The organism is Rubrobacter marinus, from assembly GCF_011492965.1.
In the GTDB taxonomy this organism is placed as follows: domain Bacteria; phylum Actinomycetota; class Rubrobacteria; order Rubrobacterales; family Rubrobacteraceae; genus Rubrobacter_F; species Rubrobacter_F marinus.
Window position 1 is genome coordinate 3,326,345 of the sequence record NZ_CP045121.1, and the last position, 114,476, is coordinate 3,440,820.

At 65.9% G+C, this 114,476-nt stretch carries 112 protein-coding genes and 8 pseudogenes (2 of these 120 running past the window's edge); 27 read left to right on the plus strand and 93 right to left on the minus strand.

Annotated elements, in window-relative coordinates:
* The 5 genes from menD to menE form a co-directional block, all read left to right on the plus strand.
* On the plus strand, window positions 1-1,578 hold the 3' portion of the coding sequence (menD, locus tag GBA65_RS17190) for a 2-succinyl-5-enolpyruvyl-6-hydroxy-3-cyclohexene-1-carboxylic-acid synthase (protein ID WP_166397602.1). Its footprint begins 165 nt before the window's first position; 1,578 of the gene's 1,743 nt are visible here — the last part of the coding sequence; the start codon falls outside the window, past its left edge; its stop codon occupies window positions 1,576-1,578.
* An 85-nt stretch (window positions 1,579-1,663) separates the two neighbouring features.
* Window positions 1,664-2,431: a 2-succinyl-6-hydroxy-2,4-cyclohexadiene-1-carboxylate synthase gene (menH, locus tag GBA65_RS17195; protein ID WP_166397603.1), complete on the plus strand. Its 768-nt coding sequence runs from the start codon at window positions 1,664-1,666 to the stop codon at window positions 2,429-2,431.
* A gap of 31 nt (window positions 2,432-2,462) precedes the next feature.
* Complete coding sequence (gene menB, locus GBA65_RS17200) at window positions 2,463-3,314, plus strand: 1,4-dihydroxy-2-naphthoyl-CoA synthase (RefSeq protein WP_166397604.1); 852 nt, start codon at window positions 2,463-2,465, stop codon at window positions 3,312-3,314.
* Window positions 3,315-3,324: 10 nt separating this feature from the next.
* The gene (gene menC / locus GBA65_RS17205; RefSeq protein WP_166397605.1) at window positions 3,325-4,425 is read left to right on the plus strand and encodes an o-succinylbenzoate synthase; all 1,101 of its coding nucleotides are present in this window, start codon (window positions 3,325-3,327) and stop codon (window positions 4,423-4,425) included.
* A gap of 9 nt (window positions 4,426-4,434) precedes the next feature.
* Window positions 4,435-5,880, plus strand: a complete 1,446-nt coding sequence (menE, locus tag GBA65_RS17210; protein WP_166397606.1) for an o-succinylbenzoate--CoA ligase — start codon at window positions 4,435-4,437, stop codon at window positions 5,878-5,880.
* Between the two features lie 158 nt (window positions 5,881-6,038).
* On the opposite strand, the gene GBA65_RS17215 is transcribed toward menE, so the two are convergent.
* The 4 genes from GBA65_RS17215 to GBA65_RS17230 form a co-directional block, all read right to left on the minus strand.
* A complete protein-coding gene (locus tag GBA65_RS17215) occupies window positions 6,039-6,872 on the minus strand; it encodes a UbiA family prenyltransferase (protein WP_166397607.1) in 834 nt (277 codons plus the stop codon).
* 81 nt (window positions 6,873-6,953) lie between these two features.
* The gene (locus GBA65_RS17220) at window positions 6,954-7,634 is read right to left on the minus strand and encodes a phosphoribosyltransferase (protein WP_228281437.1); all 681 of its coding nucleotides are present in this window, start codon (window positions 7,632-7,634) and stop codon (window positions 6,954-6,956) included.
* Window positions 7,635-7,680: 46 nt separating this feature from the next.
* Window positions 7,681-7,884 (minus strand): hypothetical protein, encoded by a 204-nt coding sequence (locus GBA65_RS17225; RefSeq protein WP_166397608.1) that lies wholly within the window; start codon window positions 7,882-7,884, stop codon window positions 7,681-7,683.
* Window positions 7,885-7,921: 37 nt separating this feature from the next.
* Window positions 7,922-8,155: a hypothetical protein gene (locus GBA65_RS17230; RefSeq protein WP_166397609.1), complete on the minus strand. Its 234-nt coding sequence runs from the start codon at window positions 8,153-8,155 to the stop codon at window positions 7,922-7,924.
* A 141-nt stretch (window positions 8,156-8,296) separates the two neighbouring features.
* On the opposite strand from GBA65_RS17230, the gene GBA65_RS17235 reads away from it, so the two are divergent.
* Entirely contained in the window at window positions 8,297-8,674 is a 378-nt protein-coding gene (locus GBA65_RS17235) for a PaaI family thioesterase (RefSeq protein WP_166397610.1), read from the plus strand.
* Here the strand turns inward: GBA65_RS17235 and GBA65_RS23465 are convergent.
* The 6 genes from GBA65_RS23465 to GBA65_RS17260 all read right to left on the minus strand — a co-directional run bounded on the left by GBA65_RS23465 (window position 8,671) and on the right by GBA65_RS17260 (window position 11,302).
* The gene (locus GBA65_RS23465; protein ID WP_207955864.1) at window positions 8,671-8,808 is read right to left on the minus strand and encodes a hypothetical protein; all 138 of its coding nucleotides are present in this window, start codon (window positions 8,806-8,808) and stop codon (window positions 8,671-8,673) included. The two genes, GBA65_RS17235 and GBA65_RS23465, sit on opposite strands and share 4 nt — an antisense overlap.
* Before the next feature lie 104 nt (window positions 8,809-8,912).
* Window positions 8,913-9,113: an AAA family ATPase gene (locus GBA65_RS23470; RefSeq protein WP_207955865.1), complete on the minus strand. Its 201-nt coding sequence runs from the start codon at window positions 9,111-9,113 to the stop codon at window positions 8,913-8,915.
* A gap of 29 nt (window positions 9,114-9,142) precedes the next feature.
* Complete coding sequence (locus GBA65_RS17245; RefSeq protein ID WP_166397611.1) at window positions 9,143-9,649, minus strand: DUF892 family protein; 507 nt, start codon at window positions 9,647-9,649, stop codon at window positions 9,143-9,145.
* Window positions 9,650-9,671: 22 nt separating this feature from the next.
* Window positions 9,672-9,878: a hypothetical protein gene (locus tag GBA65_RS17250; protein ID WP_166397612.1), complete on the minus strand. Its 207-nt coding sequence runs from the start codon at window positions 9,876-9,878 to the stop codon at window positions 9,672-9,674.
* 367 nt (window positions 9,879-10,245) lie between these two features.
* Window positions 10,246-10,443 carry a GlgC family sugar phosphate nucleotidyltransferase gene (locus GBA65_RS17255; RefSeq protein WP_166397613.1) on the minus strand — a complete coding sequence of 66 codons (198 nt, stop codon included), beginning with the start codon at window positions 10,441-10,443 and terminating at the stop codon, window positions 10,246-10,248.
* A 136-nt stretch (window positions 10,444-10,579) separates the two neighbouring features.
* Entirely contained in the window at window positions 10,580-11,302 is a 723-nt protein-coding gene (locus GBA65_RS17260) for a nucleotidyltransferase family protein (RefSeq protein WP_166397614.1), read from the minus strand.
* Window positions 11,303-11,442: 140 nt separating this feature from the next.
* Here GBA65_RS17260 and GBA65_RS17265 point away from each other — a divergent pair, with 140 nt between their 5' ends.
* The 3 genes from GBA65_RS17265 to GBA65_RS17275 all read left to right on the plus strand — a co-directional run bounded on the left by GBA65_RS17265 (window position 11,443) and on the right by GBA65_RS17275 (window position 15,247).
* Window positions 11,443-12,213, plus strand: coding sequence for an SDR family oxidoreductase (locus GBA65_RS17265; protein ID WP_166397615.1), 771 nt, complete (start codon window positions 11,443-11,445; stop codon window positions 12,211-12,213).
* 323 nt (window positions 12,214-12,536) lie between these two features.
* A complete protein-coding gene (locus GBA65_RS17270; protein WP_166397616.1) occupies window positions 12,537-14,243 on the plus strand; it encodes a BCCT family transporter in 1,707 nt (568 codons plus the stop codon).
* Entirely contained in the window at window positions 14,240-15,247 is a 1,008-nt protein-coding gene (locus GBA65_RS17275; protein WP_166397617.1) for a glycine betaine ABC transporter substrate-binding protein, read from the plus strand. Before GBA65_RS17270 ends, GBA65_RS17275 begins: the two co-directional genes overlap by 4 nt.
* 84 nt (window positions 15,248-15,331) lie before the next feature.
* Here GBA65_RS17275 and GBA65_RS17280 read toward each other — a convergent pair whose 3' ends face one another.
* The 5 genes from GBA65_RS17280 to lhgO form a co-directional block, all read right to left on the minus strand.
* Entirely contained in the window at window positions 15,332-15,805 is a 474-nt protein-coding gene (locus GBA65_RS17280) for an Hsp20/alpha crystallin family protein (protein WP_166397618.1), read from the minus strand.
* Window positions 15,806-15,970: 165 nt separating this feature from the next.
* A complete protein-coding gene (locus GBA65_RS17285) occupies window positions 15,971-16,363 on the minus strand; it encodes a tautomerase family protein (protein WP_166397619.1) in 393 nt (130 codons plus the stop codon).
* A 92-nt stretch (window positions 16,364-16,455) separates the two neighbouring features.
* Window positions 16,456-17,790 (minus strand): DUF2252 domain-containing protein, encoded by a 1,335-nt coding sequence (locus GBA65_RS17290; RefSeq protein ID WP_166397620.1) that lies wholly within the window; start codon window positions 17,788-17,790, stop codon window positions 16,456-16,458.
* A 99-nt stretch (window positions 17,791-17,889) separates the two neighbouring features.
* Window positions 17,890-18,732 carry a fumarylacetoacetate hydrolase family protein gene (locus GBA65_RS17295; protein WP_166397621.1) on the minus strand — a complete coding sequence of 281 codons (843 nt, stop codon included), beginning with the start codon at window positions 18,730-18,732 and terminating at the stop codon, window positions 17,890-17,892.
* Window positions 18,733-18,735: 3 nt separating this feature from the next.
* On the minus strand, window positions 18,736-19,953 hold the full coding sequence (gene lhgO, locus GBA65_RS17300) for an L-2-hydroxyglutarate oxidase (RefSeq protein WP_166397622.1): 1,218 nt from the start codon (window positions 19,951-19,953) through the stop codon (window positions 18,736-18,738).
* Window positions 19,954-20,170: 217 nt separating this feature from the next.
* On the opposite strand from lhgO, the gene GBA65_RS17305 reads away from it, so the two are divergent.
* A complete protein-coding gene (locus GBA65_RS17305) occupies window positions 20,171-20,938 on the plus strand; it encodes a dihydrodipicolinate synthase family protein (RefSeq protein WP_266096507.1) in 768 nt (255 codons plus the stop codon).
* On the opposite strand, the gene GBA65_RS17310 is transcribed toward GBA65_RS17305, so the two are convergent.
* A complete protein-coding gene (locus tag GBA65_RS17310) occupies window positions 20,898-21,434 on the minus strand; it encodes a PPOX class F420-dependent oxidoreductase (RefSeq protein ID WP_166397623.1) in 537 nt (178 codons plus the stop codon). The genes GBA65_RS17305 and GBA65_RS17310 overlap by 41 nt on opposite strands.
* Window positions 21,435-21,637: 203 nt before the next feature.
* The gene (locus GBA65_RS17315) at window positions 21,638-23,662 is read right to left on the minus strand and encodes a TRAP transporter permease (protein WP_207955867.1); all 2,025 of its coding nucleotides are present in this window, start codon (window positions 23,660-23,662) and stop codon (window positions 21,638-21,640) included.
* A gap of 171 nt (window positions 23,663-23,833) precedes the next feature.
* Between GBA65_RS17315 and GBA65_RS17320 the strand changes: the two genes are divergently transcribed.
* Entirely contained in the window at window positions 23,834-24,622 is a 789-nt protein-coding gene (locus GBA65_RS17320) for an enoyl-CoA hydratase/isomerase family protein (RefSeq protein WP_207955868.1), read from the plus strand.
* A gap of 64 nt (window positions 24,623-24,686) precedes the next feature.
* Here GBA65_RS17320 and GBA65_RS17325 read toward each other — a convergent pair whose 3' ends face one another.
* Entirely contained in the window at window positions 24,687-25,121 is a 435-nt protein-coding gene (locus GBA65_RS17325; protein ID WP_166397625.1) for a hypothetical protein, read from the minus strand.
* Window positions 25,122-25,208: 87 nt separating this feature from the next.
* Complete coding sequence (locus GBA65_RS17330; protein WP_166397626.1) at window positions 25,209-26,198, minus strand: TAXI family TRAP transporter solute-binding subunit; 990 nt, start codon at window positions 26,196-26,198, stop codon at window positions 25,209-25,211.
* Window positions 26,199-26,485: 287 nt separating this feature from the next.
* Between GBA65_RS17330 and GBA65_RS17335 the strand changes: the two genes are divergently transcribed.
* From GBA65_RS17335 to GBA65_RS17355, 5 genes are all read left to right on the plus strand, one after another.
* Window positions 26,486-27,724 (plus strand): acyl-CoA dehydrogenase family protein, encoded by a 1,239-nt coding sequence (locus tag GBA65_RS17335; protein ID WP_166397627.1) that lies wholly within the window; start codon window positions 26,486-26,488, stop codon window positions 27,722-27,724.
* 211 nt (window positions 27,725-27,935) lie between these two features.
* The gene (locus tag GBA65_RS17340; RefSeq protein ID WP_166397628.1) at window positions 27,936-28,964 is read left to right on the plus strand and encodes a phosphotriesterase family protein; all 1,029 of its coding nucleotides are present in this window, start codon (window positions 27,936-27,938) and stop codon (window positions 28,962-28,964) included.
* A 74-nt stretch (window positions 28,965-29,038) separates the two neighbouring features.
* Entirely contained in the window at window positions 29,039-29,242 is a 204-nt protein-coding gene (locus GBA65_RS17345; RefSeq protein WP_166397629.1) for a hypothetical protein, read from the plus strand.
* Between the two features lie 11 nt (window positions 29,243-29,253).
* Window positions 29,254-30,120, plus strand: coding sequence for an alpha/beta hydrolase (locus tag GBA65_RS17350; RefSeq protein ID WP_166397630.1), 867 nt, complete (start codon window positions 29,254-29,256; stop codon window positions 30,118-30,120).
* Between the two features lie 45 nt (window positions 30,121-30,165).
* Window positions 30,166-30,399 carry a hypothetical protein gene (locus GBA65_RS17355; protein WP_166397631.1) on the plus strand — a complete coding sequence of 78 codons (234 nt, stop codon included), beginning with the start codon at window positions 30,166-30,168 and terminating at the stop codon, window positions 30,397-30,399.
* A gap of 297 nt (window positions 30,400-30,696) precedes the next feature.
* Here GBA65_RS17355 and GBA65_RS17360 read toward each other — a convergent pair whose 3' ends face one another.
* From GBA65_RS17360 to GBA65_RS17380, 5 genes are all read right to left on the minus strand, one after another.
* Window positions 30,697-31,185 (minus strand): zinc ribbon domain-containing protein, encoded by a 489-nt coding sequence (locus GBA65_RS17360; protein ID WP_166397632.1) that lies wholly within the window; start codon window positions 31,183-31,185, stop codon window positions 30,697-30,699.
* On the minus strand, window positions 31,182-31,475 hold the full coding sequence (locus GBA65_RS26725; protein WP_166397633.1) for a recombinase family protein: 294 nt from the start codon (window positions 31,473-31,475) through the stop codon (window positions 31,182-31,184). The genes GBA65_RS17360 and GBA65_RS26725 overlap by 4 nt, the downstream gene beginning before the upstream one ends.
* 50 nt (window positions 31,476-31,525) lie before the next feature.
* A complete protein-coding gene (locus GBA65_RS17370) occupies window positions 31,526-31,786 on the minus strand; it encodes a recombinase family protein (RefSeq protein ID WP_166397634.1) in 261 nt (86 codons plus the stop codon).
* The gene (locus tag GBA65_RS26730) at window positions 31,699-32,022 is read right to left on the minus strand and encodes a helix-turn-helix domain-containing protein (protein WP_166397635.1); all 324 of its coding nucleotides are present in this window, start codon (window positions 32,020-32,022) and stop codon (window positions 31,699-31,701) included. The genes GBA65_RS17370 and GBA65_RS26730 overlap by 88 nt, the downstream gene beginning before the upstream one ends.
* Window positions 32,023-32,087: 65 nt before the next feature.
* Complete coding sequence (locus GBA65_RS17380; protein ID WP_166397636.1) at window positions 32,088-32,993, minus strand: LysR family transcriptional regulator; 906 nt, start codon at window positions 32,991-32,993, stop codon at window positions 32,088-32,090.
* Window positions 32,994-33,325: 332 nt separating this feature from the next.
* On the opposite strand from GBA65_RS17380, the pseudogene GBA65_RS26735 reads away from it, so the two are divergent.
* Window positions 33,326-35,274, plus strand: a pseudogene (locus GBA65_RS26735) (FAD-binding monooxygenase).
* A 767-nt stretch (window positions 35,275-36,041) separates the two neighbouring features.
* Here GBA65_RS26735 and pcaG read toward each other — a convergent pair.
* The 10 genes and pseudogenes from pcaG to GBA65_RS26740 all read right to left on the minus strand — a co-directional run bounded on the left by pcaG (window position 36,042) and on the right by GBA65_RS26740 (window position 43,017).
* A pseudogene (gene pcaG, locus GBA65_RS17390) lies at window positions 36,042-36,615 on the minus strand (protocatechuate 3,4-dioxygenase subunit alpha).
* Window positions 36,612-37,306 (minus strand): annotated as a pseudogene (gene pcaH, locus GBA65_RS17395) (protocatechuate 3,4-dioxygenase subunit beta). The pseudogenes pcaG and pcaH overlap by 4 nt, the downstream one beginning before the upstream one ends.
* Before the next feature lie 121 nt (window positions 37,307-37,427).
* A complete protein-coding gene (locus GBA65_RS23485; protein WP_207955872.1) occupies window positions 37,428-37,646 on the minus strand; it encodes an MBL fold metallo-hydrolase in 219 nt (72 codons plus the stop codon).
* Window positions 37,643-38,098 (minus strand): MBL fold metallo-hydrolase, encoded by a 456-nt coding sequence (locus tag GBA65_RS23490; protein ID WP_207955873.1) that lies wholly within the window; start codon window positions 38,096-38,098, stop codon window positions 37,643-37,645. The genes GBA65_RS23485 and GBA65_RS23490 overlap by 4 nt, the downstream gene beginning before the upstream one ends.
* 593 nt (window positions 38,099-38,691) lie before the next feature.
* Window positions 38,692-39,953, minus strand: a pseudogene (locus GBA65_RS17405) (thiolase family protein).
* Window positions 39,954-40,031: 78 nt separating this feature from the next.
* Window positions 40,032-40,820 carry a CoA-transferase subunit beta gene (locus GBA65_RS17410; RefSeq protein WP_166397637.1) on the minus strand — a complete coding sequence of 263 codons (789 nt, stop codon included), beginning with the start codon at window positions 40,818-40,820 and terminating at the stop codon, window positions 40,032-40,034.
* Window positions 40,817-41,674 (minus strand): CoA transferase subunit A, encoded by an 858-nt coding sequence (locus GBA65_RS17415; RefSeq protein ID WP_166397638.1) that lies wholly within the window; start codon window positions 41,672-41,674, stop codon window positions 40,817-40,819. The genes GBA65_RS17410 and GBA65_RS17415 overlap by 4 nt, the downstream gene beginning before the upstream one ends.
* A 120-nt stretch (window positions 41,675-41,794) precedes the next feature.
* A complete protein-coding gene (gene pcaC / locus GBA65_RS17420) occupies window positions 41,795-42,229 on the minus strand; it encodes a 4-carboxymuconolactone decarboxylase (protein ID WP_228281442.1) in 435 nt (144 codons plus the stop codon).
* A gap of 4 nt (window positions 42,230-42,233) precedes the next feature.
* Window positions 42,234-42,584: an alpha/beta fold hydrolase gene (locus GBA65_RS23495; protein WP_207956393.1), complete on the minus strand. Its 351-nt coding sequence runs from the start codon at window positions 42,582-42,584 to the stop codon at window positions 42,234-42,236.
* Window positions 42,467-43,017: pseudogene (locus tag GBA65_RS26740) on the minus strand (alpha/beta fold hydrolase). The gene GBA65_RS23495 and the pseudogene GBA65_RS26740 overlap by 118 nt, the downstream one beginning before the upstream one ends.
* Before the next feature lie 420 nt (window positions 43,018-43,437).
* Here GBA65_RS26740 and GBA65_RS17430 point away from each other — a divergent pair.
* Window positions 43,438-44,322, plus strand: a complete 885-nt coding sequence (locus GBA65_RS17430) for a LysR family transcriptional regulator (RefSeq protein ID WP_407691019.1) — start codon at window positions 43,438-43,440, stop codon at window positions 44,320-44,322.
* 706 nt (window positions 44,323-45,028) lie between these two features.
* Here GBA65_RS17430 and GBA65_RS17435 read toward each other — a convergent pair.
* The 8 genes from GBA65_RS17435 to GBA65_RS17470 form a co-directional block, all read right to left on the minus strand.
* Entirely contained in the window at window positions 45,029-46,024 is a 996-nt protein-coding gene (locus GBA65_RS17435) for an ABC transporter substrate-binding protein (RefSeq protein ID WP_166397640.1), read from the minus strand.
* Window positions 46,002-46,925: an ABC transporter ATP-binding protein gene (locus GBA65_RS17440; RefSeq protein WP_207956370.1), complete on the minus strand. Its 924-nt coding sequence runs from the start codon at window positions 46,923-46,925 to the stop codon at window positions 46,002-46,004. The genes GBA65_RS17435 and GBA65_RS17440 overlap by 23 nt, the downstream gene beginning before the upstream one ends.
* Window positions 46,897-47,670 (minus strand): ABC transporter permease, encoded by a 774-nt coding sequence (locus GBA65_RS17445; RefSeq protein WP_166397641.1) that lies wholly within the window; start codon window positions 47,668-47,670, stop codon window positions 46,897-46,899. Before GBA65_RS17445 ends, GBA65_RS17440 begins: the two co-directional genes overlap by 29 nt.
* An 8-nt stretch (window positions 47,671-47,678) precedes the next feature.
* Window positions 47,679-48,470, minus strand: a complete 792-nt coding sequence (locus tag GBA65_RS17450; protein ID WP_166397642.1) for an ABC transporter permease — start codon at window positions 48,468-48,470, stop codon at window positions 47,679-47,681.
* The gene (locus GBA65_RS17455; protein WP_166397643.1) at window positions 48,463-49,536 is read right to left on the minus strand and encodes a zinc-dependent alcohol dehydrogenase; all 1,074 of its coding nucleotides are present in this window, start codon (window positions 49,534-49,536) and stop codon (window positions 48,463-48,465) included. Before GBA65_RS17455 ends, GBA65_RS17450 begins: the two co-directional genes overlap by 8 nt.
* Window positions 49,537-49,734: 198 nt before the next feature.
* Window positions 49,735-49,938, minus strand: a complete 204-nt coding sequence (locus GBA65_RS17460) for a hypothetical protein (RefSeq protein ID WP_166397644.1) — start codon at window positions 49,936-49,938, stop codon at window positions 49,735-49,737.
* A gap of 14 nt (window positions 49,939-49,952) precedes the next feature.
* Window positions 49,953-50,375: an aromatic-ring-hydroxylating dioxygenase subunit beta gene (locus tag GBA65_RS17465; protein WP_407691020.1), complete on the minus strand. Its 423-nt coding sequence runs from the start codon at window positions 50,373-50,375 to the stop codon at window positions 49,953-49,955.
* A gap of 68 nt (window positions 50,376-50,443) precedes the next feature.
* Window positions 50,444-51,727, minus strand: a complete 1,284-nt coding sequence (locus GBA65_RS17470) for an aromatic ring-hydroxylating oxygenase subunit alpha (protein ID WP_166397646.1) — start codon at window positions 51,725-51,727, stop codon at window positions 50,444-50,446.
* A gap of 236 nt (window positions 51,728-51,963) precedes the next feature.
* On the opposite strand from GBA65_RS17470, the gene GBA65_RS17475 reads away from it, so the two are divergent.
* Both GBA65_RS17475 and GBA65_RS17480 read left to right on the plus strand, forming a co-directional pair.
* On the plus strand, window positions 51,964-52,914 hold the full coding sequence (locus GBA65_RS17475; protein ID WP_166397647.1) for a LysR family transcriptional regulator: 951 nt from the start codon (window positions 51,964-51,966) through the stop codon (window positions 52,912-52,914).
* A 446-nt stretch (window positions 52,915-53,360) separates the two neighbouring features.
* Window positions 53,361-54,275, plus strand: a complete 915-nt coding sequence (locus tag GBA65_RS17480; protein ID WP_166397648.1) for a LysR family transcriptional regulator — start codon at window positions 53,361-53,363, stop codon at window positions 54,273-54,275.
* A 71-nt stretch (window positions 54,276-54,346) separates the two neighbouring features.
* Here the strand turns inward: GBA65_RS17480 and GBA65_RS17485 are convergent, their stop codons facing one another.
* The 26 genes and pseudogenes from GBA65_RS17485 to GBA65_RS17610 all read right to left on the minus strand — a co-directional run bounded on the left by GBA65_RS17485 (window position 54,347) and on the right by GBA65_RS17610 (window position 81,864).
* On the minus strand, window positions 54,347-55,306 hold the full coding sequence (locus GBA65_RS17485) for an EamA family transporter (RefSeq protein ID WP_166397649.1): 960 nt from the start codon (window positions 55,304-55,306) through the stop codon (window positions 54,347-54,349).
* A gap of 64 nt (window positions 55,307-55,370) precedes the next feature.
* Window positions 55,371-55,913, minus strand: coding sequence for a hypothetical protein (locus GBA65_RS17490; protein WP_166397650.1), 543 nt, complete (start codon window positions 55,911-55,913; stop codon window positions 55,371-55,373).
* Between the two features lie 43 nt (window positions 55,914-55,956).
* Window positions 55,957-57,051 (minus strand): zinc-dependent alcohol dehydrogenase, encoded by a 1,095-nt coding sequence (locus GBA65_RS17495; RefSeq protein WP_166397651.1) that lies wholly within the window; start codon window positions 57,049-57,051, stop codon window positions 55,957-55,959.
* Window positions 57,052-57,115: 64 nt separating this feature from the next.
* Window positions 57,116-57,847: an ABC transporter permease gene (locus GBA65_RS17500; RefSeq protein WP_166398582.1), complete on the minus strand. Its 732-nt coding sequence runs from the start codon at window positions 57,845-57,847 to the stop codon at window positions 57,116-57,118.
* A gap of 108 nt (window positions 57,848-57,955) precedes the next feature.
* Window positions 57,956-58,765 carry an ABC transporter ATP-binding protein gene (locus GBA65_RS17505; RefSeq protein WP_166398583.1) on the minus strand — a complete coding sequence of 270 codons (810 nt, stop codon included), beginning with the start codon at window positions 58,763-58,765 and terminating at the stop codon, window positions 57,956-57,958.
* A gap of 93 nt (window positions 58,766-58,858) precedes the next feature.
* Entirely contained in the window at window positions 58,859-59,911 is a 1,053-nt protein-coding gene (locus GBA65_RS17510) for an ABC transporter substrate-binding protein (RefSeq protein ID WP_207955878.1), read from the minus strand.
* 90 nt (window positions 59,912-60,001) lie between these two features.
* Window positions 60,002-61,291, minus strand: coding sequence for a Rieske 2Fe-2S domain-containing protein (locus GBA65_RS17515; protein WP_166397652.1), 1,290 nt, complete (start codon window positions 61,289-61,291; stop codon window positions 60,002-60,004).
* 587 nt (window positions 61,292-61,878) lie between these two features.
* A complete protein-coding gene (locus tag GBA65_RS17520) occupies window positions 61,879-62,166 on the minus strand; it encodes a hypothetical protein (RefSeq protein WP_166397653.1) in 288 nt (95 codons plus the stop codon).
* Between the two features lie 463 nt (window positions 62,167-62,629).
* Complete coding sequence (locus tag GBA65_RS17525; RefSeq protein WP_166397654.1) at window positions 62,630-63,754, minus strand: thiolase family protein; 1,125 nt, start codon at window positions 63,752-63,754, stop codon at window positions 62,630-62,632.
* A 35-nt stretch (window positions 63,755-63,789) separates the two neighbouring features.
* The gene (locus tag GBA65_RS17530) at window positions 63,790-64,206 is read right to left on the minus strand and encodes a Zn-ribbon domain-containing OB-fold protein (protein ID WP_166397655.1); all 417 of its coding nucleotides are present in this window, start codon (window positions 64,204-64,206) and stop codon (window positions 63,790-63,792) included.
* Window positions 64,207-64,273: 67 nt separating this feature from the next.
* A complete protein-coding gene (locus tag GBA65_RS17535; RefSeq protein ID WP_166397656.1) occupies window positions 64,274-64,699 on the minus strand; it encodes a hypothetical protein in 426 nt (141 codons plus the stop codon).
* A gap of 48 nt (window positions 64,700-64,747) precedes the next feature.
* Complete coding sequence (locus GBA65_RS17540) at window positions 64,748-65,935, minus strand: CaiB/BaiF CoA transferase family protein (RefSeq protein WP_166397657.1); 1,188 nt, start codon at window positions 65,933-65,935, stop codon at window positions 64,748-64,750.
* Window positions 65,936-65,981: 46 nt separating this feature from the next.
* Window positions 65,982-66,473, minus strand: coding sequence for a hydantoinase/oxoprolinase family protein (locus GBA65_RS26745; RefSeq protein ID WP_407691111.1), 492 nt, complete (start codon window positions 66,471-66,473; stop codon window positions 65,982-65,984).
* 120 nt (window positions 66,474-66,593) lie between these two features.
* Window positions 66,594-67,981 (minus strand): annotated as a pseudogene (locus GBA65_RS25475) (hydantoinase/oxoprolinase family protein); the annotation flags it as partial.
* A 28-nt stretch (window positions 67,982-68,009) separates the two neighbouring features.
* On the minus strand, window positions 68,010-68,945 hold the full coding sequence (locus GBA65_RS17555) for a uroporphyrinogen decarboxylase/cobalamine-independent methonine synthase family protein (protein WP_166397660.1): 936 nt from the start codon (window positions 68,943-68,945) through the stop codon (window positions 68,010-68,012).
* A 5-nt stretch (window positions 68,946-68,950) separates the two neighbouring features.
* On the minus strand, window positions 68,951-71,089 hold the full coding sequence (locus GBA65_RS17560; RefSeq protein ID WP_166397661.1) for a hydantoinase B/oxoprolinase family protein: 2,139 nt from the start codon (window positions 71,087-71,089) through the stop codon (window positions 68,951-68,953).
* Between the two features lie 17 nt (window positions 71,090-71,106).
* Window positions 71,107-73,233 (minus strand): hydantoinase/oxoprolinase family protein, encoded by a 2,127-nt coding sequence (locus GBA65_RS17565; protein WP_166397662.1) that lies wholly within the window; start codon window positions 73,231-73,233, stop codon window positions 71,107-71,109.
* Window positions 73,230-73,571 carry an acetone carboxylase subunit gamma gene (locus GBA65_RS17570; RefSeq protein WP_166397663.1) on the minus strand — a complete coding sequence of 114 codons (342 nt, stop codon included), beginning with the start codon at window positions 73,569-73,571 and terminating at the stop codon, window positions 73,230-73,232. The genes GBA65_RS17565 and GBA65_RS17570 overlap by 4 nt, the downstream gene beginning before the upstream one ends.
* A 30-nt stretch (window positions 73,572-73,601) precedes the next feature.
* The gene (locus tag GBA65_RS17575) at window positions 73,602-74,963 is read right to left on the minus strand and encodes an MFS transporter (protein ID WP_166397664.1); all 1,362 of its coding nucleotides are present in this window, start codon (window positions 74,961-74,963) and stop codon (window positions 73,602-73,604) included.
* 745 nt (window positions 74,964-75,708) lie between these two features.
* Entirely contained in the window at window positions 75,709-76,365 is a 657-nt protein-coding gene (locus tag GBA65_RS17580; protein ID WP_166397665.1) for a GntR family transcriptional regulator, read from the minus strand.
* Between the two features lie 219 nt (window positions 76,366-76,584).
* Window positions 76,585-77,385, minus strand: a complete 801-nt coding sequence (locus tag GBA65_RS17585) for a 2-keto-4-pentenoate hydratase (protein WP_166397666.1) — start codon at window positions 77,383-77,385, stop codon at window positions 76,585-76,587.
* The gene (locus GBA65_RS17590; protein ID WP_166397667.1) at window positions 77,367-78,830 is read right to left on the minus strand and encodes an aldehyde dehydrogenase; all 1,464 of its coding nucleotides are present in this window, start codon (window positions 78,828-78,830) and stop codon (window positions 77,367-77,369) included. The genes GBA65_RS17585 and GBA65_RS17590 overlap by 19 nt, the downstream gene beginning before the upstream one ends.
* Before the next feature lie 10 nt (window positions 78,831-78,840).
* Entirely contained in the window at window positions 78,841-79,566 is a 726-nt protein-coding gene (locus GBA65_RS17595) for a 2-keto-4-pentenoate hydratase (protein WP_166397668.1), read from the minus strand.
* Entirely contained in the window at window positions 79,563-79,763 is a 201-nt protein-coding gene (locus tag GBA65_RS17600) for a tautomerase family protein (RefSeq protein ID WP_166397669.1), read from the minus strand. Before GBA65_RS17600 ends, GBA65_RS17595 begins: the two co-directional genes overlap by 4 nt.
* 212 nt (window positions 79,764-79,975) lie before the next feature.
* On the minus strand, window positions 79,976-80,944 hold the full coding sequence (dmpG, locus tag GBA65_RS17605) for a 4-hydroxy-2-oxovalerate aldolase (RefSeq protein ID WP_407691021.1): 969 nt from the start codon (window positions 80,942-80,944) through the stop codon (window positions 79,976-79,978).
* A 58-nt stretch (window positions 80,945-81,002) separates the two neighbouring features.
* A pseudogene (locus tag GBA65_RS17610) lies at window positions 81,003-81,864 on the minus strand (acetaldehyde dehydrogenase (acetylating)).
* A gap of 454 nt (window positions 81,865-82,318) precedes the next feature.
* Between GBA65_RS17610 and GBA65_RS17615 the strand changes: the two are divergent.
* The 3 genes from GBA65_RS17615 (at window position 82,319) to GBA65_RS17625 (ending at window position 83,524) form a co-directional block, all read left to right on the plus strand.
* Window positions 82,319-82,465 carry a hypothetical protein gene (locus GBA65_RS17615; protein WP_166397672.1) on the plus strand — a complete coding sequence of 49 codons (147 nt, stop codon included), beginning with the start codon at window positions 82,319-82,321 and terminating at the stop codon, window positions 82,463-82,465.
* 71 nt (window positions 82,466-82,536) lie between these two features.
* On the plus strand, window positions 82,537-82,722 hold the full coding sequence (locus tag GBA65_RS17620; protein WP_166397673.1) for a tautomerase family protein: 186 nt from the start codon (window positions 82,537-82,539) through the stop codon (window positions 82,720-82,722).
* Window positions 82,723-82,879: 157 nt separating this feature from the next.
* A complete protein-coding gene (locus GBA65_RS17625) occupies window positions 82,880-83,524 on the plus strand; it encodes a class II aldolase/adducin family protein (protein WP_166397674.1) in 645 nt (214 codons plus the stop codon).
* 206 nt (window positions 83,525-83,730) lie between these two features.
* Here GBA65_RS17625 and GBA65_RS17630 read toward each other — a convergent pair whose 3' ends face one another.
* The 19 genes from GBA65_RS17630 to GBA65_RS17715 form a co-directional block, all read right to left on the minus strand.
* Entirely contained in the window at window positions 83,731-84,696 is a 966-nt protein-coding gene (locus GBA65_RS17630) for an NAD-dependent epimerase/dehydratase family protein (RefSeq protein ID WP_166397675.1), read from the minus strand.
* Between the two features lie 16 nt (window positions 84,697-84,712).
* Window positions 84,713-85,009, minus strand: a complete 297-nt coding sequence (locus GBA65_RS23510) for a hypothetical protein (protein WP_207955880.1) — start codon at window positions 85,007-85,009, stop codon at window positions 84,713-84,715.
* On the minus strand, window positions 84,990-86,993 hold the full coding sequence (locus GBA65_RS17635) for a hydantoinase B/oxoprolinase family protein (protein ID WP_207955881.1): 2,004 nt from the start codon (window positions 86,991-86,993) through the stop codon (window positions 84,990-84,992). Before GBA65_RS17635 ends, GBA65_RS23510 begins: the two co-directional genes overlap by 20 nt.
* Complete coding sequence (locus GBA65_RS17640) at window positions 86,993-89,107, minus strand: hydantoinase/oxoprolinase family protein (RefSeq protein ID WP_166397676.1); 2,115 nt, start codon at window positions 89,105-89,107, stop codon at window positions 86,993-86,995. The genes GBA65_RS17635 and GBA65_RS17640 overlap by 1 nt, the downstream gene beginning before the upstream one ends.
* 44 nt (window positions 89,108-89,151) lie before the next feature.
* Complete coding sequence (locus GBA65_RS17645) at window positions 89,152-90,255, minus strand: zinc-dependent alcohol dehydrogenase (protein ID WP_166397677.1); 1,104 nt, start codon at window positions 90,253-90,255, stop codon at window positions 89,152-89,154.
* 3 nt (window positions 90,256-90,258) lie between these two features.
* On the minus strand, window positions 90,259-91,347 hold the full coding sequence (locus GBA65_RS17650; protein WP_166397678.1) for a zinc-binding dehydrogenase: 1,089 nt from the start codon (window positions 91,345-91,347) through the stop codon (window positions 90,259-90,261).
* Window positions 91,348-91,506: 159 nt separating this feature from the next.
* Window positions 91,507-92,280, minus strand: coding sequence for an ABC transporter permease (locus tag GBA65_RS17655; protein WP_166397679.1), 774 nt, complete (start codon window positions 92,278-92,280; stop codon window positions 91,507-91,509).
* 1 nt (window position 92,281) lies between these two features.
* Complete coding sequence (locus GBA65_RS17660; protein ID WP_166397680.1) at window positions 92,282-93,034, minus strand: ABC transporter permease; 753 nt, start codon at window positions 93,032-93,034, stop codon at window positions 92,282-92,284.
* A gap of 12 nt (window positions 93,035-93,046) precedes the next feature.
* A complete protein-coding gene (locus GBA65_RS17665; protein WP_166397681.1) occupies window positions 93,047-94,069 on the minus strand; it encodes an ABC transporter substrate-binding protein in 1,023 nt (340 codons plus the stop codon).
* A complete protein-coding gene (locus GBA65_RS17670; protein ID WP_166397682.1) occupies window positions 94,062-94,913 on the minus strand; it encodes an ABC transporter ATP-binding protein in 852 nt (283 codons plus the stop codon). Before GBA65_RS17670 ends, GBA65_RS17665 begins: the two co-directional genes overlap by 8 nt.
* Window positions 94,913-96,124, minus strand: coding sequence for an amidohydrolase family protein (locus GBA65_RS17675; RefSeq protein WP_207955882.1), 1,212 nt, complete (start codon window positions 96,122-96,124; stop codon window positions 94,913-94,915). The genes GBA65_RS17670 and GBA65_RS17675 overlap by 1 nt, the downstream gene beginning before the upstream one ends.
* A gap of 28 nt (window positions 96,125-96,152) precedes the next feature.
* Window positions 96,153-96,461, minus strand: a complete 309-nt coding sequence (locus GBA65_RS17680; RefSeq protein ID WP_166397684.1) for a hypothetical protein — start codon at window positions 96,459-96,461, stop codon at window positions 96,153-96,155.
* Window positions 96,418-96,816, minus strand: coding sequence for a Rieske (2Fe-2S) protein (locus tag GBA65_RS17685; RefSeq protein ID WP_166397685.1), 399 nt, complete (start codon window positions 96,814-96,816; stop codon window positions 96,418-96,420). Before GBA65_RS17685 ends, GBA65_RS17680 begins: the two co-directional genes overlap by 44 nt.
* A 10-nt stretch (window positions 96,817-96,826) precedes the next feature.
* Window positions 96,827-98,503 carry a thiamine pyrophosphate-binding protein gene (locus GBA65_RS17690; RefSeq protein ID WP_166397686.1) on the minus strand — a complete coding sequence of 559 codons (1,677 nt, stop codon included), beginning with the start codon at window positions 98,501-98,503 and terminating at the stop codon, window positions 96,827-96,829.
* A 15-nt stretch (window positions 98,504-98,518) separates the two neighbouring features.
* The gene (locus GBA65_RS17695) at window positions 98,519-100,057 is read right to left on the minus strand and encodes an aldehyde dehydrogenase family protein (protein ID WP_207955883.1); all 1,539 of its coding nucleotides are present in this window, start codon (window positions 100,055-100,057) and stop codon (window positions 98,519-98,521) included.
* A gap of 220 nt (window positions 100,058-100,277) precedes the next feature.
* Window positions 100,278-101,021 carry a class II aldolase/adducin family protein gene (locus GBA65_RS17700; protein WP_166397687.1) on the minus strand — a complete coding sequence of 248 codons (744 nt, stop codon included), beginning with the start codon at window positions 101,019-101,021 and terminating at the stop codon, window positions 100,278-100,280.
* Between the two features lie 211 nt (window positions 101,022-101,232).
* A complete protein-coding gene (locus GBA65_RS17705; RefSeq protein WP_166397688.1) occupies window positions 101,233-102,120 on the minus strand; it encodes a polysaccharide deacetylase family protein in 888 nt (295 codons plus the stop codon).
* A gap of 43 nt (window positions 102,121-102,163) precedes the next feature.
* The gene (locus tag GBA65_RS17710) at window positions 102,164-102,820 is read right to left on the minus strand and encodes an isochorismatase family protein (protein WP_228281447.1); all 657 of its coding nucleotides are present in this window, start codon (window positions 102,818-102,820) and stop codon (window positions 102,164-102,166) included.
* A gap of 271 nt (window positions 102,821-103,091) precedes the next feature.
* A complete protein-coding gene (locus GBA65_RS17715; RefSeq protein ID WP_166397689.1) occupies window positions 103,092-104,321 on the minus strand; it encodes an MFS transporter in 1,230 nt (409 codons plus the stop codon).
* A gap of 538 nt (window positions 104,322-104,859) precedes the next feature.
* Between GBA65_RS17715 and GBA65_RS17720 the strand changes: the two genes are divergently transcribed.
* Entirely contained in the window at window positions 104,860-105,981 is a 1,122-nt protein-coding gene (locus tag GBA65_RS17720) for an MFS transporter (protein ID WP_166397690.1), read from the plus strand.
* 112 nt (window positions 105,982-106,093) lie between these two features.
* Here the strand turns inward: GBA65_RS17720 and GBA65_RS17725 are convergent, their stop codons facing one another.
* The 6 genes from GBA65_RS17725 to GBA65_RS17750 all read right to left on the minus strand — a co-directional run bounded on the left by GBA65_RS17725 (window position 106,094) and on the right by GBA65_RS17750 (window position 112,971).
* A complete protein-coding gene (locus GBA65_RS17725) occupies window positions 106,094-106,822 on the minus strand; it encodes a class II aldolase/adducin family protein (RefSeq protein WP_166397691.1) in 729 nt (242 codons plus the stop codon).
* A gap of 189 nt (window positions 106,823-107,011) precedes the next feature.
* Entirely contained in the window at window positions 107,012-108,238 is a 1,227-nt protein-coding gene (locus tag GBA65_RS17730) for an MFS transporter (protein WP_166397692.1), read from the minus strand.
* 58 nt (window positions 108,239-108,296) lie between these two features.
* On the minus strand, window positions 108,297-108,521 hold the full coding sequence (locus GBA65_RS17735; protein ID WP_166397693.1) for a hypothetical protein: 225 nt from the start codon (window positions 108,519-108,521) through the stop codon (window positions 108,297-108,299).
* Between the two features lie 92 nt (window positions 108,522-108,613).
* Complete coding sequence (locus GBA65_RS17740) at window positions 108,614-110,515, minus strand: TRAP transporter permease (protein ID WP_166397694.1); 1,902 nt, start codon at window positions 110,513-110,515, stop codon at window positions 108,614-108,616.
* 226 nt (window positions 110,516-110,741) lie between these two features.
* Window positions 110,742-111,821 (minus strand): TAXI family TRAP transporter solute-binding subunit, encoded by a 1,080-nt coding sequence (locus GBA65_RS17745; RefSeq protein WP_166397695.1) that lies wholly within the window; start codon window positions 111,819-111,821, stop codon window positions 110,742-110,744.
* A gap of 136 nt (window positions 111,822-111,957) precedes the next feature.
* A complete protein-coding gene (locus GBA65_RS17750; RefSeq protein ID WP_166397696.1) occupies window positions 111,958-112,971 on the minus strand; it encodes an ABC transporter substrate-binding protein in 1,014 nt (337 codons plus the stop codon).
* Window positions 112,972-113,215: 244 nt separating this feature from the next.
* On the opposite strand from GBA65_RS17750, the pseudogene GBA65_RS26750 reads away from it, so the two are divergent.
* From GBA65_RS26750 to GBA65_RS17770, 3 genes and pseudogenes are all read left to right on the plus strand, one after another.
* Window positions 113,216-113,569: pseudogene (locus GBA65_RS26750) on the plus strand (EamA family transporter); the annotation flags it as partial.
* Between the two features lie 179 nt (window positions 113,570-113,748).
* Complete coding sequence (locus GBA65_RS17765) at window positions 113,749-114,183, plus strand: EamA family transporter (RefSeq protein WP_166397697.1); 435 nt, start codon at window positions 113,749-113,751, stop codon at window positions 114,181-114,183.
* Between the two features lie 43 nt (window positions 114,184-114,226).
* On the plus strand, window positions 114,227-114,476 hold the beginning of the coding sequence (locus GBA65_RS17770) for an MFS transporter (protein WP_166397698.1). 917 nt of this gene lie beyond the right edge of the window; only the first 250 of its 1,167 coding nucleotides appear in the window; it begins with the start codon at window positions 114,227-114,229; its stop codon lies beyond the right edge, outside the window.

Below are 114,476 nucleotides of genomic sequence, written 5' to 3' on the forward strand. Positions count from 1 at the left end.
CACTTCGACGAGCGCGGCACCTCGTTCGCGGCCCTCGGGTACGCGAGGGCGACGGGCGCTCCGGCCGCCTGGATCACGACCTCCGGCACCGCCGTCGCCAACGGGCTGCCCGCCGTGGTCGAGGCCTCCGTCGACGGCGTGCCGATGATCCTGCTCACCGCAGACCGCCCGCCCGAGCTCCGCCAGACCGGCGCCAACCAGACCATCGACCAGCCCGACATCTTCGGCGACTTCGTCCGCTGGCGCTTCGACCTGCCCGCCCCGGACCCCGAGATCGACCCCGCGATGGTCCTTACGACCATGGACCAGGCCGTCTACCGCTCCCGCCGCTCCCCCTCCGGCCCCGTCCACCTGAACCTGATGTTCCGCGAGCCTTTCCTGCCGGACGGCGACGACGAACCCACGGGCGGCCCAACCTCGTGGAGAGCGAGCGCCCGCCCCTACACCCGCTACGCGGCCACGAGGCCCGCCGTAGACGACGCGGAGGTGGCGCTGGTCCGGGACGCCCTGGGCCCCGTCGGGCGCGGCCTCGTCGTCGCCGGGCGGCTCCCCTCGCGCGAGCAGGGCGAGGCGGTCGTGGGGCTCGCGGAGTCTCTAGGCTGGCCGCTCCTCCCGGACGTGGGCTCCCAGGTCAGGCTCGGGCCGTCCTCGCCGAACGTCGTCGCCCACTACGACGCGCTGCTGGCGAGCGAGGCCTTCGCGGGCTCGCACGCGCCGGAGGCCGTGCTGCACGTCGGCGGACGCGCGCTCTCCAAGCGCCTCGAGAAATTCCTGGCCGCCGCCCGCCCCGACCCGCACGTCGTCGTGCGCGAGAACCCGTTCCGCCTGGACCCGAGCCACCGCGTCACGCACAGCGTCGAGGCCGACGTAGCGGTTTTCTGCGCCTCCCTGGGCAAGGCGGCGCGGAAGGCCCCGAAGGACGGCTGGCTCTCGTCCTGGCGCGAGGCCTCCGAGGGGGTTGGGCGGACTTTGGATCTCCTGCTCCCGGAGACCGCGGAGCTGACCGAGCCGCTCGTGGCGCGCCTCGTCTCGCGGCACACGCCCGAGGGTCACGGCCTGGTCGTGGGGAACAGCATGCCCATACGGGACCTCGACACCTTCGCCACGACCGACGGCGCGCCCCTCCCGGTCGCGGCCAATCGGGGCGCGAGCGGCATAGACGGCACCGTCGCCACGACCGCCGGCTTCGCCCGCGGCCTCGGCGCTCCGGTTACGCTCGTCCTCGGGGACCTCGCCCTGCTCCACGACCTCAACTCTCTCGCGATGCTCCGCGACCTGCCGGTGACCGTGGTCGTCGTGAACAACGACGGCGGCGGCATCTTCTCGTTCCTGCCGGTCGCCGGGCACGGGGAGCTCTTCGAGCCCTACTTCGGGACGCCGCAGGGCGTAACGTTCGAGGCGGCGGCGAGCATGTTCGGGCTCCCCTACGAGAGCCCGCGCACGGCGGATGAGTTCGTCGAAGCGTACCGGTCGTCCCGCGCCCGGGGCGGCTCGACCGTGATCGAGGTGAAGACCGTCCGCGAGGAGAACCTAGCGCTACACCGCGAGCTTCTGGCGGAGGTCTGGAAGCGCCTCTGATGGGAGCGCTCGTCGGCCCGCTCCGTGCCCCGGTCGGCGTTCGAGGGCCGGCCGAGCAACGCGCTCTCTCCCGCTTCGGTTCGTCTTGGCAGCGCTGAGCTACGCCACTCTCGGAGCCTCCGGAAGGCCGGCCGTCCTCTTTCTGCACGGCTTCATGGGCTCCTCCGGGGACTGGCGGGAGGTCTTGCAGGCGATCGGGGACGAGGCGTTCGCCGTGGCCGTGGACCTGCCGGGGCACGGAGCTTCGCTGGGGCTCCCGCCGGAGGTCTACGCCTTCGAGGGCGCGGCGCGGGCCGTGATCGGCGTGCTGAACGAGCTCGGCATAGATCGGGCGTCGCTCGTCGGCTACTCGATGGGCGGCCGGCTCGCGCTCTACCTCGCGCTACGCCACCCGGAGCGGTGCAGCGGCCTGTTTCTGGAGTCGGCCTCCCCGGGGCTCCGGGACGCGGAGGAGAGGGCTTCGCGCCGCGCCGCCGACGAGGAGAAGGCACGCCGGCTCGAATCCGAAGACTTCGAAACGTTCCTCCGGGACTGGTACCGGCAGCCGCTCTTCGCGTCGCTCGCGCGCGACGAGGGGCTGCTGCGGCGTACGCTCGAGGAGCGCCGTCGCAACGACCCGGCGGAGCTTGCGCGCTCCCTGCGGGGCATGGGGACCGGGAGCCAGCCTTCTCTGTGGGAGGAGCTTTCGGGGCTTCGGGTCCCGGCGCTCGCCGTCGCGGGGGAGTTGGACGAGAAGTTCGTCGGGATTTCCCGGCGCATGGCCGAGCTCGGGCCGTGTATCGAGGCAGCTACCGTGCCCGGCGTCGGTCACAACGTACGCGCCGAGGCCCGGAGGCGTACGCCGGTTTGCTGAAAGCCCGGCTGCGGTCCCTATAATCACCTGCATGACTAACGTTGCGTGGGAGACGGCCGGAGAGTTCGAAGACATCAAGTACCACAAGGCGGAGGGGATCGCCAAGATCACCATAAACCGCCCCGAGGTGCGCAACGCGTTCCGCCCGCTGACGGTGCGGGAGATCCAGGGGGCGCTGGAAGACGCACGCGAGGACCACGAAGTAGGGGTGATCATCCTCACCGGCGAGGGGCCGGACGCCTTCTGCTCCGGCGGAGACCAGAGGGTGCGCGGGGACGCCGGGTACCTCTCGGACCCGAGCGACCCCCGGCGCACCCCCGGCGGCGCCTCGATCGGCCGCTTCGACGTGACGGACCTGCACGTGCAGATCCGTCGCTGCCCCAAGCCCGTCGTCGCGATGGTGGCCGGGTACGCCGTCGGCGGCGGCCACGTCCTGCACGTGGTCTGCGACCTCACGATCGCCGCGGACAACGCGAAGTTCGGGCAGGTCGGGCCGAAGGTCGGCAGCTTCGACGGCGGCTTCGGCGCGTCGGTCCTCACCCAACTCGTGGGGCCGAAGAAGGCGAAGGAGATCTGGTTTCTCTGCCGGATGTACTCGGCGGAGGAGGCGCTCGGGATGGGCCTGGTGAACACGGTGGTGCCGCTCGCGGAGCTGGAGGCGGAGACGGTCCGCTGGTGCCGGGAGATGCTGGATCGCTCGCCCTTCGCCCTTCGTCTCTTGAAGGCGAGCTTCCACGCCCACGAGGACGGTTTCGCGGGCATTCAGCAGCTCGCCCACGACGCGAACCTCCTGTTCTACGGGAGCGAGGAGGCCCAGGAGGGGCGCGACGCCTACAAGGAGAAGCGCAAGCCCGACTTCTCGAAGTTCCCGCGCCGTTCCTAGACTCCAAACCGTGAAGGTTACCGGCTTCGGCCTCTACCGCTTCCGGCTGCCGCTGACCGCCCCCCTCGTGCTCAAGGGCGAGACCGTGCGCCACCGCGAGGGCCTCCTGCTGAGGCTCGACGGGGCGGGCGGCGCGGTGGGCTGGGGCGAAGCGTCGCCGCTCCCGGGCTTCAGCCGGGAGGTCCTGCCCGAGGCCGCGCGGGAGCTTCACGGCCTGGCGGAGTCCGTGGTCGGTCGGGGGGTGCCCGAGGCTCGGCCGGGCGCCGGCCTCGACGGCGCGCCCGGCTTCACGGACGCCGCGCCCTCGGTCCGGTTCGGGTGCGAGCTGGCCCTGTGGAACCTGTACGCGGCGGCTCGCGGCGTGGCGCTGCCGGAGGTCGTCTCCCCGCGCTTCAGGGCGGTCGTGCCCGCGAACGGGCTGCTGGCCGGCTCGCCCACCGAGGTGCTCGGGGGTGCGCGCCGGATGCGGGCGGAGGGCTACGAGGCCGCGAAGCTGAAGGTCGGCGGGCGGCCGGTGGGGGAAGACGTCGCGCTCGTGCGAACGGTGCGAGAGGCCCTGGGCGGGGACGTCTCGCTGCGGCTGGACGCGAACCGGGCCTGGGGTACGCAAGAGGCGCTGGAGTTCGCGCGGGGGATCGAGGGGGTCGGGATCGAGTACCTGGAGGAGCCCCTGGAGGAGCCCGCCGACCTGGGGAGCTTCGCGCGCGCCTGCGGCGTCCCGGTCGCGCTCGACGAGTCGCTGGTCGGGATGGCCCCCGAAGCACTCGGTGCCCACCGCTACGCCGTTGCGGTCGTGATCAAACCGTCCCTGATCGGCGGCCTCTCCCGCGCGCTGGACCTGGCGAACCGGGCTCTGGACCTCGGCATGCGGCCCGTCGTGAGCTCGGCCTACGAGAGCGGCGTGGGGACGGCGGCCCTGGTGGCGCTCGCGGCCGGGATCGGCGACGAGGGGGTGCCGGCCGGGCTGGACACCTACCGGCGCCTCGCCGGGGACGTGATCGAACCGCGCCTCCCCCTACCGGCCCCGCGCATCGACGTCCGGGAGACGGTGGAGGCCGCGCACGACGTCGTCCCCGGAAGGCTCTCCCCGGAGGCAGAGCCCATCGGTTAACATCACCCCGTGAAACGGAGACCCGAGGGACCCACGATCCCCTGCGCGCTGCGCGAGAGCGCCCTCGCCGCGCCGGACGCCCCGGCCATCCTCGGACCCGCCGGCACAATCACCTACGCGGAGCTGGACGGGCGCGTCTCCGCGGCGGCCGGCCGGCTCGCCGACGCGGGTTGCACCCCCGGAGCGCGCGTGGCGCTCCGCATGGAGAAGGACGAACGCTACGTCGTGCTGCTCCTCGCCGCGCTGCGCGCCGGATGCGTCGTCTGCCCGGTGAGCACCCGCGTCCCGCCGGAGGGCGTCCCGGCGCTCCTGCGCGTCGCCCGCCCTTCTGCCCTGGTCTCCGACGTGGAACTCCCCATCCCGGAGACGAAGGGCCTGGCCGTGATGGGGCCGGAGGGGCTCGACCCGGGGGAGACGGAGGGCGCGCGGCCCGGGGAGCATATCCTCGTCCCCACGGATCGTCCGGCCACGATCGTGTTCACCTCCGGCAGCACGGGCACGCCGAAAGCCGCCCTCCACACCGTCGGCAACCACCACTACAGCGCGCTGGGCTCCGGGGAGAACATCCCGCTCGGGCCGGGCGACCGCTGGCTGCACTCGCTGCCGCTCTACCACGTCGGCGGGCTCTCGATCGTCTTCCGGTGCCTCCTCGCGGGCGCGGCGATGTCGTTCCCGGAGCCCGACGTTCCGCTCGGGGAGTCCCTCGCCCAGAGCGGCGCCACCCACGTCTCGCTCGTCGCCACCCAGCTCCGGCGGCTGCTCTCCGAGGAGGCGTCTCTCGGGGCGCTTCGCGCCATTCTGCTGGGGGGCGGGCCGGTGCCGGAGGCGCTCGTGGACGAGGCGCTGGAGCTCGGCCTGCCGATCCACACGAGCTACGGCCTCACCGAGACGTCTTCGCAGGCGACCACCACGCCGCCGGGCGCCTCGCGGGAGGTGCTGCGCACCTCGGGGCGGGCGCTGCCGTACAGGGAGGTCGCGGTGGCGGGGGACGGCGAGATCCTGGTCCGCGGCGAGACGCTCTTCGCCGGCTACGTCGAGGGGGACGGGCTGGACCGGCGCGTCGACGAGGCGGGCTGGTTCCACACGAAGGACCTCGGGGAGCTGGACTCCGGCGGCTACCTGCGGGTCAGGGGCCGCAAGGACAACCTGTTCGTCTCCGGCGGCGAGAACGTACAGCCCGAGGAGATCGAGGAGGCGCTCTACCGGATCGAGGGTGTCGAAGGGGCCGTGGTGGTCCCGGTCCCGGACGAGGAGTTCGGGGAGAGGCCCGTCGCTTTCGTGCGCGCCGGCGACGGCCGTCCCCTGGAGAGCCTCGCGCAGGCCCTGGAGCCGGTCCTGCCACGCTTCAAGATCCCCGTCGCCTTCCACCCCTGGCCCGAACGGCCCGGCCCGGAGGGCATGAAGGTGGACCGCGCCGGGTTCCGGGCGCTCGCCCGGCGACAAGGGGAGCCCTGAGACCGGACGCCCCGGCGCCCGCGATCCCCCCGTTACGCCCGAGCGCGACGCTCGCGGACCGCGTCCGCGGCGCCGATCGCCTGGGCTAGAGCGCGCCCCGATCAGGACGCCGGCGCAGTACAGCAGGCCGAAGACGGCGTGCAGGCCGGCCGTCTTCTTCACGACGGGGTCCAGGAGGTTCGGGCGCGGGAGGCCGCGATGCCGCGCCAGAGCCCGGGGAGGAGGAGGGCGCTCACGACGGCGAGGGCGGCCCCGAGGGGGACGACGCCGAAGGAGATCAGGGCCGCCACCGCGACGTAGGCCTCGAGCAGCAACGCCCGGTAGACCAGGATGCCGCCCGACCTCCCGAAGACGATGGGCAGGGTGCGCCGCCCGCCCCGTCGGTCGGACTCCATGTCGCGGATGTTGTTGGCGAGCAGGATCGCCGCGACGAGACCGCCTATCGGCAGCGCCGCCAGGGGACGCGCCACGGGAGGGCGTCGGCCTGGACCGCGTAGGCGATGACCACGATGAGGACGCCCATGAACAGGAAGACGGCGGCCTCGCTGGCCGCCGTGTAGGCGATGGGGCGCGGCCCGGCGGAGTACAGGTAGCCGCCCAGCGCCGAGAGCAGCCCGAGGGCCAGGATGTCCAGCCCCCGACGAAGACGAGGTACAGCCCGAGCACGGCCGCGAGCGTGTAGCAGAGCAGGGCCCCAGGAGGACGGCGCGCGCGTGTACCCTGCCCTGGACGATGGAGCCCGCGATCCCGACCGCCTCGGCCGTGTCGAGGCCGCGCTTCTCGTCGTAGAACTCGTTGAACATGTTGGTAGCGGCCTGTATGAGCAGGCTCGCCACGAGCATCGCCAGGAAGGGCCCCCACGCGAACGCCCCGTCGGAGAGCGCCAGCGCCGTCCCGAAGAGCACCGGGACGGCCGCCGCCGTCAGCGTGAACGGACGGGCCAGCCAGAACCACTCGGTCAGGGGCGGGCGCCCGGGATGCGCAGAGTTCATGCAGGCTCCATTACGGGGATATTGTAGGGGCTCGGCGACGCCGGCGTCGGCGGATCTCCCGCGGCCTCCCGGCCTCTCGCGCTAGGCGAAGCCCGGGCCCGGCCTGCCCTCCTGCGCGCGGGCCGCTTCGAGCAGGCGTATCACCTCCTCGTCGCCGACCTGCTCGAAGTCCTCGTAGTAGGAGCCGACGGCGTAGAAGTCCGCCGGGGTGGCGAGGACCACGAGCTCGTCCACCTCGGGGCGTAGGAGGTCCGCCGTCCGCGGGGGGCAGACGGGCACGGCGAGGACGAGGCGCCTCGGTACCCGCTGTCTCAGGGCCAGGACCGCCGCCCTCGCCGTCGCACCCGTGGCGAGGCCGTCGTCCGCCAGGATCACCGTCCGGCCCGCCACCTCGGGCTCGGGCCGGTCGCCGCGCAGGAGGCGCAGCCGCCGCTCCACCTCCCGTAGCTCCCCCTCGGCCGCCCTCCTTACGTGTTCCCCGGAGAGCCCGAGCGCGCGGACGATGCGCTCGTTCAGGACCAGCGCGCCCCCCTGGGCCACGGCGCCGATGCCGAGCTCGGGCTGTCCCGGCGCCCCGAGCTTGCGCGCGATCAGCACGTCGAGCGGCGCCCTCAAGCGGCGCGAGATCTCCGCCCCGACCGGCACGCCTCCCCGCGGCAGCGCGAGCACGAACGGTCCCTCGGCTTCGTAGCCGGCGAGGAGCGAGGCGAGGCGTCGTCCCGCGTCCACACGGTCCCGGAAGAGCACCTCTGCCCCGCTCACGCCCTAGGACCCCGGGGTCCCGTCCCCTACGACACGGCTCGTCCGGTCAAGGGGCATAATCCTCGTCGGTCGGGGCCGCGAGCGGGTCGACGATGGGGGCGTCGGGGTCGAACTCGTAGGGCTCGAAGTTGACCGAGCCGCAGTTCGGGCAGGAGAGCTCGTCCTCCTCCTGCACCACGGGGTTCACTTGCGCCCGGTGGTCCGAGAACACCGTCCCGCACACCGAGCAGGAGAATCGCGTATCCGTCACGCCAACCACCTCCACTCGTTCGACCTCCACGAAGACCCTAGACGCGGTCCTGCGCCCCCTCATTCCCGGCCATCCTGGCGCAGTGGGCGCAGCAGAAGAAGGAGCCGCCGGCCTGGACGCCGTGCCCGATCACCTTGACCCCGCAGTGCTCGCAGACGGGGGCCAGGGCGTGTATGGCGCACTCGAAGCTGTCGAAGACGTGCGTCGTACCGGCGGACGTGACCTCGAAGGCCCCGTCGTAGTCGTTGCCGCAAACCTCGCATTGGGCCATCTCGCTACCCCTCTCTCCCGCTCGTCCCGCGACCGTTACCGCTTAGGTTTCCCCGGCTCGCGCCGCCCGAAACGGCTCCTTGCAGGGCCGCCACCGCGCCACGAGGGTTCGGCGCTCCCGGACGGGGGTATAGACCGGGCCATGACGAACGACGGAGGGTTCAGGGAGCTTGTGGGCGTGGAGCTCGTCGAGGCAGAGGAGGGCCGCGCGGTGGTGGAGCTGCGGGCCGGGGACCGGCACCTCAACCCCGGCGGCACCGTACACGGGGGCGCCGTCTCGACCCTCATAGACGTCTCGATGGCCGAGGCGCTGAACCCGATGACCGGCGAGGAAGAGCGGCCGGTTACCATCGAGATCAAGGTCAACTACCTGGAGCCGGGCGAGCCGGGCACGCTCCGCTGCACGGCCTCGGTCCGCAAGGGCGGCGGGCGCATTACCATCGTCGAGGCCGAGGTCGTCCAGCGCGAGAGCGACGAGTTGGTCGCCCTCGCCTCCGGCACCTACACTCGCGTCGGCTAGGGCTCCCCTTCCCGCGGGGTAACCCCGAAGCCCGAGCCTTCCACGATCCTCACCCGGTACACCTCGTCGAAGCCCTCCGTGCGCGAGGGGGGGACGAGCCTCTTGGCGGTGGCGTAGATCGCGACGTCCGGCACCCGCGCCCTCCCCTCCCGGCGCCCGTTGCGCTCCTTCGATGCGCGCGTCTCGGACTCGAAGTAGTAGGCGACGGCGCAGGCCCCGTGCTCGCGGGCCTGCTCGATCAGGGGCGCCCGGTCCTCCGGCGCGGGTTCGTGTTGTCCACCACGACGGAGCGGCCCGAGCGGAGCGCCTCCCGGACGAGTTGGGCCTGCCGGCGGTTCCGGTCCTTGTTGTGGCGGAAGAGGTCCTTGCTGACGTGCGCGTGGGTCCCGGCGAGGCGCTCGCGGTAGAAGGTGCTCTTCCCCGAGGCCTGCAGGCCCACGAAGACGACGAGCTCGACCTCCCGAGGGCTCAGGCCCTCCGGCTCCTCTCCACGAGTGCGAGGTCCACGAAACGGTCCCAGTTCTCGGCGATCCTGCCGGCCATCGCCTGCTCCTCAGCGCGGTTCTCGCGGGCCACCCGGGCCGTCTCCTCGTCCCCGGCGCGCAGGGCCATGCGCTCCAGGATCTCGTACGACGCTATCTCCAGGTGCTCCGTCACGAACGCGTCGCGCGCGTTCTGGACCGGTTTGTCGGCGCGGAAGACGTCGAAGATGCCCTTCGCCTGAGCGGAGGCTATCGCCGAGAAGTTCTTGCCCAGGGAGGCGAGCCCGAGCCCGCCGAGGGCCTCGAGCCGCTCGCGCAGCTTCTCCTGCTGGCGCCGGGACTCCTCCTTGTGGACGCGGAACATCTCCCTGAGCTCCTCGTCGCCCGTCGTCAGGATCACCGAGTCGAGCATCAGCAAGACGTTGCCCTCCAGGGCGTGGACGTTCTGCACGTACTCGATCAGCCTGCCGCGCAACTCGTCGTTCTGCACCATCTCTGCCTCCTTCTTCTCTCGCTCACCCGGTCCGGACCATCCTGAAACGCCCGATGGGGCGCCCCCCGAGCGTCGCCGTCCCGAGCCAGAGGTCCGTCCCCGCCGGCCTGAGCTCGTCCACCCAGAGGCAGAACGGCGGGTCGTAGATCAGGGCGACGTGATCCGCGCGCTCTTCGAGCCGGAACGGCCACCGCAGGAGGGCCCGACGAGGGTCTCGCCCCTCCCCCACGAGCCCGTTTGCGCACCCAGACCATGGGCGGCAACAGACCGCCCACCCGCTCGACCCGCCAGAAGCCGTCGAGGAGGTCCACAGCCCTGCCCCGTCGGGCGCGCTGCGGGTGGCCGGGTCTTCCCGGTACTCCCGAGCGACCCCCCGCCTCCAGTCGCCATCGCCGTCCTCCTCGCGAGCCTGCGGGACGGGCCAGGGGAAGCGTCCCCCCGTAGCCCTCGAAGGCTCTCTTACCCGCCCGCGGGCGCCTCAAGCACGCCTACCGGTGGTTCTCGATCCCGGCTAGGAGTCGTCGTCCCCTCCGACGTCTTCGGAGACCTCCGCGCCGTCCGGGATCTTCTCGCCCCGTAGACGTTGACGTCCGGCGCTATCGTCGCGCCCTCGCCGACGACGACCCTGTCCCGAGGGCGCACCCCCGCCCCAGGCGGGCGCGCGCCCCGATCTCGCAGGAGCGCCCGACGAGGGCGCCGTCGAGCTCCGCCCCCTCGCCGATCGAGGCCCCTTCCGCGACGGTGCTCCGCGCCACGCTCGCCCCCGACGCCACGGAGACGCCGGGCGCGAGCACCGCGTACGGCCCGACCGTGGCCCCGCGGCGACCCGAACGCCCTCGCCGAGGACGGCCGGGCCCTCGATCGAGCCCTCGTCCGCCTCGGCGCCCTCCCCCACGAAGACGCCCTCCCGCTTCCCGCCGCCGGGCGGCCTCACGCCCGGACCTCGCCGTCGAGGACGGCGCGCTGGGCGTCCATGTACTGCTCGATGTTGCCGATGTCCTCCCAGTAGGAGGGGTCCTCCATCACGTAGCCGTAGACGGGGCGTCCCTCGTCGAGGAGCTTGGGGAAGAGCTCCTTGGACCAGTCGTACTCCTGGCCCGCGGGGATCTCCTCCAGCACCCCGGGCTCGACGACGTAGATGCCGGTGTTCGCCGTGTACGAGAAGACCTCGCCCTCGTCCGGCTTCTCCAGGAACCTCTCCACGCGCCCGTCGTCCCCGACGACGACGATCCCGAACTCCGAGGGGTCGTCGACCTTTTTGAGGACGAGCGTCACCTCCGCGCCGCGCTCCTCGTGGAACCGGACGACCGCCCCGAGGTCCACGTCCGTCAGGGCGTCGCCCGAGACCACGACGAACCTCTCCCCGAGGCGCCCCTCGACGTACTTCACCGAGCCCGCCGTCCCTAGAGGCTCCTCCTCGACGGAGTACTCCATCTCCACGCCCCACCGCGAGCCGTCCCCGAAGTGGCCGCGGATAACCTCCGGCATGTACTCCAGGGTGGCGACGACCTTCTCGAAGCCGTGGCGCTTCAGCAGGTTGACGATGTGCTCCATGCACGGGACGTTCACCACGGGGATCATCGGTTTCGGCTGCTCGCTCGTCAGCGGCCTGAGCCTCGTCCCCTGACCGCCGGCCATGATAACGGCCTTCATAGATACCCCTCCTTGAGAGAAACTCTTCGCAACGGGGAAGCTTACCCCTTTCGGAGCCGGAGCATCCGGATAGCGCGCCGGCGGCGGCACGGTTAGGATGGCCGGTGGGTTGAATGGTCTTCGCGGAAGGAGGGGGCGTCGTGGATCTCGGTCTCGGGGGGAAGCTCTTCGTGGTGGGCGGCGCGAGCCGCGGGCTCGGGCGTGCCGTCGCCGAGAACCTCGTGGCCGAGGGCGCACGCGTGATCCTCGTCGCCCGCGACGAGGGCGCCCTCTCCGGGACCGCCCGCGAGCTCGGCGAGGAGGCCCACCCGCTCGCGGCCGACCTCTCGGACCCCCGGAGCGTCGATCGCATAGCGGGGGCAGTCTCCGGGATGGGGGGCGAGCTCGGCGGCGTCCTCGTCAACACCGGGGGGCCGCCGCCCGGGCGCGCGCTGGAGCTGGACGACGATCAGTGGCTCGCCGCCTTCGGGTCGCTCGTAGCGGGGCCGATCCGGCTGCTACGCGCCCTCGTCCCGCTCATGGGCGACGGCGCGTCCGTCCTCTTCGTCACCTCGTCCTCCGTCCGCCAGCCGATCCCGAACCTCGACGCCTCGAACGTCCTGCGCCCGGGCGTCGCCGCCCTGACGAAGTGCCTCGCCCGGGAGCTCGCGCCGCGCGTGAGGGTCAACAGCCTCGCCCCGGGCCGCATCGACACCGAACGGGCCCGCTCCCTCGACGCGTCGGCCGCGGAGGCGCTCGGCATAACGCGGGAGGAGCGGCGCGCGCGGATCGGCGAGACCATCCCGATGGGCCGCTACGGCGAGCCCGCGGAGTTCGGGCGGGCCGCAGCCTTCCTCCTCTCCCCCGCCGCCTCCTACGTGAACGGCGTCTCCCTGCAGGTCGACGGAGGCCTGGTCTCGGCGCTCCCCTGAGGGGGGCTCGGCGGAGACGGACCGAGCTCCGGGGGCGCGGCCGTATCCCCCGAGAAGTCTCGTTTTTGGTGTACTGGTTCACGATGTTGGGGTAACATACGCAGCAACGTTCCTGAGTCGCTTCGCTCTTTGGGGCCATCTGCCCGGGCGTGGCTCGTAGCGTTTCTGCCGCGACGCTCTGTCGCACCCCCATCAGATTACCGAGGTACGTTTCCTGGCGTTGGGTCGGTGCCAACCACTTTTCTGGCATCGGAGGAAAGGTTCAAGGAGAGATGGCTGGCGAGGCGAAGGTCGGCAGGCATCGAGCAAGGGAGGCAAGCAGCATGCAGAACGCACGGGAGAGGGAGAGGCACGAGATAGGTCCGGTGTTCTGGGTCTCGGCGGCGTTCGCGCTGGCGTTCATCTTGTGGGGCGTGATCGGGCCGCAGAGCTTCGGCGCCGTGACGCAGGGGATCTTCGAGTGGGTGGTGGGGAACCTCGGCTGGTTCTACCTGCTGGCGGGGAACTTCTTCCTGATCTTCGTGGTCGTCCTCGCCCTCAGCCGCTACGGCAAGCTCAGGCTCGGGAAGGAGGGCGAGAGGCCGCAGTTCAGCCGCTTCGCGTGGTTCGCCATGCTGTTTCAGGCGGGGATGGGGCCGGCCCTCATCTTCTGGGGCGTGGCGGAGCCCCTCGCCCACTACAACAGCCCGCCCTTCGGGCTCGCCGAGCCCGGCAGCGTGGAGGCCGCCCAGGTCGGGATGCAGTACACCTACTTCCACTGGGCGTTCCACCCGTGGGCGATGTACGCCATCGTCGGGCTCGCGGTCGGCTACTTCAGCTTCCGCAGGGACGAGCCCGGCCTCATAAGCCCCGTCTTCAGGCCGCTCCTGGGCAACCGCGTCGACGGCCCCATCGGCAAGACCATCGACGTCCTCTCGGTCATCGCGGTCCTGTTCGGGGTCGCCGTCGCCCTCGGGCAGGCCGGCCTCCAGCTCACCGCCGGGCTCGGCGAGACCTTCGGGACGCCGACCGGGATCATCGCGCAGATCACCGTCATCGTCGTCACCACCGTGGCGTTCATAATCTCGGCCTCGACCGCGATCGAGAAGGGGATCAACTACCTCAGCCAGATCAGCTTGTACCTGGCCGGCGTCTTGCTCGTCTTTTTCTTGTTCCTCGGCCCCACCGCCACCCAGCTCGGCGCCCTCACGCAGGGCGTCGGAGACTACGCGGGCGGCATCGTGCCGATGAGCATGAGGCTCAACTCCTTCGACCAGGACAACACGTGGCTCGGGAGCTGGACCGTCTTCTACTGGTCGTGGTGGATCGCCTGGTGCCCGTACGTGGGCCTGTTCATCGCCCGCATCTCGCGCGGGCGCACCATCCGCGAGTTCGTCCTCGGCACCGTCCTCGGCCCGAGCGTGGTCACCTTCGTGTGGGTGGCGGTCTTCGGGGGGACGGCCATCTTCCTCGACCGCACGCAGGCGGACGGGCTCGCCGAGAGGGTCGTCGCCGATCCGGCCGCCGGGATGTTCCTCTTCCTCGACCAGTTCCCGCTCGCCCTTCCCCTCTCGATCCTGACGCTCGCCGTGCTCTGGATCTTCTTCGTGGCCGGCGCCGACGCGGGCACCGTCGTCCTGGGAAGCTTGTCCACCGGCGGGCCGCAGGAGCCGGTGCGGTGGATCAAGGTCGCCTGGGGCCTGGCGATGGCGGCGATCGCCGGGATTCTCCTCGTCGCCGGCGGTCTCGGAGCCCTGCAATCTGCCTCGGTCCTGACCGGCGTGCCGTTCGCCTTCATCATGTTCCTTATGTGCATCTCCTTTTTGAAGCACCTCCGCAGCGAGGCCCGCGGAGGGGGCCTCCAGGGGAGCCCGGGCGGCGCGGACGCCGCCCGGGCGAGGGAGGAGGCGCCGTCCACGCGCCGGGCCCCGTCGGGCCGTCCCGCGCCGGGACGCCCCGCGACGGGCTCGACGTTCACGGCCGAACCGCTACCGGACCCTCGCGGGGACGGGACCCCGGGGATCAACGAGCCCGGAACGGGGGGACGATGATCAGGGCCCCCGGGCGGCGGGGGATCGTCCTCGCGCTCGTCGCCCTCCTGCTCGGGCTCACGGGTTGCGGCGCGTCCGGCGCCGGCGATGGAGGCAACGCCGCCGGGGAGAGCGAGAACAGGATAGACGGGGACCAGTTCCGGCTGAGCGGGACGCAGAAGACGGCCCAGTTCGCCGTCGGCTCCGAGGACTTCACCGAGCAGCAGGTCCTGGGGGCGATCACCACCCGCGCCCTCGAGGCCGCCGACGCCACGGTCATCGACCGGACCGGCCTCGGCGGCAACGAGGCGGTGCGCCAGGCCCTACTCGACGAGGAGATAGACCTCTCCTGGGAGTACACGGCGACGGGCTGGCTCGTCCACCTCGGCGAGACGCGCTCCATCTCCGACCCGCGGGAGCTGTACGAGGCCGTCGCCCGTCAGGACCTCGAGGAGAACGGTATAGAGTGGCTCCCACCCGCCCCCGGCAACGACACCTACGCGATCGCCGCCAGCGACGAAACCCTTCAGGAGTTCGACGTCCGCAACATCTCGGACCTCGCCCGGCTCGTCGAGGAGCGCCCCGAGGAGGCGACCCTCTGCTTCAACAACGACGACGGCTTCCGCACCCGCTTCGACGGGCTGCCGGGGATGGAGCGCGCCTACGGGTTCCAGTTCCCCGAGGACAACCTGATCGAGGTCTCCCTCGACGCCGTCTACGGGGCCGCGGCGGACGGCGAGATCTGCAACTTCGGCGTCGTCTTCACGACCAGCGGCTTCATCCAGGAGGAGAACCTCACGCTGCTCGACGACGACAGAGACTTCTTCGCGATCTACAACCCCTCCCTCACCATGCGCAGGGACACGCTGGAGAACTACCCGCAGCTCGAGGAGATGTTCGCCCCCATCGCCGAGAGGCTCGACACCGAGACGCTGCGAACGCTGAACTACGCCGTCGAGGTGGAGGGACGGACCCCCGAAGCGGTCGCGGAGGGATGGCTCCGGGAGAACGGCTTCATAGAGTAGCCGCCCCGAACGCCCGAGCCCTCCGGAACGCGACCCGGCCCCGCCAGCCCCTACGGGCGAGCGGGGCCGGGTCGCTTGCGGTCGCTAGTCGGAGCTCTCCTTGACCTCGATGCGCTGCGGCTCGCGCGCCCGGGCCGCGGCGGCGCCCTTGACGGTGATCTCGACCATGCCGTTGTTGAAGACGGCCTCGATCCTGCTCCCGTCCGTCCCGGGGGGCAGGTTCACGTCGCGCCTGAACTGCCCGTAGAAGAGCTCCGTGACGTAGGGTTCGTGCCCCTCCTCGCGGGGGTCGCCCCTGCGCTCGCCGGAGATCGTCAGCACGTCGTCGCGGAGCGTCACCTCGACGTCCTCCCTGCCGACCCCCGCGAGCTGGACCCGGACCACGAGGTCTTCGCCCCGGGCGAAGACGTCGGCGTTGGGCACCCAGGCGGACGGCGGGGCCCACGGCCGCTCCTCCATCCCGGCCCCGTAACCGCGGGTGCCCACGTAGCGCATCCGATCCCACTCGCTCGCCAGGCCCTGCAACCTGCCGAACAGGTTCGCTTGCCTCTCTTCCATCACCCTCTCCTCCCCGGTTCTCCTCTGCCCGAGACTCACGAGCCCGCGCATCCGGTCGAGCGTCGCGCGGACCCGGCGCTGGTTCCGTGCTACCCAATAAGCGCGCGGGCTACCCGAGGTAGCGCGGGGCGGCGAGGTAGCCCCACATCCCGCGCACGCCCTCCCCTAGACCTCGACCCTGTAATCCAGGCCGATCTCGTCCCCCGGCCGCCCGCGCAGGCCCCAGTCGTGCTTCGGCGTCTCCGTGATCGTTATCTCGAGGTCCGCGGGGTCCAGCCCCAGCTCCCTCCGCGTCCTCTCGAAGAGGAGACGGATAAGGCGCTTCTTCGCCTCGACCGTGCGGCCCTCGAACATGCTTATCTCGACGATGGTGTACCGCGGCGAGCGTCCGGGGGCGTAGTAGAAGTCGTCCGGGTCCATTGGGAAGAAGCGGTGGAAGCGCTTCTCCTCCGGTAACGAGAGCGCGTCCACGACGCACGAGTGGACCACGTCCGAGAGCCTCGCCTTGACGACGGGGTCGAGGTGCTCGCGGAGGCCGTAGATCTTGACCTGGGACATGGGGAGGCCTCCCTGCTTCGCGGGACGGATGGTCGGCGGTCTGGGACCGCGCCCCTCGTGGACGCTCCTGCCGGTTCCCGGGGGCGCCGGCCTCAGAGCCCCGGGATGCGGCCGTTGCGGAAGGCGTCGACGAAGAGCCTGTGGTCGTCGCGGGCGGTCTCGGAGTAGCCCATGCCGAAGTCGACCATCTCCCGGACGAACTCCTCCTCCTTGCCGCCGACCACCCCGACGATCTCGTCCTCCGTCTGGAAGTCCACGAGGGACTGGTCGGAGTCCTCGTCAGAGACGCAGTGAACCTTGGCGGTCGCCCGGCCGAGGTAGTCCAGGACGGGCGCCATCTCCTCGGGCTCGGTAAGGTCCCCCCAGTCGATGTCCTCGACGTAGGGCGAGAGCTCGGAGACGACGAAGCCGACGCCGTCCATCTCGGTGTAGCCGAGCCAGGGGTCGGCGTGGGCCTGGAGCGCCCGCTGGGAGACCGCCGTGCGGTGGCCGTGGTGCCGGAAGTAGTCCTCGATGCGCTCGTCGCTCAGGATCCGGCTGGGCGCGGCGACGTTGCCCTGCTTTATGGAGAGGACCACGTCGTTCTCCAGGGCCTGGGTCGGGCCCTCGACGAGGATGTTGTAGGCGGGGAGCCCGGCCGAGCCTATCCCGAAGCCCTTCCTGCCGACGACGTCCTTCACCTCGTAGGTCAGGCTCCGGAAGCGCTTCTCCTCGGGGATCGTCTCCAGGTACTTCTCGTAGGCGGCCCGCACCGCCTCCCGCTCGGCCTCGCCGAGCTCGCGCACCCCGCGGCCGCGGCGGAACCGCCGGTCGAAGCTCTCGTCGACGAGGGTGGTCCTGTCGAGCAGGTCGACGCGGGTGTTCAGCCGAGTCTCCTGCAATATCCGGTGGACGTGACCGTCCGTGGTCTCCAGCCGCAGCGAGTACTCGTGGTCGCGGTCGCTGTCGACAAAGAAGCGAACCTGCTCCAGGTACGCTCTCACGTAAGACTCGATCAGGCTCGCGATGTTGGCGTCCGAGATCGCCTTCGTCCACGCCAGCAGGGCGACGCTCGCGACCATCCGCTTGATGTCCCACGTGAAGTGTCCGAGGTAGGCCTCGTCGAAGTCGTTTACGTCGAAGACGAACACCCCGTCGCCGGCCATGTAGGTGCCGAAGTTCTCCGCGTGCAGGTCGCCCTGGATCCAGATGCGCCCCGTACGCTCGTTCGCCCACGAATCCTCCACCCCCTTCATGTCCGCGTAGAAGAGCGGCGCGCTGCCGCGGTAGAACGCGAACGGGTTGGCGGCCATCTTCCGGAACTTGCTCCGGAACGCGTCCGGGTCCGCGTTCATCAGCTCGGAGAACGCCTCCACCAGCACGTCCACGATCTCGGCCTGCCGCTCCTCGGGTGACTCGTGATGCACCGGCTCTACGCTCGTGGACATGGTTCCCCTTTCGTCGTCGGACACTGGGGCGAACCTACCCGTTCTGCGGCACGCCCAACGCCGCGCCGGCTTCATCCCCGCGTGGCAACCCCCGCAGCGCTACCGGACGACGGGGTTCAGGAGCGGCCGAAACCCGGTGATCCGGCACCCGGCCACGTCGCCGTCCCGTATGACCACCGCCCCCGGCGTCCCCGTCGAGATTATGTCGCCCGGCAGCAGCGTCATGACCCGCGAGTGGAACGCGACGAGCCAGTACGGGGAGAAGGTCATGTTCAAGACCGTGTTGGCGCGCAAGACCTCGCCGTTCAGGACCGTGGAGACCTCCAGCCCTTCGACGCTCTCCACCTCGTCGGGCGTCACGAGCTCGGGGCCGAAGGAGAAGAACGTGTCGAAGCTCTTGGAGCGCGTGAGGTAGCGGGGGTTGCGGCGCAGGATGTCCTCGGCGGTCATGTCCAGCACCGTGGCGAACCCCGCGACGAACCGTGGCGCCTCCTCCTCGGAGACGTCCCTCGCCTCGCGTCCGATCACCACGGCGAGCTCCCCCTCGGCCGTCACGCGCTCGGACTGGGGGGGCAGCACCACCTCGTCCCCCGGCCCGATGACCGTCGTGTCCGGGCGCATGAAGCTCGCGGGCTCGCCCGTGGGGGCGGTCTCGGAGAGGTCGCCTGCGTGCTCGACGTAGTTCAGCCCGATCCCCCAGATCTTGCGCGGACGCCTGTACAACGGCCCGGGCTCGACCCCCTCCGGAGGGACGGCCCTCCCCATGACCTCCCCCCGATCGTACAGGTCCTTCAACTCGTGGAAGCGCCCGCTCTCCAGGAGCGAGAAGAGGTCCGCTCCGCCTCCCCCGAAGCCGTCGAGCCCGCCCACGGGCACCGGGCCCTCCGGCGTGACGATCGCCGCCGCCTCCCGCCCGTCCCTGCATATCGTCGTCAGCCGCAACCCCTAGCTCCTTCTCCCCGTGGGACGTTTCGTCGCCTTCTCGGCGGCGCGTTCGGCGACGCTCTCGCCGATCGGGAGACAGGCCGTGGCGGCGGGCGACGGGGCGTTCAGGACGTGGACGGAGCGCTCGCCCTCCACGATCAGGAAATCGTCGACGAGGGAGCCGTCCGCCTTCAACGCCTGCGCCCGGACCCCGGCCTCGGCCGGGACCAGGTCCCCCTCCCTCACCTCCGGGACGAGCTTCCGCAGGGAGCGCACGAACGCCCCCTTGCTGAGGGAGCGGAAGACCTCGCCGGCGCCCGTCCACCAGTTCTTCGCGGCGAGGCGCCAGAAGGCCCCGTAGCCGAGGATCTCGGCGAGCTCTTGAGGGTTCACGTCCGTCTTCCGGTATCCCTCGCGGGCGAGGCCGAGGACCGCGTTCGGCCCCGCCTCGACGCCGCCCTCGACCATGCGGGTGAAGTGGACGCCGAGGAAGGGGAACGCCGGGTTCGGGACCGGGTAGATCAGGCCGCGCACGAGCGACCGCCGCTCCCGCGCGAGCTCGTAGTACTCGCCGCGGAACGGCACGATCTTCGCCGGTGGCGCCACCCCGGACATCGCCGCGATCTGGTCGCTGTAGAGTCCGGCGCAGTTGACGAGCGTTCGCGCCCGAACCGTCCCGCGGCTCGTCCCGATCTCCACGGCCCCGTCCCGCTCCGAGATGCCCGTCACCCTCGTCCCCGCCCGAAGCTCCCCGCCCGCTTCTGCGATCTCGTCGGCGAAAGCCCTCGCGACCCCGACGTAGTCCACGATCCCGGTCTCGGGCACCCGGAGGGCGGCGACGCCCGCCGCATGCGGCTCGATCTCCCCGAGCTCCCCCGGCCCGATCTTCTCGACCGCGAGCCCGTTCTCCCGCCCGCGCTCGTGGAGGTTCTCGAGGAGCGGCACCTCGCGCCGCTCCGTCGCGACGATGACCTTGCCGCAGATCTCGTGCGCGATGCCGTGCTGCCGGCAGTACTCGACGAGCGCCGAGGCCCCCTCACGGCAGAAGCGCGCCTTCAAGCTCCCCGGCTTGTAGTAGACGCCGCTGTGGATGACCCCGGAGTTGTGGCCGGTCTGGTGGCGGGCCCACGAGCCCTCCTTCTCCAGCACCACGACCCCGGCACCCGGGTGCCGCCGGAGCAGGGCGCGGGCCGTCGAGAGCCCGACGATGCCGCCCCCGATCACCGCGAAATCGTGCACCCCGCCTCCTTCCCTTGGCTCCCATGATAACAACCCCCAGGCGTCCCTATACTGCCCCACACGGGACGGGAGGAACGAACATGGAACGGCTTCACGGCGTCTGCACCATCGCGCTCACCCCTTTCACGGAGGACGGGGACGTGGACGAAGGGGCATCGCCTCCCTCTCGTCCCTCTACCTCGACGCCGGGGTCCACGGCGTCACGGTCCTCGGGATCATGGGGGAGGCCCACAAGCTCTCCGACGCCGAGCGCACGAGCGTGATGCACGGCTACCTGCGGGCGGTCGAGGGACGCGTCCCCGTGATCGTCGGCTGCTCCGCCCCGGCGACCCGCGTCGCGATCGAGCGGGCGCGCGAAGCCGAGGAGGCCGGGGCGGCGGCCGTCATGGTCGCGCCGCCGAACAACGTGCGGAACCTCGACCTCGTCTTCGAGCACTACCGGCGCGTCGCCGGGAGCGTCGGGCTCCCCGTCGTCGTCCAGGACGAGCCCGTGAACACCGGCGTCACCATGCCCGCGCCGTTCGTCGCCAGGGTGATGGACGAGATCGAGAACTGCCGCTACGTCAAGCTCGAAGAGGCGCCGACGACGATCAAGATATCGGCCCTCCTCGACGGGATACGGGACGAGGAGAAGAAGCGGGGCATCTTCGGCGGGCTCGGCGGGATGTACTTCTACGAGGAGCTACTCAGGGGCGCCTCGGGCATCATGACCGGCTTCGCCTACAGCGAGGTCCTGGTGGGCACATACGATCTGTTCGCGAAGGGGCAGAGGGAAGAGGCGCGAGACTTCTTCTACCGCTACCTGCCCCTGATCCGGTTCGAAGCCCAGCTCGGCGTCGGCGGCGTCGGCATCCGCAAGGAGGTCTTCAAGCTGCGCGGCGCCATCTCCTCGTCCCACGTCCGCTTCCCCGCCCCGGCCCTCGACGAGAGGACGCTGCGGGAGCTCAGCGAGCTGGTCGCCCTTCTCGGCCTGGGACGACCCTAGCGGCCCCTTCCGCCGGCCGTACCTCCAGGACGACGCGCCCGATCTCCTCCTCGAAGGGTCGTAGCAGCGCAACCCCTAACCGGTACTTCTCCCGAAGGGCCTCCTCGAAGCGCCCGGTCTCCTCGTCCGCCACGTCGCGGGCGATACCCTCGACGCCCTCCCCCCTCGGCGCGCCCCAGCCCGTCGCCGGCGTCACGACCACGCGCGGGTCGTTGCGGATGCGCTTCATCTTGCCGGAGTCCGGTGACGTCGTGAAGTAGAGCCTGCCGTCCACCGGTACGAACCACAAGGGCGTGGTCACCTCCTCCCCGCTCCGCCGGAACGTCGTGAGGTTCACGTAGCGCCGCCCTTGGAGATACTCGAACCCCTCCGACCCGTCCCACTCGCTCCTCCCCAACCCCAGCACCCCGACCGCCGCGCGCCCCGCGGCGAACGCCCCCGCCGCCACCGTCACCGCCGCGAGCGCGGCCCCCGCCTTCGAACCCCTCTTCGCCACTCGACCTCCTCCCGTACCGTTTCGTCCTTCTACGCACCCGGGGCGCGGCGGTTTCCGGCGCTCATCGAGGTTCGGGGACGCGCGATAAGCGCACCATGCGTCCCCGCGAGGTCAACGCTGCCGAGCAGGAGACACGCTCGGGTCGCGGAACCTCGCCCACGAAGGGGCGTCGGTTGCAAGGAGCGGGACTCGGGGTCCGGCCCCTAGTCGGCCCGGTTGGTCTCCCCGACCGGGGCGGACCTCCCCGCGAGGCGTCCCCCGATAAGGTGGACGACGATCCCGAGGGCCAGCACGCCCAGCCCGACCGCCACCCAGAAAGGCTCCAGGTAGAGGAGCAGGACGCCCGCCGCGCCGCACAGGACGCGCTCGGGGAGGCGGGCCGGTCCCATAAGCCACGCGCCCGTCGCGACGGCGAGGGCGCCCACGGCGAGCGCCGAGACGAGGAAGGTCAGCGCGATCTGGAGCGCCGAGCCCTGCAGGAGCAGCGCCTCGCCGTTCGGGGAGAGGACGAAGGCGAAGGGGACGAGGAAGGCCGGGAGGGTGTACTTCCACGTCATCATCATCGTCTTGAAGGCGTTGCCGCCCGTGATCGCCGAGGCCGCGACCGCCGCGAGCGCCGTCGGCGGGCTGACCTCCGAGAGCACCGCGTAGTAGAAGATGAACATGTAGGCGACGAACGGCGCCACCCCGAGCTCCGTGAGCGCGGGGCCGATGATCACCGACGCGATGATGAACGATGCCGTCACCGGCACGGCGAGGCCGAGCAGCAAGACCGCGAGCGCCGAGTAGAGCGCCGTCAGGGCGAGGCTCCCGGCCGCGAGCCCGATGATGACGCTGCTCAGCTTCAGCCCGAGGCCCGTCAGCGTCACGACGGCTACGATGATCCCGGCCGCCGCCGTCGTCGCCGCGACCGGCAGCACCCCCATCGCCCCCGCGACGAGCGCGTCGTAGACCCGCCTCGGCCCCATCCTGTGCGCGGGGTCGAGAAACGAGAGCAGAAACGCCGCGATCGTCGCGTAGAAGACCGCCCGGAACGGCGAGAACCCGAGCGCCATGAGCCCCACGATGAGGAACAGCGAGCTGAAGTGGTAGCCGTAGCGGAAGAGCAGGCGCCCCAAAGGCGGCGTCTCCACCTCCACGCCGCGGGTGCCGAAGCGCCGCGCGTCGGCCTCGATGGCCAGCACGATCCCGAGGTAGTACAGCAGCGACGGGATGACGGCGTACAGCAGCACCGTCAGGTAGCTCACCCCGAGAAACTCGGCGATGATGAACGCCGCCGCCCCGAGCGTCGGGGGGGAGAGGATCGCCCCTATCCCCGCCGCCGCGAGCACCCCGCCACCCTCGACCCTCGGATAACCGCCTCTCTGCAGGATGGGCCACGCCACCGAGCCCAGCGTCACGGTCGTCGCCGTGCCCGAGCCCGAGACGGTCCCGAGCAGGAAGCCGGCGAGGGTCGTGGTGCGCCCCGGGCCGGTCCGGGAGCGTCCGAAGGCGGCGAAGCTCACGTCGATAAAGTACTTGCCGGCCCCCGAGTACTCCAGGACGGCGCCGTAGATCGTGAACAGGACGATGTACGTCGCGGCGACGTCGAGCGGGACGCCGAAGAGCCCCTCGAGCCCCATGTACGTCTGCCCGATTATGCGGTCGGGGCCGTAGCCCGAGTGCCCGATCACGAACCCCGGCGGTATGAGCGCCCCGAGGTACGCGTAAGCGATAAAAACCACGCAGACGGCGGGGAGGATCCAGCCGACCGTCCGCCGCGTCGCCTCCAGGACGAGCAGGATGGTGATCGTCCCGAAGACGAGGTCCAGGGGGTCCGGGCTCGCCGCCCGCCGGATAAACTCGTCGAAGACGACGAGCGTGTACCCGAGCGCCACGACCGAGAGCAGGGCGAAGAGCCAGTCGGTTACCCCGGGGTTGTCCGGGCGCTCCTCGTCCCCTTCGGCCCTCCCGCCGGAGCCCCATGCCCGGTAGAGGACGAAGGTCATCGCGAGAGCGACGGCGAGGAAGCTCGTGCGGTAGAGCTGCTCGGGGAGCGGGTCGAGCACCCAGTAGAGCGCGTAGAGGGAGAGCAGGGCCCCCGCGACCGAGAGTGAGCGCTTGGGGAAGCCCGTGAGGCGGCGAGCCGGCTTCTCCGACTCGAACTCCTCGAGCAGGTGGTCCGTTCGGACGGGTGCGCCCGTCGTCAGGGTACTTCCGTCCGGCCGGTCCTCGCGCGAATCGGTCAAGACCAGGTCTCCTTTCTCCGCCCGAGGGCGATCCCCGGGGCCAGAATAGTCCTGGCCCCCCACCCAGTCAAACGACGGTAGCGCCGGCCGGACCCCGGGGCCGTTTCCTTGCCGCGGACGCGGGCCGTCCCTAAGATGCCCCGCGACGGCACAGCAGAGGGAGGGCGGGGCGTGGCGGATCTCGAATACGCGGTCGAGAACGGGGTCGGGACTATCCTGCTGAACCGCCCGCACCGCAAGAACGCCTTCACGACGGAGATGGTCGACGAGTGGGCCGAGGTCCTGCGCGGCGCGAGGACGGACGATCGGGTGGGCGCGATCGTCGTGACCGGGGCCGGGGACGCCTTCTGCTCCGGCGGCGAGCTCGAAGGGCTGGCCCCCGGCGAGGAGGGCCCGACGACCTACGAGCGCAAGGCCTTTCTGACGGACCACGTCCATCGCGTCGCGTACGCGTTGGAGGATCTGGACAAGCCCGTCATCGCGGCCGTCAACGGCGTCGCCGTCGGTGCCGGCATGGACATGGCGCTCATGTGCGACATGCGCTTCGTCGCCCGCTCGGCCCGCATGAGCGAGGGCTACATCAAGGTCGGCCTCGTCCCCGGCGACGGCGGCGCGTACTGGCTGCCGCGCCTCGTCGGCACGGCCAAGGCGATGGAGCTCCTGCTCACCGGCGACTTCGTCGACGCCGAGGAGGCGCACAGGATAGGGCTCGCGAACCGGGTCTTCGACGACGCCGACCTTATGCGGGAGACGCGCAGCTTCGCAGAGAAGCTCGCCGCCGGACCGCCCAGGATAACGCGCATGATCAAACGCGCCGTCTACCAGTCTGCCAGGAGCGACCTTCGCACGAGCCTCGACCTGATCTCCTCGCACATGGCCGTCGTCCAGTCCATGGAGGAACACACCGAGGCCTTCAACGCCTTCCGCGAGAAGCGCCCCCCGAACTTCGAAGGCCGCTAGAAGCGAAGCTAGCGCAAGGCCGCCCACGCCTCCGTAAAGACCGTATCCTCCTCCACCCGCAAGGTCAGGTGTAACGGGCCGTCCTCCGCGAAGAGCGGCAAGCTCTCGCCCCCACGACGAGGGTCTTGCGGCCCTCTGCCGTCCCGATCAGGGGCAGCTCCTCGAAGCGTTGCTCCCGGTCCGGGCGCAGGTTCAGCCAGCGCCCGTCGGCGCTCTTGCGGCCCCGGATGGCGTAGTAGTCGAGCACCCCGTCGTTCGTGGAGGAGATCTCCACGAGCGCGAAGCCCCCGCCGTCTTCCGCGACGAACCGCTCCACCGCCGGCGCCCGGTAGTACGAGTGGACGTACTCGATCTGGAACCCCCCGGAGCCCGGCAGCTCCTCGCGCGCCACCACTCGTCCGTCCTCCCCGCGCGCCACCACCGAAGACCCCGTCTCCACGAGAGCCCCGGCCCCGAGCAGGGCGAGGGCGACGACAACGGTGGCCGTCAGGAGCTTCAAGCCGCGCCGCCTACCCGCTCGCAACACGGCGGCGGCCGGCCCAAACCTCGAACCGGCCGCCGCTCGCGAGCACCTTGCGGCCCGGGGTTAGCCGGCCTCGTCGAAGTAGCGCTGGGCGCCGGGGTGGAGCTCCAGGGGCGCGACCTCCTGGGCCCTCCCGACGTCGAGGTTTCTGGCCTCGGGGTGGACCCTCTCCAGCTCGGCCTTGCGGTCGAAGAGCAGCTTTGTGACCCCGTACGCCGTCTCCTCGTCCATCGACTCGTTCACGACCAGCAGGTTCGGGACGGCGATCGTCGGCACCTCCTCGTCGAAGCCCTCGTAGGTGCCGGCCGGTATCGTCGCCTCCTTGTACGCCTCGCCGTACTGCTCCCGCAGGGCGCCCGTGTACTCGGCCGTCGGGATCAGGACGACCGGGTCGGAGGTCGCGAGGTCGGTCACGGAGCTTGTCGGCAGGCCGCCGGACCAGAAGAAGGCGTCGATGGTCCCGTCCCTTATGGCGGCGACGGAGTCCTCGACGCTCAAGGGCTGGCGCTCGATGTCGGAGTCGGGGTTTATGCCCGCGGCCTCCAGGATGCGCAGCGCTATCACCTCGGTCCCGGAGTTCGGGGAGCCGAGGGAGACCCTCTTGCCCCGCAGGTCCTCAATACTTTGTATCCCCGATCCTTCGAGGGCGACGACCTGGGTGTAGTTGTCGTAGAGCTGGGCGAGGGCTCTGGCGGGGACGGGCTCCTCGAAGCTCTCCCTCCCCTCGACGGCGTCGCTCGCGGTGTCGGCGAGGGAGAAGGCGATGTCGCTGTCCTCGTTGCCTATGAGCGTCATGTTGTCCACCGAGGCCGAGGTGGACTCGGCGGACGCCTCGAACCCCTCGAGGTTCTGCGAGATCTGCTCGGCGATGCCGCCGCCGTACACGAAGTAGACCCCGCCCGTCCCGCCCGTCGCGATGGAGAGCCGCTGCCCGCTCCCGGGCGCGCCTCCCCCGCTGCAGGCCGCGAGCAGCCCCAGGACGAGCAGCGCCGCCAGAACCGCCGGGGCCGTCCGCGCGGCGCGCGGCACCCCGTCCCGAAGAAGCCTCCGCATGCAACTCCCCTTTCCCTTCTCCGTAGAGACCGGCCCCCCGAGGAGAGAAGATCCATCCCCGATCGCCTCCGGTCCACCCTTTTCGGGACTATATGGGCGCCCCATACCCGGGTCAAATCGGCCCGCCGGGGCCGGTTGCGACGGTCGGCGCCCCGTGAAAGAATGGCCCCCGCGGGCCGAGCCGCCGCAGGAGTTGGGGACTCTGTGCGGGCGCCCGAACCTTCGGGGACGCGTCCCCGTCGCGCGAGGTGGCGAGAACACCACAGAGGCCAAGAGGAGGTCAACGCATGGACTTCGAGTACTCCGACAAGGTGCAGAAGCTCCGGACCGAGCTCATGGAGTTCATGGACGAGTACGTCTACCCCAACGAGGGGACCTACCACGAGCAGGTCTCCGAGGCGGAGAACCGCTGGGAGACCCCCCCGATCATGGACGAGCTCAAGGAGAGGGCGAAGGCGGCGGGGCTCTGGAACCTCTTCCTGCCGGAGTCCGAGTTCGGGGCCGGGCTCTCGAACCTGGAGTACGCGCCGCTCTGCGAGATCATGGGCCGCAGCCTCATCGCCCCGGAGGTCTTCAACTGCAACGCCCCGGACACCGGGAACATGGAGGTCCTCGCCCGCTACGGGAGCCCCGAGCAGCAGGAGAAGTGGCTCAGGCCGCTCCTCGACGGCGAGATCCGCTCGGCCTTCTGCATGACCGAGCCCGACGTCGCCTCCTCCGACGCGACGAACATCCAGGCGAGGATAGAGCGGGAAGGCGACGAGTACGTCGTGAACGGGCGCAAGTGGTGGTCGACGGGCGCGGGGAGCTCGCGCTGCAAGATCTCCATCTTCATGGGCAAGACCGACCCCGAGGCGAAGCGCCACGAGCAGCAGTCCATGATCCTGGTCCCCCTGGATACCCCGGGTGTGACGATCGAGCGCACCCTCTCGGTCTTCGGCTACGACGAGGCGCCGCACGGGCACGCGGAGATCTCCTTCCAAGACGTGCGCGTCCCCGTCGAGAACATCCTGTGGGGCGAGGGGAAGGGCTTCGCCATCGCGCAAGGTAGGCTCGGGCCGGGGCGCATCCACCACTGCATGCGCCAGATCGGGGTCGCCGAGAGGGCCCTGGAGCTTATGTGCGACCGCGTCAAGAGCCGGGAGGCGTTCGGCAAGAAGCTCTCCGAGCAGGGCGTGATCATGGAGTGGATCGCCGACTCCAGGATGGAGATCGAGCAGTCGAGGCTCCTGACCCTGAAGGCCGCGGACATGATGGACAAGGTCGGCAACAAGGAGGCGAAGTCCGAGATCGCCCAGATCAAGGTCGTCGCCCCGAACACGACCCTGCGCGTCCTCGACCGCGCCATCCAATCCTTCGGCGGCGCCGGCGTCTCGGGCGACACCCCGCTCGCCGCCTTCTGGGCCGAGTCGCGCATCCTCCGCCTCGCCGACGGCCCCGACGAGGTCCACCGCGCCGCCGTGGCGAAGCTGGAGCTCAAAAAGGAGCCCGCGGCGGTCGTCACGGAAGAAATCTCCAAGTGGTAACGAGAGAAACACCGGGGCTTTAAGCGAGATTCGATCAGCCTCCGTCACCGAGGGGCCCGGCCGGGAAACTCCGGCCGGGCCCCTCGTGGTCTTCGCGGCGGCTTGAGGAGGCGAGTCTCGCGGCGCCGGCCGCTCGAACGGGTCATAATGGCGGCCGGGGAAGGGCCGGCGGGGGAAGGCGGCGTAGGGACCGCGAAGAGGAGGAGCGGGAATGTCCACCCAGATCAACACGGTGACGGGGCCGATCTCGTCCGACGACCTCGGCAAGACCCTCATGCACGAGCACTTCTTCTTCGGCTACCCGGGCTACCAGGGCGACAGCCTCGGCTACAGGACCCGCGAGGAGCTGGTATCTCTGGGCGTCGAGGTGGCCGAGCGGGCGAAGTCTCAGGGCGTGAAGACCGTCGTGGACGCGACGCCGAACGAGTGCGGCCGGGACCCGGAGCTGCTCCGCGAGGTCTCCGAGAGGACGGGCCTCCAGATCGTCTGCTCGACCGGCTACTACTACGAGGGCGAGGGGGCGACGGCCTACTTCAAGTTCCGCGCGGCTCTAGGCCCCGCCGACGCCGAGGTCGAGGAGCTGATGATGACCGAGCTCACCGAGGGCATCGGGAACACCGGCATCAAGGCCGGCGTCATCAAGCTCGCTTCGAGCAAGGACGTCATCACGGACTACGAGAAGATGTTCATGCTCGCGGGGGCGAAGGCGCAGACGGCCACGGGCGTCCCGATCATCACGCACACCCAGGAGGGGACGATGGGCCCCGAGCAGGCCGCCCTCCTCGTCGAGGCCGGGGCGAACCCGGACCAGACCATGATCGGGCACATGGACGGCAACACCGACGTCGCCTACCACATGGCGACCCTCGCCCACGGCGTGAGCGTCGGCTTCGACCGCTTCGGCATCCAGGTCCTCGTCGGCGCCCCGATGGACGCCGCGCGCGAGGCCACCCTGATAGGGCTCCTCGGGATGGGGTACGGTGAGCGCATCATGCTCTCGCACGACACCGTCAACATCTGGCTCGGACGCCCGCTCGTCATGTCCGACGAGGTCGCCGAGCTCCTGAAGAACTGGCACATAACCCACCTCTTCGAGAACGTCGTCCCGGTCCTCAAGAACGCCGGCGTAGACGACGCGCGCATCGACGCCATCTTCACCGAGAACCCGAAGAGGCTCTTCGACCCGTCGTCGGCCCCCTCGACGGCGAGCCGACAGACGGCGGGGACGGCCGGCTCCTGACCGGGAAGCCCCCCGAAGACCCGCTCCACCTCGTCCTCCTCGGCATCAAGTACGAGTCGGCGAAGCTCGGCGGCGTGGACGAAGCGGCGCTGGCGAGGATAGAGGAAGGGGCCCGCGCGGAGGCCGGGGAAGGCTGGAAGGAGGACCCGGCCGTCCTCCGGGGCCGCAACGCCACCCGCGCCGAGCACGGGCTTCCGCCCGTCGGCGAGAGCCCCGGACCACCCGCGGGACCCGCGCCGGGGAAGCGCCCGCTGTGGCGCAGGATCCTCGGCGGATAAGGAGCCGAGCGATGCTCTACAGAAACTCTGCCACGCAGGAAGAGTTAGACGCCCAGTACAACCTGCGCGCCATGATCCCGGAGGCCGCCACGAGGTACGAGGAGTTCTGCGAGCGCGAGAGCCGCAAACTCCGCGCCGAGATGGACCACCGCCTCGACGTCCCCTTCGGCCCGACGCTGGCGGAGCACGTGGACGTCTACCCGGCGCCGGGCGGCACGGGAGCGCCCGTCCTCGTCTACGTTCACGGCGGCTTCTGGGTCCTTCGGACGAGCAAGGAGTTCGGCTTCGTCGCCCGCGGCCCGGCCTCACGGGGCGTGGCGACCGTCGTCACCAACTACGCCCTGGCCCCGTCGGTGACGATGGGCGAGATGGTGCGCCAGACCCGCGCCGCGGTCGTGTGGGCCTACCGCAACGCGGAGGGCTTCGGCGGGGACCCGTCGCGGCTGCACGTCGCCGGGCACTCGGCCGGCGGCCACCTCGTGGCGACGCTCGCGATGACGGACTGGGAGGGCGAATACGGCCTGCCGAAGGATCTCGTCAAGAGCGTGACCGCCATCAGCGGCCTCTACGACCTCTCGCCCTTCCCGTACACCTTTCTCCAGCCCAAGCTACAGTTGAGCGCGAGCGACGTCCTCGAGTACAGCCCGATCCTGCACGTCCCCGACGAGGCCCCTCCCCTGCTGCTCCCGTACGGCGAGAGGGAGACCGACGGGTTCAAACGCCAGTCGGAGGACTTCTACGGGGCCTGGAAGGCGAAGGGCCTCGACGGGGCTATCCTCCCCATCCCAGGCAAGGACCACTTCGGCATCCTCGACGGCTTCCTCGACGCCGGAAGCCCCCTGCTCTCGCCGATCCTGAAACGCATGGGCGTTCGGTAGAATCAAGGCGCAAGCGTTTCTCCCATCCCGGAAGGCGGCGGAGTAGTGGCGATAGAAGTGAACGGCGGGGTAGTGGTGCGCGAGCGCGGTACGGTCGTCACCTACCGCCAGAAGTGCGACGAGTGCGGCTACACCTACGACTACGACAAGACCACCATCGTCCCGGCGTACTCGACCCGCAGCGCCCGCAACTTCACCTGCCCGGAGTGCGGACACTACCAGGAAGTCTCGATGCGTCATTACTACGATCCGAAGAAGGACCCTCCCAAGCCCAGGTGAGATCTATGCCCTCATCCCCGTAGCCGAAGACGGAGAGGTTCAGCATCTTGTAGACCCGGTGGTGCTCTTCGGGCAGCAGGGCGTCTAACTGCTCGGGGATAATCCTCGCGTAGGATGTCAGTAGGGCATCTCGGTCGCGCTCGAGTTCTCTTATGCGGGACTGCCTGTTCCTCAGGTGCTCCAGCTCGGACTCGGCGGTTTCGGTGGCTCGGGTCAGGTCGCGCACCTTGGACTAGTACCGACCCTTGTCCAGTTTCTCGTCCAAGTACAGGTCTAGGAGACGGTCCTTCTGGCGCTCTACTTCGGAGAGCCGCTTGATCCAACTCCGCTCTTCCTCTTCAGGATTGCGGCTCGACGCAGCTTGCTCCCGAGACAGATCTCGTCCAAGCCCGCACGCAGCCGTTCCGGGTCCTTCAGGACGCCGGAGACGAAGTTCCAAACAGCAGCCTCCGTCTTCTCGGCGCGGAAGTTCTTGCTCATGGTGCACGCCCCCACGCCACGCCCGTACCTACGGGTGCAGCGGTAGTAGCGCGCGTCGCGCCCGGTGATGTGGTTGGTGCCCATGGCGACGCCGCACTCGCCGCAGCGCATGACGCTGCCGGTCAGCTCCCAAAAGTATCTGCCGGCGTTGGAGCACTTCTTGTTCTCCTTGATGGCATTCCTGGCCGCCAATACAAGGTCCCTCAGGATACCGGAATCGGGCACCGGGACGCCGGTCCACTCCTCGCGCGGGACGTCCACGCTGTTTCGGACCTTCGGGTAGCTCTTTTCGCCGTTGCTCTTCACCCTGACCTCGCGCGTCGTCGTATGACGCTGCGGGCCGTACCACCAGACACCGTAGGAGGCAGACGGGTCGAGGCTTGCGGCGGCTGCGGGGAGGACTCTATGCGAGAGATTTCCCCGAAGCTGTGCGGCAGGTAGACATAGCTCAGTATGCGACTCCTTACGAATTGCCGACTCCACAACCGCCCGCCCTTCGGAGCCGAAATTCCCTCCGCTTCAAGAGCCTTGCAAACGGCGTTTATGGTCATACCCTCGGCGCCGATCATTCTGACGATACGATGCACAATGGCCATGTTCTCCTCGTCGACCTCATAGTGGTTTCGAGATCGTCGAAGCGGAATCCTTAGTCTGGTGTGGGGCCGGCCACGATCTTGCCCTCCTGGGCCTTGCGCCTCTTCCCGCGGCGCATACGGTCCACGATAATAATGCGCTCGTACTCCGAGAAATCGTCGAGGATGTTGTCCGCTAACCTCCCGACCGGCGAGTCGTCGGTCTGGCTATTCAGGGCTACGAGCCTCACCCCATGCCTATCGAACTCCCTCCTGAGATGCCTAGTGATATTCCCGCGGGCCCACCGATCCCGCTTGGAGACGACGACGTCCACTCCGATAAGACGCGCGCCGGTGGGTCCTTGGGTGACCGAAGATAAGGCTGGACCCGTAGTCGTTCACCCCTACGTCCGGTCCGCAGGGTGCGCGGCGTACGTCCCGGCGATGGCATCAGGGCCACGGCACCCGACTCCCTCCGGCACCGCAGCCAGCGTCTGACGGTCGCGGTCGAGAGGCCGAACGCAGGCACTACCTCCTCCCTCGGGGTCCCACGCCCGACCGCCGCAAGCAACCTCAGCCTCAGATCTTTCGAGTAGGCACAAACTAGTGCAATTTCATTTACGGATTCTCGATGGGCTATTTACCGCTCCTCTGAGACAAATCCGTCACGGCCTTCCGTAAGATGCTAATAAACATCCGCAGAACAGGTGGAGGATCAGCGTTTCGTCGAACGATCGCTGTTCCTATTTGTGCGCCTTGATCTTGTAACGCCCGGTAGACGACCCCTGGTCTTTGAAACACCTGTATAGAGGCAGGAACGAAAGCCACACCCATCCCCGTTGCAACCAGTCCCACGATAGCATGTATCTCGAAAACTTCCTGCACTACGCGAGGGCTGAATCCAACCCGTTGACAAATACCTACGTACTTATCGAAGCTGCTTGGCTCTTTACGCCGCGGGACCATGATAAACGGCTCGTTTGCCAGCTTCTCTGGGGGTATCGTGTCCCAATTTGCCAAAGGATGGTTTTCCGGAAGTGCCGCTACTACGGGTTCATGGAAGACATGCTCCGTGATTAACTCCTCATCGTCGACGGGCGCGCGCATGAAGCCGACTTCGATCTTCCCTTCCCGTAACCGCTCCACCTGTGCTGCACTGGTCCACTCATGCAACGTTACCTTGACATCGGGAAAGCGGTCCCGGTAGGTCTTGATAATTTCCGGAAGGATACCGTAGATGGCGGGGCTAAAGAATCCCACCTCCAGCGCCCCGATCTCCCCCTCGGCTGCTCTTCTCGCGGCCTCCGTAGCATGCCCAACATCCTCCAGAACGCGACACGCCTCCTCGAAGAATACCCTGCCGGCGTCTGTCAATCGAACCTTTCGATTGGCCCGATGAAGGAGCTCGATACCTAGCTCCTTCTCCAGCCTAGATACCTGCTTACTCAATGCTGGCTGGGTTTTATGCATCCTCCGTGCCGCTCGTCCGAAGTGCAGCTCCTCGGCCACCGCAACGAAGTACCTGAGGTGGCTGAGTTCCATGCCGCCATTATATTCACTAAAGCTATCGATCGTGGTCTATGAATTCATTGGACATTAAGTAAGCGTCCGTCTATTTTTGGTGCAGAGCTTCGGCCTGTGGCAGGCACTCGGAAGAATGGAAATGAACACGGTATGGAATTCCGCTTGATGGAGAGCTTCTGACCTTATGAGTAAGCTTTGGGGACCGGATCTGGCTTTCTCTGAGGGCCGGCTGGTAAGGGGAGGTTGGAGCGTAAGGAGGCAGAGAGTGCCGTGAGTTTTATCGAGGAGAGCTTTTAAGCCCGGAGAAGAGATTGATCGAAGAAACGTACAAGACCTGACCGAGGTATTCCATGCAATTTCACGTCAATGGATTCCGTACCAGTGATCCTGCGGTTCATGAGCCCGTCGGCGAGCCTGCCGACTCGGACAGCCTGCCCGAGGAAGTCGACGTACTGATAGTCGGCTGCGGGCCGGCAGGACTAACCTTGGCGGCCCAGATGTCGCTTTTCCCGGAGATCAGAACCCGCATCGTTGAACAAAAGGATGGTCCCCTGAAGCTAGGCCAGGCGGATGGTATCGCTTGCCGCACGATGGAAATGTTCGAGGCCTTCGGCTTCAGTGAGCGCGTGCTGAAGGAAGCCTGCTGGATCAACGAGACGGTGTTCTGGAAACCCGATGAGCCCAACCGACGGAACATCGTGCGCAGCGGGCGTGTGCAGGATACAGAGGATGACCTCTCCGAGTTTCCTCATGTGGTGCTGAACCAGGCGCGGGTCCACGACTTCTACCTGGACACGATGCGAAAATCCCCCACCCGTCTGGAGCCGAACTACTCCCGTCGTCTGGTCGACCTGAAGATCGACGCTGCTAAGTCCGGGGAGGTGAGGGCCGATTATGCCGACTATCCGGTCATGGTGAAGCTCGAACGGACCGGCCCGGGCCACGAGGGCGAGATGGAAACCGTGCGGGCGCGCTACTTGGTAGGCTGCGACGGAGCACACAGTGCGGTCAGGAAATCCCTGGGCCGCTCAATGCAAGGTGATTCGGCCAACCAAGCCTGGGGGGTCATGGATGTCTTGGCGGTCACCGACTTCCCGGACATCCGCATGAAAGCGGTGATCCACTCCGCTAACGAGGGTAACCTCCTGGTCATTCCCGGGAAGGCGGCTATCTAGTTCGGCTGTACATCGAACTGGATAAGCTCAACGAGGGCGAGCGGGTCGTCCGCCACAACATCACTTCTGAGCAGCTAGTCGCCGCGGCGCAGCGCATCCTGCACCCTTATACACTTGACGTAAAAGAGATCGCCTGGTGGTCGGTGTACGAGATCGGCCAGCGCCTCTGCAAGAGGTTCGACGATATCCCCGAGGAGGAGGTCGGCGAGCGCTTCCCCCATGTGCTCATCGCCGGAGACGCCTGCCATACTCACAGCCCCAAGGCTGGTCAGGGCATGAACGTTTCCATGGGTGACGCCTTCAACCTGGGCTGGAAGCTAGCCTCAGTCATTCAGGGCAGGTGTACACCTGAACTGCTGCATACCTACTCCGCCGAGCGTCAAACCGTGGCCCAGGAGCTGATCGACTTCGATCGGGAGTTCGCCAGGATGTTCAGCGCACGACCCAGGGCGGAGGGCGATGACAGCAGCGATAGCGTCGACCCGAAGGAGTTCCAGGAGTACTTCGTCAAGCAGGGCCGCTTCACCGCCGGGACCGCCGTGCGGTACTACCCTTCGCTGATCTCCGCCAAGCCCACCTACCAGGCGCTCGCCGAAGGACTAACCATTGGCAAGCGCTTCCACTCGGCACCGGTAATCCGCCTGGCGGATGCAAAGCCGGTGCATCTGGGCCACACCGTGAAGGCCGACGGCCGATGGCGGGTGTTCGCCTTCGCCGACCGGCAGGATCCCGCTAGCGCCTCGTCCGGCATCCAGGCTCTGTGCCGCTTCCTGGAGGAGTCGCCGGAGTCACCGGTGAGCCGCTACACCCCCGAAGGAGCCGATATCGATTCGGTTATCGATGTGCACGCCATCTTCCAGCAGGGCCATCGTGACCTGGCACTGCAGGAGATGCCGGGCTACCTGCTACCACGCAAGGGCCGCTACGGACTGGTGGGTTACGAGAAGATGTTCTGCCCCGATCTGAAAGGGGGTAATGATATCTTTGAGATGCGCGGCATCGATCGCGACAGGGGTTGCCTGGTAGTGGTGCGCCCGGACCAGTATGTTGCTCATGTGCTGCCGCTGGATGCACACGACGAGTTGGCGGCGTTCTTCACCTGCTTCATGCTCGAAGCGGTCTGATGGGCTTTTCGGGCAAGATGAACACTCTGAACTCGCCTCTTTGCTAAGCGAGGGCAGGCGCGGGCAACCCGGTGGCGACGATGGCACAGCGGCACCGGGCGTAAGTGGGTTCAGACCGCCTTCTCGACTGCCGGGTAGCGCGTGGCTGAGCCGGAAAGCCGTCTCTTCGGGCGTCCCGGAGACCTACTGCGGGGTTTCGGCGCTCTCACTGGCGTGCCCACGAAGGGCAGGAGCGCCGCAAACTTACGCAAGAGTCGGTTCGGTGTCGGTAGGCGGGGGCAATGGTCTCTCCCAAAGCAGCCTTGGGTTGGCAACGAACCCGCACGCTAACCTGAGTTGGGCATGAGCGGCCAGCATCAGCCACGCCGAGCGGTCGGCTTGCTCCGGGTACCGAACCCTCGGGGCGGTACATCCCACGTCCTGCTTGAGGAACATGACGAAGTGCTCGCTTCGCTTGAAGTCGTCGATCCCAATCCCCATCCGGGTTGACAAACATGGGAGCGTCGAGGTTTCCGGCGGGGTACTCGGTAAGACCAAGGGAACGGAACTCCGCGATGCGGTCCCTGAAGCCGCTTCCTAAACGCCCCCGGTTGCCCCCGAGCGGAGCTTCCTGAACCGATGATGCGCGCCCGCCTCGGTAGACACTAGTGCGGTCGCCTCCGCGACCGCGAGGGCCGCCTCGGCCTCGAGCATGGCCGCGAGCCACGCACGCCCCCCCGACCGCCTCCCGGAACGCGTCCGGGACGAAGATGGGCCGGAACAGTTCCTCAGACATCGAAGAACGCGGTCTGCCGCTCGCCCTGTAGATGAATGTCGAAGCGCAGGGCGGCGCCCCCCTCGTCCCTCGCCACGAGCGTCTCGCGGAGCCCAGGGTCCTCGACGGAGAGCAGGACGGGGTCGGCGGCGTTCGCCTCCCCCTCGTCGGGGAAGTAGATGCGCGTCGCGAGGCGCTTGAGGAGGCCGCGGGCGAAGACCGAGACGGCGACGTGAGGCGCCTGCATCGAGGTTCCGTCCGGGCCGGGGACGGGACCGGGCTTCACCGTGACGAAGGAGAACGTGCCGTCCGGGTCGGAGCCGAAGCGCCCGAAGCCCTCGAAGCCCTCCTCGAGCGGAAGCTCCTCCCGGTCGTCCTCGGGGTGCCTGTAGCGGCCGTGGGCGTTGGCCTGCCACACCTCGATCATCGCGTCCGGCACGGCCTCTCCCGCCCCGTCGTACACGGTGCCCGCGACGCGGACGGCCCCGGGCGGTCCGGCGCGACGAGCTCGGAGCGGTCCTCGCCGAGGAGGGAGGGGCGAAGAAGGGGCCGACGGTCTGGGACGGCGTCGGGCGCCGTAGGCTCACCGGTGGTCCTCCGTAGGCGTCGCCTCGCGCCCGCGCAGGACGATGTCGAAGTTGTAGCCGAGGGCCCACTCCGGCTCGGTCAGGGAGAGGTCGAACCTCGCGACGAGGCGCTGCCGATCCTCGGGTCCCGGACGGACTGGAAGATCGGGTCCTGCGAGAAGAGCGGGTCGCCCGGGAAGTACATCTGCGTGATGAGCCTGGTGGCGAACGCCGGCCCGAAGAGCGAGAAGTGGACGTGGGCCGGGCGCCACGCGTTCTCGTGGTTTCTCCACGGGTACGCCCCGGGCTTTATCGTGACGAAGCGGTAGCGGCCCTCTTCGTCGGTTAGGCACCGCCCGGCGCCCGTGAAGTTGGGGTCGAGCGGGGCGGGGTGGCGGTCGCCGGCGTGGACGTAGCGGCCGGCGGCGTTGGCCTGCCAGACCTCGACGAGGGTGTTCCTCACCGGCCGTGCGTCGCCGTCGAGGACGCGCCCCGTGACGACGATGCGCTCCCCGAGGGGTTCGCCCCCGTGCCCCCGCGTAAGGTCGTGGTCTAACTCGCCTACCTTCCCGTGGCCGTAGGCGGGGCCGGTGACCTCGGTGAGGGTGTGCGGGAGGATGGTCAGGGGCTTCTCGGGCACGCGCAGGCGCGTGGAGCCGTAGTCGGGGTAGAAGAGGGTGGCGCCGTCGTCGTCGCGGCGGTAGCCGGCGATCCTTGTGCGTGATTCTTGCGCCAAGATTTTCTTCCTCCTTAGGCGGTCCCTACGGATAAGGGCCAGCCATAGCTGTAAAGATGGGTGTCTTCTTGTAGCTCAAAGGCTTCGGATCGCTTCCTCATACCTCCATCAAGTCCGCGCCGACGATGACTTCTTCGTAGAAGTGCTTCTCGGCTTCTTTCCTCCATACGTCGTCCGATACCGCCCCACGACCGGCGCCCGAGACGAGGTGCGAGAGAACCAGGGTTTTGACGCCGGCTTCGCTGGCCACCCTGCCCGCGTCCTCGGCGGTGTGACTATCGACCAGGTGCTTGTAGAGCGTCTTCGCATTGGTCACCCCGACACCAGTTCCTCAGCGCCGGGCTTGTATAGCGCCTCGTGGACCAGCACGTCCGCGCCTTGGGCCAGCTCGATCAGGGATTCCGAGAAGTTGCTGTCGCCCGACACGACGATCGACCGGTCGTCCGCGTCGAAGCGGAACGCGAACGAAGGCTCCACCGGCGGGTGCTCGACCAGTGCTGAGGTAACCTTCACGTTCTCGTTCTCCATTGCGAGACCGCCCTCGCTGATCTCGTTCGCCCGCATCAGCGAAGCAAGGGGGACCCTGCCCTCGTCGGCGATCCGGGTTTCGATGTCGTACTCGTTCAGTTCGAGGTAGCTTTTCGTCATCTGCGCCAACGGAGGGGGACCGTATGCGTTCACCTGCGTCTTGAGGCCGCTGACCCAGGCCTGGTAGATGAGGTTCCCGTAGTCCAGGTTGTGGTCCGAGTGCTGATGGGTGATGAACACGTGGGCCAAATACCAGTTGGCGGGCCACGCCGGACCCGCAATCCACTACGTACGGGACCTCGTTGACCAAAACAACCTGGGCCGGCGAAGGGCGGATCGGGTTGACCCGGGGGCCTCCGTTGGTACCCCGCAGGATCGGGCGCGTCCCCGAGTTTGCGGAGTTGGTGGTCTCACCAGCTCGCCCCCGAGCGGTGGTTTCGGGCTCCGTGGCACCTTCGGCTTGCCCCTGAGCGGCGTTGGTGGACCTAGCGCCCTGTCCGCATCCCGAGAACAAACCAAGGCCGGCCAGCGCCAAAGAGCCGGTAAGGAAACGTTTCCTCGGTATTCCTCTTTTGTCGTCCACTTTTACGCCTCCTTTCTTATAGGAATGTGGACCCATTTAGTCTTCAACGGAGCCTCTGTTGAAGACCGCCACGTCGTCCTGCTGCTCGATGATCTTGATCCGTCCGTCTGCTGCACCCGGCGCCCCCTTTCTTCGCGAGGTTTCGTAGGGGAGCGAGGCGGTAGCGGAGGGTGGCGCCGTCGTCGTCGCGGCGGTATCCGGGTATCCGGGTGCGGGATCTTCGTGCCAAGGGCTCCTCCCGTCCCCTAGTTCAGGCCGCGTTCTCGACGACCATGGCGATGCCCTGGCCGACCCCGATGCACATGGTGGCGAGCCCGTAGCGCACGTCGGGTCGCCGCTTCATCTCGTGCACCAGCGTGGTGAGGATGCGGGCGCCGGAAGCCCCGAGGGGGTGCCCGAGGGCGATCGCGCCGCCGTTGGGGTTCAGCCGCCCGTCGTCGTACGCCATCCCCCACTCGTGTATCACGGCGAGGCTCTGCGCCGCGAACGCCTCGTTGAGCTCAACGAGGCCCACGTCCTCCATCGTGATCCCCGCCCGGTCCAGGGCCTTCTTCGTCGCGGGCACCGGCCCTATGCCCATGACCCTCGGCGGCACCCCCGCCACCGCGACGCTCCTTATCTTCGCCAGGGGCGTGAGGCCGTGAGCCTCGGCGTAGCCCTTCGAGACCACCAAGACGGCCGCCGCCCCGTCGTTCAGCGTGCTGGAGTTGCCGGCCGTCACGCTGCCCCCTTCGGAGAACGCGGGCCTGAGCTTCGAGAGCTTCTCCATCGTCGTGTCGCGCCTCGGGCCCTCGTCGGCCTCGACGACCGTCTCGGCGCCCTTCTTGCCCTTCACGGCGACCGGCACGATCTCGTCGCGGAACCTCTTGCCGTCCTGGGCGGCGACGGCCTTCTCGTGGCTGTGGAGCGCGAAGCGGTCCTGCGCCTCGCGCGAGACGTCGTAGTCGTCGGCGAGCCCTCCGGGTCGTCCTCGTCCGGGGTGACGAGGAACCGCTCCTGGGCCAGGTTCTCGGCGGTGGTCCCGAGGGAGTCGGTGTGGCCCATCTCCTCCATCCTCGGGTTCACCATGCGCCAGCCCAAGGTGGTGTCGAACGCCGTGGCGTTGCCGGTCGGGAAGGCGCGCTCGGGCTTGGGCGTCACCCACGGGGCGCGGCTCATGGACTCCACCCCGCCGCCCACGTAGGCGTCGGCCTCGCCGAGCATCACGGCGCGCGCCGCCCCCGCCACGGCCTCGAGCCCCGAGCCGCACAGGCGGTTCACCGTGGCGCCGCCGACAGAATCGGGGAAGCCGGCGAGGAGCAGGCTCATCCTGGCGACGTCGCGGTTGTCCTCGCCGGCCTGGTTGGCGCAGCCGAAGTAGACGTCCTCGACCTCTTCGGCGGGGACGCCGGCGCGCTCCATGAGGCCGCCCAGGGCGACCGCCCCGAGGTCGTCGGGCCTGACCGAGCTCAGGGCGCCGCCGTGGCGCCCGATCGGGGTCCTCACCGCGCCGACGATCCAGGCCTCGCGTATCGCTCCTCCGTAGGCCATGCTTTCAGCTCCTCCTTTCAGGCAAGAGCCTGGAATGCGGGACTTCGCGGGCCGACGGACTCACGCCTTTGTTTCCTTCCTCGCCGCTTCGGTCCTCGACTTCAGGTCACGCAAAACGCGCAGCTCCTCCTCGGTGGGCGGCTCGGTCGTGCCGAGCTCTTCTGCCACCCGCAACTCCCAGCCTGTCGCCTCCCTCGCCTCCTCCACGGTAGAGCCCGGGTGGAGCGCGGTTAGAGTGAGCTCTTTCGTCTCGAGGTCGGGACGTAGGACGCCGAGGTCGGTGATGGTGACCGCGGGGCCGGCGCCGGCGTAGCCGAGCTCCCTACGCGAGTCGCCGCCATGGCGGTGTCCGACGGAGGTTACGAAGGCGAGCTCATCCACGAACGCGCGCGGGCTGTGGCGGAGCATAATGATCACCTCCCTGGCCGAGGCCGCGATCTCCGGGCACCCCCCGCCCCGGCAGGCGCACCTTCGGCCCCCGTAGGAGCCCACGACGGTGGTGTTCAGGTTCCCGAAGCGGTCGATCTGGGCCGCCCCCAGGAACCCGACGTCCACGCGACCTGCCTGCAACCAGTAGTTGAAGATTTCGGGGACCGAAACCACGGAGTCGGCGTGCTCGGCGAGCTCGCCGTCGCCGATCGAGAGGGGCAAGACCTCGGGCTTCGCCCCGATGGTGCCGGACTCGTAGATCAGGACGCACTCCGGCGCGTGGGTGAGACGCGCTAGGTTCGCCGCCTGGCTTGGAAGACCAATCCCCACGAAGCACACCGCCCCATCGTTTAGCTCGCGGCTGGCAGCAACGGTCATCATCTCGTCGGCGGTGTAGCCCCGCCCCTCCCCCTCCGTCATCCCATCGCCCCCTCTCGCCGGATGCTCCTCAGGTGCTCGGCGAAGTCCTCCACCCCGAGCACGTGCCTCTCCATCCATCCCCGGAACTTCTCGCGGTCTCGCCCTACGGGGTCCCAGGCCTCGTAGAAGGCGTTGCTCCGGGCGTAGTAGCCGTGGGCGTAGGACGGGTACGCGCCCTGGGGCACCGCGCACACCGCGTCCACCGCTACCGAGGGCAGCACGATCCCGAAGGTGTGCTCCTCGAACGCGTCGACGACCTCCTCGACCGTGACGATCACGCGCTTCGCCGAGAGCGCGGCCTCCTTCTGGATGCCCGTGATCCCCCACAGCAACACGTTGCCCTTGCGGTCCGCCTGCTGGGCGTGGATCACGGCCACGTCCGGGTTCAGCGCCGGCACCGCCGTCAGCTCCTCCCCGGTGAACGGGCACGCGATCGGCTCGATCGTAGGGGTCACCTTCGGCAGGTCGGTGCCTACGTAGCCGCGCAAGACGGCGAACGGGAGGTTCGACGCCCCGGCGGAGTAGCGGTTGGCCATCCCGGCGTGCGAGTGCTCCTCCAGCTCCAGGGCGCGCGGCCAGCCCCGCTCGACGGCGTCGCGGAAGCGGTGCAGGGAGCCGACGCCCGGGTTGCCGCCCCAGGAGAAGACGAGCTTCTTCGCCGCGCCCATCCCTATCATCTGGTCGTAGACGAGGTCGGGGGTCATCCGCACGAGGGTCAGGTCCTTCTTCTCCTGGCGGACGATCTCGTGGGCGGCGGCGAACGGGATGAGGTGCGTGAAGCCCTCCAGCGCGACGGTGTCCCCGTCGTTCACCAGTGCAGCGATTGCCTCGCGCAATGTCACCGTTTCGTTCAACCGGCAACTCCCTTCCGAAAGCAACGCACAGAACGGCCTTCGCTCCCACGTTCTTCAACAATTTGTCCGCACCTCGACCCTTTAGCAGAAGCCAGCGAATTTGCCTGCCGTGCCGAGGTTTCACCTCGCATGTCGCCCTTTGTCGGAGCAGACTCCCGAACCCGCAGCGTCGAGATCGGTAAGGACGCGCTGTGCCGCGGCGAAGGCGGCGTTGGCGGCCGGCACGCCGCAGTACACCGCGCACTGTAGCAATACTTCTGCTATCTCGTCCTCCGTCAGCCCGTTGCGCAGGGCCGCGCGGACGTGCAGCTCGAGCTCCTCCATCTTGCCCAGGGCCACCATCGCGGTCATGGTGACGCAGCTTCGCGTGCGGCGGTCGAGGCCGGGGCGCGCCCAGATCTCGCCCCACGCGTACCGCGTGATGAAGTCCTGGAAGTCCCCGGTGAACGGCGTGGTGCGCGCGACCGCCCGGTCCACGTGGGCGTCGCCCAAGACCTCCCGCCGGACCCGCATCCCCCGCTCGCGGCGCTGGTCGTCCGTGCCGCCTTCGCTCACCGTCTCAGCCGCCCTTCCGGAGGGGCTCCAGGTGGTCCAGGATCTCGCCCGTAACCTCCTCCGGCCTCTCGACGTTGGCGATGTGCGCCGCCCGCTCGATCACGGCGAGGCGGGCGTCGGGGATGCCGCTGCGGATAACCTCGGCCTCCTCGACGGGGGCGGCGGGGTCGTCGGCGCCGGCGACCACGAGCGTCGGGGCCGCGATGTCGCCGAGCCCGGGCCCGAGGTCGGCGTCCCTTATCGCCTCGCAGCACGCCGCGTAGCCCTCGGGGGCGAGTTTCGGAGCATCCGCCCGCCCACCCAAGACGTCGGGCCGCTCCTCACGGAGGGCCGGCGTGAACCAGCGCTCCAGCACCGCGTCGGAGACCGCGTCGACGCCCCCGCCCGGACGGCCTTAGCGCGCGCCTCCCAGGCGTCGGGCGGGTCGAAGCGGGCGGCGGTGCAGAGGAGGACGAGGCGCTCGACGCGCTCGGGCGCCGCGCTCCCGAGCCACATCCCGACCATCCCGCCGATGGAGAGGCCCGCGAAGGAGAAGCGCTCGACGCCGAGGCGGTCCATCAGCGCGAGCACGTCGCGCCCGAGGTCGTCCATCCCGTAGGGGCCGGGGGGACGGGCGAGGCGCCCTGGCCGCGGTGGTCGTAGCGCACGAGGCGGAAGCGCTCGCGGAGGGCGGGGGCCTGGGGGTCCCACATCTCCAGCGTCGTGCCAAGGGAGTTCGCCAGCACGAGGACGGGCGCGTCCTCGGGGCCCTCGATGCGGTGGTGGAGCGAGACGGTCTCTCCCGTCATGTACCGACCTTCCCGAGCGTCGAGCGTCGGCTCGACCAAGATTTCCTCCCGCAGGGAGCTTGCTTTCTCGAACGTCCGGCGGAGGGCGGCTTTCACGAACACGAGGGGCGCTGGTGGCTCAAATTGCTGTCCAACTCCCCTACCGAGCCCCGCCTACGAACGCGAGCATGGTGCCCGAGAGGATCTTCGAGAGTGTACCTGCCTTCTTCGCCGCGCCCGCTTGCGGCAGTGGCTCCCCTCGCCTGCTTCGCCACACGTTGTGCCCCTTCCCATTCCTGTTTTTGCTACGAGGGTATTTTGTTGACTTGCGGGTGAGACGTCCAATACTAATTTGTCGACCGTAGCATACGTTCTAGGTATCATGTACCCGTGGTGTACGGCTCTCCAATGGACCTGCGGCGCCTCCGCTACTTCGTGGTAGTGGCCGAGGAGCAGAACTTCAGCCGTGCGGCCGAGAGGCTGCTCATGGCACAGCCTCCGCTCTCCGACCAAATTAAACGCCTCGAAGGGGCCATCGGGGCCAAACTCTTCGACCGTTCGAGACGCGGCGCGCGCCTGACGGAAGCGGGCGAGCTACTTCTAATGGAGGCGCGGCGGCTCTTGGCGCAGGCCGATCAAGCGGCCGAGATGGTGCGTAGGGTGGGCGACGGGGAGGTGGGCCGTTTGGCGCTAGGGTTCGTCCCTTCGGCCTCCAACAGCGTGTTGTCGCCGGTGTTGTGCGAGTTTCGGGAGCGGTACCCCGACGTGCAACTCTACCTGCAGGAGATGAACCCGGATTGGTTGGTCGACGGCCTGCACGCAGGCCGTGTGGACCTAAGCTTTTTGTACTTGCCGTTCGAAGACGACACTCTCTTGCATCGTCCTGTCTCGCACGAGCCGCTGGTCGTCGCCCTGCCCGAGATGCACAAGCTGGCCACGGAGGAGGAAGTGGACTTGCGCGAACTCGCGGACCAACCGTTCGTGCTGCCTGCGCGCTGGCACATGCCCGGGCTGCACGCGAAGGTCGTAGAGGCGTGCCGCAAGGCGGGTTTCGAACCGAAGGCGGTACAAAAAGAGGTCTGGCTTATGCAGACCGTCGTGGGGTTGGTAGCAGGCGGCATGGGCGTCGCGCTGGTCCCGGCCTCGCTACGGAACCTCGCTAGGGCCGGCGTCGTCTACAAGACGGTGCACGGCTTCTCGCCCACGGTGGAGATGGGCGTCGTCTGGCGGCCCCAGGAGAGGAATCCGGTTGTGCACTCCTTCCTTAGGATCGTGGACGAAATCTGCTGCGGCGGTAACGAGGGTTTCGATCCGACCTCGGCTTAGACGCGAGGACCGTGCATCCGCCTAAAGCCAACACGCAAACGACAGCACCTTCTTCAGGACATCGGTGAGATCCCAGCCTTATGGCCGTGACCGGATGCTCACGGCGGTGAGCTGTTACGCCACGGGGATCGGTAGGAACGCGAGATTCTGCAAATTGCACCACAGAGCCTGAGCGCCCGGATCAGCGCCAAAGGCCGGCCAACACCGCCGGGCTCAACTTCGCCGTCCTCGCGGCCTGGTCATTCGATCGCGCTGCCCCCGTAGCCGAGAAGCGCAAGGCGATGCGCGTAGGCGGTGTAGAGCTCGGGGTAGGTGGGCGTCTCAAGGAGCAGCATCGGCTTTGGACCTCTTCGGGTTGGCGAAGGCCGCTGATCCAAGGACCGAAGACGCCAGCGCCGCGTCGAGGAGGGAGGCCTCGGGGCGGGCTCTGCAGAGCCCGCCGTTCGCGCTTGAAGAGCACTCTGCTAACCTCATGGCCTCGCGTTCGGCCCTTCGTGTAAAAACCTTTTGTATACCGGCTCGGCGTTTGTTTCCCCGAGGGTCGAGGTGACGTGGCGTCGGTCGACTCGTCGGCACGGCGCATGGCGGGGCTACCGCCTTGCGCCGTGCGTAAGACGGGTAGCTCTCTCGGGCTCTTGAGCGCGAGCACCGTCGGAAGCTTTCGTCCAACGCCGTAGTGCCGTCTGGAAACGGATCCTGGGATTTCCTACTCGGGGACGAGTTCGCTGGCGTCTGGCGGGCTCTTGAGCACATCAAACCTCCCTGCGCTGTCGAGGGGAGGTTGTACCAACGCCGGATCGAAGGTTTCCGCGTTGACCGCGCGGGTCATCCCGTTCGCCGTCTCCGCCGAGATCTCCGTGTACTTCTCGAGTATCTTCGCGGACTCCTCAGGGTTGTCGTTGGCCCATTTGCCTGCTTCTTGTATGGCCTGGGCGAACTTGTCGGCGACCTCGGGGTTCTGCTCGGCCCAGTCGCTCGTCGAGAAGTACGCGGTGATGAGGAACTCGTCAGCGACGGCACTGTAGGCGTCGCCGAGGACGCGCGCGTCGCCCGAGGCCTGCGTCAGCGCGGGTTCGGCGACTACGGCTGCGTCGGCCCTCCCCTCCGCGAGCGCGGCTCCCATCTGCGGGAAGGGCAACTCTATGAACCGCACGGAGCTTGCGTCGCCGCCGTTCTCGTCGATCCAGGCCCGCGCGCCGACCTCGGTAATGTTCTTGAGACCGTTGACCGCGACCACCTTACCGTTGAGATCGGCGGCCGATTGTATCGGGGAGTCTTTCGCGACCATGAGCGCCGTGGAAGGGGCTTCGCTGGAGTAAACCGCTCCGGGGGCGACGAGGTTGAGCGGCAGGCCGCGCTCGATGGCGGTTGCCACCGAGACCACGTTGGAGCAACCTATGTCGAGGCTGCCGGACTGGACCGCCGAGACGATGGCCGCGCCGTTGGTTATCGACTGCACCTCGACGTTGAGGCCGACGTCCTCGAAGAAGCCCCTGTCCTTGGCGTAGAAGACCTGGGCTTCCGCGTCGATCGGGATCGTGCCGACGCGTACGGTGGTCGTCCCGTCGGCAGATTGGGCCTGTCCGCTCTGGCCGCCGCAGCCTACCAGGACGAAAGCCAGGGCCAAGACGAACGGGACAAGCAGAAACTTCTTCAGTTTTCGGAGTAACGATGGCAACTTAGACTCCTTTCTCCTCGACACGAAGCTTGAGATCGGAAGCTTTCTCGTCCTTCCCGGGCGGGTGGGTGATCAGCCCGTGGATCTCGTTGCGCAGCTTCAGGAAGTCCGGGTCGCTGCGCGTCTTCGTCTGCTCGCGTGGGCGGGGGAGGTCGACGGGGACCTCGCTTATGACAACCGAGGGCGGCTTGCCGAGGACGAACACACGGTCGGAGAGGTAGACAGCCTCGTCTATGTCGTGGGTGACTAGGAGCACTGTGATGCCGTACTTGGCGCGCAGCCTGAGGACGAGGTCCTCCAGGCCCTCCCTCGTCAACGCGTCGACCGACGCGAACGGCTCGTCGAGGAGCAGTATCTCCGGGCGGAAGGCCACGGAGCGGGCTATAGCGACGCGCTGCTGCATCCCCCCCGAGAGCTGCCAGGGATAGCTGTGCGCGAAGTTCGTCAGGCCCACGGCCTCTATGGCCTCGTTTACCCTCTGCTCCTTCTCGGCCTTGTCGAGACCATTCTGCTTCTTCAAGGGGAACATCACGTTGCCGAGGACCGTAAGCCACGGAAAAAGCGAGCGGCTGTAATCCTGGAAGACCAGGACCATCTCGGGCGGAGGCGCGCTGATGCGCTGCCCGTGCAGGACGACCTGCCCCGAGGACGGCTCCAGCAGGTTGCAGATGGATTTGAGCAGGGTCGTCTTCCCGCAACCCGACGGCCCACGATCGAGATGAACTCCCTCTCCCGCACGTCGAGGGAGATCTCCTTTACCGCGAGCGGGCCGTTCTCCCCGTAGCGTTTCTGCAGGCTCTGGACCTCCAACACCACTGTGTCGGTCGGCCTGTGCTGCGTGGTGTGCATGGACCGTTCGGTAGACACGAAGCCTCCTTGATCTGGTCGCGCTTGCTTCACGATTGCTGCCCCGCCTGCCCGTGATGCCAGGAGAGGACCCTGGCTTCGAGCAAGAGGAAAAGGTTGTTCAGCCCGTAGCCCAGGATCCCGAGCAGAAGGATGCCGCCGAACATCTGGGGGACGGCGAAGGTCCGCTGGGCGTCGAGTATGTAGTATCCGAGGCCGTTGGTGCTGCCTATCATCTCGGAGATCACGACCATGATCAGGGCTAGAGCCAGCCCGACGCGCAGCCCCGTGAAGATCATGGGCAGGGCCGACGGGAAGACGACCCGTCGTATGGCCTCCAAACGCCCCAGCCCGAAGTTCCTCGCGGTGTCGAGGCGCTCCTGGCTGATGCTCCTCGCGCCGTCAGCGCTGTTTAGGAGGACGGGCCAGAACACCCCGAACACGATCACGGTGATCTTCATCGTGTCTCCGATGCCTAAGAGCAGCAGGCCGACGGGGATGATGATCGGCGGCGGTATGGCGCGCAGGAACTCGAAGAACGGATCCAGCGTCTCGAACAACCCCCTGTACGACCCGATGAGCACCCCTATGACGACGCCGAGCACGGAGGCGATGAGGTAACCGATGAACATGCGCACGAGGCTCGGGACGGCGTGCTCCGCGAAGAGGGGCGAGAACCAGTCCTGGTAGAAGGTAGCGAGGATCGTGCTGAATGGCGGGAAGTAGAACGACTGGGCCTGACGGGCAAAAAGCTCCCAGATGATTAGCACGAGCGCCAGCGTGAGAAAGCCGATGGCGTTGTCCTTTACCTTAGTAAGCTTCATGCTTCTCCTTACGTTGCCCGGTTGCGGTAGCCGGCCCCCCAGAACAGGGCTTTACCCTCGATCTTCCTGAACAGGACGTTCAGCGCGTACCCGAGGATGCCCGCGAACAGGATCCCCGCGTACATCTCGGGGAGCTGGGCGGCCTGCTCCGTCTGGGCGACGTAGTAGCCTATGCCGCTGTTGCCGGCTATGAGTTCGGCCGTGATGGTGAGGACCAGGGCGATGGCCGCACTCGTGCGGAAGCCCGTGGCGATGCTCGGGAGCGCGGAGGGCAGGGTTACCCGCCAGAGTATCGCGGCCCTCGAGAGGCCGAAATTACGCGCCGTGTCGATCGCCACCGGATCTATGCCCCTGACCCCGTAGTACGTGTTTATCAGGATCGGCCAGAACGCCGCGAAGGCGATAACGGAGACCCGCATCCCGTACCCGAGGCCGAAGAGGAGGATGGCCAGCGGGATGAGCGAGACCGCCGGCACGGGACGAAGCAGCTCGACGACGACCTTGACGGCATTGTCGAAGGTCCTGAACGTTCCCATGAGGACGCCCACAAAGACGGCCAGGACCGTTGCCAATGCGAGACCCTCCGCGTAGGCGAGGAGCGTCGCGCCGACCTGGCCCGAGATTTCGCCAGACACGATTCCCCCAAAGAGGGCGCCAAAAATCTCGGTCGGAGGAGGAAAATATTCGGAGATCAGCCCCGCCCGCGTTACCGCCTCGAGCAGCGCCGTAACGAGCAGGACGAAGGCCCACCCCTTGACGTTGATCGCCTGCAGGACACGGCTCTGGCTCCCTTTACCCATCGCGCTCACCCGCCTTCGCCTCGATCTTCTCCGCTCGCCCCACCTTTTCGCGCTCCAGCACGGGCAGCACGCTGAGGTGGATGGCGTTCCGGTCGCCCTTGCCGCCTATCGTGCTCAGGGCTCGCCCGACCTCCTCCAACGGGTAGAGGTGGGTGAGCATCTTCTCGAGCGGGTACCTCCCGGACTCTATGATCTTGATCGCCGGTGCCACCGAGCGCAGGTCGTGCCCGCGAACCCCCCTCACCGTCAGCTCTTTCCTGTAGATCGCCATGCTGTCGAAGGCGGGGACCGGCTCGTGCTTCTGACCGGCCAGGATGACGACGCCGAGCTTGCGCGTGAACTCGAGGGCCAGCGCGAGGGGCTCGGTCGTACCGGCCGAGACGTCCACCACCACGTCGGCGAGGGCGCCGGCGGTGATCTCGCGGACCTTCCGGACGGCGTCTTCCTCCCGAACGTCTATTGTGTGGGTGGCCCCAAGGCTACGTGCCACCTCGAATCGCCTGGCGTCCTCCGTCAGGCCGGTGACGATGATGCACGAGGCCCCGGCCTCCTTCGCGGCCACCACGCACCCGAGGCCGTGCTGGCCAGGACCCTGGATCACGACGGTGCTGCCGATGCCGACCCCGCCGACCTCCGTCATCCAACGTATGCCGTTCGCGATCGGGATGAAGAGCGGCCCCATCTCGGCCGGAACGTGATCCGCTATCTTGTAGAGTATCGAGTGCGGATGCAGGTACTGCAGTTCGCTGTAGCCTCCCCACAACGAGGGCGAGACAGACGTCGGGACGGCGCCGTAACGCAGGTATTCTCCGGGTGCCGCAAGCATCGGGTCGCTGGCATCGCAGAGTCGGTAGTTCCCCGTAAGGCACATGGGGCAGTAACCGCAGGGGATGAACTCCTCGACGACGACCCTGTCGCCCTTCGAAACCCCCCAGCGCTTCGCGGCCTCCTCACCAACCTCGTGGATGCGACCGATGTTATGGTGGCCCTGGATCCGGGCTGAGGCGGTCCGTGCGCTGCGGGACCCTGCCTTATGCCCGCGTAGAAGGGCCAGTCGCTGCCGCACACCCGGAAGCCTCTACCTTTAGCAGGCCGTCGTTGTCCTTCACCCGCGGGACCGGAAACTCCCGGACCTCGGTCCGGCCCGGTCCCAGCGTAACCGCGGCTAGACATCTTTCAGGCACCGCGTCCCCCTTCGAAATTCTCCGAGGATCGCGGCAACCGGTTCTTTTTGGGGGCAGCCTTTCTGAGGGTGCTCTGCGCCTCATTCTGGCCTCACGAACTCGGCGAAGTCGGCGTGCGCCCTCCTAGTCAGGCTCTCGACCTCCAAGGGGTCCAGGTAGATCTCCGAGCCGTCCTCGAGATCCCGAACCAGCAGCCTCGGCCCGTTGGCGGAGTCGTCTTTCATGATCTCGACGGAGGCGAACTCGTTTCTTAGCAATATTCTGTTGTTCTTCCCGTTCTCCATGTCGGCGCGCCCTGCTAAACCATGAACGTGAGGTTGTAGAGAGGGGACGCATTGTTGACCAGCATCGCCTTCTTGCGGCGTATTCGCAAGGCATCCTCGCCGAGGCGCAGGCGATGTTCGTACCGCCCCGCGAAGATGCGCTGCTCGTTGCGCCTTACCTCAAAGATCGCGAAGTTGGAGTAGACGACAACCTCCCCGTCCTCGGACTCCTCGACCTCTACGTTGCTGATCATGCGCCGGGTCCTCGACGGTGGGATTTGGGCGTGGGCTGGCCCGCGAACCAAGCGCCACACACGATCTTCCATGCGAAACCGGTCGTCGTAGAGGATGGACGTCTCGCGCTTTGGGTCCAGGTCGTCCTTGCCCTCCGGAATCCAGTACGTTGCGTCGTCCGTGAAAAGCTCCAGCCACTCGTCGAGTCGCATGTCGTCGAGCAAAGCCGCCTCCCTGAACAGGAAGTCCTCGGCTTCCTGACGGGAAAGCTTCTGCGTCTGCGGGGAAGATGTCACTTGGCCTCCCCGTCCATAGTCATGAGGCGCCTCCACTCGCGGTACTGGCCGCGCTGGGGAGTCTCGTCCGACGGTTGACCCCAGCGAGAGCCGTTTTCGAGCACCTTCTCGTCGTGGATGCCGCGCAGGAGCACAAGCCATTCGACACTCTCCGCCTTCAAGCCCTCCTGGACGCAAGCGAAGGCTTCGTAGTCGTCCGGCCCCACGAAACCGGCCGCGGAGAAGCCCTCCTCGTGCTCGCGAAGGCGCTGCTCGTTCAACTCCTCGGGCGCCCCGTTCAGCATTACGGGGTACATGTTGACGACCGTCTTCGTCGGTGAGACGGGCCGAATGACCCTCACCTGGTTCAGGATAAGGTACAAGTTCGGGAAGATGAAGATGTTCATCTGGGCCATGAGCTCCCGAAAACGCTCGGGCCCGTGCTTCTCTTCCAGCCGGGCGAAATACTCGGGATGAGCACTTTTGAGCTCGTCTATGGTCTTATCGCCGGCCTCGCGCGCCAATATGGCGTGACCGTTCGAGAATGCCTCGGTCCAACCCTTGCCCTCGTCCCTGGACGCGATCCTCGCGTGGACCCTGTCCTGGCTGCGTGCCTGTATCTTGAAGAACGAGTCGTGGAGAAACATCGCGTGGTAGCCATCGACGCCGTTCTCCATCTGAAACTTCCAGTTGCCCGGGTACTCGTGCTGGTTGGCGCCGGCGGAGAGCGAAATCTCGCCCTCCACGGAAAGGTCTAAAAATGCGTCCACGTAGGGTTTTGCCTGCGCCAGGTAGCCAACAAGCCCTTCTATCTCCGGGTTGAAGCTTGCGAAGACGAGGCCACGGTAGTTCTCCACGCGTGGTACCTGCTGCAGGTTGAGCTCGCTGAGGTCGAAATCCTCGGGATAGCGCTTGCGCCGCGGAACGCCGACAAGGTCGCCGGTATTCTTGAACGTCCAGCCGTGGTAGGGGCAACGGAAAAAGTTGCTGTTCCCCTTCGCCTCCCGGCAGACAATCGATCCTCGATGCGGACACCTGTTGACGAGTACCCGGATCTCCCCGTTCTCGTCTTTCGTCAGGATAACCGGCTGAGTACCGATGTAGGAGGCTTTGAAGTCGCCCGTGTTGGTCACCTCGGATTCGTGCCCGACGAATACCCAGGTCCTGTTGAAGATCCTTCGCATCTCCAGGTCGAAGACCTCGGGGTGAGAGTAGACACCTCGGTGAATGCGATCTTCCCGAACTAGATCGCCGGCGTCGATGCCAGCTTCGGGTCGGCCGGTCCTATCTAAGGTATCCATCCATACTCTCCTTCCGAGGTTTCACCGCTCAAACAAGCACCGAATGCCGCACAGCTACAGGAGGGCCGTTAATTATCTAGAGAACAGCCTCGCCAGTTGCTGCAGCAATGTTTGCGCTCTCCGCATGAATGCAAGCTCGCGTCTCCTTTCCTTCCGTCGCTATTGTGGCCTCGGTGTTTGCATACGTCCAATATCAATTTGTTGAACTATCTATATCTGCCATGTATCGTTACGGTGTGGAGCTTAGACACCTACGCTACTTTGTGGCTGTTGCAGAGGAGCTTAGCTTCAGCCGGGCTGCGCAACGGCTGCACATGGCCCAACCGCCGCTCAGTACGCAGATCAAACAGCTGGAGCAGGAGATCGGGGCTCGACTCTTCGATAGGACGGGGAGAAGCGTGCAACTGACCGAAGCCGGACGGCTGTTTCTGCAAGAAGTGCGTCGGATTTTTGTTCAGGTCGAGCAGGCCTCTCGTATGGCTCGAGAGGCTGACCAGGGGGAGCTCGGGCGGCTAAGTTTGGGATTCATACCCGCGGCCTCCAACGACCTGCTGCCGGAGGTCCTGCGCGAGTTCAGAAGGCGCTTCCCCAAGGTAGAGCTGTATATGCACGAGTTGATGCCGGATCGAGTGGTGCAGAGCCTGCACGACAGACGAGTGGACGTCAGCTTTCTCTTCCTCCCATGCGAAGATCAGGACGTCCCGTGCAAGGTCGTTTCTCGCGAGCCCCTCGTGGTCGCCTTACCCGAGACCCACCCATTAGCTTCCGAGCCGAAGTTGGAAATGCGGGACCTCGCCAACGAGGACTTCGTGCTGCCAGCCCGATACTCTACGCCCAGTTTGTACGGCAAAATCGTGGAGGTGTGTCACCGGTCGGGGTTCCTCCCCAACGCGGTGCAGGAAGAGGTGGGCCTCATGCAGACCGTACTCGGTGTGGTTGCGGGTGGCTTAGGAATTGCCCTAGTACCTGCCTCACTGCGGAACCTGAACCGCAGGGGTGTGGTTTACAAGGAGCTACGAAACCCGGAGGCCGTGGTGGAGATGGGTGTCGTCTGGCGGCGCGGCGACAATTCCCCGGTTCTTGCCTCGTTTCTCCGAGTCGTAGGTGAGGTGTCCGAGCGGAAGATCAAAGAGCAAGCCGAGCCCGAAAACCGCCTCGAGCAACCCCACAACGTTAGCCAAGGCTGAGCCCCCGACTGAGTGCCAGCGGCGCCCCCTACCTGTACGCTCCATCCGCGGCCCCCGAGCAGCCCAGGCCCGCGCTTTCGAGCAAGCTTTTTCGATTCCGCCGCCTGCTACTCATATCGTCCTGGAGCTGTCCCTTCGACTTCCTTTTAACAGCATTGTGGGAGCCGTCTTCCGCTACCTGGTAGGGGTGTTGATGTACCGTGCCGCCTCGTCGACGACGCATACAGGCTGCTCAACCCCGACAGGCGGTGGTAAGAAACCGCAACAACTAGGACGAGAGCGCAGGCAATCCGCAGGTCCGGGGGTGCCGCAGGCGCTTCCTAGCGCCGCGAGGTCCCGACCATGATGCGGTGTCCTCGGTACCTACGCTAAGACCTCTACAGTGCAGGGAATACTTTGAATGGTGGCCAGGTGTCCTGGGTAGATGTTCGAGGTATAACGCTACCATGGAACTACGGCACCTGAATTACTTCGTAGCGGTCGCGGAGGAGCTAAGCTTCAGTCGCGCGGCTCAACGGCTTCACATAGCGCAGCCACCTCTAAGCGCTCAGATCAAACGGTTGGAGGATGATCTCGGGGTCCGGCTTTTCGATAGGACCAACCGCGGCGTCCGGATGACCGAGGCCGGGGAGCTTTTGCTGGAGGAAGCGCGCCGTATACTGGTTCAGGTGGATCAGACCATTAATGTGGTTCAACGCGTGGGGCACGGCGAGGTCGGCAGGCTGACTCTTGGCTTTGTGCCGTCGGCCTCAAACGAGGTGCTCCCGCCCATCTTGAGCGAGTTCACAAAGCGCTTCCCGAAGGTCGAGCTCTACCTGCGCGAGATGCGCCCCGACCGCATAGTGCAACGCTTGCACATGAAGCAGATCGACGCGGGCTTTCTGTATCTGCCGCTGGAGGACCCGGTACTCAACGTCGAGCCCGTTTCGCGCGAGCCCCTGGTACTCGCCCTGCCGGAAATGCATCCTCTGGCCTCGCATCCGTCTGTAGTGTTACGAGACCTCGCGCAAGAGCCTTTTATACTGCCGGCTCGTTACCACATGTCCGGTTTGTACGGTCGCGTCGCCGACGCCTGCCGGGAGGCGGGCTTCGTCCCCAAAGCGATTCAGAAGGAGGTGTGGGCCATGCCGACGATCGTCGGTCTCGTTGCAGGTGGTATAGGCGTGGCGCTGGTACCCGCCTCCATACAGAACTTCTCCAGAAAGGGCGTCGTCTACAAGCCCGTATCCGATCTCTCGTCCGCGGTGGAGTTGGGGGTGGTGTGGCGTCAGGACGATTCCGGGGTCGTTCTCGACTCGCTTCTCCGGGTGATCGGGGAGCTTACGGCGGCCCCGCTTCCGCGCACCACCGAGAAACGGTAGGAGTCGCGGACCCCGAATAGAAGTCCCGTTTGAGAGCGATGCTTCAAAGCTTTTAGCCGTGGGACGCACGACTACGTCAGCGCGATAACAACCGCTCCGCAGAACACCAAGCACCCTGCTAGAAGGACCAGCCGGGAGACGTTCTCGATCCGCCCCATAAACAGCGTCGCGAGGACGATCGTCAGGAGCGTTTCGGAGGCGGCGATGACCGAGACGTGGGCGACCGGTGAGTAGGTGATGGCGATGAAGAAGCCGAGCTGGCCGACGGTCGTGGCCACGCCGGCGAGCCAGAAGTACGGGTGGAGACCGGTGAAGCTCTCTCTGAACACCGTCCCCGTACGCCCTTGGGCGGTTATAGCGACGAGATACAGTATGAGGGCGGTCCACGACGCGATCGTTGCGCCCAAGAAGGCATCGGGCATGTACGCGAGACCGACCTTTCGGACCCCCTGACCTAACCCGAAAAAGACCGCGGATGCGACGGCAATCAGCGTGCCTATTATGACGACCGTCGGGGCGCCCGACGGCTCCTGAGATTCGGCAGAGGGCGCCTCGGCGCCGCGCCCATCCCCTACGCCTTTCGCTATTTCCTTGCCGTTCGCCGGCTTCCGAAAAGCTTCGTAAACCAGCAAAAAGAGGCCCAAGCATGCCAACCCGACGCCACCCGCCGCCACCGGGGAGAGGTGTTCGGAGAGGAAGAGCACGGCGACGCCCACGGTGAACATGGGCGCCGTGTTCTTTATGGCGGCCGCCCGGGAGGAACCGACGAGACCGATGCTGGTGAAGAGCGTGCTACGGCCAAGGAAGGAGGTCAGGAGGCCGGAGCCTGCGAACCACAGGAAACCGGCCATGTTCCACGCGAGCGAGCGGCCGGCGAGTCCGAAGATCGCAACGATAAAGCTGAGGATGACGACGTTGCATATGGTGGTTATGAGCATGCCGTTGTCGGCGCCGGAACCTCCACCCTTTCGTATAAGGACGTTCGTGCACGAGAACCCTACCGCGCACAGGAACGCGAATACGGCGCCCATCTTGCCCTCCTGCGCTCGCTGTGCACCCGGTTAGCGCGTCCTGGCTTTCGCGCGGGCGTCCTCGTTACTTCCTCCCCCGCAGGGCGGTGAAGAGGCCGGGTAGGAGGGTGTCGTCCGGGACCACGACCAGCATGTCGACGGCCTCGCGGAGGGCCTGGACTCCTACTTCTGTCCGGGCCGTACCGGCCGGGCTTTCGTGATCGGGCTGGTTGGCTATCACCCCGGCTATTAGGGCCCCCGACTCCTTCGCGATCTGCCCGACCAGCGGCGCTGCTCCGACCTCCGGCTCGTCCCCCTCGCCGGCGATCAGCACTATCATGTCGGCCCCCTCGAGAGCCTCGCGGATCTCCTCCTCGCTTCCTTCGACCTGATGCGGCGCAGACGCGAGGCTGCCGTTCGTCTCCGACAGCAGCGCCACCCCCTCGTCGATCTCTATGCTCGCGTCCGCTTCGTACTCCGCGAGAGACCGGACGCCGTTCGCTTGGATCAAGACGAGGTCCACGCCCTCCAGCTCCGAGCCTACCAAGCGGTTCACCGCCTCGGCGCCGCCACTCCCGAGCCCCACCACCTTGATCGTAGCCGCGTAACGCGGTCTTTTTATGTCCATCTGCCATCCTTTCATCTTCTCTGGGGGTCTGTTCCGCTCGCCGTTATGGGGCTACCACCACGTGTACGGCCCCCGAACCGCTCTCGCCACCCATGGTCCTTAGCGCCTCATCTACCTCGCTCAACCCGAACCTGTGGGTGCACATCTCGCCCAAGGGGTACCTGCCGGAGGCGATGGTCCGCAGCGCCAGCTCCACGGACTCGTAACTGTGCCCTCGCACCCCCTTCAGCGTGAGGCACTTCGAGATCAGCACGTCGCTGGGAAACCGGGGCAAGGGCTCCCCTTTGAAGCCCCCGAGGAGCACGGTCCCCCTCTTTCTAGCTATTTCGATGGCGGACGTAACGGTCGACGGGCCGCCGGAGGCGGCGTCGATCACCAGATCCGCCATCCTTCCTTCCGTAATCTCGGCGACGCGCTCTGCGAGGTCGTCCCGCTCGACGTCCACCGCGTGGTCCGCGCCGAGCCGCTTCGCAAGCTCCAGCCTCTCTGCGTCGGCGGACAGGCCGCTTATTACGACGCGCTCGGCGCCGGCCTCCCGTGCGGCGATAACACAGGCGAGCCCGAGCTGGCCGGGCCCCTGGATAACCACCGTGCTGCCTACAACGGTCCGCCCGCCCTCCAGGCACACCCACTCGAAGCCGTTGCTCAACGGCAGCGCCAGGGCCGCCTCGGGAGCGGGAACGTGATCCGAAACCTTGTGCAACATGGCGTTGGGGTGCAGGTATTGGTACTGTCCGAATCCGCCCCAGAGAGAGGGTGCTACGCTAACGGGTGTCGCCCCGTAGCGAATACCGCCGAGCCACGGGTCAGTGGAGTCGCACAACCGGGCCTCGCCCCCGCGGCAGCGCTCGCAGCTGCCGCAGGGTACGTACTCCTCGAGCACAACCCTGTCCCCCTCTTCGACCCCCCAGCGCTGCGCCGCAGCCTCGCCCACGCTTTCGACGCGTCCTACCGTGTGGTGGCCCAGGATCTCCGGTTCCCGCAGATCGGATTTGTATCGGGACCAGTCGGTGCCGCACACGCCAACCGCCTCCACCCGCAGCAGGCCGGCCTCCGGCGCTACGCGGGGCACCTCGATCTCCCGCAGGTCCGTACGTTTTTTGCCCGACGCTACCGCTACCAGCGCTCTCTCGCCCAAGCGCTCCTCCAATCCGTTTACAGGTCAAGGTGAAAAGACCGCGCAGGAAGGCGGCGCGGTCGCCCTAGCCCTGCTGGTCGCTCTTCCAGGGGATGATGAACCTCTCCAGCTCGTTCAGGAGCAGGGAGAAGAGGAACCCCAACACGGCGATCACGACGAGCCCGACATACATGGTCTCCACGGCGAAGGTCTGCCAGGCGTTCCAGATCATGAACCCCAAACCGCTTTTCGCCCCGACCATCTCGGCGATGGCGATCAGGATGAGCCCCATGCCGACACCGAGCTTTACGCCCGTCATGATGAGGGGCATGGCACCCGGCAAGGCGACCGTACGGAAGACCTGCCAGCGGCTCGCCCCGTAGTTCTTGCCGACGTCGTGGTAGATCTTGTCGATTTCGAGCACGCCGGCCACCGTGTTGATGACCACGGGGAAGAATACCCCGATCGCCACCATGACGATCTTCGAGGCCTCGCCCAAACCGAAGATGAGCAGTATCAGCGGAAGGATGGCGCTCTTGGGGATGGGGTACGTCGCGGATATAAGCGGGTCGACGGCCGCGCGCACGGGTCTCGAGAGGCCCATCACCACCCCCAGGGCCAACGCGGGAATCCCCCCGAGGAGGAACCCGAAGAACAGGCGCTGCAAGCTGACCCACGTGTTGAAGACCAACTCCCCCGTCTGCAGCAGCGAGACGAAGGTCGACGCTATGCTCGTGGGCGCCGGGAAGAAGCGGGCGTCTAGCAGACCGACCCGAACGGTGACCTCCCAAAGGATCAGCAGTACGATCGGGGACATGACGGCTATGATGCGGTCCTTCGACCGCCTGCTCAGCCCCCACTTCTCGACCTTCGCGGCGGTGGGGGCCGCTTCCTTGCTGCTCGTTTTGGCCCTTGTCTCCACCTTCTACTCCTCCACCCTCTGGGCCCGCTGGACTTCTTCTCGCAGCGAGTCCCATATCTGGTACACGAGTTCCCCGTACTCGGGCCTGGCCCGGAGCTCCAGGACATGGCGCGGACGCTCGAACGGAACGTCGATGAGCACCTTCGCCCTGCCGGGCTGCGCGGTCATGACCATGATCTGATCCCCCATCGTGACAGCCTCGTCGACGCTGTGGGTGATGAAGAGGACGGTCTTCTTGGTCTCGTCCCAGATCCGGAGAAGCTCCTGTTGCAGGAGCGTCTTGTTCTGCTCGTCGAGGGCCGAGAACGGCTCGTCCATCAGGAGTATCTCGGGGTCGTTGGCGAACGCCCGGGCGATGGAGACCCGCTGGCGCATCCCTCCCGAGAGCTGGTGGGGGTACGACCCGGCGAACTTCGAGAGGCCGGTCCTGTCCAGGTAGTGTCCGACCGTCTCCTTTATGTCCGCTTTGGGCACGCCGCGCATCCTGAGCCCGTATGCGGCATTGTCCCAGACCGTCATCCAGGGGAAGATCGAATCGCCCTGAAAGATCATGGAGTTAACCGGCCTGCCGGTGTCGCCCCGGGTGATCTCGATCGAGCCGGAAGTGCGGGTCTCGAGGCCCGCGAGCATGCGCAGCAGCGTCGTCTTGCCGCAGCCGCTCGGTCCCACGATCATGAAGAACCTGCCGGCCGGAATGTCGAGGGAAACGTCGTCGACCGCGACGAAGGTCCCCCCCTTACTGGTGAACTGCTTCGTCAATCCTTTAACGCGTATCTTCGAGCCCGAAGCGGAGTCGAGATCCTGGTTTTGCATCGCGCGAGAACCGCGCACCCGCGCCTCACGCGACCGCGTGGCGTTGCCGTCCTGCTGCGGTGTCGTGTCGTTGCTCATTAGCGCTCCCTGCCCTTAGCCTTCTTCGGGCTTCTCGTAGGGTCCGAGCTCCTCCGAAGCCGCCTCGACGAACGATGTGTCGACCACCCCATCGATGGTTACCGCGTCGGACTCCAAAAGCCCCTCATCCTTGAAGAACTGAAGGTCCTTCTCCAGGCTGTCGAGGTTCAACTCCCCGTTCGGGTCCACCCCGTTGGGGGTCATTTCCTGGTAGAGACCCGCGTCCTTGACCGGGGTGAACTCGGTAAGTATGGAGATGACCTCCTCCGCGTTGGGCCCCGCCAGCTTGCCGTTGTTGAGCGCGTCGTTGTAGTCGCGGACCGCTCGGAGGTACCCCACCATGAACTTCCGGGCCACCTCGGCGTCGTCTTGCGCGAACTGGCCGCTGTAGAGGACCACCGCGAGTTGCTGGTCCGGGTAGATCTCGTCCGTACCCGCGAACCGGGTTGCGGCCCCGGTCTGGATGGCCCTCGTGGCCGACGGCTCGGTCGTCAAGCTGGCGTCGATCGACCCGTTCTCGAGGGCGGCGACGTGGTCGGGGAACCCGATGTACTCGTGCTCGACGTCGTCGTAGCTCAACCCGGCCTTCTTGAGCGCCTCGTTCAGCGTGGAGGAGGTGGCCGTGCCCTGGGCGGGCTCGGCGACCTTCATGCCCTCCAGGTCCTCGTACCCGTCGAAGCTGCTGGCCGAGCCGCTCGTCACCAGGAGCGGCATGTAACCGTACCCGGCCGGGGTCGACCCCTTGTCCGCGACCATCTTGAAGTCCACCCCGCGGGCGACCGCGTTGTATAAGCCAGCCGAAGGAGCACCGGCCGCGACGTCCAGGTCGCCGTTGCCCAAGGGCGCGATCATCTTGGCGGCCGAATCAAAGCTGTTGAACTCTACCTTTATGCCTTGCTCTTCGAAGTAGCCTTTCTTGTCGCCGATGAAGAATGGCGCGTCGCTGCTGCTGTTGGTGGTCCCTACGCGGACCGTGGCGGTCCCGCCACTCTGTCCGCCGCCTCCTCCGCTGAGGATGCAACCGCTCGCGGCGAACAGGGCGGCGAGAAGCGTGGCGACGAGCGCCACGGTCCTGCTGATCCCCCCGGCTTTGCTTGCCGCTTGAATGCGCGTTTCTTGCACGTGAACTCCCCTTTCCCCGAGAGAGTCGCGTTAACTTTACACCGAAACGAACGTGGTGCCCGGTTCGGCCACCATCGCCTCCTCCGCCCCTTCCTTGAAGGGTACGCCCTTGGGCAGGAGCACCGAAGTAGAACGGACCCTGTGGGTTGAGGGGTCGAGCGCGGGGGGATCCAGGCTTTCCTGCTGGAGCTTCCTGGCCGCACTCAGCAAGCGGCGACGCGCCATTATGATCCCGGCGTCGCTGGTACCCAGGCGCTCCTTGGTCCGGTCACAGATCTCTCCCATGCTCTCTTGGAGGGAGGCGTCCTGCATCGAGATTCCCTTGACTCCGCTGAACGTCTTCTGGTTCCTCTGCGCCTCGCGATCGATAAGATAATCGTTGTCCTTGTTGGCCACCGGACGGTACGTTCCGGGGATGTATTCGACGTGTATTCCTTCTCCGGCTTGCATGCTGGCGAGCTCCTCGTCCGACAGAGGACGCGCCGGATGGTAGTTGATGCTCCAAGCCCAGCAGTTCTCGTCGTCGATGGGAACCCAGGCGTGGCCGCCGAGGGGATTGTGCGTCCCAAACGGAGGGATGATGGTGTACCAGGGCATCAGCCACTGCGTGATCCGCCAGTAAAAATTCTCCTCGTCGGCGTTCCTTCTAGCCCCTATCAGGAGGCCACCGTCAGACTGCGCGACCTCGAACTTCGGCCTCGTGTCCTGCTTGAGGTACTCCAACCCCGGAGTGTCCCGATGCATCGGGTCGTCGTCCATGTTAAACCGGTGAGCGAAGGACACGTGGCTCGAATCGATCCCGCCCTCCATAGCCTGCATGTAGTTGCACTCCTGGAGGCGCTTGGACACGAACCGCTGATCGTCGGGCAGGAGAGCCCACTCCAACTCGGGCAACTCCGGTTTGTGCTCGGGAGGCCCCATATACGTCCAGACGATGCCGCCGCGCTCCTCGCACGGGTACGCCTTGAGCCGTATCTTGTTCTTGAAGTTGCTCTCTTCGGGCTCGGAGGGCATATCCACGCACCTGCCGTCCACGTCGTACTTCCACCCGTGATAAGCGCACCTCAACCCGCACTCTTCGTTTCTCGCGAAGAAAAGAGACGCCGTTCGATGCGCGCAAAACTCATCCAACAAACCGACCCGACCATCGGTGTCGCGAAACGCGATCAAATTCTCGCCCAGGAGCTTGACCCTTACCTGAGTACCGTCCCGCTCGGGAAGCTCCTCGGACAGCAGCGCCGGGATCCAGTACCTCCTAAACAACTCACCCATCGGAGTACCTGCGTCCGTTCGTACAAGCAGCTCGTTGTCTTCACGGCTCAACATAGCTTACTCCCCTTCCGCAGGATTACGCGGCGTCGCGATCCCGCCTCGCCTTCTCCAGTCCCTCACAGGCCATCTTGGTTGCTTCGCTGATATAAAGCAAATACCAAAATAGTGCTTTGATATACCTCGGCCATATACCAAAGAGGAAAACGGCGGAGGCAGGTAGGAGTCGCAGGCGAGTTGACAGCGCCCGCACGAGGCGCGCCTCGTGCGGGCGCGTCACAGGGTATAAGTGGTAGGGTCAGGAGATAGTCGGAAAGCATCCGGCCAACTCGGTGACGCTAGATGATATCTGTGAGGAGTATGGCAAGGACGTGATAAAACCGCTCGCGGAGCCGAGCGCTACCTTCTTCCACTGCGGGTCCAACGATGGTCGGTTGGCCACAGGTATCCGCGTTCGGTGGTAAGGCCATCCTATATCTACCGTTCACGCCGAAATAGGCGTCGCCTAACGCTTCTTATGCGACGTTTTTTCGGGATGCGAGAAGCGGTCGAGCGACGGGATTCGGGGAGGTTCCACTCGGAAGGCTGGGAGGCTGCGAACGGCCCGTCCGCTGCCCCAGACATTGGACGCCAGCAAAAGCAACCTACCCGGCATTTAGGATAGCGTTATTCTGGTCGCTTCTGAAGTCCCTTTGGCTTCGAGGAGAGTCGCTATCCGACTCCTCGAACCCCATCAGGTCCTCGGGAGCGGGCTCCGTGAGGAAGCCTCCGGTGGGCACGTTGAGGGCGAGAAGGTGGTCGGGGCCCACGCGGACGCCGACCTTGGCCCCGTAGGAGACGCGGTTGCGGTAGCCCGACGACATGACCGAATCCGCGATCTCCTCAACGACGAACTTCACCGAGGGCAAGAAGTAGTCGTCCAGCTCGTGCATGGAATGCTTGTACTCCTCTAAGAAGCCGGCGAAGTCCCCGGTCTTCTCGACGCCGACGAGGCGGAATATGTAGCCTCAGTGGAGGTATAGAGGCTACCCGACCGTGAGAGCCCGGTATCGTTAGCGTAAAAACATGGGCGAGTTGCATTTGATCACCTCGTTCTGGCTGTGGTCTCTACAACCCCGTTGAACAATAACGCTCGGAAGGAGAACGTAATAATAAAGTAGGAACTATGAGGTCTCGATGCGTCATCACCGCGACCCGGAGAAGGACCCTCCCAAGCCCAGGTGAGCCCTATGCCCCCCGTCCCCGTAGCCTAACACGGAAACGTTCAGCATCTTGTCGATGCGGTGGCGCTACTCGGGCAGCAGGGCGTCTAACTGTTCGGGGATGATTTTTTGCGTCGTGCTAACCTAAACCTTCCCGCCCCTCGCCGAAGCATTTGACCTCGGGACAAAACACTTAGTCGGCCTCGTAGATGATGGTGTAGGAAGAGGAGCAGATAGCCGCCGTACCCTGGGACAGCCCGTATCTCGCGCCGTCTGCTTGCGCCTGGCCGGCTTCTCCGCGCAGCTGACGAGCGGCTTCCAGAATGTATTGACCGTGACCGCAAGCGTAAGAAAGCTGCCCCCCGTGGGTATTGACGGGTATTTTGCCTCCCAGTTCAGCAGCACCGCCTTGCACGAACGCACCCCCTTGCCCCTTCTCGCAGAAACCCAACTCCTCCAGCGCGATGAGCACCGTTATCGGAAAGGAGTCATACAACTCTGCTACGTGTACTTCCTCGGGCGTGAGCTCCGCCATGCGAAAAGCGTGCTTCGCTGAGTGCTGGATGGGCCAGGAAGAGAAGCTTTGCAACGGGGCCAGGTTGTAACCCTGCTGGGCGCTACCGAAACCTCGTATCCAGACGGGCGGTTTGTTCAGCCTACCGGCTCTCCTCTTCGAGGTCATAACGAACGCGGTGCCCCAATCCGAGACCATGCAACATTCGAGTAGATGAAAAGGCGCGGCCACCATGGGCGATTCCAGCACCTCTCTTACCGTTAGTGGGTCTCTGTAAGCAGCGCGAGGATTCAAGCTGGCGTGCTTGCGCTCCACAACCGCGACCTGGGCCAGTTGTTCTTCGGTGGTACCGTAGTCGTGCATGTGACGCTGGGCTATAAGCGCGTAGCGGCCCGGCACCGAGGCGCCATACGGTGTCTCGAACTCTTCCATGTCGTCCGCCGCTTGTGAGGTCGCCATGCCTTTGTCGCCGGCGAAACGAGTAGCACGCCCGTCGGCATCCACGATCAGGATGGTCTCGTAAACGCCGCTGGCTATGAGGCCCGCTGCCTGGATAGCCATCGCGTGCGGCGTGGCCCCACCGGCGGCGAAGGCGACTGCTGCCTGCGGCCGCATGTCCATGTATTCGAGGAAGACGTTGGCGGGCATGTGGTGGTGCTCCGACATGGGTTGTTCCAGGAAGACCGCATCGATCTCGTCTCTTTGCAGTCCCGCGTCCGCCAGGGCCAGGTGCGCCGCCTCGCTAGCCAACTCGAACGTGGTCTTACCGGAGCGCCGCCCTCCCTCCGCTTCTCCGGTGCCCACGATGGCTACCTCCCGGTGCATACGCCCACCGTCCTTCATATTCTCGGAGCCGGTCGGAAGTAGGGGACAGCTCGCTTCTCGTCCAGCTCCTCGAAGACGGCTTCGACGTCCATGCCCACCCGGATGCGTGCGAGCTCGCAATCCACGAGGTGTGACATCGTTTTCACCCCTTCTTCCAGCTCGATCACCGCCAGTACGTAAGGGGTCTTCTCTTTGAAGGTCGGCGAGGACGCGCGGTAGAGGACGCTGTACGAGTACAGCGTCCCCCTGCCCGAGCATGGGGTCCAGGAGAGCTCGCTGCTAGCGCAATACGGGCACTGCCGCTTGACGTAGTGGATCCAACGCCCGCAGCCCCCGCAGCGTAGGAGAGACAGCGTGTGCTCACCGGCGCTCTGCCAGTACGGGCGGCTCTGCTCCGTCGGCTCGGGAACTACCGATCTCAGCTCGGCCATTCCTTCCTCCTTTTCGTCGACTTCATCGTGCGATTCCCGCCGGGGAGTTTTTCCGCACGGTACGTCCTCAGTGGATGTGTCCATGGTGGCGGGCCCGTCCGAGGGTCGTCACGAGGGTATCTTTGACGTAGAGCGGTTCGTACCTACCGTAACCCTGTTTCAGTTTGCCTTGGATCACCACGAAGCGGTGCCTACCGAGCTGAGCGAACTCCACCCCCTCCTGTACTATCACCGCCGTTACGCCGACCTCCCCAGCGGGGGGCTGTATAACCTGTTCGGCCCATCCCCCAAGCAGCCGTTCTTGCGGATCGATCATTACGACGTTGAAGAGGCACTCTCTCTCCGGTTCCAGATCGTAGAAGTCGATGGACAGCATGAGGTTCGCCTTGCCCGGGCACCTGGTCAAGGAGATACCGTCCTCGCCCATCTCGTAGACTCCCGTACCCGGGTTCAGGTCGAACTTGTTGGAGATCGACATCTTCTCCACGAACATACATCTCCTTTCTGGCGCTGGGGGGAGCCCCCTCGTGTCCCGGAGCAGCTAGACCGTGGCACTATCACGCAGCGATTCGATCTGCTCCCGCGAGTACCCCATCCCCGCGAGGATCTCGTCCGTGTGCTCTCCGAGGAAGGGAGGTGGCGCAACGTCGTCTTCCCGCACCCCGTCGTAGAGGATCGGGCGCTTGACGCCCCTCAACCGCCCCTCGGTCGGGTGATCCTGCTCGTAGATGCTGCCCATGTGCCTCACCTGCGGGTCCTCCAGGACGTCGTCGATCTTATAGACGGGGGTGAAGGGCACGTCGTGCTCTTCGAGACGCCGCAGCCAGTACTCGCGGGGCCTCGCGCCGAAGGTTCGCGCCAGCTCGTCTTGTAGATCCCGGTAGTTCTCGAGACGCCTGTGCCTGGAGTCGAAGCGGGGATCTTCGTCCAGGTCTTCTCGCCCGGCCGCACTGATCAGGGCCCGCCAGAACTTCTCCGGGGAGGAGATGTGTACGGCGAAGGAGAGGCCGTCTTCGCACGCGAACGCGTAGGCCTGAGAGACCGCCGGCCGCGTGTAGGGTCCGGGCACGCGCCCCGTTGCGAAGTAGCTGTTGAAGGGCTCCGTTAGAAACGACAGGGCGGACTCCAGCATGGTGGCCTCGACCCTGCGCCCCACGCCCGCACGCTCCCGCTCGACGAGCGCACCCAGGATCCCGTAGCAGGCGTAGAGCCCAGTCAGGCCATCCGAGAAGGCCGGTCCGACCATCCTCATCCCCGGGTCCTCGGGGTCCATCAACAAGCTGAGCAGACCGCTCAACCCCTGCCCGACCGTGTCGTAGCTCGGACGGTGGCGGTAGGGTCCGTCTTCGCCGAAACCCGTGACGGAGCAGTACACCAACCTCTCGTTGATGGAACGCAGCCGCGATTCGCCGATCCCCAGCTTCTCGGTCACGCCCGGACGGAAGTTCTCGATGAACACGTCCGCTCTGCGGATCAGCTTCTCGAAGACCTCCCGGCCCTCCTCCCCGGCGAGGTCCAGGGTCAGGCTTTTCTTGTTGCGGTTGTAGGCCTGAAAGTGGGGGCTGTACAGCCCGCCCTCGAAGCTGCGGAAGGGATCTCCGGTCCCCGGCCTCTCGATCTTAATCACCTCGGCCCCGAGGTCGGCGAGCAGCATTCCCGCGTAAGGGCCCGTTATGAAAGTGCCCATCTCAAGGACGAGAGTGTCTTCGAGCACCCGCACCTCGGTCATCCTCCTTTGTGAGCGAGAGTAATCTTCATGTGAGAGCCCGCGCGCCTCAAGAAGAGCGGGTTATCACGAAGTTGCCTAGCTCGTCCACTTGCAGGGCCCATCCTCGCGCCACCGGATAGTTGGTGTCGGTCCCCTCGACTACGGCCGGTCCCTGGATGGTGTGGCCGTAGCGGAGCTTCTCCCGGTCGTATATGGGGCTGTCGGTGGGTTTCTCCTTCTCCCAGTAGACCTCGCGGACGCCCTTCGTCGCCTGATCTATGCCCACGTCCGCCTTCTCGACGGCGACCGGCTCCCAGTGAACCACCTTGCACTCGGCGGCCAGGGACAGCGTCTCCAGCGTGGCGCCCTTCGCCTCCTTGGAGAACAAGCTATTGATCAGCGCCTCCCTCACGTCCCTAGACCCACCCGATGTTCTCTGGCTTTGTAGCACCTGTTTCTCCCCGTTTGAGCTCAACACGGCCTCCAGGCTGATCTGCATGTCCTCGACGTCGAACCCCTCCCCCACCATGTCTTTGACGGCCTGCTCCCGATAGCGCATGACGTCCCGCTCGACCTCGTCGAGCTCCTCGAACGGCTGCCCGAAGGTCTTGCTGTACGCGTGGAGCACGTCCGTCGTACTTCCGCCAAAGGCGCTGAAGACGGAGCCGTAAGGGAAGGCGACGATGCGGCGTATCCCCACCTTCTCCGCGATGGAGCAGGCGTGCAGCGGCCCGGCGCCGCCTATGGAGAATAGCGTGAACTCCTCGGGGTTGTGGCCCCTACGCCGCAGCCTCTTGTCCAGCTGCGCGGCCATCTCCGCGTTGCTGTACTCCCGGATCTCGTAGGCGGCCTCCTCGACAGTCAGGTCCAACCGCTTGGCGAGGCGGCGTTGCACCGCGCGCCGGGCTTTCTCGGCGTCCAGCTTCATCTTTCCGCCGAGAAAGTAGTCGGGGTCCACGTACCCCAGGATCACGTTGGCATCCGTGACCGTCGGCTCTACCCCGCCCTTGTTGTACGAGACCGGTCCAGGCGCGGAGCCGGCGCTCTCGGGTCCCACGCGCAGCTCCCCGTCCTTCTCCCGGGCGATGCTCCCCCCGCCCGCGCCGATCGACTCCACGGAGATCATGGGCATCGCCAGAGGGATTCCTTCTATCCGGGGCTCGGGGTCGAGCTCGTACTCGTGGTCCGAGACCACCGCCATGTCCAGGCTCGTCCCCCCATGTCGGCGGTAACCACGCGGTCCAGGCCCAGGATGCTCGCCATCTTCGCCGCCCCCCGGGCGGCGACCGCCGGCCCCGAGCTCAGCGTGTGCAGGGCCACTGTCTTAGCCACCCGCGCGTTCCCCCCGCTAGCGTGGACGATCAGAAGAGGCCTCTCGTACCCCGCTTCGCGCAGCCGATCCTCGGCGCGGTACAAGGCCCGGGCCATCTCGGAGTGTATGTAGGAGTTTATGGCCACCGAGTTGGTCCGCAGGTCGTCGCTCGATACATGGCTCACCTCCGTCCCCAACTGCATCGGCACCGAACGCAGGTAGTGGACCGGGTAGCGCTCGCGGACGTACTCGCGCGCCCGCCTCTCGTTGTGGGGGTTTCTCCACGCGTTGCGCAGGCTCACCGCTATCATCCGGGCGCCTGCGCCGACGAGCCGCCTGATCCCCTCCAACACCTCTTGCTTGTCTACCTCCCGGACGAGCCGGCCGTCCCCGTCGACCTCCTCGTCGACCCCGACCACCATGTCCTCGGCGACGTACTCGCCGAGTATGGGCGCCCTCCCGGAACCGTAGAGGGTCTCCTCGTTCCCCCTGGTCACTAACAAGCCGACCTTCGGGCCGTTGTGCTGGACGAGCATGTTGGTCCCCACGGTGGTCGACAGGCGCGCCACTGAGGTCCTGCGCAGCAGTTGTCTCGGGCCCATCCCGAAGGCCCGGCTCCCCTCCTCGACGCAGTTCACGAAGCACTCGGTGATGTCGTGGGGCGTGGTGAGCACCTTTACGGTACGCGCCTCCTGGCCGTCCGTGAAGAAACCGTCGGTAAAGGTCCCGCCTATGTCTATATCAATGGTGTACATCGAACCTGAGACTTCCTTTCCGCGGGCATCAGCTCTTCAGCGAACGTCCCAGCTCTATGAGGTTCTCGGGAATCGCCTCCGCCGGCAGCTCCCACTCGGAGACGTAGATTCTGGCCCCTCCGCCCCTTCCTCGCTGCTCCCGGACCCAGTCCTCCACCGGGGCCTCTTCCCTCACGCACAGGGCGGTGGGGACGCTGCGGACGGCCGTCTGCTCCGGGGGGTCGCCATCGTCCGGCGCGGCCACGTACCGGAAGCCAGCCTGCAGCGCCTCCTCCTTCGCCCGAGGCGTCAGGGGGCCGCGGCTCAGCAGCATCACCGGAACGCCGTAGTAGTTTGCGATGTTGAAGACGGGGGCTAGGAGCCGGGCCGAGGCGGAAACGTCCGTTCCGGCTTCCTCGGCCAGGAGCAGGCCGCCAACGCCCGCTTCGCAGTACGCTCTCGCGAGCTGCAGGGAGATCTGGAAGGTGTCCTCCAGCGTGTCCCGGTCCTCCTTCGGGGCCTCTCCGGAGGAGGCGGCTTGCAGCAGCCGATTCCCCTCCCCCTCGCCAAACAGGTGGTTCAGGAGCGTGCGGAGGCCGGTGAGATAGCCGAGAACGGCGGATTTGTCAAGCGTCTCCTCGCAGAGGCGTCTGGCCACTTCCAGAGCGGCTGGTATCGCTCCCCGCTGCATCACGGAGCCAGCATCCGGGATGGAATCCGGGATGGCGAGACGCTGCGTCACCCTCCCCATCTCGTCCCGCTCGACCACGGCTCCCGCGGCCTCCGACTCCAGGTGCGTGTCGAACCAGTTGACGACCCCGTCCGCCCCGAAGAGGTTCGAGCCGTTGCGCAGCGCGAAGGTGGCGTAGACGGTGTCTTCTACCATCTCCTCCCAGTCCGTCTGCTCTAGCCTCGCCGAGAGGCGGAAGCTGAGCGGCACGAAAAGGTCGCGGCGCTCGCGGCCCAGCAGTTGATCCAAGGTCACAGACATCAGCGGTACTGCCCCCAGAAGGGCTTGTCGTACTCTTCCAACCGCGGCTCCGGCCAATGGCCGTAGTACTTGAGGATCTCCTCTTTGGGCTTCTGCTTGCTCCAGTATTTCGTGAACTCGTCGAACGTCTTCCCCGCCCGGAGGCGTTCCGCGCGCATCTCGCCGCGCCTCTTCTCCGTCCCCTCGGCGTCCGTCTCCCTGGTCTCCGGGTCCAAAACCAGCCCGTAGACCTTGTCGGCCACCTCCTGTGTGATGAGGCCGCTCTGCAGGTCGAGCAGCACCTCCTCGGGGTCCCGCTCGAGGACGTCCCCGTAGCCGCCGCCGCCGCCGAGGCTCCAGACGAAGATGTCTCCCTCGTCGAACTTCTGCGTCTCTCCCGACGAGGAGCTGATGAGGTACTCGCCCTCGAGCGGTCGCTCCGTCAGCAGCTCGTATTGGTTGGCGAATTTCAGGTCGTCGCCCTCCGCCATCAGCTGCATCACGTTCGTGTTGCGGATGACGAAGCGCGGGTTGGGGGGTCCCCAATAGCCTCCGAAAACCCCGGGGTTGTGGCTAAGCTTATCCGCGCTGCCCCGGGAGGTCATCATGCACCCCCTGTCGCCGAAGGCCGTGGAGATCTCCACCAGGGGGGCGCCGCCCCGGGTCTTCCCGTAGCCGTGGTTGTTCTTCTCCACCACGCGACCCAGCACGAGTTGGGGCAGGCGCGAGTCTATGTCCTCCACCTCGCCGGAGTCGGTGAAGGGCCCCCAGTAGAAGCCCAGGGCGCTCTCCCCGTCCAAGTCGTAACGGGCGCCCTGTCCGGCCGCGTTGGCCGTGCCCGTGAAGTTGGCTGTCTGGTATCCCCTGCGGTTCTCCCCCGCGAAGATGTAGAGCAGGAGATTTCGGGAGTGCGGGGAGGAGACGGCCTCGCGGTACGGGCTGTCGAACAGTATTTTGGAGCCGACCACGTGCAGGTTCTGCGCCACGCACGCGGATATCGAGGTGCCTTCCCCGTGCGCGACTTCGGCGGACGAGTTGGCGATGGACGGCCCCTCGACGAGCACGCGCAACGGCTCGAGAAGACCCGCGTTCGGCGGAAGCCCCCGAAAGAAGTAAGAGAAGAGGTACACTCCGAGGGAGGCCCTAACCAGGTGCCACGTGGAGTGCATCGAGCCCGCGAAGTTCTCCGGCGAGACCGACTGCACGAGGACGGTCATCTCGTCGCCCTCCTTGAAGACCGTGGTGGGGATGCGTGTCAGACCTGGCTCCCTGCCCACGTCGTCGTTGAACAGCACCGCCCGGTAGACGCCGTCGTTGAGCTCTCTGAGCCTGTCTCGCGCCATCTGCTCGGTCGAGGTGAGTATCTTGCGCAGCCCTCCAACGGTCGTCGCTACGCCGCGTCTCTCCACCTCCCTGAGGAACCTTTGGCGGATGCGGATGCACGTCGCCACCCTCGCCTTCAGGTCCGAGCCGAACACGAATGGGTTGCGCACTGAGCCGCACATGAACTCGAAGATGTCGCGGCGGATCTCGTCGTTCTCGCCGATGCGCATCTGGCAGATGTGCAGCCCCTCCTCGTAGCGCGAGGTCGCCTTCGGCGAGAACCCCCCGGGGCTCACCGAGCCCGAGTCGCCTTGGTGCCCCCCCACCTCGGCCCAGGCGATAAGCTCCCCCTCGTAGAAGATCGGCATGGCGACGAACATGTCGAACGTGTGGACGCCGCCGCCCAGTTCGTCGTTGAAGAAGTAGATGTCCCCGTCCTTCAACCCGACCGTATGGTCGTTCCGGTAGTACTTATTGATGTACTTCACCTGGGTGTAGTTCAGCAAGGAATGGAAGTAGATCCCCGTCGCCACCACCGCCGGGTCTCCAGAGGCCGTGAAGATGGAGCAGTTCATGTCCCCGGTGATAATGCCCTCGGAGATGGAGAGGCTCATGTAGACGTCTCGCGCCTCCTCGACGATGGACGTCAGCTTGTGGCGCATCAGCTCCAAGTCGACGTCCGACAAGCGGTCTATGCCCTCTCGCTCCAACTCGGTGAGCGGTGCGGGGCCCTCCTTCAGCAAGGAGGGGTCCCACGCGGGGCCTTTCCCGAAGGCGTTCCCGTCGTACACGAGGCCCTCGAAGAGCCGCGCCTTCTCGTCGAACAATCTTCCCACGCGCGAACCTCCTGCGGTCAAATCTTCTCGATCCATCCAACCTGGTACTCGTCCGTCCGAAAACGCCAGTGCCGCGGGACCACGGTCACCGTGTCCTCCGACTCGCACAGAATGGGACCGGCCAGCTCGGCTCCGGCTCCCATCTTCTCGCGCTGGTAGACGGGCGTCTCCACGTAACCCGCGTCCGGTCCCCAGTAGACTTGGCGCCGTCCCTTGAGGGCGCCGGAGGCGTCGCCGTCCACGGAGTGGGAGCCGAGCCGGAACTTGGGCAGGGGGCCAGTGGCGCTCAGGCGCAGCTGCACGACCTCTATGCCGGCCTCGGGGTAGACGGCGCCCTTGCCGAAGTTGGCTCCGTAGGCTTCGTTGAACATGTCGCAAAGCTGTTTCACGTCCTCGGCGGTCTCCAGGAACGTCTTCGGAGCGATGATCGGGATGCTGTGTCGCTGCTGGCCGTACGACATGTGAACTTCCAACTGGAGCCGGACCGTGTCCAGGTCGAAGCCCTCCTCCAGCATGTCCTCGCGCCCCGCCTCCAGGAGCCCGCGGACCTCCTCGTTGAAGTGGGGGATGCTGTCGGTGAGATACTCCCGCTCGTCCCAAGCGAAGAGGCCTATCTGCGCGGTCTTCTCGTAGCTCTGGAGGATGTCCATGCTCAGCGTGCTGAAAGCGCCGAAGACGCTGCCGAACGGGAAGGTGGCGACCTGCTTCACGTCGGCGAAGTCCGAGAACCCGGTGGCGTGGACCGCCCCCGCACCGCCCAGGGCGAAGACGGCGAACTCGCGCGGGTCCTGGCCCGAGATCAGGGCGCAGATGCGGTACATCTCCTGGCCCATGAAACCGTCCACGATCTTCTTGATGTTCCAGGCGGCCTCCTCTATGGAGAGTCCCAGCGGTCGCGCCACCTTCTCCTCGATCGCCCTGCGCGAGCGCTCTTCGTCGAGGCGGATCCTGCCCCCCAGAAAGTAGCCCGGGTCTATGTAGCCAAGGACCACGTCGGCGTCGGTTACGGTGGGGCTCTCTCCGCCCCTCGCGTAACAGGCCGGACCGGGGTTGGACCCCGCGCTCTCCGGCCCCACCTTGAGCACCCCGTTCTCTACGTGGGCGATGGACCCGCCGCCGGCGCCGATGGACCAGTGGGCCACGAAGGGAATCTGGACCCGGTAGCGGTCGATAATCGGGTCGTACTCGTGGACCCGGTCGCGCCCCTCCACCACCAGGCCGACGTCGAAGCTGGTCCCGCCCATGTCCGCGATCAGCACGTTGTGGCGCTCGACCTGCTTGCCCAGGTGATCGGCCCCGACCACGGTGGCCGACGGGCTGCTCCCGTACAGGTGGAGCGCCTGGGAGCGGGAGAGCGAGGACACCCCGCCGGTGTTCTTGGCGACGAAGAAGGGCTTATGATACCCGAGGTCTCGCAGATCCTCCGTCAAGCGGAGCAGGTGTTCCTCCGTGATCTCGCGCAGGTAAGCATCCAGGATGACGGTCATGGAACGCCGGTACTCTCCGCTCTGCGGGGAGATCTCGCTGGACAGGTAGACCGGCATGTGCCCCAGGTACGATTCCGGGTACTGCCGGCGGATCACGTCCCGAACGCGCTGCTCGTGTACCGGGTTGACGAACGAGTTCAGCGTTACGACGACGAACCCGCGGACCCCCTGGTCCACGAGGTACTGGACCTTCTCGAGTATGTCGTCGTCGCGGATCGGCGCGACGACTCGGCCCAGGTTGTCGATCCGCTCCTGCACCCCGACGATCCGCTCCCCCGGTATGATCGGGACCGGTCTCTGCGCCCGCCCGCGGTCGTACTTGGTCTCGGGCGACAGGCCGTCCGCCCAGTTGCGCGAGCGCCCGACGTACACCGTGTCCTCAAAGCCCTTGGTGGTGATGAGACCGAGCTTGGAGCCCTTGCGCTCGATGAGCGCGTTCGTTCCGACGGTCGTCGAATACACGATGGAGTCCGCCGAGCGTAGCGCGTCCTCCAGCGTGGAGCCAAATCTCTCCACCGCGCTGCGTGCGGCATTCATGAAGCCGACCTTCAAGTCATAATGGGTGGTATCCGACTTGCCCCTGTAGACCTCGTCATCCCTCTGCATGAACACGTCGGTGAAGGTTCCCCCGACGTCTACGCCTATCCTCAGGCTCACGAAAGGTCCTCTCTCAGGTGCTTGTTCTTCAGCTGTTGCAGGTCCACCTCGATGTCCCAGGTGAGAGGATGCCCGGGCGGCAGGTATTCGTTCTCCAGCATGGTCCCGCACCCGGGGCAGTAGAACTCGACGATCCTCACCCACTCGGGATCGAAAGCGAAGTTGTAACCCTTATTTGGCCCTATCGGGAAGTGTACGTCGTGGGGGTCTCGATCCCGGATGAGGCACCCCTTTTTGTACGGCTCCTGCGCCGAGCCTAGATCTGCTCCGCACCGGTTGCACTTCCACCGTTCTTCGGAGAGGTCCAACCCGAGGTATTCGGTGATGGTCACACGCATTTCGACTCCTCCTACCCTGATTTGGTCCGGTCAAGTAGCCGTGGAGCTTCCCCTGCTTTCTTCGTGGACGGTCTGATGCCCCCGAGCCTGTTCCTCCCTGATGTCCTCCCGGGCGGTCTCGCTGACCAGGAAGAGGGAGACGAAGCTGATCGCGCACATCGCCGCCACGTACACGGAGATCGCGAGGGAAGCGCCCGTGGCCGCGAAGAGAGCGGCGGCGACGACCGGCGCCAATCCGCTGCCAAGGACGGAACCAAGCTGGTAGCCCACGGAAGCGCCGCTGTAACGAACCCGCGTGCCGAACATCTCGGACAACAGGGCCCCCTGGGGACCGTACAGCGGGGCTAGGAAAAACAGGCCCAACGCCACCGCGATCCAGGTCATCGCGATGGAGCCCGTATCTATGAGCCAGAACACAGGGAAGGCCCACACGCCCGAGAGCGCCGCCCCCATCATGCACACCTTTCGCCGTCCTACGCGATCCGAGAGCGCGGAGAAAGCCAGGAGCGCCGCGGCCATGACGGCGCCCGCGAGGATGACGCCGAGCAGCATCGCGCTCCGGGAGATGCCCGTGACCGTCGTCGCGTAGGAGACGACGTAGGCCGCGTATATGTAGAACACCACGCCTGTGGCGAGGATGGTTCCCCCGGCCAGCACCACCTGCTTGGGGTAGGTGACCAACACCTCCACGAGCGGCATTCGGGCTTCGGCGCTGGCCTCCTTGACCCGCTGGAACGCTACCGTCTCCTCCAGACGGGACTGCATGTAGAACGCGATCCCGATGAGGACGACGCTCAACAGGAACGGCACCCGCCAGCCCCAGGCCGCGAACTGCTCCGGGGAGATCAGGGCGAAGAGCACCAGGAAGACCCCGTTCGCGATGATGAGGCTGGCCCCGATGCCCGCCATGGCGAAGCTACCGTAGAAGCCTCGCCGGTTCGGAGGGGCGCTCTCGGTCGCTATGAGGACCGCGCCGCTCCACTGTCCCCCCAGAGCGAGGCCCTGCAAGAAGCGCAGCGCCACCAGTATCACCGGCGCCGCCACCCCTATGGTCGCGTACGTGGGCAACAGGCCTATGAGTGTCGTGGCGCCCCCCATTAACACGAGCGCGATGACCAGCGCCCTCTTGCGGCCTATCTTGTCGCCTATGTGTCCGAAGACGGCCCCGCCCACGAGGCGCGCCACGAAACCGACGGTGAACGTGCTGAACGCTGCTATCGTCCCGACGATGGGATCGGACTCGGGGAAGAACAGCGTGGGAAAGACCAGGGCCGCCGCCAACCCGTACACGAGGAAGTCGTAGTACTCGATGGTGGTCCCGGCCATGCTCAACAGGGAGATTTGAAGTATGGACTTCTCCTGCCTCGGCGCCTCTATGTTGGTTGCGCTCATCGTCCCCTACCCCTCCAGAATCTCTAGCATTGCTTGCTCCCCCGATCCCCGCCGCGCATCGGCACGACGAACACGAGCCGGATCCTCGCCCTCCCTACACTCGGGCCGCGTCGACCCCGAAGAGGACGCCACAAAACGGCAAGACGCGGCGACGCAGCGCGACGCCCGGCGTTGCGACCTTGATCCTTTCGCCTCCGCAGCTCTCGCCGCCAAGGCCGTCCGCGTACGCTCGCAGCCACCGCTGAAAGCCCGCCTAAGAGTTGCGTTGAGGACGTCTACGTCCTTGCGGACCGCCCCAAGCTCGTGCTTTGCGTGTTCGACCAGCGAGTAATTAGGGCAACCTCTCGGATTCGCAGTCTTGCACGAGATCTCGTCGGGCCATCGGGTCATCCGCCGACCGTTCTCCTCCAGGTCCCCCATAGCCGGGCCTCCCATGTCCCCTGCCTTCCCCAAGCTTAGTCAATCCCCATTGACTACCTGATCGCTAACTACCAAGCATTTTCTATAGAATTTGCGGCACTCTATAGAAACCTTCGGCGCGCGTCAAACCCGTTGTTCGACAATGCCGTAGGGACGATAGCGAACTTTTCGGGCTTTCGCGTCCCTCTCCTCGAGTATGCGCCGCGCGGGGGTAGCAGGTACGCGGGGTGTACTCCCCTGGTCCGTGTGGGGCGGAGGTTTGGAGGGGAGAGTTCTACGAAGCTCGGCGGGTTGGAGCCTTGGCGGGGATGGCGGCCCTTGAGTGCTATGCGGGTGGAGCGGTGAGGTGGCCTGCGGAAGCGGGCGGGAAGTCGTCGCCGTTCAGGTAAGCGGTCAGGCCCTCGGCGGCGGAGCTTATGTGCCGGCTCATCGCTTTGCCGGCGACGTCGCTATCGCCTACCTCGACGGCGGCTATGATTTCGTCGTGCTGGTCGAACGCCCACTTGGCCCGGCCCGGGATGCTTCGCAGCCAGTAGTGGGGAAGCTTGTTCCACAGCCGCTCGATCGTCTCCACCAGGTGGGACGAGTTCGCGGCGGAGTAGATCAGATGGTGAAAATGCCAGTTGAGGCGAGGAACGGGTTCCAGGCGATCCTCGCGCAACGCGTCCGCCCATTCTCGGTGCGTCTCCCGCAGGTCCAGAAGCAACCGCCCTCGATCGTACGGGGTGAGCCGCTCCATCGCCGCCCTGGTCGCGAAAGGCTCGAGCACGTTTCGGATGCGGTATATATCGATTATGTCGTCGCGCGTCAGCTCGACCACGGTCGCTCCGCGGCGCGGCCAGGTTTCGACGAGGCCCTGAGCTTCGAGTATTAGCAGGGCCTCGCGGATAGGCGTGGGGCTTATGTCCAAATCCGCGGCGAGCTTTTCCTCTCGGAGCCGTTCACCAGGGGCGTACAGGCCGTCGATTATGGCCTGGCGCACGGCCTGAACCGCGTAAGTGCGCTTCGTTCCGGACGGTGTTTTTTTGCCCTGTCCGCCTCCGCCATGCTCGAAAATGTTTGGTTCAGAAGAAAGAGACACTGCTCGATTATACCCAAAGTGTTCTTCACGGAGAACGGCAGACGACGAGGCATGCGTCTCGCCCTGGTCCGTGTTGGCTCCTCTTCTACGGGAGCAGTTTGGTACCCCGGCGGACTCCTCCTACCCGAACGCCACGGTGAGCGGCGGTTGGCCGTGGGCTTCTAGGACGAAGATATCGCCCCGGTTGGCCGGTACGGCGCGTCCCAGGGATCCCGAGAGGACGAAATCGCCGGGAGCGAGCGCGACCCCGAAGGAGTGGAGCTTGCGCGCGAGCCAAGCGACGGCGCGGGCCGGCCCGCCGAGTGCCGCGGCGCCTACCCCCTCGACGACCGTCGAGCCGTTATGGTGGATCAGCATCCCCAGGGTGCGCAGGTCCTCCTGTCTCAGGGATCGGCTCCAGGGCCCGAGGACGAACCCGCCGTATGAGGCGTTGTCGGCGATCGTGTCGGCCAGCTTGATGCGCCAGTCCACCACGCGGCTGTCCACGACCTCCACGGCAACCGCGAGGGCCTCCGTCGCAGCGAGGACCTCTTGCGGGGTAACGCTCGGGCCCGAGAGGGGTCTACCGATGAGGAAGGCGATCTCGCCCTCCAGCCGCGGCTCGACGAAGGTATCGGTCGGAAGTTCGACGCGCCCACCCTTGGCCGGAAAGTAACGCGAGGCCCACAGGCTGCCGTAGTCCGGCTCGTCGACGCCCATCTGCTCCTGCATTCCCTTGCTGGTCAGCCCGATCTTGCGCCCGACGATCCCCTCGCCCTTGCCGAGCCTCAGCTCCGTCCACGCGCTCTGCACGGCGTAGGCGTCCTCGACGGTGAGGCCGTCGCTCTCGGTGAGCGGGGCGATCGGGGCACGGTTCTCCCAGGCGTCGTCGAGGCATTGGGCGAGGGCCCGTACGTCTACGCTCACTTGTTGCTCAGGCATACGGTCTTGGCCTCCGTAAAGAACTCGCGGCTGTACACGCCTCCTTCGCGGCCCATGCCGCTCGACTTCATTCCGCCGAACGGCACCCTCAGGTCGCGCACGAAGAAATCGTTAACCCAGACGGTACCGGCGTCGATCGCGCCGGCCACCCGGACCGCCCGCCCGAGGTCGCGGGTCTGGACCACCGCCGAGAGACCGTAGCTCACGCCGTTTGCCAGCGAGATCGCCTCGTCCTCCTCGTCGAAGGGCATAGCTGTCGCCACCGGCCCGAAGACTTCCTCCTGCGAGATGCGGTCTTCGGGCTTCACGTCGGCGACGATGGTGGCGTTGAGGTAGTTGCCGCCGTCGAAGGGAGCGCCGAGGTCGGGCCGGTCGCCGCCCAGCCGCACCTCCGCGCCGCTGTGGAACGCCGGGCTCCTGCCGTTTAAGAAGCCCTCCACCTTTTCGAGGTGCTCGGGACCGATGAGCGAGCCGAGCGAGGTGCTCTCGTCGAAGGGGTCGCCCGGCTTGAGGCCCTTCGCCGCTGCGGCGAACTTCTCCAGAAACTCCTCGTAGAGGGGGCGTTGGACCATGATGCGTGAACCGGCGAGGCAGAACTCGCCCTGGTTGAAGAACGAGGAGCGCAGGCTTGTTTGAACCGCTTTATCGACGTCCGCGTCCGCGAAGATGACGTTCGGACCCTTCCCTCCCATCTCGGCGGAGACCCTCTTCAGGGTGTCGGTGGCGCTCTTCATGATCGCCTTGCCCGTCGTCGTCTCTCCAGTGAACGAGATGAGGTCCACATCCGGGTGGGCCGTCAGGTAGGCCCCGGCCGAGTCCGGTCCGAAGCCTTGGACGACGTTGAAAACGCCGGGCGGCAATCCGGACTCGTGGGCGATCTGGGCGAGCTTCCAGGCGCCGATGGGCGTCAGCTCGGCGGGCTTGAGGACGACGGTGTTGCCGAAGGCGAGGGCTGGCCCGATCTTCCACGTCGAGAGCATCATCGGTACGTTCCAGGGCGTGATGAGCCCCGCGACGCCGACCGGCTGGTGCAGGACGTAGTTGATGTACCCGGTATCCATCGGGTACGCGTCGCTGCCGTGCGTGACCACGAAGTCCGCGAAGAACTCGATGTTCGCCGCGACGCGCAGCACGTACCCGTGCGTGTTCTCGCGGATGGGACGTCCCACATCCCAGCTCTCCACCCTTGCCAGCTCGTCGGCCCTGGCCCGGATGCCTTCCGCAAACCTCTTGAGCATCAAGCGCCGCTCGCCGGCACCCATGCGGCCCCACTTCCCGAAGGCCTCCTGCGCCGCGCCGACGGCGGCGTCTACCTCGGCCTCCTTCCCCTCGGGAGCCGTTCCGATGACCTCGTTCGTCGCCGGGTAGCGGACATCGAAGCCGTTACCGCCGCCGACGAATTCTCCGCCAATATAATGCTCGACCTCGAACCACGGCTTCTCCACCCTCGTTCTCCTATCCTTCGAGTTTTGCGATCAGAACGCTACCGTTCGGCCCGTGCAGTTCCAGCGTGCCGGGGCGAACCGCCTGCGCCGCGACGGGCGAGCCGAGAAAGACCACCTGCCCCGCCTTCAGCCCGCCGACCTCCTCAGCGAGCCAGGCCAGCTTCTCGCCCGGGTCCCCGAGCACGTCGAGAGGGCCCTCGGCGAGCAGTTCCCCGTCGAGGTAGAGGCGCAGCTCCCCCTCGACGGGGAGGTCGGCAAGCTTCTCACCGAGCAGGAAGCCTCCGCCGGAGGCGTTATCCGCGACCACGTCGGTGATCCGAAAATCGTAGCCCTCCCATATGCTGTCCAGAAGGTCTATGGCGAGGAAGACGCCGCCGACCGCGAGGAGAGCGGCACCAGGCGTCGCGCCGGGCGGAACGTCGTCCTTGAGCACCGCGGCAAGCTCGGGCTCGAAGCGCGGCTGGACGAACTGACCTAGGGAGACCGGGCTCTCCAGCAGCATCTCCGGGTAGACGCGGCCGTGTATCGGGGCGTCCACCCCCATCTGCTGCTGCTTTGCCGGGCTCAGGAGGCCGAGCTTGTACCCCTTCAACTCCCTCCCCTCGCCGAGCGCGGCCTGCACCCCGTACGCGTCGTCGAGGTCCACCGCCACGTCGCCCTTCCTGGTGACGCGCCGCTCCGTACGCGCCTCGCGGACGCGTTCGAGCAGTGCCCCTACCTCGCCTTCCGGCCTCATTTCGCCTTCCTTTCCCTTTCCAAGACCGAGCTTCCGGCGATGCCCCAGTCCTGCTTCGTGACCTCGTATATGACCACGCGGACGTCTTCTACGGGCCAGCCGAGCTCCTCGGCGGCGACCTCGGAGAGGCGTCGGATCAGGGCCTCTTTCTGTTCGGCCGTGCGACCCTCCATCATGGTCGTCTTTATGACGAGCACCCAGCCCTCCTCCTCGTAATGAACCTCGACCTTACCGCCTCATCTGCTGCCTGGGCTCGCATTAGGCCGCGGTGAGCACGACGCTCCCAACAGCTCCCCTCCAGAGTCTCCGTCAGCACCACGCTCCCGTAAACGAGCGGTCCCAAAGCTGCACCTCCAGGTTGCGGCATGCCACCGGTTTCGAAGGTTCTTCGGCCGGACATGCGGGCATTCTAGGCCACGCCCTCCTTCTCCTTGTTGCGAGCGAGCTCGATGGCGACGTCCAGGATCCAGTCCTCTTGCCCCGCGACGGCCTGCCTCGCCCCCAGCTCCACCAAGATCTCGCGGGGGTCGATCCCGTAGCGCTCCGCCGCCCGCTTGGCGTGCAGCAGGAACGTGGAGTACACCCCCGCGTAACCGATCGTGATCGCGTCCCTGTCCGGGAACGGCTGGAACGGCATGAAGGGCGCCATCACGTACTCGGCGGCATCCATCAGCCCGAACACGTCGAGCCCGGGGTTTACCCCCATCCGGTCGAGGACGGCGGCCAGAAGCTCGGTCGGCGCGTTTCCCGCCCCGGCACCGAGGCCGCGCAGAGACCCGTCGAGCTGGTCCGTTCCGGCGTCCAGCGCCGCGATGCTGTTGCCGACGGCCACGCCGAGGTTGTCGTGAGCGTGGAAGCCCACGTCGCACTCCAGGGCGTCCTTGAGGGCCGCGACGCGCTGGCGTGCGCCCTCGGGGAGCAGCGCGCCGGCGGAGTCGACGACGTACACGCAGTCGGCCCCGTAGGACTCCATGAGCTTCGCCTGCTCTATCAGAAACGCCGGCTCGCGCATGTGCGCCATCATCAGGAAGCCGATCGCCTCCAGGCCCATGCCCTTGGCGATCTCGAAGTGCTGGCGGGAGATGTCCGCCTCGGTGCATTGCGTCGCGATGCGCACGATCTGCGTACCGCGCTCGGCCGCCTCCCTGAGCTCGTTGACGGTGCCTATACCGGGGACGAGGAGCGAGGCTATCCGCGCCCGCTCGCAGACCTCGGCGGCCGTGGAGATCAGGTCCATCTCCGGCGTCCTGGAGAAGCCGTACTGGATGGAGGTGCCGGCGAGCCCGTCGCCGTGCGTGACCTCTATAACGTGTACCCCCGCCTCGTCCAGGGCACGCGCCACGCTGCGGACCTGCTCGACGGTGAACTGGTGGCCCATCGCGTGCGAGCCGTCGCGCAGGGAGGTGTCCGTGATCCTCGGGCCGCCTTCGCCTCCCTCACGAGGCCACCCCTTCCCTGTCGGCCAGGAGGTGTCGGGCGAACCGCTCGCCCACCCCCTCGCCGCCGAGGTCATGATGTCCAGGTTGCCGGCGTACTTGGGCAGGTAATCCCCGCCCCTTCGACCTCCAGCAACAGGACAACCACGCGCTTCTTGCCCCAGGGCGTCTCCTTCTCGTCGAAGACCGGCTCGTTCTTGAGCCCGTAGCCCGGAACGTAGCGCTGCACCCGCGCGACCACCTCCTCGACGGAGCGGATCACCTCGTTCTCGTCGAAGTCCTCGTCCTCCGGGACGACGTAGACCGTGTTGCGCATTATGATCGGCGGTTCGGCCGGGTTGAGGACGATGATCGCCTTGCCGTACTTTGCGCCCCCGATCTGCTCCAGCCCGCGCGCCGTCGTGACGGTGAACTCGTCTATGTTCTGGCGCGTCCCCGGCCCCGCCGAGACGCTCGCGACGGTCGATACCATCTCCGCATACAAGACCGACGTCGCCCGCGACACGGCGTAGACCATGGGCGTCGTGGCCTGCGCCCCGCAGGTCAGCAGGTTGACGTTGTCCTTGTCCAGGTGCTCGTTGAGGTTCGCCACCGGGACCACGTACGGGCCACGGGCGGCCGGGGTGAGGTCCACGGCGATCCGGCCGGCCTCCTTGAGCATCTTCGCGTGCCGGACGTGGGCCCCGGCGCTCGTGGCGTCGAAGACCAGTTGGATCTCCTCGTCCTCCAGGATCGCGTCTATCCCCTCGTGGCTCGCCCCTACCCCTTCCTCCCTGGCCCTCAGGAGGCCCTCGGAGTCCGGGACGATACCGGCGACCATCGCCAGCTCCATGTGTCCGGGCTCCTTGAGGAGCTTGTACATGAGGTCGCTGCCTATGTTGCCCGACCCCAGGATCCCGACCTTTACCCGCCCGTCAGACGATGTTTCCACCCTAAACCCCCTTCTGCCCCACGCGGCCCGAACACCCGGCTTGCTCGCAACCCAAATTCCCGTAGACCATCCGGGCCACAACGGCGCAGGCGGTCTGGCCCCCGCACACTCTCCACGAAGCGGCGAGCCGGAACGGAGAATCTCCAGAGGGTTCCGACCCCGTCGGCTCCGGAACACGACACGACCCCACGAGTTCGAGTTTCTCCGCCAGAACCAGCCCCACCTCGCGCGCCGTCCGCATTTTCCCGCACCAGCCTTTCACGCTCGAAAGCACCTTACTGCCACCCGTATCACGGCACAACTCGCTCGTTCGCGAATGTCGAACGATCATCGAGACGACACCAGGGCACGCAAGTCCCCCGGCAGCAAGCTACCGAATTCGCTTATGTTGAACGCAGGCATTGCGGCAGCGTCGAAGTTTGTGGAACGATATGAGCTAGGGAAGCGGGCGGTGAAGGGTGCGAGCGCGCTCGACGGCGAGTTCGCGCTACCCGATGCCGTGGACGGCGAGGAGTACGATGGTCGGCCGTAGCGGCGGTTCCGGGCTAGCACTCCGGGGCGTACGACCTCCGCCGATCCCAGTCCATACCGAAAGGAGATGCCATGCCGATGGTCGAGGTGATCTACGTGAGGGAGGAGCCCCTCGAGAAGGAGCGCAAGCGGGCCTTTATCGAGAGGGCCACGCGCATCTTCAACGAGGAGCTCGGAACCCGCCCGCCGAGCCTTCGGATGGTCTTCCAACACGTGCAGCCCGAGGACAGCAAGCTCGGCTTCGTGGACGAAACGTGAGCAGTGGAAGCAAGCTAGACGTGAGCGCCGCCATGCGGGTAGGTCTCACGCGGCCGGGGCAAACCCCCGATGCATCCTCGGGCCCACAGACGCCAGACGGGTGTGCCGCAAACGCCTTCTCGGCGGTCTCTAAGATCTGCTCCGGGGGTAGAGCGTAGTGCGAGAGGAGATCTTCGCGGCGGCCCGTTCTCTGTCCGCGCACGGCCTCGTAACCGCCTTCGGCCACGCCTCCGCCCGACAGGGTGCCGACGCTTTCCTTATAACGCCACCCGTGCCCCTGGGCTCTCTGTGGCACGGCGACGTGCTGCACGAGGTCTCGCTGGACAGGGACGAGCTCCCCGAGGGCGTACCCGGGGAGGTGTGGGTCCACTGGGCGATCTACAACGCCCGTCCGGAATTGAACGGCATCTGCCGCGCCCAGCCGCCGGTAGCGACGGCCCTGGCCTCCGCCGGCGTACCGATAAAGCCCCTGCACGGGCAGGGGGCATTCGTCGGAAGAGAGGTGCCCGTCTACGAGGACGCGCGTCTGATCCGAGGCCGGGAGGCCGGGGAGGCGCTGGCGAAGTCCCTCGGAAGCGCCCACGGAGTCATCATGCGCGGCAACGGGGCGGTAACGGTCGGCGAGAGCATCGGGGCGGCAGTCTCGAGGATGTGGGTGCTGGAGCGTTCGGCGGAGATAAACCGGGACGCGGCGAGCGCGGGGACGCCCCGTGCGCTGGACGAGGAAGAGTTCGCGTACTGGGACGGGTTGAACGCCGAGATCCTCCCGAGAATTTGGCGTTATTTGAAAGCTAATGCATAGACGCGTAGCGGTGAGGCGTCTGCTGCAACAAGGGCCCGGTGCCAGGGCCGGCACCGGGCCTGGCACGACAGCGGCGAGCGGAGGGCCGAGGGTACGGTGTCATTGCGCACCGCAAAAAAACACTCGTTGCCGGATTTTTAGAGCCCCGGGACATCTACAGCGGCCCAAGGTCTCGGCACGATCGGTTTCTCGTTCGACGGCGGCGGTTACAAACCCAGCCGCCGCATGGTCGAGGCGTAGTCTCGCACGCCCTCCTCCAGCGAGAACCTCGGCTCGAAGCCGAGATCTTCGCGGGCGCGAGTCGTGTCGAAGACCGCATAGTAGTTGACGCCCATGTCGAAGAAATCCAGTCCCGGTCCGATCTCTATGTCGGCGTCCGGCACGATCTTGCGTACAGCATCGGCGAAGTCTTCTAGCGCGTAGCCGTGGCCGTTCGCGATATTGTAGGCCGAGTATTTCGGTCGCTCGTGGAGCGTGGCTAGCACGATGCCTTCCGCGACGTCGTCCACGTAGATGATGTCGTCGTGCTGTTCGCCGCCCTTGGTTATACGGACCGGCTTCCCGGCCATGGAGTCCTCCAGCATCCGGCTGTGGATGGAGACCTTGCCGTGACGGGCCAGCTTGCCCGGCCCGAAGATCGTCGCGAAGCGCAAGGAGACGAACTGCAAGCCGTAGTTGCGCTGGTAGTTCATGCCCATCCCCTCGCTCGCCACCTTACACACGTCGTACACCAGTGAGGGATTGAGGGGATGATCCTCACCCACCGGCCGGTAGTTCGGATGCCCGAACTCGCCCGGCGGGATCTCCCCGTATGCAGCACGGGAGCTGGTGAAGACGACGCGCTCCACGCCGGCGATGCGCGCCGCCTCCAGGACCTGCACCGTACCGAAAGCGTTGACGCGAAAGCCGTTGAGAGGGTCGTCCTGCGCGCCGGACGGCATTAGGGCGGCCATGTGGATTACACGCCGGACCTCGTGCTCCTGGAAGGTCCGCACCAGGCAGGCCAGGTCGTTGATGTCGCCGCGCACCAGCTCGAACCCGTCCCCCAGATCGCCGACCAGCGAGAGGTCGGGTCGGTTCTCGAACACCACGGGCGCGTGCCCGCGCTCGATAAGCTTACGGGTGACCCAGGCCCCGTTGACGCCCAGGCCACCCGTAACCAGTACTTTCACCGCGGTACGCCCATCCCTACAACGGCCTTATCTCGTCGGCTTCCGGCACGACCTCCGTAAAAAAGGCCGTAAAGCAGTTCGGGCAGCAGTACTGACGAAAGACGACCTTCGCGTCTATGTAGGCGAAAGCATCGGCGAACACCTGCGGGCCGGCCATGCTCACCGGGCCTTCGTAGCGCGCCAGGCTGCCGAGGTAGTCCTGCCCGTCTCCGGACCCTTCGGAGAGCACGTGCGAGCAGTAGTTGCAGGCTACCTTACGCTCGCCGCCTTCCTCGACGTAGCCTACGTTGTTGTCAATGCGCGTGGTGGCCATTGCCGTCTCCTCCCTGCCTCGACAGTTGGCGCCTGTTGTCTCGAATCTCGTCCCGGATGCGTTCGGTCCCGGCCGCGTCCACCTCCAGAGAGTCCTCGTCCAGGACCACGCCGTAGATTCCGCGTGCTGCGGACAGCGAGACCTTGAACTCCTCCACGTCGTGCCGGACGGCCGCCGGGTCGCGCAGGAGCGGATCGCCGTAGCCCCCGCCCGACTGCCAGTACATGTAGTGCGCCTCCCCCGGGGCGAGGTAGCTCTCTTCCTCGCACGACTTCAGCTCGTGACGGCCCTCGATCTCCTGGAGCGAGCCGGGGATGATCCCCCGCGCGAAAAGCTCCTTCGCGTTGGCGTCGCGCACCGTCAGGTCCACCTGCGTGTTGCCGGGGTAGCCTCCGGCCAGGCCGACGTTCATCGGCACCGCCTTGCCCGAACCCGAGATGACCTGCGCCATGGGCGCCGGAGTGTCGTGCGAGATAAAGCAGAGCGAAGCAGTGACGCCACCGCGGAACTTGCCCGGACCACCGGAGTCCGTCTCCTCTCGGCGCCAGAGGTACAGCATCGGCAGCACGAACTCGTTCATCTCCACGTCCGGCATCTTGCCCATGGGAATGATGAGCAGACCGGCGGTATCCACGCCGTCGTGGTCTGAGCCGGCGCCGAACCCGGCGCCCATCGAGTCGGTGATCATGGTGGCGAACGGCTGCTCGCGCTGGTCCAGACCCGCCATCACGCACAGGTCCCAGGTGCCGCAGCAGACCGACTGGGTCCTCTGGCTGAGATCTATGTGCGTGTCCAGCATCTTCGAGAGGCATTCCGTGACGACGTTCGAGGTGGCCCACGCCGAGGCCACCGAGCCCTTGCCGATACCGCCGGGGAACGTGCAGTTGTTGAGGGTGCCTTCCTCGCTAACGATGTCTATGCAGCGCACCAGGCCACCCGCCGCCCACGGCATGTCGCCGCACAAGACAGGGAGCATGGCGGCCGTGATGCCGCCGTACATGCCGGTGTAGGTACAGTTGATCATGCCGGACTGCGGGTCGGTGCCGGTGAAGTCGAAGGTCAGGTGGTCGTCTTTCTTGGTCATGGTGAGCACTATCTTGTGCACGCCGCGGTCGCCCTGTTTGGATTGTTCCTGGTAGCTGACGGCGTGCCACGTGCCGTCCTCCATGCTCCTCAGCCTCTCGCGCAGCCGGTGCTCGGCATCGTCCATCTGCCGCTTCATGACCGCCTTGACCGTGTCGGGGCTGTACTTGTCGATAAGGGCCCTTATCCGCTCCAACCCGACCATGTTCGCGCCCATCTTGGCGCGCAGGTCCAGGGCGACGATTTTCGGCACGCGCGAACGCCGCAGGTAGACGTCCTCCACGTCGCGCTGGATCTGGTAGTCCTTCACCATCTTGACCGGCGGCGTCGGCAGGGACTCCCAGAACACGTTCTCCGCGCGCGGCGTCCAGCTCCCCGGGGAGACGCCCCCGAGGTCCGCCTGGTGCGCAACGGCCGCCGTCCAGGCGAACAACCTGCCGTCGTGAAAGATGGGAGCGAGCAGCGCCACGTCGTTCTGGTGAAGGCCGCCGCCGACCCAGGGATCGTTCAGGAGGAACATGTCGCCCTCTTCGATACCCGGATTCTCCGCGCGGTTCTTGAGGATCCACTTGACCGCGAGGTCTATCGAGGCGACGAGCTCGGTGTTGAAGAGCCCCACCTGCACCACGTCGCCGTACTCGTCGGTGACGGCGACGTCGAAGTCGTTGCACTCTGTGACGACCAGGGAGCCGGACATCCGCTTGAGCGCCTCGCCCATCATGTCCGTGATCGCCCACATCCTGTGGCGCACGACCTCGTAGGTGAGCGGATCGACGGCCTGGACTTCTTCCTCGGAGACGGAGTGGAGCTTGACGCTGGACGGAATACCCTTGATCACCTCCTCCAGCGGAAGGATGCGGCTGTTGAAGACTTCCGAACCGGGGACCGGCACAAAGGCCATTACTCTCCTCCTTGCCCGTAGCGAATAACGACGTTGCCGAGGTGGTCCACGGAGCCCGTCGAGCCGGCGGAGATCACCACGGTAGTAGTGGGCGCCTCGACGACGGCGGGGCCTTCTAGGACGTGGCCGGCGGCCAGCTTGCCGTAGTCGTATATCGGCGTCTCCCGCCATCCGAGGCGCGTATCGAGCAAAACTCTGCGGTGTTCCTTCAGGGCGCCTTTAGCGGTGTAGCCGTTCGCGCTGGGCGCCTCCGGCAGCTGGGGCTTGAACGGCAGGTGGCCGGTGGCGAAGACCCGGTAGGTGATGAACTGAAACCCCGCTTCGCTGAAGCCCGTACCCTTGCCGAACAGAGTGGCGTACTTCTCCTCGAAATCTGCGGCGATCTGGGCGATGTCCCCCTCGTCGAGCTTGCCGTTCTTGACAGGGGTCGGCACCTCGAAGATTTGCATCGTGTAGCGGATGTCGATCTCGCGCTGCACCGTTACGTCGGCGAACTTGACCCCTTGGGCATCCAGCCGCGCCCGAACGTCCCTCTCCAGCTGCTCGAAGTTGCTGTTGAGGTTCTCGGCGCCCACCGGGAAGTTGGCCGGGTCGGAGAGCTCGGCCGAGAGCACCACGTCGGACGCCGCGAGCCCGTAGGCCGAGAAGACCGCGGCGGTCTGGCCCAGGGGCACGACGATCTCCTGTACCCCCAGCTCGGCGCCGTAGGCGAAGCAATGCACGGGCCCGGCGCCGCCGAAGGCGTACATCGCGAAGTCGCGCGGGTCGTACCCGGTCTCGACCACGACCTTACGCACGAGGTCCGCGGTCTGGGCGTTCTGGATCTCGAAGACCGCCGCCGCGGCCTCCTCCGCGCTGAGGCCCAGGGGATCGCCGATCTGCTCCTTCAGCGCCTTTTTCGCCAGCTCCACGTCTAGGAGCCTCTTGCCGCCGAGGAAAAAGTCCGGGTTGATGATACCGAGCACGAGGTCGGCGTCGGTGACCGTCGGCTCCTCGCCGCCCGCGCCGTAGCAGGCCGGTCCCGGCGAGGCGCCCGCGCTCCGAGGACCTACCCGCAGGTTGCCGCCCTCGTCCAGCCAGGCTATGGCACCCCCGCCGCTGCCGATGGAGTTCACCTGCATCATCGGAACGTTGAGGTTGTACTGGTTCATGGTCGTGGTGTTGGTGAACACGGCCTCGCCATCGACCACGAGGCCGACCAGGAAAGTGGTCCCGCCGACGTCCGTCGAGATGATGTTCTTGTGCCCCAGCCGCTCGCCCAGCATCGTCGCCCCGACCACGCCCCCGGTCAGCACCGACCCGATCGTCGTGATGGCATAACCCGGGGCCTCCTCGGCGGAAACGGTCCCGCCGGAGCCCTGCATGATCAACAACGGAGCTTGCAGGCCCATCTGCGTCAGGTCGCTCTTGAGCGGCTTCAGGTAGTCGCGCAGCGTCGGGCCGACCTGGGTGCTCATTATCGTGGTGGCGTTGCGCGCGTACTCGCGGATGCGCGGGCTGATCTCGCTGGACAGCCCCACGTAGAGATCGGGGGCCATCTCGTGCACGATCTCGCGGATGCGCCGCTCGTGCGCCGGGTTGAGGAAGGACCAGAGCAAAGATACCGCGATGGCCTCGACCCCTTCGTCGAGCAGCTCGCGCACGGCCTGGCGCGCCTCGTCTTCGTTCAGGGCAACCATGACGGAGCCCTTGTAGTCGACGCGCTCGGTGACCTCCTTGGCGCGGCGTTTCGGGATCAAGGGCGCGGGCTTGCGCGTGGCGATGATGTCCCGGACCTCTTCCGGCCCCAGGCCGGCGTAGCGGCCCTCCAGGTTCATGATGTAGATGGAGTCGCGGTGCCCCTTGGTGGTTATGAAGCCGACCTTCGAGACGTTGCCAGTCACCAGGGCGTTCAGGGTCGCCGTGGTGCCGTGCGCGATATAAGACGTCTCCCCGAACAGCTGCTCCACCGGCCGGTCCAGCCGGTTGGCGAGCTCGGTAACTGCCTGCAATACCCCGCGCGAAAAGTCCGCCGGGGTCGACGGGGCCTTGGCCGAGACGATGTTCCCGTTATCGTCGGCGGCGAATGCGTCGGTGAAAGTCCCGCCGACGTCCACCCCAATGACGTAGGTCATGCGCGACTCCTCCCTTCCAGCTTGACGTTAGTCACGTTTCCCACTCAAACTCCGTTCGGTGCGATCGTCACCTTTATCGGTGAGACGTCCGGCAGTTCCCGTCCGGCGGTGAGCACGGCCTCTTGCGCCCTCTCGAGAGGGAAGCGGTGGGTCACGAGCGATTCGAACGGGTACTTGTGCTGGCGCGCCAGGTCGATGGCCCGGCGCATGGACCAGCTATCGTTGGTAAAGACGCCTTGCAGACGGATCTCCTTGTAGAGCAAGGTGTCCAGCGGCATCGGAGAGAGCGTCCCGTCGCCCGTAACGCCGGCGCTGATCACCGTGCCCATCGGCCGCACCAGTTCGAGCGACTTACGCACCGCCTGACCGCTCCCCGTCACGTCGATCACGGCGTCGGCCATGTCGCCGCCGGTGAGCTCACTCACCCGCTCCACCACGTCTTCATTATCCACGTCGAGGACCGCGCTGGCACCGAACGAAGCGGCCATCTCTAGGCGGTAGCCGTCGATGCCGAGGCCGGTGGCTACGACGGGATCGGCGCCAGCCTCCCGCGCCACGGCCACGCAGGAGAGACCGATCGGGTCTACCCCCTGTACCACCACCGCGTCGCCCAGACGCACACCGGCCTGCTTGATCGTCCACTGGATGGCATTGGAGATGGCGACGTTGAGCAGGATAGCGAGGTCGGGCGAGAGATCATCCGGCAGCTTGTGGACCAGGCTCCCGGGGGCCAGATACATACACTCGCTGTACGCCCCCCACAGGTGAGGCGGGCGCTCGGCGGAGACGAACGTACCGTAGCCGACGCGCTCGGTGCAATAACGGTAGCTACCTTCTATGCAAGAGCGGCAGAAACCACACCGGACCATGGCCTCCACCGCCACCCTGTCGCCCTCGACCACCTCCCAACGACGGGAGGCGACCGGTCCGATCTTCGCGATCCGGCCCGTGATCTCGTGCCCCAGGATCAAGGGCAGATCTGCGTACCTGACGGCACCGTGAAGGAGATCCACGTCGGTGTGGCATATGCCGGTCCGCTCGACCTCGATGAGCGCGTCGTCCTCGCGTATCTCAGGGACCGGGAACTCGCGCATCGCGATGCTGTCGAGAGCTTCAAGCACCGCGCTCCGGGACCTCTTGGCTGTCATGAGCTAACCTTGCATGCTAGGGATGATCACCGGTTTCACCTCGCGCATGGCCTTCATGGATTCGAGCGCGTCGTTGACCCCGGAGAGCCCGTACTTGTTGCCGAGCAGCTCGTGGAACGGAAACTTCTCCTGGTGGTCGCTGAGGAACTGCAGGGCACGGTAGTAGTGGGAGATGTCCGCGCTCATGGTCCCGGCCACGGTCAGCTGGCGCAGGTTGAAGTACGTCCCACTGATCTCCACGGGGTTCGGGTCAGCTTGGCCAAGGATGAGGTAGCGTCCCCCGCGGCGGATCAGGTTCATCCCCTCCACGAAAGCCGCGCCTGCGCCGCTGCACTCCACGACGAGGTCGGCACCGCGGCCCTCCGTCAGCTCCAGCACCCTCTCCCGTCGCTCGGAGACATCGGTCTCCCCGATGTCGAAGGTATGGTTCGCGCCCCACCTCCCGGCGAGCTCCAGACGGCTCGCGGGAGCGCCTATGCATATCGTCTGTCGCGCCCCGGACTGGATGGCGAAGGCAAGGGCATACAGCCCGACAGGTCCGCTGCCCTGTATCACGACGGTGTCTATAGTTTCGATTTTTCCGATCTTCTCGTAGCCGTGCACAATGGTGCGGAAGGCGCAGGTGGAGGAAGCCGCGAGCGCAGGATCGAGGTTCTCGGGGACCTTGACCACGTCGCACAGCGGCATTACGTAGGCGTACTCGGAGAACCCACCGGTCAGGTGCGGGAACTGATCCGCCGAGCCCCAGCCGTACATCCGTGCGTTCGCACACGCCGTCGGCTGCTTGGAGATGGTGCACCAGAAGCAGCGCCCGCACCAGGCGTACGACCACGCCACGAGGTCGCCCTCCTGCAACGGCCTGCCCAGGGCGTCCGTCCTGCGGTCCTTCCCCAGCACTGCAATGCGACCCACTATCTCGTGCCCCATGACGAGCGGTAGCTTGGAGAGACCGGCGCTGGCGTACTCACCCTGATGGATGTGTACGTCCGTGCCGCACATGGTACTCGCCTCTACCTCGACGATCATCGCGTCGGGCTCCAGCTCCGGAACGTCGATCTCCCGGACCTCCAGCGGCTGTTTGTACTCGTTCAACACGGCAGCCGCGCTCTTCTTCGGATAAGGCATCTACCCTACCTTCCCCAAGCCTCGAAACCAGGTGTTCCGCAACAGGGAGCACGATATAGAAGCGGAATTTTCCACGCAATTATCTGTTCGGTTTGGTCGAACAGACTGTGTTCACCTACTCTCTCATCAGGAGAACGGGGCTCGCCCATCACCGCCGATCTGGTATCGGTTGGTCCATTGGATCAGACGGGCCAGAGCCGCATTCAGGAGCAGCGCGAAGATGAAGATCAGGAATATGAGCGCGTACATCTCGGCGACTCGAAACTGTGCGTAGAACTCTATCGCACGAAACCCTAGCCCAGCCTGCGCCACCGAGGTTTCCGCTAAAAGTGCGCCGGTTATGGCGACACCCAGTCCAAGCCGCATACCGGAAAGGACCGCTCCAAAGGTCGAGGGCAAGTAAATTTTGGAGTAGATCTGCCCTCGGCTAGCCCCTAACGAACGCGCTGCTCGGACAAAGATCGGTTTTACCTCCCTCACCGCGAGGGCGGTATTGACTGCGATCGGGAAGAACGCCGAGAGGGCCGCGATTCCTATCTTCGACTCCACCCCGACCCCAAGGGTAAGGATAAAAATGGGGAGCAATATTATCTTCGGTATCGCGCCCAGATAGTAGAAAAGCGGGTCGAAAAGTCGATAGAGGTAGTCGCTTGTTCCGAGCGGCGCACCAACGAGTAGGGCAAGGGCACAGCCGATTGCGAATCCCCAACCGATCTCGTACGCGGACACTATAATGTGCAGCCACATATCGTTTGAGGCGAGTAGTTCCACAAGACTCGTCATCACCTCGCTGAAGGGTGGGAAAATCTCGCGCAGTATTAACCCGCTGCGTCCCAGAACTTCCCACAGCGCAAGAACCAGAATGATCGTTCCAAGCTGAATCTTGAGAGACTGGTTCACGCTATCTCCTCACGGCATTCTCGACACGCTGTGTCAGATAGATGAAAAGCACCGATATCGCCACGACTAGCGTGATCCCCGAGTACAGTTCGTCAGTGCTCAGGCGCAGGGAGGTCTCCGCCACAAGCTTGCCAAGGCCGCCTATCTGAACTATGTACTCCATCGCCACCACGCCAATGAGTATGTAGGTCAGTCCGAGCCGCAGCCCGGTGAAGATGGTAGGAGCGGCGGCCGGTAGCAGGATGTAGCGGAAACGGTCCCGTGTCGATAGGTTCATGCTCGCCGCAACCTTGAGCAACGTCGGGCTCACCCCGGCGAAAGCCTGGCGGGTAAAAAGGATGACAGGCAGCACGCCGAAGATCGCTCCCTGGGCGATGATCGCCAGGGGCGTACGCCCGAAGATGACCAGGAAGATGGGGTAGAGCAGGATGATCGGTGAGGCGAACAGGCCAGCTATCAGCGGCTCATATGCGACACCCAGACGACGGCTACGCCAGAGCAGGTATCCGATCCCCACGCCTACCACGCTCGCGAACAAGAAGGCCGCCGCGGTCTCGTAGAACGTGATGCCTACGAGCGTGAGGAACTCCCTGTCCACCAGATCCCGCAGCACTTGCGGGATCAACTCCGAGGGGAGCACCACGAAAAAACGGTTGATCAAACCAATGCGTATGGCTAGTTCGAGCAGTATCAGGAGAGTCAGCACCAGGAGCAGCCTCGCGAGGTACAGCGGCGGAGCCTTGCGTCGCTTCACGAACGCCCTCCTCTACTCTGCACCAGGGGCGTATTGTAGGTCAAACAGATCCTGCATCTGCTCTTCGGAAAGCTCCTCCTCGAGGAACCCGTACTCGATAGCGTCCTTGACGATCTTTTCCTGCCCACTGAGCGGATAGAGTTCTACCTGCTCGGGCGTGTAATAATCGAAGGAGGTTAGGAGGGTTTCGGTGTCTTGCTCGAGCTCGCCCCCTTCTTTCCAGATCTGTACCGCCTCCTCGCGGTTATCAAAGATCCAATCCCACGCTTTCTGGTGTGCATCGAGGAAGGCACGCACCGATTCGGGACTCTGCTCCACGTAGTCGGCGTTGGCGAAGTTGATCCGGATGGCGACATCGCTGTACTCTTCGAGCTCTGAGCCTTCTACCACCGTCTTCAGATCACCGTTGTTGATCTCCTCGAGGAAGAACGGCGGCGTGGTCCATCCAGAAGCGATCTGGTCGGTCTGCACGGCGGTGAACTGGTCGGGCGGGCTGCCGACTGCCTCTCCGGAGATTTCTTCGAGCCCTTCGTCCCTCAGGATGTCGTTCATCGTATTGATACCAAGGTCTGTCGAGGAGCCGGGAGAGCTAAAACCGACCTTCTGCCCCGCGAGATCCTGCATAGTCTCGTAGGGGCTGTCAGACTTGGCATACCAGATTACGTCAATCCCGGTGGTTGAGTCGGAGATGATCTTTATCGGAGCACCTTCAGCGTAAGCACCGACGACCGAGAGAGCTCCGGTCTCTATTGCAATGTCCACGCTGCCCGAGATCACCGATTGCACGGTGCTCCCGCCGCCACTCGTGACGGTGGTCTCGATCTCTAGCCCCGCGTCCTCGTAGTAGCCCTGCTCCTGAGCTACGTAGACTGGGAAGCCAACCGTGAAGAGAGCCCGATGGGGAATCGCGAGCCGCACGGGGGCGAGATCGCCTTCCTGCCCACCACCTTGACTGGCCTCCTCGACTGCACCACAACCGACAGCGGACACGACAATCACTACTATGGCAGCATACCTTCGGATCAATTTAGGCATTGTTGGCCTCTTTTTTCTGGCTATCCTGCCCGAAAGCTTTCAAGGACTCATCCCGCAAAACAGCCCAAATCTTGCCGACGAGTTCGGCGAAGTGAGTACTGGAGATAAGGGTCGAGTCGCGCGGCCGCGGGAAGTCCACATCCATAACAGCCTTGATCCGGCCCGGTCGGGCACTCAAGATCACGACCCGGTCGGAGAGCATTATCGACTCTTGTATGTTGTGGGTGATAAACAACACAGTCTGGCGCAGTTCTTGCTGAATGCGGAGCAACTCCTCGCCGAGGATGATCCGGGTCTGCTCGTCGAGCGCACCGAAGGGCTCGTCCATGAGCAGGATTTCAGGCTCCAGCACGAGGGTGCGGGCTATCGCCACCCGCTGCTTCATGCCGCCGGAGAGATGTCCAGGAAAACGTTGCTCGAAGCCCTCCAGCCCGAACAGGCGCAGGATCTCTTGCGCCCTTCGCCGCCGCTCCTCCTTCGGGACGCCGCGCAATTCCAGCCCGAACTCGACGTTGCGCAGCGCGTTACGCCACGGGAAGGTGGAGTCCTCCTGAAAGACCACCCCGATGTCCGGGTGCGGCTTCCTCACCTCCTCCCCCCGGATGCTCACGCTCCCCTCGAAGCCGGAGACGAGCCCACCCACCACGGAGAGCAGGGTGGACTTCCCGCACCCGGACGGCCCGACTATGGAGACGAACTCGCCCTCGCGAACGTCGACCTCTATACCTTCCAGAGCAAGGATCCCAAGCTCGTCAGCGCTCTCGCCAGGGTAACGGAATGAGAGATCCTGGATCTTTAACAGCGTCTTCCCCTCTGCTGTGGTCTGCGCCGCTCCGCTCTGCATCAGACACGCTCCCTATTCTCACCAGCGGGACCACGCGTCTTCGCGTCTTCGAGACCAAACAGCTCGCAGGCGTTTCCGCCGAGTATCCGCCGCTTCACCCGCTCATCGAGGAACGGTAGATCGTAAATGACGCTCGGCAGGTCGAAGTCCCAGTGTGGATAGTCCGACGAGTAGAGCAGGCGGTTCTCTGCGTCGATCATCTCGAAGGTCATCTTCAGGACCTCCATGTTCCCAGTCTGCTCCATCGGCTGGGAAGAGTAGTAGAAGTCTCGCATGTACTCGCTGGGCCTCTTCTGCAACAGTGGAGCCTCCGAAGAGCGCATCATGTACTCGTTGTCCAACCGCTGCATCAGGAACGGTATCCAGGCCAGACCACTCTCTATCCAGACTACTTTTAGAGCCGGGAAACGCTCCGGCAGGCCGTTTATGACCCAGTTGGTCAAGTGAATCATATTGTAGAAGGGGAACCCAAGAGCATGTACGGAGATGAACTTGTTGAGCTGCTCCATCGCCCTCTCCTGCCAGCTGTAAGCCGCGTGGAAGCCGAGCGGCAGCCCCCGTTCCTCCAGGGCCGCGTAGATCTTCATGTAAGAGTTGTGATGCACCGGCCTGTACCGGACGGTCGTTACCATAAAGCCCACCACGCCCGGCCTGTCGGCGAACTCTTCCACCAGTTTGAGGCTTGCCTCCGGGTCGTTGAACGGCAAGTAGAGCATGGTCTTTATCGTCGGGTCAGCGGGCAAAATCTCCTCGGTGATCCAGCGCGCATAGGCACGGGCAACAGCAACCTCCATCTCTACCTGCGGATGCATCCCTAGATTGAGCATCGGCGTCGGGAAGATGATCGTGTAGTCGATGCCCATCATGCTCATAGCCCGCCGGATGAGCTGCACGTCCCGGTGGACGTCCTTACCCTCGGCCTTCTCCAGCGAACGCATCCTGTAGCGGGAGATCCTTCCGGCGAGGTCCTGGTTGCCGATCTGCGAAGGTATCAGGCTAGACTGTCCGGTGAGCTTGCTGACGCCTCCGGCCCCGGCCAGATGGCGGATGATCGGGCTCTCGATATACTTTGCGATCTCAGCCCACGACTCGGTCTCGTAGTGGTGAGAATCCACGTCCACGATCGTGAAGTTCGAGTAACCTCGATCCTCGGCTTGTCGAGAGGCGTGCGCTAGCAGTTCTCGTGTATCGAGCCCCTCCCCAACTTCCACAGAGCGCAACGTCACACGCGTACCTCCATCATGGTCTCCCCCACACTTGCCACATCCCTAACTCGAAGAGCTCGATTTCCGCCGCCGCGAGCAGATCGGTTACCGTTACCACGACGCCCGTAGCGGTCACCCCGGGGAAGGATCCGGGCTCTATACCCCCCTCCCGCTTGGCGGCATAAAGCTCCACGGCCGCGGCGAGCAACCTCCCCGCCTCCTCGTCCGGCACGTTTCCTACAGCCCCCTCGGCCAGCAAATCCTCCACGGCCCGGCGCAACTCCGACACGCCTCTCGGGTCAGCAGAGGACATAGACTTCGCCTCCTCGAAGTACCACCTCATACCTCTTGAGGCGCATTCGGCGGTCGGTCGCGCACTCTCCGGTCACCACGTTGTACTCCCAACCGTGCCACGGGCAGACTATGTGGTTCTCCGAGTAGGAGAACCGCTCTTCGATTACGCCTCCATCCTCGTCCAGCACCGCCTCGACCTTCCCGATGATCACGCCCTCGCAGACCGGTCCACCCTGATGCAGGCAATAGTTATCGTATGCGTAGAATGTTTCGTCTACGCGGAAGACCCCGATCTCTGTCTCCCCGTCGCGGACCACCTTGCGGCTCCCCTCCCCATACTCGTGCGCCTTCCCCGCGAACAGCTCGACCGCCTCGCGGCCAGTCTCACCTTCCGAAACCTTCATCCCCTCTACCTCACTTCGCCTCTGGCGGCGCGAGACCCGGTGGCAGGCCCTCGTGCCTGTCCTGGATCACGTCTATAACCGCGGGTCTTCCGGCGGCTAGGGCGCGCTTGACCGCCGGCAGCAGCTCTTCCGCCTTCTCGACTCTTTCGCCGTGCGCCCCGAGCAGTTCGGCGAACTTCGCGAAGTCAGGGTTCTCGTAGAAGACGCCCAGGTACCGCCCGCCGTGGGCGGACTTCTGACGATCTCGTGTGTTCCCGTAGGCGAAGTTGTTCGTGATTATCGTGACGGTAGGGATACCCTCCCTGACGGCGGTCTCCAGATCCTGCGCGACCATCCAGAAGGCACCGTCACCGATCACGCCGATTACCCGTTCCTCGGGACGCGCGAGCTGCAAACCGAAAGACGCCGGCAGCCCCCACCCCATCGAGCCCCCGGCCGCCGCGTAGTAGCTGCCCGGCTCGTCGAAGAGCAGGTACTTCTGCATCCACACGCCGAAGGTGGGCGCGTCCTGAACAACGATCGCCGGGTAGCTGTCCAGGACGTACTGCAAGGCACGGACCACCGCCCCGGATGGCACCCCGGGCTCCGCGTCCCTCTCTTCCGGCAGCCGCGTCTCCTCCTCGTACGGAGCACGCGACTCCCGTCGGCGCCGCTCCCGCTCATCCGCAGGCCCAGCCCGTAGCTCTAGACCAGAGACGACCTCCAGAAGAGCGTCGAGCGTCAGCCGGGCGTCGCCTTGAAGCCCGATCTCGGGCACGTATACCTTGCCGATCTCCTCGGGGTCCGAGTCGACGTGGATCAGCCTCGAACCCGGCGAGAGCAGGGTCCAGCGTTTGGTGGCGAACTCGGAGAAGTGGCAGCCGACGGCGATGATTACGTCGGCCTCTCTCACAAGCCGCTCGGTCGTCTCCGCGGCCCCGAAGCCCAACGAGCCGAAGAACAGCTCGTGGCGGTTGGGGAAGGCGTCTTTGCGCAGCCAGGTGGTGACCACGGGCATCCGCAATGTCTCCGCCAGCCGGACCGCCGGTGCGTTTGCGCCCGAGGAGAGGCTTCCACCGCCGAGGATCATCACCGGACGCTCGGAGGCTTCGAGCAGCTTCGCAGCCGCCTCCACCTCGGAGCCCTCCGGGACCGCGCCCCGGTGCCGGAAGCGGGGCTGAAAACCGGGCTCCGGCACGGGCTGCATCTGGACGTCCAGCGGGATAGAGACCATCACGGGGCGGGAACGGTCGCCCAGGGCGGTACGCACGGCGCGCTGGAGCAGCTCGGGGATGCGGCCGGCCTTGTGGATCTCCAGGGACCACTTGGTTATCGGCTCGAAGAAGCGAACGAGGTCCATCTCCTCGAAGGCCTCGCGGTGGTATATATCGTCCGCCACCTGACCGACGAGCGCCAGGACGGGTACGGACTCAGCGTAGGAGTTGTGCAGCCCGATGGTCATGTTCGCAGCCCCAGGGCCGCGGGAGGCCATGCACACCCCGATCCCCCCGGAGCCCCGGGCGTAGCCATCCGCCATAAAGGCCGCCACCTGCTCGTGCCGGGTTGATATGTAGCGGATCTCATCCTGCCGGGCGAAGGCGTCGATCAGGTTCATGATAGTCGTCCCAGGGAGCCCAAAGACGTAACCGACGCCCTCACGCCGCAGGGATTCTACGGCAACCTGCGCACCGTTCCTCGTCTCACTCACGAGCGAGCCGCCTCTCTAAGCCTGACCACCTCTGGAGGGCTCTTTCGCCTTGACGGCGCCGAGCCCGATGCTGACGGTCTTCGACTGCGTGTAGCTGAGGAGCTCCTCGATACCCTCTTCCGAATCCGTCCCGCTGTTCTTGTGACCGGAGAAAGGCGCCCCGAGAAAGTGAGAGCCCGAGCCGTTGATCCACACGTAACCCGTATCCAGCGCATCGGCGACCTCGAAGGCCGTCCGTATGTCCGTCGTCCACACCGCGCCGGTGAGGCCGTACTCCACCGCGTTGGCCTCTTGTATAACCTTCTCCCTGTCCGACCACCTGAGCACCGAGAGTACGGGCCCGAAGATCTCCTCGTTTGCCAGGCGCATCTCCATGGTCACATCGTCGAAGATGGTGGGCGCGAGGAAGTAGCCGTCCTCGAAACCCTCCCCCTCCGGCTTTCCTCCGCCGTGGACGAGCCGGGCCCCTTCCTTCTTGCCGAGCTCCACGTACCCCATCACCTTCTCGTAGTGCTCCTTCGAGACGAGACACCCCATCTGCGTCTCGGGATCCAGAGGATGGCCGATGCGTATCTTCTTCACGCGCTCGATCAGCTTCTCCAGAAACTCGTCGTGTATCTCCTCGTGCAGGAACAGCCTGGAGGTCGAGCCACAGGATTGGCCCTGGCACCAGTGGAAGTTCATCCCGAAGGCCGCTGCTTCCACAGCCTCGTCGAGGTCGGCGTCCGGGAAAACGATCATGGGGTTTTTGCCCCCGAGCTCCAGGCTCACGTGCTTTACGCCCACCTCCGCGGCGGATGCTTGTATTCTCTGCCCGGTCTCGACGCTGCCGACGAGCGCTATTCGCTTCACCTCAGGATGCCGGACGAGGGCATCTCCCGTGGTCGGTCCGTCACCGCAGATGATGTTGACCACCCCGGGAGGGAACACGTCCTTCATGATCTCGGACAAGTACATGGAGGACAGAGGAGCCTGCTCAGGGCCTTTTAGGACGAGCGTGTTGCCCGTCATCACCGGGGCCCCTATCTTCCACGCCATAAACAGTATCGGGTGGTTGAAGGGAACGATCCTGCCCACCACCCCATAGGGCTCCCTGCGGGTCAGGAGCCAGTTCTCGCCCATCGAGGGGAGGGTCTGTCCCTTAACCTCCATGGCAACGCCGGAGATGTACTCGAGCCCGCCACAGGCCATCCCCACGTCCCCGATCATGGCTTTCGCCGGGTTGCCGCAGTCTATAGCATCAAGGATCCCGAGCTCCTCGGCGTGCTCCCTGAGCACCCGGACGAATGCCCTCATCCTCGCCGCCTTCTCCACCAGCGGCGTCTTCCGCCAGGCGGGGAAAGCCTCCTTGGCTGCCGCAACCGCCTGGTTTACGTCCTCCCTCTGAGCGAAAGGAACCTTTGCCAAAAAACGTCCGTCGGCGGGGCTGGTCGTCTCTATCGTCTCGCCACCCCTGGCAGCCACTACCTCTCCGCCAATAAGCATGCCCCACTCGCGTTCGAGCAGGGTTTTGACTCGCTCTTCGTATACACTGGATACCTTGATATCCGCCATACCCGCCTCCCTTGCCATCCTCAACCGATCCCGGTAGGAGAGTAAAAGAAAACACTCTGACGGGCAATCAGAAAATTCGGCATTGACGAACGGGATGTCTCGAACATGTGTATAGACACGTTCGGCACGATCAACATGCTCGCACTGGTCCACGACTCAACGTGCCGACTCTGGTTTCGCTGCGGATCCCGAACGCATCAGCGCTCCTTCGCGTCCCCGGTTACGCCCTCCAGTTGGCCTCTTCGACCTCCAGCTTTTTCGTGTAGTAGCGCCACACCCACTTGGTGTCGAAGGTGCTCCCGAGATCCGGCAACTCAGCGGCATCTTCCGGCGAGATGTCGGGGGCGTGCCGGCCTGTCCGGGCGGCTTCAAGGGTGATCCTGGCCAGCGTGTTGAGGTTCAGGGCGCGCACAGTGGCCTCCTCTACCGTCTCTCCCGTAACGGTGACGCCGTGCCCCCGCATCACGCAGACGTGCTTCTCCCCCATCGTCTCCAGCAAGGGAGCCGCGAGCTCTGGACGGCTTATAAGGAAGGACCGCGGGAAGACGGGGACGCCGTCCAGCGCCATGCGAGCGGCCGGCATGTTGAAGGCGCCGAAGATAGGACGAAGTTCGAGGTCGGTGATGCCGCAGATCAGGGTTGCCGGAGGGTGGGCGTGGATGACGCTGCCCACCTCGGGCCTGGCCTTGAGGGTCTCGCCATGGATGGGGTGTTCCTTGGGAACCTCGTAGCGCGCGCCGAGTTCATCTCCGCGGCCGTCGAGGTCGACGCGCCGGATGGCCTCCTTGCGGGTGTAGCGTACCCCGCGCTCCTCCTCTCCTCGGCAACGGATGAGCATCTCATCGTCGGTGCCGGGGACGCGGACGCTCACGTGCCCCAGCGTACCCTCGACCAGGCCTTCCATCGCGAGGATGCGGCACGCAAGCGCCACCTTCTCCCTGAGTTCTTCCAATGGCTCGCCCATGGGTCCCTCCACTCTTCTTAGAACTTATATGAATCCGCGCCGAGAAATCGCCTCCGCACGCTACGTCATTCGCCTTCCTTACGGCATAGCCCCGAGCATCGGCAGTCTAGAGGCGGGCAGCCTCGCTCGTCCGAAGGCTTCCGTGTCGTGCGGCATCCCCGTCCACGAAGGCCTGCCAGGGCCTTCGTGGACATGCTCCGTAAGCCGTGCGCTAGGAGCTCTTGAGGTAGCTGTTTATGTAGTGGTCGGCTATCTCGCCACCCGTGGTGAGCCAGACAGCGTCGTGCGAGACGATGTGGTCGAGGGCCCGGTCGAGGTAGAGGCTGCGGAAGGGCAGGCTTATGAGGAAGGGGTGGAGGCAGATACTCATGACCTTCCCCGTCTCCTCCGCCTCGCGGTAGAGCACGTCGAACTGGTCGCGCACGATCTGCTCAAACTCCGGCCCCGACTTGCCCTGGCCGAGAAAGATGGGGATGTCGTTGACCTCGATGGAGTACGGCATCGAGACCAGAGTCCCCGAACGCACCTTCATCGGATACGGCTGGTCATCGTTCACCCAGTCGGCCACGTACCGCACCCCCGCCTCGGCCAGAAGATCCGGGGTATTGACGGTCTCGGTGAGCGCGGGGCTCAGCCACCCCTCGGGCCGCCGGCCCGCAGCCCCTTCGATGATCCCGAGGACGGTCTCGATCATCTCCCGTTCGGCGTCTTCGTCGATGCCCGTGGTCAGGCTGGAGTTGTGGATCCCGTGCCCCATAAACTCCCAGTCGCGCGCGACGGCCTCTTCTATGATGCGTGGGTAGTACCGACACACGTCTGAGTTGAGGGCGACCGTGCCACGGATGCCGTGCCGATCGAGCGTTTGCATCATGCGCCAGATGCCGACGCGGGGCGCATAGTCACGCCAGGAGTAGTTGAGCACGTCGGGCACGAGCGCGGCCGTTGCCGGGTGGATTGAGGTCGATGGACAATCCATCTTGTAGTGCTCGACGTTCGGGACGACCCATAGCGCGACGCGCGCCCCGCCGGGCCACGCGAGCGGCTCCCTGTCTATGATCGGCGAGTACTCGAAACGAGTGTTCTCGGAGGTGTTCTCCACGGCAACCCCTTTCCCTTGTTGTTGGGCTACGGTACGACGGTTCTCAGACCCCGGGGGCTACCCTCCCGGCCGAGATACCGGAGAGGTAGCCGAGCGCGTCCTCCACCCCGACCACGTCGGCGTATTTCGCGTTCAGATCGAACAGGCTCTGGTCGTGCGCCGCCTGAGAACGGTCGCCGACCGCCTCCCGTACGACCATCGGCCGGAAACCGTTCTGCAAGGCATCTACCGCGGTCGCCCGCACGCACCCGCTCGTCGTACACCCGGCGATAAGCAGGGTGTCGACCCTGAGAGAGTTGAGCCGCGAGAGCAAGTCCGTCCCGAAGAACGACGAGGCGTACTTTTTAGCGATCACGGGCTCCTCGGGGAGCGGGCCCAAAGAAGGGTCCACCTCGACCTCGGGCATCCCCTCCCGCAGCGTCATGAGCCCGGCCATCTTCTTCGCCCAGATGCCGGCGTCGCGCAGATCGCCCTCCTCGTAAGCGACGGTCGTGTAGTACACGGGGATTCCGGCGGACCGCGCCGCAGCGAGCAGCCGCCGCGTCTCGGCCAGCTGCGGCGTGAGGTCCGCCCCGAGCGGCAACTCGGGGTTGGTAAACCCCTGAACCAGGTCTATCACCACGAGGGCCGGCTTCTCGCCGTACCCGATCTTCATCCCGAAGCCCCGATCCTCGAAGAGCCGATCCATCTCAGAAGTCACGTTTCCCACCACCTTCCGGAGGCAAGGGTTCGATGCCTCCGCTTCTACGCCGGCCTCAGCCGATGCTTCTCTGTACCTTTTCCTTCCCCCGCCGAGGTCGTTCCGCTCCCTCGCTTCGGAGCTCGAATTCTTTGAGATCGAGGTAGCCGGGTCAAGTATTTGGGTTCGATTATTTCGAACGACTCTCTTCTACTAGCCTTTCTACGGCTCCTTGCAGCAAGGTGCTGGAATATGCAATCCGGCGCGCAATAACGGCCGTGGATGCGCCGCTTCAGCCGGAAACCCGGCCTTTCGGGCGCCAGCGGAGCCCGTGCCTCGGGGTGAAGGTGGTCAGGACGGCGACGAGCATGAACCCGGCCACGGCCCAGAACACGAGGCCCGGACGTCCGGAATCCATCGCGAAGCCCGGTATCGGCGGCACCGCCATCACTCCCAGGCTGAGCCCCGTGGAGACGAAGCCGAATCTCCTGCCGGCCTTTCCCTCGGGGGTCGCCTCGCGCACCATCTTGTCGCGGCTGGGCATGATGACCCCGTGGAAAGCCCCCGCGACGGCGAGGATCGGGAAGAGCAGCCAGACCGGCGGTCGGGCCACCGCGAGCAGGAGCATAAGCAGCGTGCCCCCGGTGAACATTACCCCGACCACGTGGGCGTGGTTGCTCTTGACCCTGTCCGCGACCAGACCGCCGAGGAGTATCCCGAAAGAGAGGGTAGCCAGGTAGACGGTGAGCGCGACGTTGGCGAGGCTCAGGGGCATCTCGTAGATCTGCGCAAGGCTCGAAGGCTCGAACGCCTGTATCCCGGAGCTGGCCGTCGAGGTGAAGACGTAGAAGGCGAACATCAGCAAGAGCGCCTGCGACAAGAAGAGCGAGGAGTTCCCGCTCCCAGTTCCGCCTTCGCGGGTCACCTTCTCGGGCTGCGGGACGGGGCGGGGAGCCTCCAAGCATAGAGACACGAGGAGAGCGAGGATCATCCCGGCGAGTCCGGCGGCGGCGAAGGCCCACTCCCAGCCGAGCGCGGCGTAGAGGACCGCGACCGTGATCGGGGCGACGGCGCTCCCCGCGTAGCCGCTGAAGGTGTGGAGGCTGTATGGCTTTCCGGATCGCTCCTTGCTGAACGCGGAGGAGAGAAGCGAGTAGTCCGCCGGATGGAAGACGCTCTGTCCCACCCCGGCCACGAGCGCTAACACGAGCAGAACCGCGTAGTTCGGGGCCAGACCGTATAGCGCGAACGCCGTACCGTTCGTTAGCAGTCCGCCGACGAGTACCGGCTTCGCGCCGTACCGATCCGCCAGGTACCCCGAGGGCACCTGAAAGAGACCGTTCGTGAGCTGGTAGAGGGTGACCAGGACCCCGAGTTGCACGAAGATTATGTCGAACTCCGCCACCGCCGGAAAGAGCGGGGGCAGCGTCAGGAGCCAGAAGTGGCTCAGGGTGTGACCGGCGCAGATCCAGGCAAGCGCACGCCCCGGGCGCGTTACCTTCGGCGCCCCCGCGACCTCCACTACGGCTCGCGCGAGGGTACAACCTCAGAGGCTTGCAAAACGAAGAATCCTACGAGCGCTGGCACCGTGCTTACCGAGCAGGCGAGTCCCCTAACGGTCACGCAGGTGGCCTCCGAGAAACCCGGATCGCCGACGCTCTCACTGGCACCGCTTTTCTCCCCGAAAGAGGTCACAGGAGGTGCCTCCGTTCCCGTCATGCGAGCTTCCCCCCTCTCGATTCCGCCGTCGGATCATGCCCGATCTCCACCCGGACGCTTCACCTTGAGATCGCCGCCGAAACGCTGGGCGACGACTCTTGCCGGAGGCCAGATGCCTCCTCGAGGAGGTAAGTCCGTGACGAGCCCCGGGTCGCGCTCGCCGTTCGGCATTCGCGTATATGTCCTGGATGTTTGGCGCAGACGAACGCTCGAGGATCACCCGCGAGCTTTCGCCGCTACGCTCCTGGCATGCGTGGCTCTCTTTGGCGACAATAGGCCGCATGATGTCGGACAAGCCTTCCGGTGGCAAAAATTCCGCCGGCTTGTGGAAGAGGTCGTTCGTGTTCGCGGTGGCGGCAACCTTCGGCATCTTCTTCAGCCACCAGACGCTCATCGTCCTGACGCCTTACTACGTCGCAGCCTCGGGGTCTGGAGACGCAGTGACGGGCTCCATCACGGGCGTCTTCATGTTCGCGGCCACCGTAACGCCGCTAGCGATGGCAAGGCTGCTCTCTCTCTACGACACGCGCAGCCTCCTCGTGGTAAGCGTGTTGCTACTCGCCGCGCCAGCGTTCGCCTACTCTCTCACCCCCGATCCCGTATCCGTCGCCGCCCTCAGCCTCGTTCGGGGCGTGGGGTTCGGTATCGCGGCGGTCGCCTGCGCGATGGTGATCTCGGTGCAGGCCCCGCCGGAACGTCGCGGCGCAGCGGTGGGGTGGTTCGGCCTGGCGGCCTCGGCGCCCGCCATCTTCGGGCCGGGCCTCGCTTTCGCCCTAGTCGGCGCCTTCGGCTTCGTGTACATGTTCCTGTTCGTGGGACTCGTCACGTTCCTCTCGCTCGCCGCGGTACTGCCGCTCGGACCGATGCCCCCGATCCCGGCGGGCGGCGCGGGCGTGAGCCGGGCGCTCCGCCGGAGCGCGCTACTCCTCCCCTCCGCGATGTTCGCATTCGCGGCGCTGGTCTACGGCGGGCTTCTCACGTTCGTCCCGCTCTACCTGGAGACGGCGGAGGTGAACGGTTCGTCGGTGCTCTTTTTCCTGATCTTCGGCACCTCCATAGCCGTCTCCCGGGCGCTCGGCGGCACGCTCCTCGAACGCTTCGGTGCGGCGGTCGTGTTCCCCGTCAGCCTGGGAGCCTCCATCTTCGCCGTTCTCTTACTGGCGCTGGTACCGCTCGCCGGCGTGCCACCCCTGGTAGCCCTGCTCTTCGGGTGCGGCTTCGGGACCGCGGCCACCGCCACTCACGCCGTCCTCGTCTCCCGGGTAAGCCGCGAAGGCTACGGTACGGTCAACGCCCTCTACAACGTCGCGTTCAACGGCGGCATAGGCGCGGGCGGGGCGCTCTTCGGCGTCGTCGCCCAGGCCGGCGGGTACGCGTTCACCTTCCTATCCGCGGCTCTCTGGCTCGCCGCCAGCGCAGCCCTCTTCCTACTCGACAGGGCTATGTCCGGAAGCGACGAGTAAGGACCTCGGGCTTCTCGTCCGTTCGCTCTCGGTCTTCCCTCACGGGGTGCAACCAAGCGCAGCGGCTCGAGCGCGGAGGCGGGGCTTGAGGCGGGCCGGGGAGGGTTCTCGCCTAAAGACCTCTAGCTTCGAGGGCGCGGACGCGCCGTGCGTAGTATTCGAAGGCCTGCTCCAGGGCCTGCTTGTGGTAGATCCGCTTCTTCTTCGCCAGCGCCTCCTCGGGATCAGTCCAGGCCCTCGCTCCGCCCATGGCGTCCGCGAGCATCTGCACCCTGCACGCCCTCTCCAGGACGACGGCGGTCATCACCGCTTCGGCGATGCTCCCGCCCGCAGCGACCAGCCCATGGTTCTGGAGCAGGACGGCGTTGCTCCCGCCCAGCGTTCCGGCGAGGGCCTCCCCGAGCTCGCGGGTGACGATCAGGTCGGTGGTCTCGGAGAAGACCGGTAGGCCCCCGGCGAAGAGTGAGCCCTCGTGCCCCACCGGCAGGAGCGGGCGGTTCGTGGAACCGAAGGCGACGGCGTGCGGCGGGTGGGTGTGGACCACGCAGTCGACCTCCGGGCGGGCGCGCATGATCTCGGTGTGTATAAAGACTTCGCTGTGCCGGGGGCGCTCTCCGTCGACCTTCTTGCCGTCGAGGTCCACCGTGATTAGGTCGGAGGCCGAGATCTCCTCCAGCCCCATCGCGGCCGGCTTCATGTACAGCTTCTCCGGGTTCTCCGGTGTCCTAAGGGTTACGTGGCCCCAGATGATGTCCCCCTGCCCCTCCAAAGCCAGGATCTTGCACCCGTAGGCCAGCGCTTCCCTTACGTTCGTCTCCGCAGCCGCACTCCCTTGGCTCACGCCTACCCTCCAGGTCTCGCGCCGTCTCCTACCGCAGATCCTTCATCGAGTAGTACCATCCCGCTCCGGTAACCCCCTTTCGAGCAGCCCTACGCTCCACGACCCTACTGCCACGGCTCCCTCCTTCCTTTTCGTCACACGACACCCACCCCTGTCAGGCAGAGCTCCGGCTCTTCTTTTTTCGGTCCGCTACCCGATCCTCGCCTCCCTGATCCCGAGGCTGACGAGGGCGCCGACGAGCGCTGCCGCCGCCATCAGCGCGAACGCCGAAGCATAGCTCCCCGAGCCATCGTAGATCAGGCCGCCGAGGTATGTCCCGGCCGCGCCGCCGATCTGATGCGTCAGAAGGAGCCACCCGACGAGGACGCCGGTGGAGAGCAGGCCGTAACGGGCGCGCACTATACCGACCGTCGGGGCCATGTTGGCGATGAAGGTGAACCCGAACACGAGGGCGAAGAGGTAGAGCAGCACGAGGTCGCCGCTCCCGACGACGAGGACGAGCAGGGGCAACGAGAGGGCCCTGAGCCCGTAGATTATCGCGAGCGCCCCTTTTCGCGAAGAGATATCGCTCAACCAGCCGGCCGCGATGGAGCCGACGACGCCAGCTGCGGAGAGTACGGCAAAGGCGTTGGCGGCCGTGACGCTCGAGATGCCTATCCCTTCCGCGAACGGCACCAAGTGTATCGCGACAAACTGGTCGGTGAAGCCGCAGACGAAGAAGCCCACGGCGAGCGCCCAGAAGGCGAAGGTCCCGAGAGCGCTCCGCAGGGAGAACGCCTCCTGAGTTGCTCCGGGGCTCGCCTCTTCGGTGCCGCCCTCCGCGCCCGGCGGGGTCTCCCGGACGAGCCACAGTATCAGGGGGAGGGAAACGGCCATCGCCACCCCAACGGCCAGGTAGCTCTCGCGCCAGCCGAACCCCAGGATAAGGGCCGCGACGACCGGGACGAAGATCGTCTGTCCGGCAGGGCGCGCGGCCGTGACGATCCCCTGGGCCATCCCCTGCCCGCGCTCGAACCAGCGCGCGACCAGCACGGAGGTTGGGATCAGGGAGGCGAACGAGACCCCGACGCCGAAGAGCACCCCGTAGAAAGCGGCCAGGTACCAGACGGACGGTACCCAGAACAGGCCCCCGAAGCCGACGGCGACGAGCACGGTACCGCCGGCCATCACCGCCCTGGCCCCGAAGCGGTTGGTCAGCGTCCCCGCCAGCGGCTGCGTCACCCCGTAGACCACCAGGTTAAGCGCGGCCACGCCGGAAACCGTCGCCCGGTCCCAGCCGAGCTCCCCCTCCATAGGCGCGATGAACACGGTGAACGCCGAGCGAGCGCCCGAGACCAGAAAGACCACCAGGACCGAGATGGCGACGATGATCCACCCGTAGGAGATGGAGCCACGACGCCAGAACGGTCTCTTCAAAAAACGTTACCGCCGGGGCCCGCAGGCCCCCGGACGAGTTCCTCCGCTACGTTTGCCGCTAATCCTCCGCCGGCTCGGTGGCCGTCATGCGGCTGACTTCCCGAACCTCGCCCTTCCAGCGGCAGTTCGAGCACCAGCAGTAGTAGACGGTGTCCTCCGAGTCCCAGTACTCGTTGATCAGGCTGCCGGGCTCCAGCATCAACTGGCCGCAGTTGGGGCAGTGGACAGCCTTATTCTGAATCTTGACTTCGTTCTCGAGGTTGGTCGCGTTCGCCTCGCTCATCTCGTCACCTCTCTCGTCGTGCGTTTCGACAACGTCGTCGCTTCGGCATGGCCGTACGGGAGACGATTGGCGTCTCCGGTACGGCCATCGTCCTACTGGTAAGCCTCCGCGCCCGAGGGCACGGTCTGCTCGGGCACCCGAACCTCGGGCTCCTGCTTGGGGCGCCTCTGCTCGGGCTCCGGCGCCCACCTTGGGTTCCTGTATCTGTACCCGAGGAAGGCGAAGACCGCCAGGGCACCTATGGCGCTGGTAACGAGGTTCGGGTAAATAACGAAGATCCCGAGCGCCAGCAGCGCGAGCCTCTCCCACCACACGACGGGTCCCCGTCCGAACCAGCCCTCCGCCGTCACCGCGAGAGCGAAGGCGACCACCGCGCCAGCCAGGAACGCCTCCACGATCTCCGGCACGCTCCCCTGCAAGAGCAGGCCTGGCCTGAAGACGAAGACGAACGGGAAGACGAACCCGACCAGGGCGAGCCTACACGCCTGCCAGCCGATAGCCATGGGGTTCGCGTTGGCGATTGGCGCGGCGGTAAATGCCGCGACCGCTATAGGCGGCGTGATCGCCGACATGGCGGCGAAGTACAGCAAGAACATGTGGGTCTCGAGGAGCGGCACGCCCAGCTCCAGCAGCGGGGGCGCGACCAGCGCGGCCGTCATGATGTACACGGCCGGCGTCGGCAGGCCAAGGCCCAGCAGGAGCGAGATGATCATCGAGACGATCAGCGCCGGGACGAGCAATCCGCCGGTAAGCGAGAAGATTAGATACGTGAACTTGCCGGCGAGACCGGTCAGCTCTATGTCGCCGATCACGAGCCCGGCGGCGGCGCAGGCGATGCCCAGCCCCACGATCATGAAGACCGTCGCCGTGCACGCGTCGACCAACTCGCGCGGCCCGATCCTCGTCGAGCGCTTGAACCAGCTGACCACCACGGTAGCGGCGATGGCGGCGACCGCTATAAGGGACGGGGTGTAACCCTCAAGCAGAAAGTAGACGAGGATGAACAGCGGGATCAGGTACATCCAGCCCCGCTTGAGCGCGGCCACTATGCCTACGATCTGGTCGGCGGGGAGCCTCCCCATCGCCCATCTCTGCGACCTGTGGTGAACCTGCAAGAAAACCCCGAGGTAGTAAAGGAGCGCCGTGAGGATCGCCGCCTTCGCGATATCCACGTACTCGATGCCCGTAAACTCGGCCATGATGAACGCCACGGCACCCATTACGGGAGGCAAGATGGCACCGCCGCTCGAAGCGGCCGACTCCACTGCTCCTGAGAAGGTGCCGGTGTACCCGACGCGTTTCATTATCGGGATGTTGATCTGGCCGGTCGTCGCGACGTCCGCCGTGGGACTCCCGGAGATCGAACCGTACAGGCCGCTGGACGCTATGCAGGCCTTGGCCGGCCCGCCGACCATCCGCCCCGTGGCCGAGGCAGCGATGTCGAAGAAGAGCTGCCCGCCGCCGGCCTTGTGGAACAGGTTCCCGAAAAGGACGAAGAGAAAGGCGTAGGTGGCCGCAACCTGGATCGAGGACCCGAACAGCCCCGTGGTCGTGAAGACCTGCTGCTCGAGGTAGTAGCCCAGCGCTATCGGCCTGTGGGCGAAAGTTCCGCTCAGAAAGCTGCCGAATGCCGTGTAGGACATAAGGCCTAGGACGACCGCCGTGAGCCCCCATCCCAGCGTGCGTCGGCTCGCCTCCACTACCAGCGCGATCAGCACGATACCCAGGACCGTCTCAAGCGTAGTGGGGGCCGTAAGCCCCTGGATCCAGTTCAAGTACCGCTCTATGTTCACGACCAGGTAGGCGCAGCAGACGAAGGACACGATAGCCAGGAGAACGTCGAGAGCGGTTATGTTCGCTACGTGCTTGGAGATCGTGGTGGTGAGAAAGGCGATCGGCAGCATGGCCGTGAGGAAGATTATGCTGTACTGGAGGGGAGGGTGGGTTCCGACAACCCCCAGCCAGAGCTCATAAAGGGTGATCGCCACCGCCATAGCGGTGAGGACGTAACCTATGATGCCCCCCGGGCGGACCCGGTTGCCCTCTCCTACGATTCCGACGAAGCTGAGCAAGGAACGGCGCTGGGCTGCCGGATCCTCCGCTCCTCCCGTCGTCTCTCTCCTTGTTTCGCGATCTTCTCTCATGCGCCTCCTCCGTTACCCCCTCCTATACGGGAGAAGGCCGCGCGCGAGGCGGCCCCTTCCCACGCACCTTCGAACGTTACTCGAGCAAGCCTTGCTCCCTGTAGAACTGTTCGGCTCCGGGGTGGAGGGCCACCTGCTCCTGAACCTTGACCATCAACTCGGGAGAGAAGCCGGACATGGACGGGTGTATCTCCTTCATCCTGTCCTGGTTGTCGTGCAGGGCCTTCACGAACTTGTAAATGTCTTGGTTCGACACGTCAGCGTTGGTGACGATGTCGGACTGGACGGAGAGGGTCGGCGTCTGCTCCTCGACGAAATCGTACTCACCCGGCTCGACGGTTCCGATCAGCACGCCCAGGTCCTCGGCGATCGGTTCCAGCTTTTCCTGGTCCATCGGAATCCAGACCAGATCCTGGGTCCGCGAGAGGTCGGTGATCCGGCTGTCCGGGATGAAAATGCTGGTGAAGAACATGTCGACCTTGCGGTCGGCCATCAGCGCGACCCCGTCCCCGCTTGCCTGGTACGCGACCGATCCGCCCCACGACTCGATGTCCTCGACGCTGAACCCGTATGCCTTGAAGATCTCCTCGGCGGCACGGATGTTCTGATAGTTGCCCTGCTGGTTTAGAGCGACCCTGAGGGGCGGCTTCTTCTCGGCTATGTCAGCGAACGTCTCGATGCCGTGCTCGTCGGCGAAGGCCTTGGTCATCACCGAGTGCATCCGCTGCGTCTCGTAGAGCCGGGTAACGCCAAGATACTTACCCTCCAGAGACCCCGTCTCCGCGAAAGGCCCCTGGCCCTCGATGGCCGCCCGCTCCTCGATCGGCGAGATCGCCGCCCCCAGCTCGACCTGCCCCTGCGCGACCTGCGCTAGCGCCCCCGCCGGGGAGCCCGGTTCGAAGGCGACCTCGGAGCCCGGATACTCCTCGCGGATTACGCTGTTGATGCTCTCTGCGAGCAGCCTGTAGAAGCCCGACGAAGACCCGCCAGTCATGGTCGCCTGAACGGGCGACGTGTCGTCGGGGTTTACCTCACCGCCCCCACCCTGCTGGCCTCCCCCACCGGAGCCCCCGCACGACGCTACGAAGAACACCAAAGCCAGGAGACAAGCTACGATCGAGCAAGTCTTGCCCACGCTTACTTTGTTCACACTCACCGGTAACTCCCTTTCCCCAAACCGTTTGCGTGCTTCGTTCGATTTTTCCGAAAGCTACCCCATACGAAAAAGCACAGCAAGCCCCTGCACAAATGTTGTTCGAGTATCACGAACGGCGTTGCGCGGGCACTCCAGCCTAGACCCTGGAGTCCCCGCCGAGCGTCTCGGGGGCGAAGATCTCCTCGGCTTCGACCTTGCGCTCGCTGAGCCCCTGCTCATAAGAATACTGGGCGAGCGCCCCGATAGCCTCCAGGTTCTTCTCGATCCCGTAGGGCCACGGGTCCTCCCCGAAGAGGGCTCGTTGCTCTTCTATGGCCGGGATCATCCACGGCATCGAGTACGCGAGCACCCCGCCCTCATACGCCTGTTCCAGCGCGATGTTCTTCGCCTGGTCGAAAGCCTTCTGAAGGTTCCGCGCGATCCAGCGATTCGCCTCGTAGACGTCGCGCCGGATAACCACGGTATGCATAATCGGGAAGATGCCCGTCTTTTTGTAGTATTCCTTCTCGACGGCCGCGTAGTCCTCGAAGAGCCTGCGAACCTTGGGCGAGCCCTTCATAAAGGAAGAGGGCATACGCGCGGTAACGAGCGCGTCGATCTCACGCCTCTCCAGCATCTCGTTCAGCGTCCTGTCGGCGGGGATGGGCTCGGTCCGAACTCCCTTGGGCAGGTCCAGCTTCAGCTTCTCGATGCGTCCAGGCTGCTCCAGCCCCCCCGTCCTCCAGGTCCCTATGTCCTCCGGGTGGACGCCGTACTCGTGTTGGAGGATGCCCCGTACCCACGTAGCCGCCGTCATCTGGTACTCCGGCACGCCGACGGTCTTCCCCTTGAGGTCCTCGGGCTCCTCTATGCCGGAATCCGCGTTCACGTAGATCGCGGAGTGACGGAATACGCGCGAGGGGAAGACGGGGATCGCGATCAGGGGCAGCGTGTCGCCGCGCGCGCTCGCTTTCGACACCAGGTAGGACTGGAAGGAGAACTCGCTGGAGTCGAAGTCCTGGTAGCGGGCCGTGCGCCAGAAGACGTCCTCGATGGTCGGCAGCACCATGAAGTTGAGGTCTATGCCGTCCGGGACGACCCTCCCGTCGGCCAGCGCCCGGGTGCGGTCGTAGTCGTAGGTGCTCGCGTAGCTGAGACGGAGCCTCGTCATTTGCAACCTCCCTTTCCCTTTGACCGAGCCTTATAGCATGGGGTCCGAGGGGGTACCAGCAGACCGTTCGGAATGGTGGAACGAACTTGTTGCCCCCAGCTCCCTCAGAGCCCATCATTGGTTTGTGGAATTCACGACGCCCCTTAGCAGATCAATCAACGATGAGAGAAGGACGACGAAAGCATCCACCCTGGGCGTTGCGGTTGTCCAGCGATGTTGCGGCGCGGCCGGGGGACGATAAGGGATGGGTGAGGTCCTCGCCATCGCGGCGCTCGTCATCTACTCGTGCAACATCGTCGTCACCAAGGTCGCCTCCGGCCGGCTCGACCTCAACTTCGGATTTCTGATCTCCGTCTCCATGAACGTGCTCTTCGCCACGGTACTGTTCGGAGGTCAGCTGCTTATCCGGCAGGGCGACCTCCACTGGGACGGCTACGGGTTCTTTCTCTTCGTGCTTGCGGGGATATTCTCCACCTACCTGGGGCGTTGGTTCTTTTTCGACTCCATAGCGAAGCTCGGTCCGGCGAAGGCCAGCACGTTCCAGACGAGCAACCCGTTGTTCACCGTCATCATCGCCTGGCTCTTTCTGGACGAGAGCCTCTCCCTCCTGGACATCGGCGCGATAGCCACGATCCTGTTCGGCCTCTTTCTGACGAGCTACGTCCCGGGGCCTTCTCCAAGCCGTCGCCAACGGAGACGGGGTACGAGCCCTTCGAGACCCCGAGCCGCGCGAGCAGGTTCGCCGCGCTCAGGGCCGCGGCGAGCCCCGGGGTCGCGTTGCAGTCGGGTATCTTCCTGGCCGTCGCGGGCGCCGCGGCCTACGCGGTGGGGAACGTCCTGCGCGGAGCAGCGGTACAGAACTGGAACGAGCCGATCCTGGGCGGCCTCATCGGGGCGACGGCCGGCCTCATCATGCACCTATCGACGAGTTCCATGACCAGGCGGTTCTGGAGCCTGTTGCAGGGCGCGGATCGGGTGGGGATATTTCTGTACGTCCTCAGCGGGACGATGACCGTAACCGCCCAGATCTGCGCGATCGGCTCGTTCCACTACATGCCGGTCTCCATCGCGAACCTGATCACGCTCTCCACCCCCGTCCTGGTGACGCCCTTGAGCTACTTCCTGTTGCGAAACCAGGAGGGCATAAACTTCCTAACCGTCCTCGGGAGCGTGCTAGTCTTGTCGGGTATCACCGCCATCATTCTGGTCTGACTCGGAGGGGTGAGAGCACACGCCTGACGAAAAACTTACCGGGGTGCGGACGGAATCGTCGTTCGAAGACCGCCTCTGGACGCGCCCTTTCGTCCAGATCTTGATCGCCAACTGCGTGGTCTTCACCTCCTACCAGCTGCTGATCCCGGTCCTGCCGCTCTACGTCTCGGAGGGCATAGGCGGGGACGAAGCGACGGTGGGGCTCGTGGTTGGCACGCTCACGTTCACGGCGGTGCTCGTGCGCCCGCTGCTCGGTTGGGCGATAGACCAGTACGGGCGCAAGACGCTCCTCC

Bases quoted from the DNA above. Each gene is read 5' to 3' on its own strand.
- GBA65_RS17615 (WP_166397672.1), top strand. From the start codon at position 82,319: ATGTTGAACGCAGGCATTGCGGCAGCGTCGAAGTTTGTGGAACGATAT.
- GBA65_RS17260 (WP_166397614.1), bottom strand. From the start codon at position 11,302: ATGAAGGCCGTTATCATGGCCGGCGGTCAGGGGACGAGGCTCAGGCCG.
- GBA65_RS17535 (WP_166397656.1), bottom strand. From the start codon at position 64,699: ATGTTCGTGGAGAAGATGTCGATCTCCAACAAGTTCGACCTGAACCCG.
- GBA65_RS17445 (WP_166397641.1), bottom strand. From the start codon at position 47,670: ATGAAGCTTACTAAGGTAAAGGACAACGCCATCGGCTTTCTCACGCTG.
- GBA65_RS17570 (WP_166397663.1), bottom strand. From the start codon at position 73,571: ATGCGTGTGACCATCACCGAATACCTCGGGTTGGACCTCTCCGAAGAA.
- GBA65_RS17480 (WP_166397648.1), top strand. From the start codon at position 53,361: ATGGAACTACGGCACCTGAATTACTTCGTAGCGGTCGCGGAGGAGCTA.
- GBA65_RS17670 (WP_166397682.1), bottom strand. From the start codon at position 94,913: ATGCAGAGCGGAGCGGCGCAGACCACAGCAGAGGGGAAGACGCTGTTA.
- GBA65_RS17460 (WP_166397644.1), bottom strand. From the start codon at position 49,938: ATGGAGAACGGGAAGAACAACAGAATATTGCTAAGAAACGAGTTCGCC.
- GBA65_RS17635 (WP_207955881.1), bottom strand. From the start codon at position 86,993: ATGGCCTTTGTGCCGGTCCCCGGTTCGGAAGTCTTCAACAGCCGCATC.
- GBA65_RS26745 (WP_407691111.1), bottom strand. From the start codon at position 66,473: ATGCGCTATCGGGAGCAGGCCGTCAAAGACATGGTGGGGGAGGGGTTC.
- GBA65_RS17330 (WP_166397626.1), bottom strand. From the start codon at position 26,198: ATGCGGAGGCTTCTTCGGGACGGGGTGCCGCGCGCCGCGCGGACGGCC.
- GBA65_RS17340 (WP_166397628.1), top strand. From the start codon at position 27,936: ATGTCCACCCAGATCAACACGGTGACGGGGCCGATCTCGTCCGACGAC.
- GBA65_RS17380 (WP_166397636.1), bottom strand. From the start codon at position 32,993: ATGGAACTCAGCCACCTCAGGTACTTCGTTGCGGTGGCCGAGGAGCTG.
- GBA65_RS17270 (WP_166397616.1), top strand. From the start codon at position 12,537: ATGCAGAACGCACGGGAGAGGGAGAGGCACGAGATAGGTCCGGTGTTC.
- GBA65_RS17530 (WP_166397655.1), bottom strand. From the start codon at position 64,206: ATGGCCGAGCTGAGATCGGTAGTTCCCGAGCCGACGGAGCAGAGCCGC.
- GBA65_RS17645 (WP_166397677.1), bottom strand. From the start codon at position 90,255: ATGACAGCCAAGAGGTCCCGGAGCGCGGTGCTTGAAGCTCTCGACAGC.
- GBA65_RS17575 (WP_166397664.1), bottom strand. From the start codon at position 74,963: ATGAGCGCAACCAACATAGAGGCGCCGAGGCAGGAGAAGTCCATACTT.
- GBA65_RS17680 (WP_166397684.1), bottom strand. From the start codon at position 96,461: ATGAGGTGGTACTTCGAGGAGGCGAAGTCTATGTCCTCTGCTGACCCG.
- GBA65_RS17280 (WP_166397618.1), bottom strand. From the start codon at position 15,805: ATGGAAGAGAGGCAAGCGAACCTGTTCGGCAGGTTGCAGGGCCTGGCG.
- GBA65_RS17450 (WP_166397642.1), bottom strand. From the start codon at position 48,470: ATGGGTAAAGGGAGCCAGAGCCGTGTCCTGCAGGCGATCAACGTCAAG.
- GBA65_RS17305 (WP_266096507.1), top strand. From the start codon at position 20,171: ATGGGGGAGGCCCACAAGCTCTCCGACGCCGAGCGCACGAGCGTGATG.
- GBA65_RS17750 (WP_166397696.1), bottom strand. From the start codon at position 112,971: ATGACGAGGCTCCGTCTCAGCTACGCGAGCACCTACGACTACGACCGC.
- GBA65_RS17335 (WP_166397627.1), top strand. From the start codon at position 26,486: ATGGACTTCGAGTACTCCGACAAGGTGCAGAAGCTCCGGACCGAGCTC.
- GBA65_RS17540 (WP_166397657.1), bottom strand. From the start codon at position 65,935: ATGACCGAGGTGCGGGTGCTCGAAGACACTCTCGTCCTTGAGATGGGC.
- GBA65_RS17505 (WP_166398583.1), bottom strand. From the start codon at position 58,765: ATGCAAAACCAGGATCTCGACTCCGCTTCGGGCTCGAAGATACGCGTT.
- GBA65_RS17245 (WP_166397611.1), bottom strand. From the start codon at position 9,649: ATGGTGCAGAACGACGAGTTGCGCGGCAGGCTGATCGAGTACGTGCAG.
- GBA65_RS17685 (WP_166397685.1), bottom strand. From the start codon at position 96,816: ATGAAGGTTTCGGAAGGTGAGACTGGCCGCGAGGCGGTCGAGCTGTTC.
- GBA65_RS17215 (WP_166397607.1), bottom strand. From the start codon at position 6,872: ATGAACTCTGCGCATCCCGGGCGCCCGCCCCTGACCGAGTGGTTCTGG.
- GBA65_RS17235 (WP_166397610.1), top strand. From the start codon at position 8,297: ATGACGAACGACGGAGGGTTCAGGGAGCTTGTGGGCGTGGAGCTCGTC.
- GBA65_RS17275 (WP_166397617.1), top strand. From the start codon at position 14,240: ATGATCAGGGCCCCCGGGCGGCGGGGGATCGTCCTCGCGCTCGTCGCC.
- GBA65_RS17485 (WP_166397649.1), bottom strand. From the start codon at position 55,306: ATGGGCGCCGTATTCGCGTTCCTGTGCGCGGTAGGGTTCTCGTGCACG.
- GBA65_RS17700 (WP_166397687.1), bottom strand. From the start codon at position 101,021: ATGGGCGAGCCATTGGAAGAACTCAGGGAGAAGGTGGCGCTTGCGTGC.
- GBA65_RS17350 (WP_166397630.1), top strand. From the start codon at position 29,254: ATGCTCTACAGAAACTCTGCCACGCAGGAAGAGTTAGACGCCCAGTAC.
- GBA65_RS17735 (WP_166397693.1), bottom strand. From the start codon at position 108,521: ATGAGCGAGGCGAACGCGACCAACCTCGAGAACGAAGTCAAGATTCAG.
- GBA65_RS17500 (WP_166398582.1), bottom strand. From the start codon at position 57,847: ATGTCCCCGATCGTACTGCTGATCCTTTGGGAGGTCACCGTTCGGGTC.
- GBA65_RS17620 (WP_166397673.1), top strand. From the start codon at position 82,537: ATGCCGATGGTCGAGGTGATCTACGTGAGGGAGGAGCCCCTCGAGAAG.
- GBA65_RS17740 (WP_166397694.1), bottom strand. From the start codon at position 110,515: ATGGCGGTGGCGATCACCCTTTATGAGCTCTGGCTGGGGGTTGTCGGA.
- dmpG (WP_407691021.1), bottom strand. From the start codon at position 80,944: ATGGGCCACCAGTTCACCGTCGAGCAGGTCCGCAGCGTGGCGCGTGCC.
- menB (WP_166397604.1), top strand. From the start codon at position 2,463: ATGACTAACGTTGCGTGGGAGACGGCCGGAGAGTTCGAAGACATCAAG.
- GBA65_RS17520 (WP_166397653.1), bottom strand. From the start codon at position 62,166: ATGCACGAGCTGGACGACTACTTCTTGCCCTCGGTGAAGTTCGTCGTT.
- GBA65_RS17290 (WP_166397620.1), bottom strand. From the start codon at position 17,790: ATGTCCACGAGCGTAGAGCCGGTGCATCACGAGTCACCCGAGGAGCGG.
- GBA65_RS17595 (WP_166397668.1), bottom strand. From the start codon at position 79,566: ATGAGGCCGGAAGGCGAGGTAGGGGCACTGCTCGAACGCGTCCGCGAG.
- GBA65_RS17490 (WP_166397650.1), bottom strand. From the start codon at position 55,913: ATGGACATAAAAAGACCGCGTTACGCGGCTACGATCAAGGTGGTGGGG.
- GBA65_RS17640 (WP_166397676.1), bottom strand. From the start codon at position 89,107: ATGACCTACGTCATTGGGGTGGACGTCGGCGGGACTTTCACCGACGCA.
- GBA65_RS17410 (WP_166397637.1), bottom strand. From the start codon at position 40,820: ATGACGGAGGGGGAGGGGCGGGGCTACACCGCCGACGAGATGATGACC.
- GBA65_RS17470 (WP_166397646.1), bottom strand. From the start codon at position 51,727: ATGGATACCTTAGATAGGACCGGCCGACCCGAAGCTGGCATCGACGCC.
- GBA65_RS26725 (WP_166397633.1), bottom strand. From the start codon at position 31,475: ATGGCCATTGTGCATCGTATCGTCAGAATGATCGGCGCCGAGGGTATG.
- GBA65_RS17585 (WP_166397666.1), bottom strand. From the start codon at position 77,385: ATGCCTGAGCAACAAGTGAGCGTAGACGTACGGGCCCTCGCCCAATGC.
- GBA65_RS17665 (WP_166397681.1), bottom strand. From the start codon at position 94,069: ATGCCTAAATTGATCCGAAGGTATGCTGCCATAGTAGTGATTGTCGTG.
- GBA65_RS17285 (WP_166397619.1), bottom strand. From the start codon at position 16,363: ATGTCCCAGGTCAAGATCTACGGCCTCCGCGAGCACCTCGACCCCGTC.
- GBA65_RS17515 (WP_166397652.1), bottom strand. From the start codon at position 61,291: ATGTTGAGCCGTGAAGACAACGAGCTGCTTGTACGAACGGACGCAGGT.
- GBA65_RS23510 (WP_207955880.1), bottom strand. From the start codon at position 85,009: ATGGCCACCACGCGCATTGACAACAACGTAGGCTACGTCGAGGAAGGC.
- GBA65_RS17695 (WP_207955883.1), bottom strand. From the start codon at position 100,057: ATGGCGGATATCAAGGTATCCAGTGTATACGAAGAGCGAGTCAAAACC.
- GBA65_RS17230 (WP_166397609.1), bottom strand. From the start codon at position 8,155: ATGGCCCAATGCGAGGTTTGCGGCAACGACTACGACGGGGCCTTCGAG.